Genomic DNA, 115,343 nt, shown 5'->3' with positions numbered 1-115,343 from the left:
CAGAATCTCATTCTTGTCGTGGCGCGCAACGTTGAAAATCTTCACAGCCACACCCGGATCGACTTCATGGATGCCTTGTGCGATAGCATCGGCCATCATGCGGGTGTTGTTCGACATGGTGTCGTAGAACAGTGTGATGCGGTCCTCTTGATAATCCGCCGCCCATTCCAGATAGCGGTGCACAATCTGCGTCGGATTGTCACGCCACACCACGCCATGAGCGGTGGCAATCATATCGACCGGCAGATTGAAACCGAGGATCTCGGTAATCTTAGGAATGACCAGGCGACTGAATGGCGTGAGGATGTTAGCGTAGTAGCGTTGGCACTGATCGAACAGTTCGTTTTGATCCACTTCATCATTAAACAGGTGTTCGTCGCAGTAATGTTGGCCAAAGGCGTCGTTACTGAACAGTACGGCATCGCCTGTCATGTACGTCATCATGCTGTCCGGCCAATGCAGCATCGGGGTTTCCACGAAAACCAACTGTTTGCCATTGCCGACATCCAGAGTGTCGCCGGTATGTACGACGTGGAAATTCCACTCTGGATGATGGTGATGACCGTTGATCGAGTCCACGCCATTGGCGGTGCAATAGATCGGCGTATACGGGATCAGCGACATCAACTCTGTCAGCGCCCCCGCATGGTCCTCCTCGGCATGATTGATGACGATATAGTCCAGCGTGTTCAGGTCGATTTCCATCGCCAGGTTCTGTATGAACTCCCGGCTGAACCTGTGATCAACCGTATCAATGAGTACTGTCTTTTCTTCACGAATCAGGTAGCTGTTGTAACTGCTACCTTTGTGGCATTTGTATTCTGTGCCATGAAAGTCCCGCACTTCCCAATCGCGCTGCCCCACCCAATGAATGTTGTTCTTGACGTGAATTGACATGACCTACCTCGGTATAGAAATGATGTTCTACACCGAAGTTGGCAATGTTCGTGCCAGATCACAAGCCATTGATTATAAACGATAAATAAAACAACAATTGTCAATATGACATTGTCCGATTACTGTCTTTATGACTAATTCATTGTCAAAGTGACAAAACATGAGTCTCTCCGTTGAATCCCTGGCACGCATCGCTATTCAGTTGCAAAGTGGCATTTCCCATCAGGACCGCTTTCAACGTCTGATCAATACCTTGCGCCAATTGCTGGGTTGCGACGCCTCTGCCTTGTTGCGTTATGAACAGCGACAGTTCCGTCCGCTGGCGATTGACGGCCTGGCACCGGATGTTCTGGGGCGTCGCTTCAGCCTTGATGCACATCCGCGACTGGAAGCCATCGCTCGCGCCGGTGACGTGGTGCGCTTTCCGGCAGAGAGTCATTTGCCTGATCCCTATGACGGACTGATACCGAGCCGGCAGGACCTCAAAGTGCATGCCTGCATCGGATTGCCATTGTTCGCGGACCAGACACTGATTGGTGCGCTGACGATCGATGGCATGGACCCGGCACAGTTTGATCACTTCAGCGACGAAGAGCTGCGACTGGTGGGAGCCCTCGCGTCTGCGGCCTTGACCAATGCATTGCTGGTGGAGCAACTGGAAAGTCAGAGCATTACTCCTCTCTCCGTCAGTAATATCCCGGCGGGCAAACCCGGCACCGAAATGGTCGGGCTCAGCGAAGTCATGCAACAGTTGAAAAGAGAGATCGAAATGGTGGCAGGTTCCGACCTGAACGTCTTGATCACTGGAGAAACCGGAGTCGGCAAGGAGCTGGTCGCCAAGGCCATACATGAAGGTTCATCACGCGCTGGCCAGTCTGTGGTCTATCTGAACTGCGCTGCGCTGCCGGAATCAGTGGCTGAGAGTGAGTTGTTCGGCCATGTTAAAGGGGCGTTTACAGGCGCTATCCATCATCGCACCGGCAAGTTCGAAATGGCTGATAACGGCACGCTGTTTCTCGACGAAATCGGTGAACTGTCACTGAATCTGCAGGCGAAACTGTTGCGGGTACTGCAATACGGCGACCTGCAACGGGTCGGTGACGATAACGTCTTGCGGGTCAACGTACGGGTGCTTGCCGCGACCAATCGTGATCTGAAGCAGGAGGTGATGAACAATCGGTTCCGTGCAGACCTGTTCCACCGTTTAAGCGTATTCCCTGTGCATGTACCACCACTGCGTGAGCGTGAGCAGGACATCACGTTGCTAGCAGGTTTTTTCTGCGAGCAGAGCCGGGAACGCATGGGATTGAAACGGGTGGCTCTAGCTGCCAACTGTCTGTCGTTGCTCAAACAGTACTCGTGGCCGGAAACGTTCGCGAACTGGAGCATGCTGTTTATCGAGCGACAATCATTGCTCGTGCGACCCAGCAAAGTGACGAGCTGCTGCTTGAAGCACAGCATTTCAATCAGGTACCCGAGCAGATGGATACGACGCCTGTTGCTCTAGATGTTCCTTCCCTCGGCGTTGACCAGGGTCTGCGGGATGCGACGGATGACTTCCAACGTCAGCTGATTGAAAACACGCTGAATAATTGCGCAAGGAAATGGTCTGCCTGTGCTCGAATGCTGGATATGGACGTGGCCAACCTGCACCGACTGGCGAAGCGGCTTGGTTTGAAATAACACTCACGGCCGATCAGGGCTCAATTCAGCCAGAACTAAGCAGTGATCGACTGACCGATTGCAGGTCAGTCAAGGCCGCTACCGACACCGGCGTCGCGAAGCTGCATTACCCGACGCACTACCCGCTCTAAGCTGACGTCAATCATGCTGACCCACATGTCTGTCTCGCCACCTACGCCGTCCGGCATAAAAGGCCAGTCCCGGGATCATCGGATCTCGGGGGTCAGGCAGGCTCCCAACGCTTGGGAAGAAGGTTTCTGAATCCGCAGGGGTAGAGAAGAAAACCCGCTGGCAGGGAAAATCGCGTTCACCGGTTCCTTATCCGGCGCCAGTGTGATCCGGTTGGTGTGTGCAAGCAGTTCTTCCATCACGATCCGTAGCTCCAGTCTTGCAAGCGGTGCACCGGGGCAGACATGAATGCCGGCACCATAGAGCAGGTTCAGCTCGGGATCGCGGTCGAGGCGAAATTCATCGGGATCCCCAAAGACCGCTTCGTCCCGATTGGCGGACGCCCAGTTGAGGGCGATACGCGAACCCTTCGCCACCGTACGCCCGCCCAGCTTGCGAAATCGCATTGCACGGGCGACTCTATCGATCATCTGCGAAGCCGCATGAGTCGTTAGGGGGTGGTGGGTGGGCAAGTCTGTGCAATTACCCAGCACGACCCCTAAGCTTTTCGTTGATACGCAATCTCATGTGTTTAGAGTAATGACTCCGCTCCCGCAGAGAAGGTCGGAGACGGCGAAGTGAGCGCTAAAACACGATATGACCCATCGAGCCCAAGCTATTCGGTGAGGGCCACTTACGAGAGAAACCTCGGTGCAGAGGAATTCGCACATCCTTTTCCTTGATTTTGACGGCGCTTACACCCCCGACACCGTCGACTTGTCTCGCCTAGGCCGACACGGAAGACCGAAGGTACTCTTTTTATGTAGGCGCCGATTCTTGCCAATCTACTCGACGATTTTCCAAATCTCATTGGTATTGAGCACCAGTTGGCGCACTGGCGTTTAGGGCAATTGCGTCCACTTAACAATACGCGGCGTCGCCCTTATCGGCCGGGCGAAGGAGATGTGCTCCGGCCCTTTACACGATTGAAAATGAACATGACTGCTCAATGCTGGCGACAGAAAAGGCTCAATCCCTAAAACCCAGACAGCCTGCCCGACTGTTATCGGAACTGAGGCCTTTACCGGTATTGCAACTTACAAATGTTAGTTGAGCACTGGAGGCGTCGGAATATCCCTAGCATTGATACTGCGCCCACATGTCAAAGTCACTCATCGGGTACCAATCGTCCAGCCATGTACGCACACACACGCACAAGCTATCAGTCGGGAAGTCAAATTGACTATTTATTTGTCATTATGACCTTTGTCGCATTAGGTCATAATGACTATGTATTTACTTAAGCATTTGATATTAATCGAAAAAATTATTGGCTCGTTTTGTGTATTGAATAGTGAACTTAACGCCAACCCAAAGGGACAATGTCATGACTCGTTCAATCGCGCTCAGTTTTACCCTATGTACACTGCTGTCTCCGCTGTGCCAGGCAGACCAGATAATCCGTGAAGTCCCCGACACAACCGCTGGCAGAGGTTTCGGCGCCTTGACCGGAATGATGGTTGGCGCGGCAGGCGGCCCGATTGGTGCGATAGTCGGCGCAACTGCCGGTTTTTTCGCCGGCAGTGCGGTACAAGCAGGCATTGGCAAGTCTGAAACCGCTTATGAAGTGAAAAACGCGCAAGGCGAGATTAGTACGGTGCGCTCACCCAATGCGAGTTTTGAAGTCGGGCAGCAGGTCACGCGTAAAGGTGCGCGACTGGTGGCATCTGAGGAGTAAGAAGTGAAACAGTTTCATGTAACTGATAGAACTGCTTTTTAGGCCCGCTTGCGGGTCTTTTTTTAAGTCGTTTTTTGAAATGTATTATTAAATAATTCGATGATCGATCAGCTTTCTAATAGATTCCCACCACTCGATGTCTTCGTCCATGGCCTGCCCGGTCAACCCTGAGGCATGATCCTCTTTGTTGTCGATTGGCCCTTATGCGCTACGCAGAAAATCGGTCACATACAAATAGCGGAGCTTGGTGAATTTCGAAAATAACCGTGGCATTAAACATTAACTGATTTTGGATCAACCAAAGTTTACTTAACTATGCCGACTATGCGTTGTCCGAAAAGTTTGAACATGGCTTTTTACAGTTGTCGGCACCCAGTAAGGACCAACGATGCGCGCTCATGTATTCGAAAACCATTTTGTGGCGTTGCTATCGTAGAATTTTAGTTGACAACTTTCTCCATCGCGGCAGGAAGTTATACATCTGATGGGCCGAGCCAAAACCAAAGCCGAACCCAGAACGTTCACCGGGCCGCGACTCCTTTGGGGGGTTCGCTTGTCCCCGTCGGCATCTGGCGGATGATTGGGTGTCCGGCAGGTACGTCGATGGCGGGCTCACAACTCGGACAGTTTCGAAATCGCACCACACGATCGACGCTATCGACCATTTTGGAGGTCGTATAAATCGTCAGGAGATGCAATAGCCCGGTCTTGGATTTCCGGTCAAGCCGAAGTATGTCTAAAGCTGCTGCTTGAACGTAACAATCAGATGTTCAGCGAAGCACATAGCTTGAACTGCGCCGCCCTTGATCTTCTCGATCGGCTCTATCTGGATTGGAAGTTTTCAGCCAGTATCATGAGAAGAGACGAAATACCGATCTCAAATATCATGACGCCATCGAGCACTTACGGTTGATCATGACTGAATACCATGCACCTCCGCCCTCGATAGAGATACGCTGATCATTTGCTTCGCCTCGATTATTTCAATTTCTTCTGTGTGACTGCCACTACGACTGGTTAAAATTTTATTCAATTTCTTGACAGCCATGTGAAGTCTACTAACCTCAAGATCATTCAATTTCCCAATTTGAACCACGGCACTCAAATAACAGCGCCTGGTATCGTTAATAATTAGTGCCCTTTCTCGGCTATTCGAATCCTGACTCAGGCAATCGTCAGTGCAGCAGAAGTCGAGGTAGCCTGCCTCGTTCCGAGCACCGCAAAGCCGCTGCGCATGCGCATAACGCTCTTCCTATTGATTAATACCTACCCGGCAGAGCGCTATTCCAGAAACTTTCCACCTGCACTTTCCATTCGGGAGGCAGCCGTGCACAACGTATTGAAGCTCGTCAGCTATGCAGTGCTCGTGCTGATGGCCAGCGCGGTCGTCTATGCCGGAGTGATCGGCATCACCTATTGGACCGGCATCGGCGTATAGGGAGTTCGCAATGAACAAACGCCAGACACGCTCATTCGCGCTGATATCGACGGCGATCGCCGCTGTGGTGTTTCTGGGCATGACCGTTGATAGTCACCGGCAGTTTCCCACACTGACCAACGCTCAACAGATCACGCCGCAGGTGACTCGCGGCAAGGATGTCTGGCATCAATACAATTGCATCAATTGCCACACCCTGTTCGGCGAGGGGGCTTATTACGCCCCGGACCTGACGAAAATCACCCAGCAGCGCGGCGCCCCTTATCTCACTGCGTTCCTCAAAGACCCCTCAAAGTTCTATGACGAGAAACGTCATCGCAGACTGATGCCGAACCTGAAACTCGGCGATGAGGAAATCGCCGATTTGATCGCCTTCCTCGACTGGGTGAGCAAGGTCGACAATCAAGGCTGGCCGCCGCGCCCGATTCTGGTGACCGGTGCGTCCATCCCCGGCATGGACCTCACCGTGGCACAGCAGAATGCCACCGGCGGCGACCAACCACCTCCCGCCGCTCGCCCGGTGTCCGGCAAGGAAGACCCGATCGCCCTGGGCGAGGCGTTGTTTCGAACGACCGCAACGCCGGTGTGCAGCGCTTGCCACTCGATTGCGCCGGGCGTCAACCTCGCCGGGCCATCACTGGCCGGGTTGGCCAGCCGCGCCAAGCAGGTCATCGCCTCGCCTGACTACAAGGGCAAGGCCAAGGACGCCGAAGGTTTCATCCGCGAATCCATCGTCACGCCGAGTGTTTACCTGCATCCGGGCGACATGTTTTCCGCCAACGGCATGTCCTTCATGCCGGACACCTTCGCCAAATCGCTAACGCCCGAACAGATCGATCAACTGGTCGCCTATCTGGCGTCGTTCCAGTAACCGCAGGGGATGACCATGCGCTACAGATCTCAATCCGTCGCCTACTGGTATTTCGCCGTTGCCATGGTGTTGTTTGGCCTGCAACTGGTCTTCGGCCTGCTCTCGGCGGCGAAATACCTCGGGCCGGATCCGCTGCTGAACCTCTTGCCATTCGATGTCACCAAGTCCATTCACACCAATTTGTTGATCGTCTGGGTGCTGACCGGGTTCATGGGGGCGACCTACTGGATGGTGCCGGACGAGTCCCGTGGCGAGCTGCACAGCACCAAGCTGGCCTACATCCAGCTCGGGTTGTGGACGGCCATGGGTGTCACCGCCGTTCTGGGTTACCTGTTCGGTTATGGCACCGGGAACAAGCTGCTCGAACAGCCGCTGCCCCACAAGATCGTGATCGTGATTTGCATGCTGATGTTTCTCTACAACATCGGCATGACCATCAAGAAAGCCGGGCGTTTCACCGCCACTGAGGGCGTCCTGCTGCTCGGCCTGGCCAGCGCCGCCGTGCTCTTTCTGCCGGCGTTGCTGCACTATGAAAATTACGTGGTGTCGATTTATTACCGCTGGTGGACCATCCACCTGTGGGTCGAAGGTGTCTGGGAGATGATCCAGGGCGGCTTTCTTGCCTATCTGCTGATCCGGCTGTCCGGCGCTGACCGCGAGGTGATGGAGAAGTGGCTGTACGTGATCGTCGGCCTGGTGTTCATTGCCGGCATTCTGGGCACCGCCCACCATTATTACTGGATCGGCGTCCCCCATTACTGGCTGCCACTGGGTGGCTTTTTCAGTGCGCTTGAGCCGCTGGCGCTGATAGGCATGGCGATCTATGCCTACAACGCGATGCGCCGCTCCGGCCTCTCTCACCCGAACAAACTGGCCTTGCACTGGACCTTGGGCAGTGCGGTTTTCACCATGTTTGGCGCCGGTCTGCTGGGGTTGGCCCACACCTTCCCCGACGTCAACAAGTGGACCCACGGCACCCTGATTACCGCCATGCATGGCCACGCGGCCTTCTATGGCGCCTACGCCATGATTGTCCTGGCGATGATCACCTATGCGTTGCCCGGCATGACCCGTCGCCCGGTGGAGGAAAGCAGTATCGGTTACTGGGCGTTCTGGCTGCAGTTGGGGGGAATGTTCGGCATGACCCTGTCATTTGCCACAGCGGGCATTGGTCAGGTGTACCTGGAGCGCATTCTCGGCCTGGGCTACCTGGATGTGCAGCTGAAGATTCAGGTGCATTTCCTGATGCTGGTGGCGACGGCGTCGATGTTCAGCCTGGGTGCCGGACTGTTCATCTTCGAATTTTTCCGCCATGCGTCGGACTTCAATGTCGATGAAGCCGATCCGGTCCTGGCCACACCTCGAGCCTCAGGCGCGGCGTTGTGATGGAGCGTTCGCTGATGCACGCCGAACCCGCAGCGCTGCAAGCTGAACCCTATTACCAGCCCAGCGGCGACGAGGTGGCGATTTTCGAGCAATGCCATGCTCAGCAACTGGCCGTTATGCTCAAAGGACCCACCGGTTGTGGCAAGACCCGTTTTGTCGAACACATGGCGTGGCGACTCAAACGCCCGTTGATCACTATTTCCTGCCATGACGATCTGAGTGCCAGCGACCTGGTCGGGCGTTTCCTGATAGGACATCAAGGCACCCATTGGACGGAAGGCCCACTGACCCGAGCCGTGCGCGAAGGCGCTATCTGTTACCTGGACGAAGTGGTCGAAGCGCGGCAAGACACGATTGTCGTCCTGCACCCGTTGACCGACCACCGACGGATTCTGCCACTGGACAAAATCGGCGAGATCCTCGAAGCCTCACCACACTTTCAGCTGGTGGTGTCCTACAACCCCGGCTACCAACGCATTCTCAAGGATTTGAAACCGAGTACCCGCCAGCGCTTTGTGGCGCTGGATTTTGACTTCCCGCCGGCCGAGCGCGAAATCGCCATCGTCATCCATGAAGGTGGAACCGATTACGCCACCGCCCACGCCCTGGTCACCCTCGCCCAGCGGCTGCGCGCCTTGCAGGACCGAGGGCTGGCGGAAGTCCCCAGCACCCGTCTGCTGATTGCCACGGCGCGGCTGATTGCCCATGGTATTGCTGCGCCCACCGCGTGCCGGGTCGCGTTGATCTCGCCGCTGTCCGATGAGGCGGTGCTGGTCGCGGCCATGCGCGACCTCGTCGACCTGACGTTTATCTAGATGGCCGAAGCCGAGGACCTCATCACCGATGTCGCACGCCATGCAACGGTGTATGCACAGGCGTTGTGGCGTCGTCACCGGGCACCTTCGGACATTGCAAAAATCATCACCCTCGGGGATGTCGCACAACACCTCGATTTACTGATCAAGGCGGTGTTCGACACCCACTATTCGCTGCGCGTCGCGCAACCACCCTCGCCCCCCACGTTCCTGAAAAAGCTTTTGCTGCGTCATGAAAAGCCGTGTCGGCAAAGCGCCGTCCCGGCGACCGATGGCCTAACTATATGGCTGCCGGAGGACGTGGGCAGCCACGAAGGTCCGCTCACACTGCAACGCTATAAAACCCTGGCCTTGCAACAGGCGATGCGTGCCCGACGAGGCAGTGCCGGCGCCCTGTCAGCCCTCGACAACCCGATGCAGCGCAGCGTTTATCTGCTTCTGGAAGCCTGGGCCGCCGATACGGATCTGGTGCGACTGTTGCCGGGGTTGGCGCCATCGATCCGTGGTTTGCGCCGACATGCCCTGGCGACTCGCCCGCCGCTTCACGCTTTTCTCAATCATCGACAACCTTTGGAAAACTTCCTTCGTTTACTGCTGAGTAGCGAATGCGGCGCGCCTCTGGAAGGGCTGGAGATACCCGCCAATACGGCCGACTCGCTGCAACAGTCAGAAACCCTCGCAAGACGTCTCCTGTCCATCGACGAATCTCACGGGCCCGGCGCTCATCTGTTGCTGCTCGATGCCTGGACCGGCGACCTGCGCGAGCCGCCGGTGGGTTTGAAGGTGCAGCCCTTGCCCGGCGAAATCGACACCGCCGATACCCTGCCCCGCAGCGCCCGCCTCGCACGTCAGCCCACTGTGCGCGAAGCCTGTACCGGCGAGGACGACGATCAGGAACAAGGCCTGTGGATGGTGCAGCCCGCCGAACCGCTGGAAAAGGCCGAAGACCCCATGGGAATGCAGCGCCCTGCCGACCGGGATACCGACACCCCGGCGGCTGATTTTGCCGAGTCATTGGCCGAACTCAACGAAGCCCGACTGGTGATCACGGCCGGTCGCCCGAAAGAAGTGCTGCTGTCCGACGACCCGCCACAGACCCGCGCTCAGCGCGGTGCGCAGGATCCCGCCAGCAATGCTATTAGCTACCCCGAGTGGGATTACCGCCGCCAGGTCTACCGTGATCCGGGTGCGACCCTGCGACTGTGTCCCGCCCAGGAAGGCCCGCAACAGTGGGTCGAGCGAACCCTCGACACTCACCGTCCAGTGCTCGATGCCATCCGCCGGCAATTCGAAAGTCTACGGGCCCAACGTGTCAGGCTGCGCAAACAATGGGAGGGCGACGATATCGATCTGGAGGCGTATATCGACGGATGCGCCGAGGCCCGTGCCGGCCTGGAGCATGCCGCAGGCGCTGTATCAGACCCAGCGCCGTGGCCGGCGCGACATGGCGATCATGTTGCTGATCGACGTCAGCGGCTCCACCGACAGCTGGCTGTCCTGCCATCGCCGGGTCATCGATGTCGAGCGCGAGGCGTTGCTATTGGTCTGTGTGGCGCTGGAGAGCCTGGGCGAGCCCTATAGCGTGCTGGCGTTTTCCGGCGAAGGGCCGGAGCGGGTCACGATCCGCACCCTGAAAGCATTCGATGAGCGCTATAGCCATGAAGTCGGTCGGCGCATTGCAGCCCTTGAGCCGGAACGCTATACCCGGGCCGGCGCCGCCCTGCGCCACGCCAGCACATTGCTGATGCGCGAAGCCGCCACGCACCGTCTTCTGTTACTGCTCTCCGACGGCAAGCCGAACGATGTTGACCAATACGAAGGCCGTTATGGGGTGGAAGACACGCGTCAGGCCGTGACCGAAGCCAAGCTCCAAGGCATCTATCCCTTCTGTTTGACCATCGACCGCCAGGCGGCGAACTACCTGCCAGCAGTATTCGGCTCGCGGCAATACGCCTTGCTGCACAAACCAGAACTGTTGCCCAGTGTGCTGCTGGACTGGATCAGACGACTGGTATCAGCGTGAACTAGAGATGCCCCCGCCAAAGTTTTTTCGCGGCACGCGGTTTTCGGCTCATGACTGAGTCTCCCGTCAGTGGGGACGATGACTTCAATGACGAGAACAATCTCGACGTCGGGGCATCCCGCAACAGTCTGTTTCGGACTCGCATCATTCTCCGGTGCTTTGGTCAACCTACTGCACAGCTGGGACTGGCTGCCGCTGCTGGAGCGTTCGCTATTGCGTGAGGTGTTGATCATCGCCTTAAGCCTCGGTGGTTTCGCCATCAGTGTTACTGGAATCGTCCTCGGCTGGCGTCGCTTGCTGCGTTCACGTAACCGCCACAGAAAATCGCCGACAGTTACTCTCAACCCAGCTGTTCCACACAAGGAAAAAAGATAAGAGTCCTCTGAGTGAAGGGTTTGATACGCCTATATCCAGATTCAGGTTGATCTGGATCTCCGGAAGAAGATTTTTTGGGTCCAGTACTAGTCGCTACGCCTTTCAACGATAAAAACCGGAGATTTCTCTGAGCAACTAACGACAGGTCGAAAAAGTACGCGTCGAGAAAGTCAGAATGACTGCAATGGGGCGCTTGCCGCCCGTTACGACAGGCAACTATCGGCCAACAGCAGCCTGTGGACAAACTAGTGGCAAATCGGTAGCGTCGACCTGTTGCGCTGAATCTTTACTGCCCACAGATAATCTTTTGAGAAGCAAGAATGAGCAAGCCAGGTGATGACCTTGAAAAGATTGTAGAGATAATTGAGCGCTCTATCTCACCGACAGCACGAATAGAACAAAACGTATTTCTTCCGGTGTTGACTTCAACGCAAGGCCACACTGCTCAGTGTGACATTGTGATAAGAAATGGATCGCCTCCCAGAGAGACACTTACAATTGTAGAAGTACAAGATCGCAACTCTAAAGTCGACATCAATACCTTCCGTGGCTGGCTAGGGAAAATTGAAGATGTTGGAGCTCAACATCTTATATGTGTTTCTAGAAAAGACTTTGCTTCCAGCATCAAGGAGAAAGCTGGACAATCCGGCTCGAAAATATTTCTTGTCACATTAAAGGATCTATCGCCGGAAAGGATTCCACTAGATTTTATAAAGTTTATCTTCCTGTATCATCATATAAACATCAAAAACATTCGCAGCATAAGGCCGTATGTTGGGCCAGGCCAAATTGCAAAGCTAGGGCTAAAGCCACTACAGCATGAGCTTGATGACAAGATATGGTCCCTAGACAAAACAAACATGATTTCATTATTGGATATATGCAGGCTTTCAGTTAGAGACAAGCAGGATTTACTTAACTCAGCGACCAGCGAAGATGGCGTGGGAAAGGCATCATTTAGTAATGCTGGCGAAGATACCCTTTACTATTATTATGATGACGAATTTGTACGTCTTGGTCTGGATTGCGAGTTTGAATGGGAATCCGAGCATGCCGAGATCCCAATGTCTGTCGCCTCCTATGAGCAAGATCAACATGGCGCATTGGCATGGCTTTTTGAAGTGGCTCATAATAGTAAAAGTGGCATGATCTCAGTGAAACTTCCTGTGGTTAAGTTAGAGAACGGAAATTATGAAGTCCTCGACAGCATTATAAATTCTCAACATGAGTACGCCTTCGAAATAATACCGAAATTAAGCAGCTAGCAAGCACGCATAACAAACGGTTCAAGTCGTTCGCTTCACTCACTGGGACCGCGTTCCGCGCGCCCTTAGCTTAATCACTAGGAATCCAAGGAGACTCCATGGATATCGTATCAACAATCAACAACTCCATCTCCATAGTGAGCAGGCTTCGCGACATATCTAAAAATCTGTCGGAAGCGGAGTTCAAAAATTTACTAGCAGATCTATCGAACGAGCTTGCTGACGCGAAGCTTCAAATTGCAGACCTAAAAACCCAGCTTGCAAATCAAACAGAAAATTTACGAGCTTTAAAGGCCGCAAGTCCAGAGAGCAAGCAGAAGCCCTCCATCAAATGGGGCTGCTATAAATTTGAAGGCGAAGAAGGTCTATACTGCTCCGCGTGCTATGATTCAAAAAACAAAAAGAGCCTAACCAACAGAGTAAATACAAAGAGTCGCTCATGCCCTGTATGTAAAGCAGTAATTGGTTCATGATCCCTAACAAACGGTTCAAGGCCGTTCGCTTCTCTCACTCGGGACGGGCTAAAGCCCGCCCTTTTACCAAGCGTTAGCCAGGGAAAATAGATGGAATTTGATATTAATGTCTTTGCCAAGCTGCTGGCGCCAGCTCTTACAGCCATAGTTGGCTTAATTGTTAAGAGCTACCTTGAGGCAAGGCCAAAACTTATAACCTATCTTGTTCATTCCTCAGCAATACCTCTACATGATGAAAAAAACACGAACGTCAATACTCACAGCATTGTCGTGCGCAATGCCGGGAAGAGAACTGCGCATAATGTACGCATTGGTCATTACTTCTTGCCGGCTTTTCAAATTCACCCTCAACTTGCACATGAAATCATCAGAGGCAAAGATAACTCAGCCGAGATAGTTATTCCCACCCTAGTTCCTGGCGAGCAGATAAGTATTTCTTACTTGTATTTTCCTCCTAGCTTATGGAGTCAAATTCACTCTCACTGCAAGTCAGATGAAATGGCGGCAAAGTACATAAATATTACTCCCGCCATTCAGCCAAGCAAACTTCAGCTCGCTGTAGTTTGGGGGTTGATGTTTGTTGGAGCATCAACTTTGCTTTATTGGTCTATTTACTGGTTGTTGGTATGGGTGCAGAAATCTGCCTAATAAGTCGAGCCTTCGCCGGAACAGCGGAGTCTGTTCGACGATCACAACAACTCGTCGCGCCGGCTGCTCATCCGTCGGTGGATTTCTGAAACCGAAGGTTTGCCGCCTGACACTGAGTGCTGGATCGGACCGTGACCTTGTTCGGCAGGGGTGCAAACCATATGGACAACGCCTCTATCAGCGCAGAGGCTTCGCTGAAGTGGTCACTGCCGGGGCAGAACATCAAAACGGCCATGGTCAGTTACCTCGATGTACCCGGATCATATTTTCTGAACATTAGGGGGCGATAGCCGTATCCCTGACTGGATTTAACACCATCACTCCATCTAACTCTCAATGTTTAACTGGTCGCCAGCCCCAAGCCACCTAACTGAGGGTGGCGACAGACAGAAATCGGCCAATAGCGGTCGTTAGCACCTTGTAAAGTTAGTGGAGTGCAAAAGGTGGGCTATAGACATTTCTACGAAGTAGTTATGCCTGATAATTTTTACCGAAATGGGGTAGTAATATGTCGCGACAAATCTTAGCATCGGAACTATGAGGTTCCGCTTGCAACCAAAAATTAACTTTTCCTAAAATAGAATCTAGGTAAAACGGGTCTTTGATTTTTTCTTGTGACACATGAGAGAGAAAGCCATATCGCTCGATATAGTGCACCGCCTGCTTTATGGAGCGCCGGAGCTCTCTAGTAATTCTAAGTTTGTCAGCAGCAACTGACAGGCCTGTAACAATTTTTTTGTTTTTGTTTATCATTAATCTAGTTTTTGTAGCATTCACTACAAGCCCATAATCACTCACTATAGATTCTATAAGTGCGGGCAGTTTGTTCGAGATGTAGCCACCTGAAAAGGTCATATCATCAGCGTAACGGGTATATTTCAAGTTGCTCTTGGATGCTAATTTGGCCAGTCGTTCGTCCAACCCATGCAGCAGAATATTCGTAAGGTAGGGGCTTGTAGACGCGCCCTGAACCAAGCAGCCCTTGTTGCAACATAAAGACGCCAGTGCGTATGACACGCCGTGCGAATAACCAAGCCCTGAGAAAAGATTTATTACCCAACCAATTCCTATTGATGGGAAAAAGTCTTTTAGATCCATCTTAAGCAAAACTTTGCAGTTAAGATGGGGGCTTGCGTTAGTGAAAATTGATCGTTTAGGAATGTAGCCGTGCGCGTTATCATGAACGGCGCAGTTGAGAAGGATATTTTGGTAGATCCAATCCTGGCATTGAAGAAGACTGGGGTAGGGGGCATGTATAGTACGATTACCACCAGTTCTTTTTTTAATAGTAAACTCCCTATAAAATCTGGGGGTTCCGTTTATCATTGCCTGGATGGTTAAATACTCTATTCCAAGCAACAGGGATAAGTGCTCAACCTCGAATATGATTGGAGAGTTAGATGCTGTAAGTGACTTTATTTGATCAAGGTATTGATCTATTGTCTTTTGAGGGATTCCGCGACTTAAAAAAAAGTGCTTCCATTCATTTATTATTTTCATAATAAGCCCACAGATGGCTACCTTCTAGACTTGCGCTCTAAACCGCGAGGCGTGCGGAAGTGGGCGAAGCCCGCTTTTGTGCGCCTTGCGGTTCTGCGGAAACGCGAAGCGTTGTAGCATTGCAGCCACTGGTATGCTTCACCGCCAGTGGTTGCAATATCGGTTATCGGACACCTTAACCTAGGGAGCGACTGCACTCCAACGTACTAGCCTCTGTGGGCGAAGGTGAGAATACAGAAATTCAAACAAAAAAACAAATTCTATTATGTCCTAGGTCATTGATCTAGTAGATAGATGTTAGGCACGTAGAAGTCGTCAACTCGAATTTTGCGACCTTTCATTTCGCTAGGGACTTGTCGCCAGCTTTTTCGGCCTGATAGCACCCTTCCGGAACCTGCTAAAAATACTTCTCTTCCTGCCGGACTTAAGTGAATAAGAGAGTCGTGCTCAACTATTAATTTCTTTGCAGCTAGAGCGCTGAACACCTTGAAGAATATTTCGCCAGAGAGCTTGCTGCGTTTTAATATTGTATATGGTTGCAAGCCGGATAATGACTCCTGCAAAACTTTCATTATCACAAAGTCTGCACGAAGCATGCTGGGCGTAGTGTATTTAATCATGCATCCCTCATAGCTCTGTGAAGCATGGTTTTTCGTTTTTGATTGTCAATATAAAATGGCCACCAAAAAATAGGAAATACGCTATTCGGAGTATTCGCAGCCTCTCGACAGTAAGCGGCCTGAGCGCCGTTGTACCCAAGCTTTGGCAGCTTTATGCCTTCATAATCTTGGGAAAGACCTGATTCTAAATCATCCATCAAGGATCGGTATTGAGCCGCAACCTCTTCCGGAAAACATCCATCAATGGCCTTTTTAATTATGAGTTGAGCAGAGATTTCGATTCCAGCCGCCCTAACTGCCTCAACACCGTGAAGAGTTGAAACTAACACTTTGAAAGTAATCGAAAAATCGGCCACACCTGCATTAGTGAAAACACTTGTTAGCTCTTTATAGCGCCCTATGACGGTCTGGCCTGAACCAACAAAGTCATCAATAATATAGATTTTTTTACGCCCAGTGCGTTTAAAGTTTTTTAGAGCCCCGCCAAACGTATTCACACCGCAAAAGCTATGCCACTCCCTTTTGGTGAAAATATATTTTAAGTTATATAAAAGCTCTTGCGAGCTGTCTGGGCCAGAGTCAGCTGCCATTGCTACTATCTGAGCGTTATCCTCGTAACCAGCTTCGGACATAACTTCTTCAGCTAACGAGTTTAATTTCTCGCTATACTCTTGAGCTGATAGATAGGAGAAGTTGTCAAGGATTTTTATTAGCATCTCGCGGGAATTGGCGCATTTGCATTCCTCGTATAGCACATGGCTGAGCTCGGAAGTTTTATCTCCAATCCAAGGCTGGCGAGCTATGAGATTTAATATGGTATTGAAGTTTTCTTTTGTGTCCATGGGGTCGTGTCTGTTGAGCTTCGAGCCTATAGGCCGAGATTTTGCACGTTTCCATGCCGGCTGCTGGAATATAGACGGGTGGCAGCGTGCTATCAAGGCCAATGACTTCAATGTCTATTTCGCTGCGATATGCAAGCGGAGCACGAACGCGTGCCGTGTAGCCTCTCTCAGCCCTGGGAGCCATTCGCGAATGGCAGCTTCTGGCCGATTCTGTTGAAAAAGTTGGTCTGCCCAAACTGCCTGATCATTGACCGGTGAAAACGCCTTTTTTGCACGCTGCTACGTGAAATCCGAATCTGGAAGCCTCTGCCAAAAGTAAAGATTTCAATCTCGGACGCGTACTTTTCTGATGCGCAAACCATGGCCGACTTTTTCAACAGAATCGGCCGATTTCTGCCTGTCGTCACCGGCAGCTATGCGCAGTTAACTGCCAACCATGGTTACGAAGTGTGCTGGTCAACTCCGATGCAATCGGTGGTCAGATCGAATGCAAACGGGTAGTCAATTTCGCACGGTATTCCAGTTGGTATTCCAGCAAAAAACCAAAAACGATATTAATTTTTTAAATCAATAACTTACTTAACAGATTCAAATTACCCCGGCCCACCAAATACGAAGCAAGACAAAACCCGCCAAGTGCGGGTTTTGTTGCATCTGGGGTTTGGAAAATTGCGGAGGATTGTTGTGGCGTCCTGTCGACTCACGCCCACATCGGCGACTTATCAGCGGCATCCTCTCCGGCACTCTGCCGACCGCTCGAAATCCCTGATCGCTTGACCGACGCGTGGAGCGATTGACCCACTGGCAGACCACGTTCACGATCAGTACTTGATGTCCCGAGCTGTGCGACGGGTATCTTGCTTGGTACTGCGCTTGTCCTGGCGACACTCTACGTTGCTCTTGTCATTGCCCTTTCTACACTCATCCTTGGTTTGCCGGGCATCGGAACGCCCTTCCTGCCTGGTATCGCGAGCATCACGCCGTTGTTCACCCTGCTCGGTCGCGTAGGCGGGTAGCGTCACCCACTGCACGCCGGCGGCGATGAGCAGCGTCGCCAAGGCTTTCAAGTAGTGCTTGCGAATCATGATTTTTCTCCCATTTTTTATCGCTCAGTCGCTTCGTTTGCTCACCGAAGAACTCAGCGAAAACGTGTGTTACAGCGTGCGCTCACAACTCTCAAAGCACTTTGCGGTATGTGAAATCTGACGATATGGACAGACAGGCAGTGGCGCAAGGCTGTTATCTGCATGATTGCAAGATGGACATCGGTAACGACTCAGTTTGTTCTATGAAAACCCCAAGATGCGGGGTTACAGCCAACGTTGATTACGGATTTGACCGTGGGCTCATCACTGGATCGAACCGGCAGGCTGGGCAGCCCAACACAATCGGGCCTATGCTGGCGTTCTATTCGCAAGGAAGCCGCCATGAAATTCAAAATGCTGCTTGTCGCGTTAACCCTCTCCCTGACGTCTGGTTGCGCGTACTACAACGACCGCACCACGGACACCAACAAGAACGGGCGGATTGCCTGTGATGCCGAGCCGGCCAATCAGCCGGGCTGTTATACGAAGCAGTCGAAGGATTGGAATTGGGGTGGGTTGAAGTTTGGGGTCGGGGCTTCGAATTAGTTTCAGGTCCTACAGACGCCGGGGTTTTTGGAGAGATTTCCGACAGGTTTTGACGGTTGTAGGGTGGGAAGTGGAGTGGATAGGCTTTGTCGGTCGCTGCGCATCAGCGATCGGGTGTGGAATCCCGAGATAAACAAACTTGCCCCCATGGCATACTGCGGCGCTTTTTCAGCCGCAGTTTTAAGTTATGGCGGCTGTGCGTGGGAGGCCTTCGGGCCTGCCGGGTTTTGTCCGTTTATCTCGGTTATTCCACCCCGCGCACAGTTGCCACCCATTCGAGTGGAATCGGAGCAGTGGCAGCGCCTATGACTCAACGGACGATAGTTGCCATGATTAAAGTAACCCCAAATCCGCCTACTGCGGACGACGCGCCCCCCTGCTCCATCCTCAAATCCCCCGCATCCCGCAAACCCAGCACGATGTTTTTCGTTTCGCCGGATATCAACGACGAAGACCTGTTGGCGCATGCCTGTGAGTCATTGGCTTCGGCGAGTGTGATGACGAGTAATTTTGCGGGGTATCTGGAAGGGCCGCATCGGCACACGGCGATGGCGATGGCGATGGCGATTCAGCAGATTGTGATGCTGGCGGAACTGGCGGTGAACCGGATGCTGGATAACGTTGAGTTGCCAAAATCACCACACTGCTAGTCCCCTGTGGGAGTGAGCTGCTCACGATGGCGGTGTGTCATTCGATATCCATATTGAATGAACCATCGTCATCGCGGGCAAGCCCGCTCCCACATGGGTCAGGTGTATGACTGAAATTTCTTCATCACACCTAAACCACCTTCAACTCCACCTCAACATGCCCACGGGTCATCCGCGAGTACGGGCACATCTGATGCGCCGCCTCAGCCAGTTCACGCTTCACCCCCGCCTCCAGCCCGGGAATGTTGACGTTCAGCCGGACCGCCAACTGAAAGTCCCCGGCACTGGTTTTACCCAGATCCACCTCTGCATCCACCGAGGTATCTTCTGGCAATTTGATTTTCATCTTGCCCGCTGCCACCTGTATCGCGCCGATGAAACAGGCTGAATAACCCAGTGCAAACAGTTGCTCCGGGTTGGTGCCGGGCTTACCCGAGCCGGGGGAGCTGAAGGTGACGTCCAGCTCGCCGTCGCTGGATTTGCCAGTGCCGGTGCGGCCGCCGACGGTGTGGGTTTTTGCGGTGTACAGAACGGTTTCCAGTGCAGTACTCATGGCCGTGACTCCTGAAGGGAAGCGACAGAGTAGGCAAGCCTAGCAGTGCAATCCCTGTTCACAGGTGACGTTGGTCGGATGAAAAAAAAGGCACTGGGCGATCATCGCCAGTGCCTTTTTTGTGCCTGAATAATCCGTCAGCGCGACAACATAAATGTGTCGTACTCCAGATCTTCCAGTGCGGTGGTCAGCCTGTGTAAACCCAGCAATACACAAATCAGCAGCGACAAGGTAAAGCCATAACCGAAGAAGCTTGGCCCCAGGTACATGCTGAACAGGGTCAACATGGCGTTCAACACCGCGAACAGCACGCACAACTCCAGCACCACGGTGCGTTTGTCCAAGTAGAAGAACACGTTGAGCAAGGCCATGAACACCACCTGGATGCTCACACCGATCAAGTCGATGTAGAACAGCGGCAGGTAATAACTGGAAATGCCCAGCCACTCCAGCAAGCGCGGTGCGAACAGGAACAACAGCACCGCCGTCAGCCCCTGCACCTTGCAGATTTCCACCAGGCCCTGACGGATCGACAAGGTCATTTCGGTTTTCAGCTGACCGATGTGCTGCAGCGTTTCACCTTCGCGGATCGCCCGAAAAAGTCGGTCGTACCACTCGGCGAAATCGGTCTCGATGCGCACCAGAAACACCGCCATGCCGGGGATGATCGCCAGGTATGCGAGGAAGATCGGCAAGTCGTACAGGATCGAAGCGCGCAGCGGGCCGACAATTTCGCTGGAGGTGCCGGGGTTGAACCAGAACATGAATTTGTCGATCCAGATGCCCAGGTTGTAGAAGAAGCCGGTGGCCAGCAGGCTGAGGAAAACGTTGCGCCGTGCGAGGAAATCGAAGGCGATCAGTTTCTCGGCGCGGTACTCGCGCAGGATGTCGTAGAGGAACAGGAACAGCAGTGTGCTGTGCCCGATCAACAGCGCCAGCAACAAGCCCGGCATTTGCAGAAAGCTGAGTACGTAAGCACTCACGACCATCAGCGAGTACCCCACCAGCATCACCAGCAGAATGCGGTTATAGGCCTTCATCCCCGAGAGGAAGATGATCACCAGCCACAAGTTGCACAGCACCACAAAATTGGCCAGGACCAACACGCGGTAAATCAGCGGCTGGTCGAACAGCAAGCCCAGCACGACAATCCCCAGCAACCCGGCGCCCAGCGTCACCAGCAACAACACGCCCAGCAGGTTGGGCAGAATCTGATCGTACTTGTGTTCAAACAAGCGGTCGGACACGAAGCGGGTGAAGAACAGCTGCAAGCCGCCCGTGAGGATCAACGAGCTGGCCATCAGGTACGTCACCGTCACCAGAAACTGCCCGACCAATGCGTTGGGCAGCAACAAGCCGAGGCTGATGATCCCCACCAACATCACGCTGATGATCGACAACACCCACGGGCCGGAGCTGATCAAGCCGGCGTACACGTAGGCGTGCAAGGTGGCGGTGTAGGAGTCACGCGAAAGGATTTTTCGCAGTTCGAAGCCAATCCCGGCCATTTAACTGTTCTCCATGGCAGCTTGATACAAATCGCGATAACGCTGCAGCATCAAGGCTTCGGTGTAGTAACGAGTAACCCGCAACAAGCCGCTGGCCTGCGCGGCCTCCCAGCGTTGCGGGCTGCGCAGCAGTTCGAGGATCGCCGCGCAGGTGGCTTGCGGGTCGGCGATGGCCACCACTTTGCCCGCGTGTCCGAGGTCTCGGTCTTCGGCGCTGCCGCCTTCGATCAACTCGCGGCACGAACCCACGTCGCTGCTGACCACCGGTGTACCGGCGGCCCAGGCTTCGAGGATCACCAGCGGTTGCGCCTCACTGATCGAGGTCAGCACCATCAGGCCGAGTTTGGGCAGGATGTCCTGAATGCGCTGGAAGCCGAGAAAATGCACTTTGCCTTCCAGCCCGAGACTGGCCATCAGGCTGCGGCATTCGTTGACGTATTCCGGGTCTTCCTCTTCCGGGCCGACGATCCAGCCTTCGGCCTGCGGCATGGCGCTGATCACGCCACGCATCGCCCGCAGAAAGGTTTTTACGTCTTTGATCGGCACTACCCGTCCGATCAGCCCCACCACCGGTGCAATACCCTGCGCACGGGATTCCAGCGCGGCCGTCCAGACCGGCAGGTCGATACCATTGGGAATCACCTGCGTGCGGGCCCCGATGGCGCCGTCCTTGATTTGCCGCTGACGATTACCGTCATAGAGCGCGATGATGTTGTCGGCGCTGTTGTAAGTCAGCTGACCGATGCGCTCGAAAAACCGCACCCACAACGTGCGGATGTACCCCGAACCGGCGTCGAGACTGCGGTTCAACGCCTGACCGGAGCTCTCGGCGATCCAGCTGGCCTGCGCCAGGTCGATCTTGCGTTCCTTGGTGTAGATGCCGTGTTCGCTGAGCAAATAGGTGCAGTTCCAGCGCTGCTTGAGGATGCACCCCAGAAAGCCCGCATAGCCGGTGGAAATCGAGTGCAGCACCCGCGCTTTCGGCATCCGGCGCGAGGCTTCGGCGAGCATCAGCAGGGGCGACTGCATCGAGCGCAGGGTCCAGAAATAATTGACGAAAGAAGGGTCGGCGCAATGCTGACGGTAGCCTTCGCTCAATGCCGACCAACTGGCGCGGCTGCGCAAGACGTCGTCGAGGGTCAAGCGGCCCTGTGCGATGCAGTCGAGCAAGCGTTCACCCAGCTCCGCTTCTGGCGCATCCGGGTGATGCAGGAAACGATACAAATCCTGCAATTGCTGCTCGTCGGCCTCTCGCGGATCGCCAAGGGTGTCGGTCGGATGCGTCGCATCTTCGAGAAACACCTCTTCAATGTGCAGCACGTTCGCCGGCACTTCGTAGCGTCGCGCCGAATACGCCTGACGCTGTCCACCGATGAACATCACCGAGAAGGTCAGCTCCGGCAGCCCCAGAATCATCTGGTGAATCCAGCTGGAAACGCCGCCGCGCACATAAGGCCAGGTGCCTTCGAGCAGCAGGCAAATGTCGGCAACGGGTGCCTGTTCCTTTTGAGTCATGTCCAGCTCCTGACCAATGCGGCGAACGGCGGACGCTGACGGGTTTCCTCGGGAAGGCGCGCCAGCAATCCGGGAATTTCGTGATAGCGACCGGCCTCGAATGCCAGCTCGGCGTGAAAGGGCAGCACCTGCGCCGCGCCCATCCCGTTCTCCTGGGCCTGACGGAGCAGCACTTCGGCGCGCTCGATATCGCCACGTTCCAGGGCGATGCGTCCGGCCAGCAGAAACAGCTCTCCGCCCTCGCCGGCGGCGAGGCCAAGCTCGGCGTGCTCACCCGCTTGGGTCAGCACGTGTTCGAGCACACTGCCTTGCGCCAGCCCCAGATACGCAAGTTCCCAGTACCAGCGCGCCAACCTGCCGTGCAGCGAACCCGCCGCTTTGGCATTGGCGTCGGCCAGTTCGCCGAGCGCGATCTGGATGTGCAGGTTGATGTCGCTTTCCTGCTTGTCGAGCATCGAATACGCCAGCAGTCGCACATCGTCACTCGGGTCGGCGAGCGCCAGTTTGAGGATCGGCACGGCTTCTTTGCCGGGCATGCGCCGGGTGGCCAGCAACGCGGCCAGACGCTGATCCGGATCGGGCGCATGACGCAACACGTCCTGCAAACCGCCATCGGCGAAGATCGGCTTATGCAGTTGCAACTGCGCGCGGTACGGCAGGCTCGGAATACCCACGGCTTTCCAGGCCTGCTTATCGCGTTTGCGCGGCAGGTACAGCGCCGGGAAAATCGCCGCGACCACGCCCACCGCCCCCAGCACCGGCACAAAAAACGCCAGGCTGAAGATGAACAGCGGGCTCCACGGCAACGGCGAACGGTAACGCGCCGGCAGCAAAAGCCACACCGCCGCGCACAGCATCACGCAGGCCAGACCGTGGCTGAGGGTGAACACCAGCAATTGTTGTAACTCGGGCGCCGCGAGCCACAAACTGGCCCAACTGCCCGCCTCTAACAACAAGGCTCCGCTAAACAGCCACTTGCTGATCATTCAGGCCACACTCGTTGAACAGGAAATTACGCAGCCCGTTGCGTTCGCAGCCAGGCTCCAGGTTGAACGGCAGCACGCGTACGCCAAGGCTTTCCAGGCTACTTTCGACGCCAAAGTGCTCGTGCAGCATCAGGTTGATCCGAGCCAGATAGCCTTCAGTACCTTGCGGGCTGGTCAACGGCAGCAGCACCAGCAGCAATTGATGATCGAGGTTGTTACGCAGCGACAAATGCAGATCGAGGCCGCGCTGACTACGTTCAAGCAGACGCGTCAGCTCATCGTTGTGACGAGTGATTTCGAAGGCAAACAGCCCGGCCGCCAGTTGATGCTGCTCGACATCCACCAGCGATCGCTTGAGTTGCAACGTGAACTGCTGCGCGTCGGCGTCGGCCAATTGCAGCACTTGCGGGTCGCGGCGCAGCAGGTCGGCGATGTGTCCCGCGAGCAACGCCAGCAGGCTCAGGGTGCGATCCTGGAAGGCGAAGAACGGCATCTGCCGCACGGCCAGAATCGCCAGCAGTCGACCTTCGGCATCGATCAGCGGAATGCACGCCTGTAGCGACGAGAATTGCGCCGAGCTGCCGGCATCGATCAGCTCCTGACGCACGCTGACCAGTTCACCGCGCTCCAGGCACAGCTTGACCAGACCGTCCTCGGTGCCCAACGGCCCCATGACGCCGATGGTCGCCAAGGCTTCGGGCAACACATTTTCTTCACGCTCGTCGACGCGGTACAAACCGGCCACGCGCAACGCACCGTACTGGCCGAGCATGGTCACGATCGGATCGGCCAGCGCGAGCAGCGCATCACCTTCGTTCGGCATCACCCGCAGCTTGTCGCGCAAGCCCAGCAGGGAACTGCGCAAACTCTGATCGCTGCCGGCCACGCGCTGTTCCAGCAGGTCGTGAGAGACCCGCAGAATCTGGTGTGCCCGGGTGAATTCATCGAGGCGATACTGACGGTAATCGTTGGCCATCTGCAGGCGCTGCAATCGCCGCTCCCACAGATCGCGCACCTCGCCCACCAGCATGCCGCTGACCAGCACGCCAACAATGAACGACGGATCCAGCTCTTTGTAGCCTTCATGCCCGACGTAGCGCAGGGCGAACAGCGCCATCACCAGCAGACTGGCGCTGACCAGGCCGCGCACAAAACCGTAACGCACACCCAGCAGCAACGGCGCCAGCACCGGCCAGGGGAAACCGCTGTGCATTTGCAACGGGTCTTGCGGGGTCAGCCACAAGCCCAGGCCGATGGCCGCACCGGTCACCAACAGCGTTTCCAGCCAAGACACCGGGCCGCTGGCACGCGGCGCGAGGCTGTAATCCATATGGGGAGAATTCATTGCATTCACTCGAACTTGAGGGCGCCAACAAGTGTGTCGAGCACCGTTTGCGCGGTGCCGGCCAGGCTTTCACGGGACCAACCGGCGCGGGCGCCGCTTTTGCTCCAAAGCACACGACCGCTGCTGGCTTCGAGCACGCGCAGGCTGATGCCCACCGCTGGCTCGCCGTCCAGACCGTTCTTGTACTGCCACTCTTCAACGCTGCCGGACAGGACGTAATCGAGCTTCTGATCGCGTGCCCAATCGAGCGCGCCGGCCAGGCGTTCGGTGTCATCCATCAAGGCTTGTTCGCCTTGGGTGCTGACCGGGTAAACCCGGGGTTGCAGACCGTGGCTGCTGAGCACGCTGAGCAGAATTTGCTCACTGCGCTCGCCGGCCTGCGGGGTCTGCGAATAGTTGACCATCGGCACCACGCCCCACTTCGCGTTACGCGGCAGATTGGGGCTGGTGTCGCCGGTGAAACTGGCGCAACCGGCGACGAACAGGACGGCCAGAGCCAGGCTCAGATTACGAATTGCTTGCATCGGTATTACTCCTGTAAACAGTTGATGATCAGCGTCCGAAACGCACGCCGTAGCTCACACCCAGTGTTCCGCCCGCCTGACCATCCCCGCCCTGTGGCGCAGATTGGTAACCGAAGGTCAGGGCCAATTCGTCATTGCCCAGCACTTCGACGCCGATCCCGGTGTTGATGCCGTAGTTGAAGGTTTGATCGAACCATTGCCAGCCCGCCGTCACGTCCACCAGCCAGGTGTATTGCGGGCGAGTGCGCACCAATGCGCCCGGCAAACCGCGACGCCAGGAGCTGCCGACATACAGTTGGCCGTAGCGGCTTTGCAGCAGATCGCTGGCCGTGACGACTGAGGGATCATCCGAGTTATCAACGTTTTTCACCGGGCCGCCGTTGGCGCTGGACAAGTCATTGAGCGTGCGGTCATCCACGTTGTTGTGCTGGTAATCGACGCCGCTGCGCAGGGTCCAGTTAGGTCCGGCGAATTCCAGCGTGTGGTTGTATTCCATCTTCAGTGCCTGGCCGTTGCCCAGGGAATCGCCTTCACGGGTGGAGAACGATTTCTGTGCCACTTCCCAACTGAGCTGGTCTCGCGCCGACAACCCGTGACGACCGCCGAGCCATACGCTGTCGTGCTGACCGAAAGCGCGCATCAAACCGCTGTCTTCGCTTTTGCGATGCCAGTCCAGGCCGCTCTCGATTTGATCACTGGCGCCCAACTGCCAGGTCCGGGACAGGCCCAGGCCATTGCGGTCGTCGTCCTTGCGCTGGCTGGTGTCGGCGAACAGTTTGTAGCTGCCGTCCTCGACGAAACGCTGCAAGGTCAGGCCGGCGTTGTTCTCATCGCCCATGCGCGATTCAATCAACTGATCGCTGTTGTACGTGCCCTGCTCCAGCTCAACGTTGGCGTACCACTGATCGCCAATGTTGTGCCCGACCTGCAAGCGCGGGCCGTTGATTTCCAGGCCGCCGAAATCCTGTTGATGCCAGGACAGCAGCGCGCCTTGCGGGGTGAGCTCCTGGAGTTCCACTGCCTGGCGACGCAGTTGCTCGCGCACGGCGGCCGGTTGATCGTCACCCAGTGCGGACTGGCTGAGGTCCAGGGCCTCGCCGAAACGGCCGAGACGACTGAGGGCCTGCGCGCGTTGCGCCGGGTTCAGGTCGTTGCTGGCCAACAGCGTTTCGACGTGCTGCTTGTTGCGGCTGCGCAAGGCCTGCTGAATCTGCTCATAACGCTCGACCTTTAAGCCCTGGCTGCGCGCCCAATCCAGCCATTGGTCTTTCTGCGATTCCTGGTTGGTCGCGTCGAGACGCGCCAGCAACCGTTCGAACCACAATTGCAGCATCGCCGGCGAGCCGTCTTTCCACTGCGACACTTCCTGCGACGCCTTGCCGGGCGAATAACTGCTGGCCATCAGGCGCAACCAGACCGCGTAACGCTGGGACGACGGCTTGATTTCTTCACCCTCGGGGCTGCGCAGTAACTTCAGACGCAAGCGTTGAGCTGCGTCCGTATAACCGGCGCTTTCCAACGCATCGGCATAGGCTGCGCGCACCAGCCAATCCTGCGGGCTGGTCTTGAGGTACAGGCGATACCAGGCCAGGGCCTCGCTTTCACGACCGAGCAACTGGCTGGCACTGGCGAACGGCAACCACAGAATCCGGTCTTCCCGCGCCTGCTTGCGCCACTCGGTCAGCAGCGGTTTCAGAGCCGTTGTGTTGCCCTGATCGATGTAGAGCCACATCAGGCGCTCGCGGAACTGGTTGTCATCCGGGTAACGCGACAAGCCCAACAAGTACAAGCGCTGCGCTTCTTCGGGCTGCCCTTGCTGCACCGCCAAGGCGCCCCGAATCGACAGTACCTGAGCCTGCTCGTAGGCGTCCGGGTTTTGCTCGGCGCTCTTGAGCAACGCGGCCACTTGCGGCCAGTCCTGCAAATCCTGGGCTTGCTGCAAGGCTTCGACCAGACGCTGCGGGTCTTGCAGACGATTCCAACTGCCGACCATCATGGTCAGCGCACGCTGGGGATTGCTGGTGCGGTACATCGTGATCAGCTGACTTTCGTCGCCACTGTTGAGCGAGCCTCGCAGCGTGAGCAGTTTTTCCAGCGACGTCTGCAACTCGTTGTCGAGTTCCAGATCCCAGGCCAGCGCCGAGCGCAGGCGCCAATATTCCTCATCGGCGATCTTGCGGTTATCGACCTGCATCACGCCCCACGCCGACTGATTGTCGAACAGCTTCAGGTAGGTGTTGGCCCAATCGACACGCTCGGCAGTGGTCAGTGCAAAACGTTTGGAGTAAGTCTGGTAGACCTCGGTCTTGTGTGCGTACTGCCCGGTGTTCTCCAGGTTTTGCACCAGCCGCGTCCAGGCCAGACGATGCGCCGGGTACTTTTTCAGGTAAGCGCGCAACCACGCTTCGGCTTGCGTCGGTGTACCGCGCGATTCGTGGCCGTAGATCAACGCATCGAGTTCGACGTCGGTCAGCGCACGCTGCTCCATGATCTGGGCAAGCAACGGGATGGCTTGATCAAAGTCAAACTGCTGACTCGCCAGACGCCAGGCGTGCTCGCGTGTTTGCGGGTCTTCGTGCAATGCCAGCACGCGAATCCAGTAGGCCAGCGCCGCCTGACCATCACCACGCCATTCACCCAGGTGCGCCATTTGTTCCAGCAAGGCCGGCTCATCCGGGTGTTCGGCCACGAGCTGTTGACCGCTCTCCCAGGCACCGGCCAGGTCGCCGAGGGCCAGGCGCATGCCAAATTCTTTCCGGAGAATTTGCGGGTTGTCCGGCTGCAAGCCACGCCATTGATCAAGGAAGCGCTGCGCCAGATCAAAGCGCTGACTGCCGACGGCGACATCGACGCCCTGCTCCAGCCACGGTGCGTCGGTTTGCGGATCCTTGAGCTGATCCAGTTCATCGGCGAGCACACGCGACGCCTGGTCACCACGGCCAGCGGCCAACAGGCTGTTGAACGCCAGTTGTGCATATTCACGACGCTCTGAGGCTTGCTGGCTGTCCTGTTTGAGCAGCAGATAAATGTCGGCTGCGCGCCCTGGCTGCTCACCACCCAGGTACCACTGCGCGGCGGACTTGAGCGCCTCGATGCGCTGCGCCGGATCACGATCGGCGATTTCTTCGTAGACGCTGGCGGCGAAGGCCGGCGCCTGCAACGTCAGGGCAAGCTTGGCCAGGTTCTGCAATTGCGGCAGCGGCAGCATCCGGTGATCGAAGCTTTGCAAGCGCTCGATCAAGGTTTTCTGCGCAACCGGATCCTGCGCCTTCGCCGCTTCCAGTGCGTCCAGTTCAAGCCGGTAATACGCCTGCAACTCCGGCATCGGTGTCGGCCAGTTTTCGAGGTGCTGGCGTGCCTTGGTGTAGTCGCCGAGACGGATCAACAGGTCGACCAATTGCAGTCGCAAGTGATCGTCGTCCGGGTGAGCCGACAACAGCAGTTCGGCGTAATTGGCCGACACCGCGTCCGGCTCGCGACCGTCGGGCTGGAACACTTCTTCGCGCTGGAACGTCAGCCAAAGGATGCCACCCACCGCCACTGCCACCACCGCCAATGTCCACGGATTGAGCAGGCGGCTGCTTTTAGTTGCTGAGGAGTTAGTTGCAGAAGAGCTGACCATGACTCACCTGCTTCATTGGTAATTGAAAAGTCCACAGGCCGGCAGATGCCTTGCCTGCAAAACGTTGTCCATCCACTTCAACCCGGCAGGTGCCCGCCGAGCGTACGGAGAAGGTCAGGTCGACCTGCCCCGCAAACGAAAAGTCTACCTGGTGCTCATCCACATAGCGCCAGTCCACCAACGGCAGATTGGCCTCCTCCAGTGCCGGTCGGTCATCCCGATCAGGGCGCAACACCAGCAACGCATGGTCGCTGCTCAAGGCCACGTAACGGCCTTGCGGCAAGTCGCGAACACCGGCCACGCCTTGCGAACGTATCAGGTCCGGCCAGCCCATTTGCGGGTCCAGTCGCAGGGTGCGCAGTGCGTCCAGCCCACGAATTTGCCAGGCGCCGTCGGCGGTCCGCGCCAGACTGACCTGATACAAGCCGTGCAAACGATCCAGGTAATCGCTCATCCACAGCGACATCGGCTGCTGCGTCTTCATGTAGCCGTAGATGTCGTCCATGGCCTTGATCGAGGCCTGCTTGGTGCTCGAATAGAAGTGGTAATAGAGGTGCAGCCCACGCAAGCGCCGTGGGCTGTCGGTGAGTTCGAAGGTGTCGATCACATCGCGGAAACCGTAATACGGTCCCTTCCACAAATTGGTGTAGAGGTTCTCGTTGATGATCGGTGCGTAGTACTGCAACCCCCCTTCGGTCGGGCGCAGCAGCGGGTTCAAACCGGTCAGCGACGGGTTGGCCTTGGTCAGCATGGTCTCGGCGCCGTTGACGTTTTTCAGACCGGCGTCGTACGCCAGTTTGATCGTGGCGGCAGACGGCAATGCGTCGCCCGGCCAGAACACCATCTTCACCGGTTTTTCCGGGGTGGTGAGGTGCTGGTTGATGTAGTCGCGCGAGCCAAAAATCTCGCGGCGAAAATCGATTTTGTCGTAGCCCGGTATGGCCATTTTCAGGCCGTATTCAGGGTTGAAATTTTCACGCTTCTTGGCCAGTTCAGGTTGCAGAAAAAACGGGTGGCTGAAGGTGTGAGTGGCGACTTCGACTTTCGGGTCGGCGAACAAATCACGGGCAATCGGTTCCAGTTCGCGGGCGAGAAACGGGAACATACCGCGCGGTGAAATCTCACCTTCGATCACCGACACCGAGGTCAGAAACGGATTGGGCCGAATGAAATCGTCGAGCACCTGTTTGCCGGCATACGGCGTGCCGCGCACTTCAGCCCGGGACGGGAAACCATCGCCATCGATGTGCACTGTAGCGATGCGCCGACCGTTTTCGGTGGTGGTGTCCGGACGTGGTTGCACCGGCAGGCGCAAGCTGGCCTGAAGGAAAGCGAACGGATCGAGAATCCAGCGGCTGCGCTCGTTGTTGGTTTCGAGAATGTACGGCGCGAGGGCCAGACCACCCCACTCGCCCACCGCCACCGGCGCAAAGGTCTGGCCATCAGCAGCGGTCAACAGCAGCGCGGCTTTTGGACCTTTGGGTAACAGGGAGATCGCAGTCAGGTCACGGGATCGGGGCTGCACCGGTGCTTCGAACGCTCCAATCAGCGCCTTGTCCTGATAGGTGATGCTCAACGCTTGCGTGCCGATCGGCGCTGCACGATTCAAGCCCAGACGCTTGAGCAGCAGCGGGTCTTGAATCGGCAGGCCGGAAAAAACACCACCGGCACTTGCTCGTCCAGACGCTTGCCGATCCAGCTGTTGAATGCCGGGGCATCCTGCGGCGGGCCGCTGGTCATCCAGGTAATGACGCCAGCGTACAAACCGCTGAAGCGATATTCCGGCAAGGTGTTGTCGACCGGCAGGTAATCCACGCGATAACCAAGGTATTCGAGCAAGCCACCGAGCAAAGTGTGCCCGGCGTTGCGAATCAGGTCGCCTTCACGCGGGTCGTACAGCAGCGCGACCCGGCGCGGCTGGACTTCGATGTTGCTGACGCCCATCGAGTCCAGTTCAGGCGTGCCGATGTAGGGAATAAACCCCTCTTCGCGCAGACGCGCGGCCAGTTTGCGCGCTTCATCGCGACGCTCCGGCGGCAAGTAGTCGATCGCCACCAGCGGGATGCCTTTGGCACGCAAGGGCTGGATCTGGGTTTCCAGCCATGCTCGGTCGGCTTCAGGCACCGGGCGATAACGCTTGGCGGTCGCATCCCAACCAGCGTGAATCGATTCGACAGCCACTGCCGCTGCGACGCCATCAAGCTCGGGCAGCACTTCAAAACCACGATTGAAAAACAGCTTCAGTGTTGGCTGGCGCTGGTGCAATTCGCGCAGGAAACTGGCGAGCGCCAGACGCTGTGTTTCTCGGTCTGCCTCGGGCTGCAACTGGAAACTGTCGAGGGTGTCGAGGAACAACCCGGCATAGCCCTCGGCCTGCAACGCCTTGGCGCGACCGAACAAATGCTCACGCCAGGCCGGCGCGGCAAGGTTCATCACCTGACTGTCCCAGGCGCCGTTACGCACCGGGCTGATCGCGCCGGCGAGGTGGGCTTTTTCGATGTCGGCCTTGTTGCCGCTGAACTCGCCAATCGACAGATAGGCGAATGGCTGGCTGCCCAAGTCGCGCAGGGTTTTGACGTCGCCTTGGGTCATGTGCCCGGGCTCCACCACCGACCAGTCGAACTGTGCGAGCTCCGGGATCGGCGGCTGATCGGCGTACCAAAACGTCACACTAGAGGGTTGTGGCAAGGCAGCAGCCTGGGCTGCCGGGCCACTCACGATAAGCGCGATGGCAGCCAGCAGCCGTTTAGCGGCCGAGCGGACACGCGTCCTGCGAAAAACGATTTCCATAACGCACTCTTGAATTGACTGAATCGATACCGCGTCAACGTCGAGCCGAGTGACTCGGCCGAATTACAGACTGCGGATAAGCTGCGCTAAACCCTTGCCGATGGTGGTCGGCTCAGGGAGCGTGAAACGCTCGAGCAGGCGAGCGTTGTTGGCGCGCGAGTGGCGAATGTCGCCTTGTCGTGGCGCGTGATGAACCACCTTCAGTGGCGTGCCGACCACACTCCCCAACTCAGTGATCAGGTCGTTGAGACTGGTGGAGCGGCTGAGACCGACGTTGACCGCACCGGGGCTCGGTTCGCTCACTTCCAGGGCCTGGACGAGAATACTCACCAGGTCCTTAACAAACACGAAATCGCGGGTCTGCCCACCGTCACCGAAAATCGCCACCGACTGTTCGGCCATGGCCAGTTTGGTGAAAATGCTGATCACGCCGGAGTACGGCGAAGACGGGTCTTGGCGTGGCCCGAAAATATTGAAGAAGCGAAAGATCATCGGCTCCAGGCCGTGCTCGCGACGATAGAAATCGAGGTAATACTCGCTGGCCAGTTTGTCGGCAGCGTAGGGTGTGAGCGGGGATTTTGGCGTGTCTTCGTGGATCGCCGTGCCTTCGCCGTTATTGCCGTAAATGGCCGCGCTGGAGGCAAACACCACACGCTTGATCCCGGCTCTCGACATGCTTTCGCAGACGTTGAGGGTGCTGACGAAATTGCTTTGATGCGTGCTGACCGGATCATCCACCGAGGCTTGCACTGAAGCCACTGCCGCCAGGTGCACCACGGCGCTGCAATCGCGCATGGCCTGCTCAACGACAGCGCCATCCGCCGCATCACCGATGACCAGGTTGAGATGGGCATTGTCCATTGGCAAATTATCGACTTTGCCGGTCGACAGATTATCCAGCACGCGAACTTTGTAGCCCTTGCCAAGCAACGCTTCGACAAGGTGCGAACCAATAAATCCCGCCCCGCCAGTCACCAGTATTCGCTCGACAAACATCACATTTCTCCCTGAACAGTAGAGCGGGTTCCGCCGACTTTATGGCGCAAGGCCACCAAAACGCGGCCGATAATGGGAGTTCAGGAGCGCACTGTCAATAGTTTGTCTAATCTGATCAGGCATGAAAAAACGCAGTCGAACACGTCATTAATTTGGCGGCATTTAATAGATTCAAGATGTCATGCTACTGCCAAGAAAGAACGACAGACTCGTCTGGAACGGGGCTCTGCGCCGGTTTCGCGGGGCACATAGGCGACGGCTAGTCCACCCCGACCGCATCACCGCTTATCGACGCAAGCCACTGGACGATGACGGCGTGATTGAGGCTGATCGCTGCGTATCAAGTACCAGAGTCGAACGGCTGATCGAGCCAGTGGCGAATCGATTTCAACGTCGAATGGACTCCCTGATCTATCCTTTCGTCGTCGGTGTACTCAGGAAAATAAATATGAATTTTTGGCTGGGCGCCATTCTGTTGACCGTGATTTTCACGTCTGCACAGGCCGCCACTGAAGTTGCACCTCGGGTCGAGCAAGTGCCTTTCGACAAGGGGACCGATAGCGTCAGGTTCAATGAGTCCATCAAAGGCCGGCTCACCGCGCAGTACCGCACCACCGCCAAGGCAGGCCAGATACTGACCGTCGACCTCAAGACATCCAAAACATCTGTCTATTTCAATATCAGCGCCAAAGGCGCGGACGCTGCGCTGTTCAACGGCTCGATCATGGGCAACCACTTCATGGGCCCGTTGCCCGTGGATGGCGAATACACGGTTCAGGTGTACCTCATGCGCAACGCCGCACGGCGCAACGAAGTGGCGAATTACAGCCTGTCCATGAACCTCAGCCCCTCCTCGGACAGCGCCCAGCCGTTTGATCAAACACTTGAACTGCAAGGCATTCGATTTCAGGTGAAGGGCGAATGGGTCGACGGCAATCCGGTGGTGCGCATCTCGCCGCAAGGGCTGGAAATCGACAACTCGGCTATCACCCGACCGCTGACCGGCAACATCGCCCGCGCAGAAGTCGCCGACCTTGACCAGGACGGCTCGCCGGAGATTTACGTCTTCGCCCGATCACCTGGTCGCGGCATGCCGGGGAGTTGGTGGCGTACGCGGCTAACCGTAAGAAGTCGCTGAGTGAGATTTACCTTCCGCCGGTTAGTGAGGATGCGAAATTGGCGGAGGGGTATCAGGGGGAGGATGAATTTTCGGTGGTGGAGAATGCGTTGGTGCGGCGGTTTCCGGTTTATGAGAGTGCGGATGCTGGGGCGGGGAGGACGGGAAGATGCGGCAGGTTCGGTATCGGTTGGAGGCTGGGGAGGCGGGGTGGGTTTTTAGGGGGGTGAGGTTAGTGAGTATTGAGGATTTGAGAAGGCACGATCTCGACAACTTTCGTTCTCAGTCCTAGGAAAATTCCCTCAAGTTGTGGCGGCAACCATGAACTGGAGTGTGGAAAGCAAATCGGTATTCTTTCGTTCAAACAGATTTGTTGCCTTTTTCTGTTCCACCTTGATGAATTTCATAGCACAGGAATGGACGAATGACTTCTGCTGAACAGCTAATGCGAGACGAGGCGATTTGCTTTGCACGATCAAACAAGAAAGCCATAGCCAAGCGCCGGACCGACACAGCGTTGTACCCTCCGGAGCAAGATCCTGTATCAGTTTTTATGGCGGGCTCGCCAGGAGCTGGAAAAACGGAGGCATCAATTGCTCTGATAAATCTCTTTGCCGATACAGCGATCCTAAGAATTGATCCTGATGAACTTCGTAGCGAGTTCGCTGATTACGAGGGAGGAAACGCATGGATTTTTCAGAGCGGAGTGTCAATTCTGGTCGAAAAAATTCTAGATTGTGCTTTCGATCAGAGACAATCTTTTGTGCTAGATGGAACGCTGTCAAATATTGATGTGGCTAGAAGGAACGTAGATCGGTCCCTGCGAAAAGGTCGATTCGTGCAAATCCTTTACGTCTACCAAAATCCACTCTTGGCATGGGATTTTGTCAAAGCCCGTGAAGAGGCCGAAGGAAGAAGAATCCGCCCAGAGCATTTCGTCGATCAGTATTTTGCCGCACGTGACGTCGTAAATGCTCTTAAGCTAGAGTATGACGGAAACGTCCATGTGGATTTGCTCCTCAAGCATATCGACAATTCAGGACGCCTTTACAAAGCTGGGGTCGATAAAATTGACTACCATATCCCTGAGCGACACACGCGGGCTGATTTAATGGCTCAGCTCGGCTTAGGATCAGGAGCACATTCATGATGTCGATCAAGCTAGGTTTTACTAAAGGTGCGAAAAGCCCCTTCGCGGACTTTATTCGTAACGCCAAGTCAGAGCAGAAAAAGCGTGTCTACAGCGAAGTGCTGACTGAAGCCACAAAACAGCAAAATCTTGTGATGATGGAAGCTGAAGCCAAACGTGGCTAGCCCGCCGCTCTGATAAGAAGCCCGACCAAGTGTCGGGCTTTTTTTATTTATTCGCTGACGTCTTGGATAGGCAAATGGCAAGTCGCTACTCCATCTCATCGACCTGAATATGGCTAGCCCATCCCCTCTAAGAAGTAGTCTTACCCTGCTTGGTTAACCATCCAAAAGGACGTAGTCCACGTCCTAGGAAACTTCCCGCAACTCGTATCGACTTTCATGAACTGGCGGAAGCGGTTCTGCGTCGATAGCCTTCAGATGTCGCTACAAATCAGCGATCGGCTTTGACAGGCTGAAAAGTGTAACCTGCACCCCTCCTCAACTGGCGGCATGCTCACGCGCATGTAGTCTCGTTATGGCGGCTGTGCGCGGGGCATCTCTCCGGGATGCACCGGATTCTCACACTTCCGGTCTGTCAACCCGCGTACAGCTGCCACCCAATCCTGTTTGACAGCAGGGGATTGGTAGTTTCTATCAACAGTGTGAGGAACTTCATCATGAAAAAGATCACTCCAAATCCGCCCGAATCTGCTGCAAGTTCAGATGCGGACGCTCTCGATTTAACCCAACTTTCTCAAACCACCGAACGCACCATCAGCACCCGCCTCCGCAACCCAAAACGCCCCGACCCCATCAGCCACATCTTCACCCTCCTCCCCGACGTCGACACTCCCACCCTGCTCGTCCACGCCTGTGAAACCCTCGCTTCCCTCAACGTCATGACCACCGACCTCGCTTGTGAACTCGAAGGCTCTCGTCGCAACGTGGCACTGGCCATTCAGCAACTGAGCGTACTCGCCGAGCTGCTGGTAAACCGCGCACTGGACAACCTCGACCCGCCCGACGGGTTGCCCGAGGTTGCATCCGCCAATCACTGAGTGGTCGTGTTTTTTTACACAATGGAGGGTTTGTCATGGATCGATACATGCCTGTCACCGGCATCGACTGCACCATCGCGTCGTTGCTGATCGACACCCAGGCACCGCTGGACGTGTTGCACGAAACTGCGGCTTACCGCATCCGCACCGCGACTCAATTGCTGGAGAGCATCGCCGTTGGCGAGGGTGTTCACAGTGAACTGGCGCGGGTGTTGGTGACGTCGCTGCGCGATGGCTGCGATTTGCTGGATGTCGTCGGTCGGCGATTGCAGGCGCAGGTTTCGACGATGTAACAGAATGGCTATTGAGTCTGCCTCATGAAAAAAAAGCACCTGACGAAAACATCGCAGGTGCTTTTTTTTCAGCAAAGTGTTTCTAGTCAACAGGCTCAGCACGCCCCCAGCCTTCTGAGGGCCCTCCCCATGCATTGGCCCGTGCACTCAATGAGCTGACTACAGTGAAAGGCCATTCGGTATTCGCGATTACCCAAACGACAGCATAAATGGCGCTGCCGCTTGTTGAATGGCAGTGACTACATGAGGCGCTCGCTCCCGATGCTGCGGGTAACGATCAAGCACCGCCTCCACCGCCGCCAGCAACTTCTGGACACGCTCCTTCGGCCGCTCGATTTCACACGTCTGTGCAAACTCCAGCACCCCTTGGCGGGAGGCAAATAATGACTTGTTACCTGCCAAATCCAGCGCCAAGACATCTTCCGGGATATAGGCCGTGGTGTTGACGATGTCATAAGCCGGCGCCAGATGCGCATCGCGCTGCGTAGGTTCGGAGTAGAGCAAGCCAAAGTTCTTCAGGTGAGCGTCACCGTTTCCGACGATGCAACTCAAGGCGACGCTATCGAACAGTTGATCAAGTGAAGACTGCAAATGTTTAGCCGGACAAAACAGCCGTACCGCCTTGGCAATTGCCGCGTAGCTTTTGCTGTATTTTTGATCGGCCGAAAGCCCCATCAACGCTGCCATGTCCTCGAAGCCAATCGGATTTAACTGATCGTCCCTGTCAAAGCGCCGCATGACAAACAACTGCGCATTATCGGACAGGAAAAATTCCGGGACGGGAATGCCCGCTTCCCCTGGCAATGGACATGCAAAGAAATTCATTGATCGCCAGCCCTGGAAACTCTTCCCGACCACTTTTGATTATCAAGTCAGATGTTTTCGAAGTGACTCGTGGCAAATCAGTTTCCTGCTGTTCAGGTACCAACACCTTGGGTTGAACACCGGAAATACCTGCACGCAGAATGTAGCGGTCAAGTAGGTCAGCGAAGATATCTTCAGCTCCGTCCCACGTCAGAATCTCATCGAGCTTTTCACCCGGAAACTGTTGTTCTGCCAGCAAGGTATCGACAGTTTCGGAGCGCACCTGAACTCGTCCTATGGGAGAGCTGCTACCGGAAAGGGCGAGTAACAACATCGGATCGACATTGACGGTTTTAGCCAACCGATTACGTAATTGCTCCAGGACATAACCTTCCGGCAAGTTCATCTGAAAAATAGGGTGCAGTTCACGCCGACGGAACTCATCAGGTCTCACTGGCATCGACAAACTGATTGCCATGGGAGGCAATGCATCTTCGTCATAACGAAACAGGAAATCCTGGCCGCTAGTGAGGATCCTGCCGCTACGACCCTCCGGTGTACTGACGTTCAGAGAGGTCATTTTCATTCGAACATATCCCCAAGTTCTTCCAGCGTCGGCATCGCCGCGGGAATGACCGATAGTTCACAATCCAGTGCGGCTAGAATTCGCGCAAAAGCGATCATTCCGACGGAAACGGTGCCCTTTTCTACCGAGATAACTTTGTATCGTGTCAGCCCGGCGAGTTCGGCAAGCTGGGCTTGCGTCAGTCCACGATTGATACGTTTTTCGCGTATTTGATCGCCAAGGCGAGTGATGATCAGAGAATAGTCCATGTGTAGCTACCGTAACATTTATAACTCAATGTACCGTATACACAACATTCAAGCTAACCCGAATTGCTGACTTATCAAATTCGGCCGCTAATCCGCCTCACTCCAACCCCCACCAATATCCCCAAAACAATCGCCCCCAACGGCACCGCCCCCACCCACGTCATCGTTGGAAACACCAACAAGATCTGCGAGTCATTCCCCCCAGCATCATCGACGCCCCAATCCCCATCAGCACCCCCGCCAGCAAATGCTTCCCTGCGGCCATCACGTCAAACCGCTGGTAGCTGAAGGTTCGGCGATGCAGCGTGTAGCTGAGCATCCCCAGCAACAGCACGACGAACACCGCCACCCGCCGGCTGGTCAGGGAGCTGTCTCCCGAATCCCAGAACAATTGCGAAAGGTTGTAGATGAATACGCTCGGGGTCCACAGCGGTTCGAAGGTGTAGAGGGCGCTGGTCAGGGCGCCCAGCAACATGCTGGACAGGACCAGGTGTTTGTCACCGTGAACGCGGATCAGCAACAGCAGCACCAGCAGGACGATGCCCAGGGTCAGCCAGTAGTGGCGACTGGTGATGGTCGGCATTTGTAGGGCTTTGTGTTCGGCGAGCATGTTCAGGTGGTACCAGAGGACGATCCCCAGCACCCAGCCGACAAGGGTGAAGGCTTTGTTGAGGTTGCCGCTGGCGAGTTTGGTGAGTGTGCCGACGCTGCAACCGTCATTGAGGACCGAGGCGAGACCAAACAACAGCCCGCCGCCGACCAGTGACAGGTAGCCGATTTCAGGAATGAACAGCGGCTGACTGACACCCAGCAGTCCGTAGAACGGCGCCAGTAACAGGCCGAACAAACCGCACGTGATCAACGCCACAAACAACGTCGGCCGCCCCTTGAGCAACTGCCTCGTGGCATTGACCAGGCACATGCCCATGCGCTGGGACACCCAGCCGATCAGGAAGGCCAGCAGCAGCGAAATCAGCAGTGAGAGCACAAACCTCCTTGTTGCCGGGCAGCGAGAAGTCATCAGGGCATGAAGGACAGATTAGTCGCTGCTCAAACACTTCAGATGAGCCTGCAAAGCCCTTCTACACTCAGTTCGAATTCGTCTTTTTATGCCGACCAGAAAAGAGCCCTCATGACGCCCCTCGAAGACCGCTTGAAGCAAGGCAAGGATGCTCGCAAAAGCTGCCCGCGCAGTTCGCAGGCGTCCACCGGGAAAGTAACGCGTGATCCGCTGCCGCTGATCAAGCGGTCCAGTGAAGGCCGGATCAAATCGCTGGTCGAGCTGCGTTATGGGCGCATGCTGGTTTCGCCCTTTACCTTTTATCGCGGCAACGCACTGCTGCAAGCCCACGACTTGGCGGGCACGTCGAACATGGGCCTGATTTCGACGATCTGTGGCGATTGCCATTTGATGAACTTCGGCGGATTTGCCACACCCGAGCGCAACCTGTTGTTCAGCGTCAACGATTTCGACGAAGTCCATCCCGGCCCCTGGGAATGGGACCTGAAACGTCTGGTGGCGAGTTTCATGGTGGCGGCCCGCGACCTGCGCCACGGTGAGACGGTTGAAGAAACCGTCTGCCGCCAAGTGGTCGGCGCCTACCAACAAACCATGTTCGAGTGCGCCCAACAAGGCTCGCTGGAAAACTGGTACGAGTCCATCAGTTATGACGATCTGCTCAAGCAGGCGAACAAAAGCACGCTGGAGCACGTGGAACGCGCTATCGAAAAAGCCGAACGGCGTACACATGCTGAACTGCTGCCCAAAATCAGCGAGCGCGACGCTCAAGGTCGCCTGATTATTCGCGATGACCTGCCGGAAATTTTCCACCTGCACAAACACACCACACTGCTTGATGCCGAGGATGACTGGTTGCGCCTTGCGGACTGGCGGCCCCTATACGAAACCTTCATGCGTGATTACCGAAACACACTGCAAACCGACCGACGCGAATTGCTCGCTCGGTTTCATGTTCAAGATTTGGCGTTCAAAGTGGCGGGGGTCGGCAGCGTTGGCACGCGTTGCCTGGTGGCATTGCTGACGGATGACCAGGAGTTCCCGCTGTTCCTGCAATTCAAGGAAGCGCGGCGCTCGGTGCTCGCCGATTACGTGAAGGCCAAATCACGGGTACGCCATGACGGTCAACGGGTGGTCGATGGTCAACGGCTGATGCAATCGGCCAGCGACCTGTTCCTCGGCTGGACCACCGGCCCCAGCGGTCGACACTTTTATGTGCGCCAGTTGCGCGACATGAAAATTTCCGCCGAACTCGAAACCTTCGATGCCGAGACTTTCGCGGCCTATGGACGAGTCTGCGGCCGCGCCCTCGCCCGTGCGCATGCCAAATCGTCCGGTTATGCGGCACAGATCAGCGGGTATGTCGGCAAGAGCGACGCGCTGGCCGATGCGCTGTTCAAATATGCAAAAAGCTATACCGAACAGAATGAGCGCGACTACGAACGCTTCCAGCAAGCCTGCCGCAAGGGCCGGTTAACGGCACGTTCAGAGGTGGACTTTGCAGCCGATCATTTGCCATAGGCACTCGCGTGCAGGGGCGTTCGTCTAGATGAACTTTTCTTCACCCCTACGCGCCTCGGCAATCGGTACAGTGCACACGCTCATTCAAGAAACTACGGTTTGCCCGCACTCCCGCGGGCTTTTTTTTGCCTGAAGGAAACATCCACCCAGCGTTCACATATCGTTCAGCTTTCGTTGCCTATGATCGGCTCTCCACCCTCCTTCCCGGTCACCACAAGCCCATGTCGCGCGCTGCCTCCTCACTGTTTCTGCTTGCTGCTTTGCTGTTTTTCTTCGCGCTGGGCAATTACCAATTGCAAGGTTCCACAGAGGCTCGAGTGGCCGGGATCGCCATGGAGATGCACCTGGACAACGATTGGGTGACGCCACGCTTGTTCGGCGAGCCGTTTCTGGAAAAACCACCCTTGAGCCTATGGCTCGACGCCACGGCGATCCGCGTGTTCGGTGGCACCCCGTGGGCGGTGCGGCTGGCGTCGGCCTTTGCCGGCTTGTTCAGCGTGATGGTTCTTTACGCGATGCTGCGCCGATTCGGCCGCCCCAAAGAAATCGCGTGGACGGCGGGCATCCTGCTCGCAACCATGGCCAGCTACTGGAGCAATGTGCGTAGCGTCGGCGAAGACGCCTTGCTGGCCTTGGGTGTGACCGTGGCGTTGCTGGCGTTTTTTCAGGGTGTGAGGCAACCGCAACGCCAGTCGACGCTCGGTAATGCGTTGCTGTTTGCTTCAGGAATTGCCATCGCCACCTTGAGCAAAGGCGTGCTGGGCCTGGCGATGCCGGGCGTGGTGATTTTCGCGTATCTGTTGGCCGAAACCCTGATCGACAAACGCCTGACCCTCTCGGACTGGCTGCGCCCCGGGCTGCTGACGCTGCTGGGGTTGGTGCCGTTGTTGGTCTGGCTCGCCTTGCTGTATCAGCGCGGTGGCACACAGGCGGTGACGGATGTATTGCTGACCAACAGCGTCGGGCGCTTTAGCGGTTCCTTCGTTGAAGCAGGGCATTACGAGCCGTTCTATTACTACTTGGCCAAGCTGCCGCAAGCGTTTCTGCCGTGGAATATCCTGGTCTACCTGGGGCTGTGGCATTTCCGCAAAAGCTTGATGGCCAATCGTTACTTGCTGTTTTTTACGCTGTGGCTGCTGGCGCAGTTCGCCGTGCTGACACTGGCCTCGAGCAAACGCACCGTGTACCTGATGTCGATGACACCTGCGGCAGCGGTGATTGCAGCGGAATACGCGAGTGTGTTGTACGCAAGACTGAAGGCCCGTGAAACCGCCTCGACTGTGTTGGGTTGGATCGCACGGCATCGACGTGGAGGGGGCATTGGCGTGCTCGCCGTGGTGATGGGCAGCTACCTCGCCACCGCGCAATGGTTGCTGCCCCAGGCTGATAGCAGCTTGTCCTTTGTGCCGCTGACTGCGCAGATTCAGACAATGCAGGACAACGGCCAGCACGTTGCCCTGTTCCAGGCCAATGAGCGCGTGGGTGGCGCCAGCGTGTTCTACGCCCAGCGCCTGCTCAAGGGCCTGGACACTGACGCGCAACTGCATGAGTTTCTGGCGGCATCAGCGTCCAACGTGGCGGTCATGTCCGGTGATACCGAACCTGCCGCGCCGTTGAAGGTGATCAAGACAATGATGGTGGGACGACAGGCTTACTATTTTGTAAATCTGTAAGTGCTTCAGCGTTGCGTCGCTCGGCCTTTTGCAGCACCGGCACATCCAGCCTTGCACGCCCATAAAACGCCAGGGCTGTCAGCAAGCACGCCAGCCAGACGAAGATCCCGGCCCAGAAGGTGTGGGACATGTAGTGCCAGCCTTGCAGAACGCGCGTGGTGCCGTAGACGAAACCAAGAATCAACGAGCCCCACAACACGGCTTTGGAAAAACGCCATTGGTAACGGCGTGCCACGAAGTACAGCGCGAGCATGGTGAAACCACCCGACGCATGACCACCGGGCCAGCAACGACCGTCGCCGGCTTCCCTGAACAGCTGGAAGTTGTTGTACCACTCCATGTGGGCAATTTTGCCGCCATACAGAGTCGTTTCAATCGGGCAGTACACGCTGGTGTGCGCCTTGAGGAAATGGATCACGCCGGTGCAAACGGAAAACGCCACCACCACGAAGATGAAGTCACGGCGATGCTCGTAGGTAAACCGCAGCACGGAAGCGGCTTTGCTGCGTTCCAGAAAACCGCCGAGGCGTGGATGTTTTTGCGTGTTGATTCGCGGCCAGACAAACGACAGTATCGCGCCGATCACGGCGATTTCGCCGGTCCAGTTGGGAATGATGCGCGCCCATTTGTGGGTGAGCTTCTCAAAGAAGTGCACCTTGTCGAGCGGGAAAGTCTGGCTGACCGGATCAAAAAGAAGGTTGCTGAACGCGATGTCAATGGTGGTCATGTCGAACATCAGGAAAACCACGGCCGCGCAAACCAGCGCAATACCAAAGTTCACCCAGTAAAAGCGGTGTCGGGAAAAATTCAGCATTGTGTGTCCTGATCCAGATAAAAAGTTATTCGGTGGTCACCGCGCTCCAGTCGGAGGCCTCAATGAAACCCAGCATGTGAGCCGATTGCGGTGTTGGAGCGGAGATAAACAGCGAAGCGCCGTAATCCAGGGTGGAGACTGGCAACTTGAGGTCTTTTTCAAGTTGATCCATGCATTCACTGTGGGTCACCAGAACCAGATTGCGGCCCGCCGCTTTGTGCGCCAGCGCATCACGCAACATAGTGCCCTTGCAGATGATTAGCCAGTCTTCGCCGACGCCTGCCTTGTTAAACATATAACTGGCGGTTTGCGCAGCCCGCAGGATCGGGCTGTGGTAAATGTCGGTTTTGTCCAGTCCGAGCCGTTGGAAGTGCGCGCCCACACTGGCCGCGACGCCTCGGGAACGCTCGGTGATGCCATCGTTTCCAACCAGGCAAGGGGCGGTGGAGTGATCGCAGCGCTCGACATGGCGCACCAACACAATCATTTCGCCTTTGGCCCAACCGGCCGCCAATGCCTTGGCACCGACAAAATTGCCATGGGCCAAGTCTGGCACGGCGGCAGGCTGCAACAGCCACAGCGTCAACGGGATCACCAGCAGCGCCGAGGCAAGCACCACCGCCGCATTACGAAAACGGGCATAGCGGCTCAAATCAATCGAGCGCTTTATCCCGAATAGATTCAGTCTCAATTCCACATCAGGCCGCCTCGCCGGCACGTACCACTGTCATTTAATCCCGGGAAGTTAGCGAGGCGTGCGTTGGCAGCAAGTGAAAGTCATGTGAAAAAAAGCTGAAACCCGCGCAAAGTCTTGTTACAGGATCCGTTCTACAAAATCCTTTCAGCTCTCGCGAATGCGGCCGATACAGACCTGCTACCTACTTTGCTGGCTCCCAAAAACAACAATCTTCCAGCCAACTGACGATCAAGAAACACAATGTTCCTGGAGGAATTGATGAATAGCTGGTTCGGCAATATCAGCGTGAACATGAAACTGGGCCTGGGGTTCGGCCTGGTCCTGGCTCTGACCTGCGTCCTGGCCCTGACCGGCTGGACAAGCCTGGGCAGCCTGATTGACCGCAGCAACTGGATGAGCGACATCACCCAGCTCAACGCCGGCCTGACCAAGTTGCGCGTGGTTCGCCTGCAATACATGCTGACCAACGGCGACGAAACCGCAGCGCAGAGTGTGCAGACCACCCTTGACGCCTTTTCCGCTCAGCAGCAGGCATTGCTGACCAAGTTCAAGAGCCCGGAAAACCTCAAGCTGCTCAAGGAACAAGGCAGCGTCATTGCGGCGTACCAGACGTCCCTGAACAAAATGCGCAGCGCCTACCGCACCGGCAATGGTGCCCGCGACGCCATGGGCGCCAATGCTGAAACTGCCGGCACGCTGATCGAAACCATCAGCACCCGCGTGCAGCAAATGCCGCTGAGCGATCAGCGTTTCGAACAATTCCAGGCCATCACCGCCGCCAAGGAAGCGTTCATCCTCGCCCGTTACGAAGTGCGCGGCTACACCGCCGCCACCAACGCCGAAACCGAGCAAAAAGCCGTCGGCCAACTGGATGCGGCGATTGCCAGCCTCAAAACGCTCAATGCGCAATTCGCCGACACTCAGCAAGACGCCTTGCGTCAGCTTGAAACCGCGCTGAACAATTACCGCAGCGCCTTGCAGGCCTACAAATCGGCCAGTTCCGACGCTGTGCAGGCTCGCAAGGAAATGACCGACCAGGGCGCCGCCATCGTGACCCTTAGCGATCAGCTGTATCAGATCCAGCTCGACCGCCGGGACGCCGAGAGCGCCCAGGCCCGCACCCTGCAATTGATCAGCATCTTGCTCGCGTTGCTGGTTGGCGTGATTGCCGCCGTGATCATCACCCGTCAAATCACCGGTCCGATTCGTGACACCCTGGCCGTGGTTGAACGCATTGCCAGCGGTGACCTGTCCCAGGACATCAAAGTCACCCGCCGTGACGAACTCGGCGTGTTGCAGCAAGGCATCGCGCGCATGGGTGTGACCCTGCGCGACCTGATCAGCGGCATCCGCGATGGCGTCACGCAAATTGCCAGCGCCGCCGAAGAACTGTCGGCCGTGACCGAACAAACCAGTGCCGGGGTGAACAGCCAGAAGATCGAGACCGACCAGGTCGCCACGGCCATGCACGAGATGACGGCCACCGTGCAGGAAGTCGCGCGCAATGCTGAAGAAGCCTCGCAAGCCGCCGCAGCGGCAGACGGCGAAGCCCGCGAAGGCGACAAAGTGGTCAACGAAGCCATCGCCCAGATCGAGCGTCTGGCCAGCGAAGTGGTGCGTTCCACCGAAGCCATGAGCGTGCTGCAACAGGAAAGCGACAAGATCGGCGGTGTCATGGACGTGATCAAAGCCGTCGCCGAGCAGACCAACCTGCTGGCGCTCAACGCTGCGATTGAAGCGGCCCGTGCCGGTGAAGCCGGTCGTGGTTTTGCGGTGGTGGCCGATGAAGTGCGGGGTCTGGCCCAGCGTACGCAGAAATCCACCGAAGAAATCGAAGGCCTGGTGGCCGCTCTGCAGAACGGTACGCAACAAGTGTCGGCGGTGATGAACAACAGCCGTGCGCTCACCGACAGCAGCGTCGCCCTGACCCGCAAGGCCGGCGCGTCGCTGGAGAACATCACCCGCACGGTGTCCAACATCCAGTCGATGAACCAGCAGATCGCCGCCGCTGCCGAACAGCAAAGCGCGGTGGCCGAAGAAATCAGCCGCAGCATCATCAACGTGCGCGATGTGTCCGAACAGACCGCCGCCGCCAGCGACGAAACCGCCGCCTCCAGTGTTGAACTGGCGCGGTTGGGTGGTCAATTGCAGCAGATGGTCAGCCACTTCCGCGTTTGACGCTCCGTCAGCGCTGAGTCAACGATCCAATCGCGAGCAAGCTCGCTCCCACAGGTACGGGGTCGAACCACAGAATTTGTGAACGACCCCAAGTCCTCTGTGGGAGCGAGCTTGCTCGCGAATGCGTCAGGTAAGTTACCGCGTCCCGCGCTGACGCAAGGCCGACGGCATGAAGTACGCGTCTTCCGGCACCGATTGGGCGAAGTCCACGGTTTCCGGTTCTTCGTTGTCCAGGTTCTGCACGTAGTAACGACGCGCCTGTAAGTCGTGGAAGACGTCCATCGCACTCCAGGTGGTGGGCAGGTCGTAGAAGTTTTTCAGGTAGGCCATCGACACCCGCCACAACTCCCCCTCGCCCGTCATATTGATCCACCAGCGCAGCGCCCCAACTGTCCTCGTCCAGAAACAGCACGCGCTTGGAATAGATGTGCCGCGCACCTGGCTTGAGCGTGCCTTCGACCACCCAGACCCGATGCAACTCATAACGGGTGTATTGCGGGTTGAGGTGGCCCGGCGTGAGCAACTGCGCGTACTTCACCTCAGGGCTGCCGACTTTGTAGCTGTTGTAGGGAATGTAGACCTCTTGCTTGCCCTTGAGCTTCCAGTCGTAGCGGTCCGGCGAGCCGTTGAACAGGTCGGTATCGTCCGCCGTGCGCAAGCCGTCGGATGAGGCGATCGGCGTGTCATACGCCAGGTTCGGCGCCCGCCGCACACGGCGTTGGCCGGCGTCGTAGACCCAGGCCTGGCGCGGGTCCTTGAGCTGGTCCAGGGTCTCGTGAATCAACGCCGCACCGCCGGCCAGCCGGGCCGGGCTCTTCACGAATGCCAGGTAGTAAAACAGGATGTTTTTCAGGTCGGCGAACTGACCGCCCGGACGGTAGTAGTTGAACATCCCTTCCTGCTGCGACGTCACCAGCGCGAAGCTGCCGTTGCGCTGTACCGGCGCTTCGGAGGCACGACGGACCACGTAGATGCCGCGATAACGGGTGATGTGGTTCCACAGCGCCTCGACGCCATCCTTGGGCACGGGGAACGGCACGCCGCCATAGGCATCGGCAAAACCGGTTCCGCCGTCGAGCAGCTTGGCCGATGTCGCGTTCTTGAAGGTGTTGTCATACAGCCACTGCGGCGCCGACCCCGAACGACGAGAGGTATAGACCGGCATCTGGAAGGTGTCGGGGTAGCTGTTGAACAGCGCGATCTGGCCCGGGCTGAGGTGGGCCTTGTACTGGTCAAGGTTGGCCTTGGTGATGGTGAACAAGGGCTTGTCCGCCGCATACGGGTCCGGGTGATGCTGACCCGGTTTGTAGCCGGCCGGCGCCTGGGTGATGCCGCCGCTCCAGGCCGGAATGGTCCCGGCCGCGTTGCCGGCACGCTCGGCACCCAGCGGCGTCAGCGTGGTTTTCAATTGCTCGGCTTGTTGCGGCGTGATGGCGGCCATTGCGCTGCCGGTGGCCAGGCTCAGGGCCAGCACCAGTGCAGTCTTGGTGAGTCGTGAAGTGTGAAACATGATCGTTCTCCGAAATACAAAAACCTGTGGGAGCGGGCTTGCCCGCGATTGCGGTGGGTCAGCCAACATTGATGTCGAATGTGCTGCCGTCATCGCGGGCAAGTCGGATCGCCGCACCGCCGCTCCCACAGGGAGATGAGCTGCCGCGACGTTTGTTCTTGGCAATCAAAGGAAGTACTTGAGGTTGAAGCCGACGTTGTCTCGGTCGCGAACACCGTTGTCCTGCCCGCCGCCGTAGAACTCGGTGTATTGCAGCTCGGCCTCCAGCTTGTTCTGGTAGTTGGCCTTGATCCCCAGGGTGTAGGCCTTGCGGCCGTCGATCGTGTTGCCCGCCTGATAGCTGTTGCCCTTGAAGTCATCCTTGTAGACGACGTAGGGCGAGACGTTGACCCCGGCGTACACGTCGTTCCAGGTGCCGTTGAGCATCGCGGTGTAGCTGTAGGAGTTGCGGTTGACCTGGTCGCTGCGCTCACCGCCGGACACATAGGAAAAGTTGCCGGTGCCCGCGTAGTAACGGGTGCTGCCGTCAAAAGCGGTGTATTGCAGATCGCTGCCGCGCAAGTGCTCGGAGGCGAGTTCGAACACGCCGAACATCGAGTCGAACGACAGACTCGGGCCAAAGTTGTAGATGGTGCCCAGGGACGTGTTGAACGCTTCCACCCGCTCGGCGTTATTGATCTGGCTGTCGAGCGTGACCATCTGCCCGCCAATGTTGATGGTCTTGCCGGACGCGGCAGCAGCTGCGCCATTGGCCAGGTCGCCGATCAGGTCGTTGGTGGCGGCGACACCGATGGGCAGGTTCGGCCGATACGCGACTTCACCGAACACTGACGCCTCGCCCAGGGTGGTGTTGAAGCTGAAGCCGTACATGCGGATGTCTTCGGCGTAGCGACGATGGGCCTGAATACTGCCCAACACATCAATGGTCGTCAGGCCGTTGGCCAGTTGCCCCGCCTGACTGCCCGCCACACCGGACAACACGTTAGTCAGCGCGTTGATGTCGACGCCTTGGTACCCGCCCAGGTCGGCGGAAATGGTCGGTTCCTTGGCGTGGTAATTGACCATGTACACGCCGAACTCGGTGCTGTTGAGTTCTTCTGCAATGTAGCGAAAGGCAAAGCCGAACTGACCGTCGTTGCGCGCGTTGTAATCCTTGCCGACCGAGGCCACCTTGAGGGTGTTGCCGAAAGCCGGGGTCACGCCGTTGGCGTAAAGGCCAGTGGTGCTCAGGGCCTGGTTGAGCAACGGATTGTTGCCCAGTGCGGTGTACAGTCCGATCACGTTGCCGAAGCCGGGAACCGGCGTGTCCAGCGCGGTGTTGCTGAAATTGTTGTAGCCGGTGTTACCACCGTCGGCGAACAGGTCCGTCTGCGAGTAGAAGGTGCCGACCGGGTCGATACGGGTTTCCTTCCAGTTCGTCTGGTAGAAGCTTTCCAGGGTCAGGCTGTCGGTCAGGCCAATGTTGAAGCTGAGCGCTTCCACCGGCACCAGCACTTCCTTGACTTCGGCCCCGGGCAACCGGTACTTGGCGGCGTCTACCGGGTTGGTGGTGTTGATCCCGCCACGGTAGAAAATCCCCTCGCCCCAGTTGAACACCTGGCGCCCGACACGGGCCGTGACAGGCATTTGCGCAACGTCCCAGTTGCCATAAAGGTAGGCATCGAGCATCTCCACCCGGCTGCCGGCGATGTCGCGGGTCTGGCCAGTGAAGTGGTCGTCCTGGGGGTAACTCTGGCTAGGTTGCGACGGGTTGTTGTTGCGGTAGTAATCGTTGCGCTTGTCCATCAGTTGGGTGTCATAGAACGCGGTGCCGCGCATGAACATCCCGTAGTTCTGATAGTTGGCCTCAAGTTCCGAAGTGATCTTGTACACCTCGGAAACCAGCCCGGTGTCGAAGTTGCGATTACCGTCGTTGGTGTTGACGTCATCGTTGTTTTTGTCCCGGCCCTGGACCCGCCACAAGCGGCCATAAGACAAGGTACTGTCGAACGAACCCGTGACCTGTTTGTCCAGCACACTGAATTCCACGGCCTGCACGCCGTCGACCGCGCACAGTTGCAGCAGCCCTGCCAGGCCGACGCCAGGTAGCGCCGCGCCAGACAGGCGTAATCGAGTGCTCATGATCTGTTCCTCTTCCCTGGGTTTATTGTTTTTATGATTGCTGTGTGAGTGGGCAACGCTGCCGCGATGGCTAGGGCGCCAACCCCGCATTGACATAAATCCGGCTGTGCGCGCCGAAATGTCCCAGCAGCGTGAACATCTGCTGATTCAGTGCCGGGTGGTCGTAGTCTTCGCGCTTCACTTGATTACTGGCGCTGAAATCGCTGGTGACCGGTGCCGTGTCCAGCCACTGCCCGATGGCTTCATCGAACGCGGCGGATTCCTCGGCAGACTCGGCACTCACCACCTCGCGCAGGTAGTCCACCGAGTACGGCGGGTAGCGAACGTCTTGTACGAGGTCGGCGTAAGCCTTGAGCATCGGGTGTGGCTGGCCTTCGCGCAGCAAGCGACGCAGCCAGGTCGACTGATATTTCTCCACTTCCATGTGCCGGGTCGCGACCCGTTCAATGGCCGCGTGCTTGTCGGCATCGAAGCCGGCCAACGCCTTGCTTTCCAACAGCAACAGGCTCGCCAGTTCGACGCCGGGCAGCGGCTTGGCGTGATAAGGCTGGGTCAAGTCCTGGACGTGGTGCAGGCCCCAACCGAGAAAGCGATAACCCCAATACGGATGGCCACTGGCGAACGCCAATCGCGCCAACCCCATGTATTGGTAGGCGCGCCAGTCCGGCCAGCTGCGCTGAAGAAACCCGGCGGCGGCATACACCACCGGGCTCTCATGGAAGAACCCCATATGGAACGGCGCCTGGGAGCTGTACTGAAACCGCGCGTCGCCGAAAGACTGCGGACCGAAGCCGTACAACGCGCCCACCAAGCCTGGGTTGTCGCTGAACAGGTTGATGTCGTGGCCGTAATCCGGTTCATCGGCGGCGCTGGCCAACACGGCCAGGGGCGCGACTTTTTCGCCGTCAGCCACACGGATGAAACGCTGGCGGTTCCAGGGTGAGAGCGTCTGCTCGACCATGACCTGTTCGGCTTTCAGGTGTTCACGCTCGGGCAAATCCTTGCCCGGCAATGGCTGGATAACCATGGCCAGATGAATGTGGGGATTGATCCGCAACGCGGTGAGGAAGTCGTGTCGCAGATTGTCCCCAGGCTCGGCTGGCAGCCGCAGGTTATCGGGGCGCGGCGGGTACTGGGCGAAGTGCTCGCGGGCGAAGCGTTCCTGCTCGTCCAGCAGCGCGATCACGGCGGGGTATTGTTGCGCGAGAAACTGCTCCAGCGGCTCGACTTCAACCTGAGGGGCTTCGCGCAAGGCCGGCAAATCCTGCAACGCCAGGTAGCTGCCCACCGTATGGTTGGACCAACCCCACGCCATCGGGGCGGTTGCACAAAGCAGCAGCAGGAGAAAGGTCAGCTTCATTGCTTTTGGTTCTTATTGGATGTGCTGTGGGGTTGAGCCTAACAACCGACCCTGCCCCTGACACTGTCCAATCTCACCAGAAAAGTTCTCCGATAGCGCCACGCCCAAGGTGCAAAAAACACCACGGATCAATGTGGGAGCGGGCTTGCTCGCGAATGCGCAGTGTCAGTCACTACTGATTTCACTGACCCACCGCAATCGCGGGCAAGCCCGCTCCCACAGGGGTTTTCGGTGTTGTTCTAAGCGGGGTAACCGGTGATTTTGCGGATGCTTTGGTACAACGGCTTGAGCTGTCGGTACATGCGCAAGTACACCTCTTTGTACAGTCGCTCATAGACCTGCTGCGCCTCGGGTTGTGGCATGAACACCGCACCGACCCGCGTCATGGCCGCCATCGCCGTGGGAAAGTCCGCGTACAGACCCAGCCCCACCGCGCAGCAAATCGCTGCGCCCAGACCGGACGCTTCATAGACATGCGGACGCTCGGCCGGCAGGCCGAAAATGTCGGCCGTGAGCTGCATCGCCGCATCACTCTGGGAGCCACCACCGGCAACACGCAAACGCGTGACGGAGACTTTCGAGCGCTTCTCGATTTTCTCCAGGCCCTGACGCAAGGCATACGCCAGGCCTTCGAGGATCGCCCGATAGATATGCGCGCGGGTATGCACATCACCGAAGCCGATCATCGCGCCCTTGGCCTCCACACCCGGTTCGCGGATGCCGGGCGACCAGTAGGGTTGCAACATCAGCCCCATGGAGCCCGGCGGCACCGCATTGACCAGCGCATCGAAGAGTTGCTCGGGCTCGATGCCCTGCGCCTTGGCCTGCTGCATTTCCCGCAGGCCGAACTCGTTCTTGAACCAGCTGACCATCCAGTAGCCGCGATAGATCATCACTTCGCAGTTGTATTGATCCGGCAGCGCAGACGGGTAAGGCGGAATCAACGGGACGATTTCCAGGTAGCGCGACCGGGTGCTGGTGATCGTCGCCGTGGTGCCGTAGGACAGGCACACCGTACTCGCGTCGACGACGCCGGAACCCACCACTTCACAGGCCTTGTCGGCACCCGCGGCGATCAGCGGCAACCCTTCGGGAATACCGGTGTGGCGGCTGGCTTCAGCGGTGATGAAACCCAGGGTTTCGCCGGGCTTGTGCAGGCTCGGCAATTGCTCGGGGCGCACCGCCAATGCCTGCCATTTCCAGTCGCTGGGCGCGGCCCATTTCAGACGTTTGAAATCGAACGGCAGGTAACCGACGCAACAGCCCACGGAATCGACAAAGCGCCCGCACAGGCGATGGGTGAGAAACCCCGAGAGCAACAAAAACTTGTCGGTCGCCGCCCACACTTCAGGCTGGTGCTTCGCGATCCAGTTGGCCTCGGCCTGGGCGCGGAAATAATCCACGGTGGCTTGCGCGCCGACCAGTTTGAACAGCCAGCCCCACGGCCCCTTGATGCCGCCTTCGACTTCAGTCTGGCGTTGATCGAGCCACAGGATCGCCGGGCGCAGCGGCTTGCCTTGGGCATCGACGTTGATCAAAGTACCGCGCTGGGTGGTCAGGGAAACGCCGGCAATCTGCGACCGATCGATACCGGTTTGCTGCCACACCTGCTGGCAGGCCTCCCCCAGTTTCGCCCAGTAATACTCCGGGTCCTGCTCGGCCCAGCCCGGTTGAGTCGAATAATAGGCCTGCAACTCGACCTTGCCTTTGCCCAGCAAATTGCCCTGCAGGTCGAAGAGCAGCGCGCGCACGCTCTGGGTGCCATTGTCGATGGCCAGCAGGTAACGCTTGTTCGGGTGGTTATCCATGGAGCTCTCTTCAATGGGCATGGGTGGCGCGCATTCCTGAATGTTCTAATCCGTAGCAGCTGTCGAGCGAAGCGAGGCTGCGTCCGAGGACAACGTCCTCGCAATCACGGGGGCGACGGCTTCGCCGCCGAACGCTGCCTCGCTGCGCTCGACAGCTGCTACAGGGCTGCAGGGTCGCAGGGCAAACCGTGATGACGTTGCCACAACGCCTGGTAGCGCTGCTGCTCCTGCTGCCAACGCTCGTCGTCCCAGCCCAGTCGTGGTTGGCAGAGTTGGCGAATCGCAGTGAAATAATCCTCGCCACCGTGCGGCAGCAACAGGCCCAGACGGGTTCGGCGCAGCAGCAGGTCATCCAGGTGCAGGACCATTTCCGACTCGCAGGCAAAGGCCAGCTCCGCCCACAACGTATCCGTGACGCCAACCGTGTCATGACCCAACTCGGCGAGCAGTTGCGCCAGCCTCGGCAGATCACGGCCATGCCGCCCCGCCAGACGTCGCCACTGGCTGCCACTGAGCCCCGGGATCGCCAGCGGCGGTACGGCGGCAAACACCGGCCCGGCGTCATCATCGAAGGGACGTTCGAGCATGTTCGCGCAGGCCTTGAGCACTTCGATGGCCTGCGGGCGAAAGGTGGTCAACTTGCCGCCGGCCAGGGTCACGCAGCCAGGCTCCTGCCACAGCACATGCTCGCGGGTTTCATTCGACGGTTTGCCTTGATGTTCACCCGCCGCACTGCCCACCACCGGGCGCACCCCGGACCAGGTCGACAGCACGTCGTCAGCGACTACCTCTGCGTGGGGAAATTGTTGAGTACAGGCCGCCAGCAAATAGTCGAGCTCCTCGCGGCTGATGCTCGCGCTCTGGTCCAGGTCTTCGTGATGATCGAGGTCCGTGGTGCCGACCACCGTGGCGCCCTCCCAAGGAAAACGAACACCGGTCGACGGTCGCGCTCGTGCAGGAAGGTGAAAGCCTGCGCCACGGGCAGACGCCAGCCCGGTAGCAACAAGTGACTGCCCCGCAACGGGCGCAACTGACGAGGGGCATCGGGCAGGCGCAAGCGCTCGGCCCAGGCGCCAGTGGCCACGGCCAGCACACCACAACGCAAGGTCAGCAATCCGTCACCCTCGCAGTCCTTGACCTGAACCCCGCAAACGCGCCCCTCTTCACGCAGCAATCGCTCCACGCGCACGCCGTTGAGTACCACGGCGCCGTCGCCTCGCGCCTCGCCTAAAACGCGCATCACCAGACGCGCATCATCGGTCAGCGCATCGACAAAACAGGTGCCGCCCAGCAGGTCATCTTCCTTCACGCCCGGCGCCAGATAATGCAGTTGTTGCGCGTCATGGAAGCGATGGCTGCGCCGCCCGGCCAACGCGTCATAGATGGACAACAAACCACCCAGCACCCGTGGGCCGGGAAAGCCGCCACGGTAATGCGGCATCATGAAACTCATCGGTTCCACCAGCCCCGGCGCTTCGTCGAGCAGGCGCTGGCGTTCGCGCACCGAATCGCGGGTCAGGCGCCATTGGCCCTTGGCGATGTAACGCAAACCGCCATGGACCATTTTCGAGGATCGGCTGGAGGTGCCCCAGGCGAAATCGCGCTGTTCCAGCAGCAGGCAGCGCCAGCCACGGCGCGCCGCCTCGCGCAGGATACCGGCGCCGCTGATGCCGCCGCCGATCACGATCAGGTCCCAGGTTTCATCCGCCAGCGTCGGCAATACGTGCTGTCGCCACGCGGCGTTCCAGTCCAGGCTCATGGCCGTCACTCCTGCAACAGCGTGCCAGGGTTGAGGCGCCCGGCCGGATCAAAATGTCGGCTCAGCGCCTGCAAGGTGTCCATCGCCAGCGCGCCCTTCTCGCGCAGCAGGTACGGCGCGTGGTCCTTGCCCACGCCATGCTGGTGACTGATGGTGCCGTGGTTGTCGACGATGGTCTGGCTGGCCGCGTGCTTGAGCGCCTGCCAGCGCGCCAGGGTGGCGGGATAGTCCGCCGCCGGGCGAAACACATAGGTGGTGTAGATGCTCGACCCTTCGCCGTAGACATGCGACAGGTGAGTGAACACGTGCACCCGCTCGCCCTCAGCCGCCAAGGCGTCGCGCAGGCTGTTTTCGATCAGGGTGAGCAGGTTGTCGACATTGCTCCAGTCGGTAGCGGTTTCCAGGGTGTCGACCACGTAACCGGCGTTCCACAAGTTCTCGCGCAGGTAGGGAAAACGGAAGCGGTTCTGCGCCCACCTCTTGCCGAGCAAGGTGCCGGTAAACACCCCGCCAAAAGCCTTTAGGTGCTGACGGGCCTGGCTCAGGGACAGCGCATTTTGCTTGCGATTACCGGTCACGCCGAACGTCAACAGGCATTTGCCCGCACCGGCGCCGCGCAGGTTCAGGTACTTTTCCAGCCAGGCAATCTGCTGCGGGTGACCGGCCAGCGCCAGTTGGGTTTCGGTTTCCACCGCGTTGGACAGGCGCAGCATCGACAGCGGCACGCGCGCCTGGGCCAACTGGCGGATGGCTTGCAACGCCTGGGTCCAATCGGGCAGAAAGACCCCGTAGAAACGTTCATCAGCGGGCAATGCACTGACCCGCACCTTGACCTCGGAAATAATCCCGAAACGGCCTTCACAACCCAGCACCACCTCGCGCAGATCGGGACCGGCCGCCGAGGCCGGAAAGGTGGGGATTTCCAGAGGTCCGGCGAAGGTTTCCAGAGTGCCGCCAGCGAACAGTTGCTCGATTCGCCCGTAGCGCAACGATTGCTGGCCACTGGAGCGACTGGCGACCCAACCACCGAGGGTCGAGAGCTCCCACGACTGCGGAAAATGCCCCAGCGTGTAACCCCGGGCGCGCAACTGACTTTCCACCTGTGGCCCGCTGGCGCCGGGGCCGAAGGTGGCCAGCAGGCTCTGTTCGTCGAGGTCCAGCAGGCGATTCATGCGGGCCAGGGACACCGTCACCACCGGCCGCGCGGAACTCGGCGGGTTGATGTGCCCGGCCACCGAGGTGCCGCCGCCATAAGGAATCAGGCACAGGTCCTGCTGCTGCGCGAGCGCCAACAACTGGCGAATCTGTTCAGCCGTCTCGGGAAAGGCCACGGCGTCGGGATAAATCCCCAGAGCCCCTTCGCGCAACGCCAGCCAGTCCGGCAGGCTCTGCCCCCGTGCATGCAGCAAACGATCATGGGCATCCACGCTCAAAAGCGGGTGTTCCTGCAACCGCGATGCCGGCACACGGGCCAATGCCGTCTCAAGCGTGGCATCGGGCAGCGCTCGACCGTCACCCAACCGTTGCGCGAGAAAACTCGCGCCCTGGGCCGGCAGTTCGACCACCGTGGTTGCATCTCCCCAGCCGTTCCAGCGTCGCATGCGTGTGTCCTTTTGCGGTTCTGATCAGTGAAATTTCAGGCCCCCATACTAATCAGCGGCCCGAAAGTGTCACGGTCGCATCCGGCCAGTTCGAGTAGCCAATTGAGTCAAACGTCGCGCAGGTGTCAGCCATTTACTTTAGCCGTGGTTTCAAATTACCTTTCACGGGCATTCATCCGCGCATGCGGGCCTTGATCAAAGGAAGACGATCATGCAATCCCTGGGCTTCACTTCAGTTCCGCCGCTGCTCAAATACCTGCGTCATGCCGAACAACTGGGCGTGGCCATCGAGCCTGCGTTGGCGGCAGCCGGGTTGCAGGCGCAGCAGTTGAGCGACAACAGCCTGCGGTTGCCGGGTGAAGCCCATGAACGGTTGCTCGATTATTTCTGCGAACACTCGGGCGATCCGTTGTTCGGTCTCAATGCCGCGCGTTTTGTATTGCCCAACTCCTGGAGTGTGCTGGGTTACATCACCATGAACTGCGCGACCCTGGGCGATGCCATGAGCCGCATCATGCCCTTCGAGAAGCTGGTGGGCGACATGGGCGTCAGCCGCGCCGAGGTGCAAGGCAGCGAGGTGCACCTGATCTGGGCCTGCCGCCATCAACGCCCGCGGATTCGTCGTCACCTGGTGGAAAACGTGCTCGGTTCCTGGCTGCAATACGCACGCTGGATCGCCGATACCCATCTGTCGCCGGCCGCCGTCTGGCTGGAACATCCACGCCCGGCTGACACGGCGCTGGCGCAATACGAGCAGTTTTTCGACTGCCCGGTCCTGTTCGACCAGCCCTACTCGGCGCTAATTGTGCCGTTGCCATACTTGCAGTTGCCCTTGCGCCAGGCCGATGCGCAATTGCTGCGCACCCTGGAAGAACACGCGATGGGATTGATGGCCACGCTGGAGGACGCGTCGCTGGAACAGCGGGTCAAAAGCATCCTGCGCCAGTTGCTCAAGGAGGGCCTGCCACGCAAGGAACAGGTGGCCGAACATCTCGCCGTATCCGTGCGCACGCTACAGCGCCAACTGCATCAGGCCGGCACGTCATACCAGCAGATCCTCGATGACCTGCGCCAGGAGTTGGCCGAGCATTACTTGCTCAACAGCACCTTGCCGATCCAGGACATCGCCCAGTACCTGGGCTTCACCGAACCGCGCTCGTTTCACCGCACGTTCAAAAGCCGGCGCGGGATGCCGCCCGGTGAGTTTCGCCAGACTCATCGGGTGTGACTGCGCTGGCCTCTTCGCGAGCAAGCTCGCTTGTATGTTTAGACTTGAAGGGGTGGGCGGGACTAAAAGCTCGATTCCGACTCTAGCCAGTACGGACCGTGGGAGACTTCTCGTCCCGCCCCTTCTACCCGAAGCGCCGATAAGGAATTCATCGGTAAAACCGACGATAGAGGCAAGCCAGCGCAAGGGTAAACCCCGACAAGCCCTTAAACCCTAGCTCCGAGGATTCGTCATGACAATCCTTACCTCGCCAACGGTAATCGGTATCGATGTAGCCAAGGCCGAAATCGTCGCTTACCGCGAAGACATGCAAACCACTCAACACATCAACAACGACCGAGAGACTCTTGGGCGTTGGCTCAAAGCTCTGCCTGCGCAAAGCTCAATTGCTTTGGAAGCCACCAGCATTTACCACTTGGACACGGTCGAACTGGCCCATGAAATGGGACACCGGGTTTACGTTGTGGATGCTTATCGTCTGAGCCACTACCGCGAAAGCATTGGCCAACGGGCGAAAACCGACCCTTGTGATGCGCGCCTGCTCGCGCGTTACCTGTCTAGCGAGCAGGATCGACTGCGCCTCTGGAGTCCACCTCCGCAGGCCTACAAGGTGTTGAAAAGTCTGCTTCATAGACGCGCAGAGCTTATCAATGTGCGTGTGGGCATGACGCTGAGTTGGTCAGGTGAGCCGCTTCTGAAGGATGAATTGGCCCGGCAATTGAAGTCCTTCAAACAAGCGGAGCAAGCCATCCAGAAATTACTGCACAAAGTCAGCAAAAAGGCAGGCATCACCGAAAACATCAAGCGCTGCAAAGCCATTGAGGGGATCGGTGAGCTTACGGCTATGGGCTTGGCGACCGCATTCATGCGCGGTCACTTCGCCAACGGCGATGCATTCATTGCTTTTTTGGGGATGGACTTGCGAGCAAAGGATTCAGGCAAGAAGAACAGCCCTCGCCACCTGTCCAAAAAAGGCGATACGGAGCTGCGGCGCCTGGCTCACAACGCGGCGATGGCGGCTTGTCGGTCTGCCACCTGGAAACCGTACTATGAGTCCTATCTCGTCAGAGGCTTGGCAAAAACCCAAGCCCTGGTGATCCTCGCCCGCAAGCTATGCCGGGTGGCATTCGCTCTCATGAAAAACCAGAGCGAATACCAGCCAAATTTAAGGCTGCAGGGTTCCCCTGCAACATAGAATCTCCCACAGTGGATCTTCATTGACCACCAATTTTGTGAACCACACAAAATCCCTGTGGGAGCGAGCTTGCTCGCGAAGGCGTCAGTCGCAACAACGCAATAAACACCTTTCAGCGCGGGTGTTTAAAGACACTCAGCGTTACGTGACAACGCCCACAGATCCTTGCGCCGCTGCCTACGACTACGCCAGAATCCGCCGGCTTGTGCGCTTGCGGGCTGCTCGGTAACTTGGATCGGGTCACTGATTCCCAGTGATCGGGTTTAGCAGCCCGGCTATGTTCGCTCCTGGTTGCACAAGTATCATCCAGTCAGGCATTTGCCTACGCTTGATGGTGGCTGTGCGCATGGCACCTTCGGGTGCGCCGGGATGGGATGCGACCGGTCTGCTAACTTGCGCATAGCCGCCACCCATTCGCTTAGCAGCGAAAGGGATGCGGCCTTACAAGGTACGCTCCCATGTTCAAAGTTACGCCAAACCCACCGGACACCGATCCGGCATCCCCCTACGAAACCCCTGAGTCAAAGAAATTCCACGAAGCCGCCGAGCGCGCGCTCAACCACTATCTTGGTCCTCCTCCGGCCGCCCAGATCATGGCGACGCCCTACCAACCGAACCGCCTCTACATGGCCAACCCGGCGTCCGGCACGGAACCCTTGCTGGCCGACGCCAGCGAAACCCTGGGCTCAGCCACCGTCATGCTCAACGACTTCGCCGCCCTGCTCCAGGGCTCGCACCGCAAAACCGTGCAAGGTATCGCCCAAGTGGTCATGGTGGCGGAAATGGCGGTCAATCAAGTGCTGGATAAATTAGTGCCCACGGAGTGATCAGTGCGGTGGCGAGGACGCTTGCCACATAGGCCTCTGATCCCTGAACGAAAAAGCCCGCGGCCAAACCGCAATGGTTTGGCAGCGGGCTTCTTTGTGCGGCGGGGGCTTTTCAGCTCAAAGGCTGATCGCGTTGGTGAACACCAACCGATTGCCGAACGGATCAGCGATGGTCATGTCCTGGCTGCCCCACGGCATGGCCTGAATCTGTGGATGCGAAAACGCGTATTCCTTGGCAATCAACTGCTGCTGGAAGGCCTCCAGTTCACCGGTCTCGATGCGCAGGGCCGAACCCGGCGTGGCGTCGCCATGGTGTTCGGACAGGTGCAGCACGCATTCGCCACGAGACACCTGCAAGTACAACGGGAAGTTCGCTTCGAAACGGTGCTGCCAGTCGACTTTGAAACCCAGGAAGTCGACGTAAAACTCCAACGCCTTCGCTTCATCGAAAATCCGCAGGATCGGGGTGGTTTTACCGAAGCTCATGCAGTTACTCCCTGACTGAAATGACGCCCAGTGTAGCTAGGCCGATTGTCAGCGCTTCGGCTTGGTAGCGGCTTTCTTTAGTTGCAATGTGCCACCAGTGTGACAGACCACTAAAAATGCTCACACAAACCCATCACGCAAATCCCCTTGCCGCGCCAGGAACCGCCCTTCCCTTTTGCCGTTCGCCTGCCCTTCGCTGTAACTCAATACACCGTTGACCCACACGCCATCGATGCCTTCCGCCGCCCGTTGCGGGTCATTGAAATCCGCCACGTCACGAATGGTCACCGGGTTGAACAACACCAGATCCGCCCAGTTGCCTTCACGAATCTCGCCACGCTCTTTCAAGCCAAACCGCGCCGCCGACAGCCCGGTCATCTTGTGTACCGCCGTGTGCAACGGAAACAACCCGACATCGCGACTGAAATGCCCGAGTACCCGTGGAAATGCGCCCCACAATCGCGGATGCGGGAACGGGTCTTCCGGCAATCCGTCAGAGCCGACCATCGATAGCGGATGCGCGAGGATTCTGCGGACATCCGCTTCGTCCATTCCGTAGTACACCGCACCCGCCGGTTGCAGTTGGCGGGCGGCGTCGAGTAACGACAGGTTCCACTCGGCGGCGATGTCCATCAGGTCGCGGCCGCCCATTTCCGGGTGCGGTGTCGACCAGGTGATGGTGATGCGGTGCGCATCGGTGACTTGCTTCAAATCCAGCGTCGAAGAACTGGCCGCGTAGGGATAACAGTCGCAGCCCACCGGGTGGGTTTTCGCCGCGTGTTCAAGGGACGCCAGCAATTGCGAGCTGCGCCCCCAGTTACCGGCACCCGCGCATTTGAGGTGGGAAATGATCACCGGGGATTTCGAATGACGACCAATCTGGAAAGCCTCGTCCATGGCCTCCAGCACCGGTTCGAATTCGCTGCGCAAATGGGTGGTGTACACCGCACCGAACGCCGTCAGCTCTTCGGTCAGTTGCTTCACTTCATCGGTGGACGCCGAGAACGCGCTGGCGTACGCCAGGCCTGTGGATAACCCCAACGCGCCGGCCTCAAGGCTCTCGCGCAGTTGCTCGCGCATTGCGCTGATTTCATCCGCCGTGGCGGTGCGGAACAAGTCGTCGAGGTGGTTACTGCGCAACGCGGTGTGCCCGACCAGTGCTGCAACGTTCAGCGTGGTGTTTGCCGCTTCGACTGCTGCGCGGTAATCGCTGAACGTCGGATAAACAAAGGCTGCGGCGGTGCCGAGCAGGTTCATCGGGTCCGGCGGATTGCCCTTCAAACTTACTGGCGAAGCGCTGATCCCGCAGTTGCCGACGATCACCGTGGTCACACCCTGGCTGAGCTTGGGCAGCATCTGCGGTTGGCGAATGACCACGGTGTCGTCATGGGTGTGCACATCGATAAAACCCGGCGCCAGCACACGCCCGGCGGCGTCGATTTCTTCGGTGGCCGTGGCATCGTGCAAATCGCCGATGCGCTCGATGCGCCCGTCCAGGATCGCCACATCGGCGGGGTAGCCAGGACGATTGCTGCCGTCGATGACCAGGGCGTTGCGAATCAGCGTGTCGTACATCATGTCAGTCTCCCAGCGGCAAGTGATCGTCGCCGCCGCGGTAATCGTCCAGGGCGAGTTTGATTCGCCGCAGACGCTCTTGATTGTCTTCAGGGTTAGCCAGCGCCAGCTCGGTGGCCAGCACGTCGATCGCCAGCAGCATGCCGTAGCGTGCCGCGGTCGGTTTGTAGATAAAGGACGTCTCGGCGCTTTGCAGCGGCAGCAGCACATCGGCCAGTTGCGCCAGCGCCGAGTCGGCCCGGGTGATCGCCAGAATTCGCGCGCCGTAGCTGCGGGCCAGTTCAACGGCTTGAAGCAGCTCGGGGGTAATGCCGGTCAGCGAGCAGACGATGACCGCGTGCTCGGCGCCAAGGCTGGCGGCGGTGACGCGCATCATCACCGGGTCGTGGCACACGGCAATCGGATAACCGAGCCGCACCAGCCGCACTTGCAGCTCATCACTGCACAAGGTCGAGCAGCCGCCCATGCCGAATGCATGAATCATGCGCGCCTTGCCCAGCAGCTTCACCGCATCGGTGAAGCGAGTCTCGTCGAACGCCGACAGATGCTGGTGCAAGGTCGACTCGATATCACCGACGATCTGCCGGTAAAACGCCGACTGGTCCGGCGTGCCGGCCGGGTCGAGAAAACGGCTGCCGACGCCACTGGCCTGGGCCAGTTGCAGGCGCAAATCGCGCAAATCCCGGCACCCTACCGTGCGGGCGAAACGCGACAGGGTGGCCGTGCTGACTTCCGCTCTCAGCGCCAGCTCATCAAGGCTGGCGGACGAGGCAAAGCCTACGTCGTCGAGCATCAGACGAGCGATGCGTCCTTCACCGGCACTGAAGGAATCCTGGCGGGCGCGGATCTGGTAGAGGATGTCCATGGCAGGCGGCTCCGGTTAAATCAGGTAGGAAAGGCCCACGGTCAGACCGAACGCGACCACCGAAATAATAGTCTCCAGCACGGTCCAGGTCTTGAAGGTCTGGGCGACGCTCATGTTGAAGTATTCCTTGATCAACCAGAAGCCACCGTCGTTGACGTGGGAAAAGATCACCGACCCGGCACCGGTCGCCAGCACCAGCAACTCTGGATGCGGATAGCCGAGCCCAATGGCCACCGGCGCGACAATCCCCGAAGCGGTGGTCATCGCCACCGTCGCAGAACCGGTGGCGATGCGCATCAACGCGGCGAACAACCAGCCCATGATCAGCGGCGACAGGTGAAATTCGTGGGCCAGGCTGACGATCTGGTCGGTGACGCCGGCGTCCACCAGAATCCGGTTGAGGCCGCCACCGGCGCCCACCAGCAAGGTGATGCTGGCGGTCGGGGCCAGGCATTCGTTGGTGAATTTAGGGATCGATTCGCGGCTAAATCCCTGGGCGATGCCGAGGGTCCAGAAGCTCAGCAGCGTGGCCAGCAGCAAGGCGATCACCGAGTTGCCGATGAACAACAAAAACTGGTTGAGGCCGCTGCCTGGCGTGGAGATCAGGTTGGCCCAGCCACCAATCAGCATCAGCACCACCGGCAACAGAATGGTCGCCATGGTGATGCCGAAGCCCGGCAGGCTGTCGCGCGGTTCGCGCTCGAGGAACTGGCGTTCCAGCGGGTTTTCCGCCGGCAACTGAATGCGCGGCACGATGAACTTGGCGTACAGCGGACCGGCGATGATCGCCGTCGGAATGCCGATCAGAATCGCGTACATCAACGTCTGCCCGACCGACGCCCCATACACCTGCACCGCGAGCATCGCCGCCGGGTGCGGTGGCACCAGCGCATGCACCACCGAGAGCCCGGCGACCATCGGCAAACCGACCATCAGAATCGACACGCCCACACGCCGCGCCACGGTAAAAGCGATCGGCACCAGCAACACAAAACCGACCTCGAAGAACAGCGGCAGCCCGACCAGGAATGCAATGCAGACCATCGCCCAGTGCGCGTTCTTCTCGCCGAAGCGGTCGATCAAGGTCCGCGCCACCTGCTCGGCGCCGCCGGACTCGGCCATCATCTTGCCGAGCATCGTCCCCAGCGCCACCACCAGCGCAATGTGCCCCAGGGTTTTGCCGACCCCGGCCTCGTACGCGCCCACCACGCCGGACGCCGGCATCCCGGCCAGCAAGGCCAGGCCGATGGACACCAGGGTGATGACGATAAAGGGATTGAGCCGGTAACGGGCGATCAGAACGATCAGTGCAATGATGGCGATGGCGGCATACACCAGCAGCCAATAGCCGAAGGACAGGGTCATGCGGTACTCCTCGAAAGGGTCACGTCGAATGGATTGTGAAACTCTTAAAACATTTCGAGAGGTGATTTTCAAACGAGGTGAAAGTAATTTTCGCGAAGGGGTAAGGGTTGTCGTTGAGAGATATGCGCGGTCGAGGATTATGAAAATCGGGCAGGCGGATTTTCATCCCTTCACGCTGATCGTTCCTACGCTCCGCGTGGGAATGCAGCCAGGGACGCTCTGCGTCCCAAAGTGGACGCGGAGCGTCCGGTGAGGAATTCCCACGCAGAGCGTGGGAACGATCTCGAGGTGGGCTCAGTCGTGACTCACGCGGGCGCGTTTCAGCAGTTTTTTGCAACGCTCCGACACGTGCAGCACGCGCAGGTGCTTGCCGGCCTTGGTGTAGCGTTCGCGCAGCGTATCCAGCGCGGAGATGGCCGAGTAATCAACGAAGCTCAAATGACGGCAATCGAGCGTGACCTGGGCAGGATCATTGGCCGGATCGAATTGATTGAGGAAAGGGGTCGTCGAGGCAAAGAACAGCGTGCCATGCACCCGGTAGAGTTTGCTGCCGTCGTTCTCCAGATGACTGTCGGCGTACAGCTGCCGAGCCTGCTGCCAGGCAAAGTTGAGCGCCGCGATGATGATCCCGCACATCACAGCGGTGGCCAGATCGGTGAACACGGTGATGACCGTCACCGCGATGATCACCAGCACGTCGTTCAACGGCACTTTGTTCACCACCCGCAGCGAGGCCCAGGCGAACGTCTGCTGGGACACCACAAACATCACCCCGACCAGCGCCGCCAGCGGGATACGCTCGATCAGCGGCGAAAGAAACAGGATGAACAGCAGAATCAGCACCCCGGCCACCACTCCGGATAACCGGCCGCGCCCACCGGAGCTGAGGTTGATCACGGTCTGGCCGATCATCGCGCAGCCCCCCATGCCACCGAATACGCCCGAGACCATGTTGGCCGCGCCCAGCGCCACGCACTCGCGATCCGGGAAGCCGCGGCTCTCGGTGATTTCGTCGGTCAGGTTCAGGGTCAGCAGGGTTTCCAGCAGGCCGACCAGCGCCATCAATATCGCGTAGGGGGCGATGATGCGCAGGGTTTCCAGGCTCCAGGGAATGTCTGGCAGCGCAAAGGTCGGCAGGCCACCGGCGATGTGCGCCATGTCACCCAGCGTGCGGGTCGGCAAGCCCAGCAGATACACCGCCAGGCCCACGCTCAGAATCGCCACCAGTGCCGGCGGCACGGCACGCGTGAGGCGCGGCAGCAGATAAACAATGGCCATCGTCACGGCCACCAGCCCCGTCATCAAGGACAGCGGCGTGCCGCTGAGCCAGGTCTCTCCGCTTTTGAAATGCTCCAGCTGCGCCAGGGCAATGATGATCGCCAGGCCGTTGACGAAACCGAGCATCACCGGGTGCGGGACCATGCGCACCAGTTTGCCCAACTTCAGCAGCCCGAACGCCAACATGATCAACCCACCCAGCAGCACCGTGGCCAGCAAATACTGCACGCCGTGTTGCACCACCAGTGCCACGATCACCACGGCCATCGATCCGGCAGCCCCCGAGACCATCCCCGGCCGCCCGCCGAACAGCGCGGTCAGGGTGCAAATGATGAACGCCCCGTAAAGCCCCATCAGCGGGTTGAGATGCGCGACCAGCGCGAAGGCGATGCACTCGGGGAGCAAGGCAAAAGACGTGGTGAGCCCGGCCAGGACATCGGCGCGTAGACGTTTTGGTTTCATGGGGGACCGATAACAACAGGAAAATAGGCAGCGGATGTTACGGAATCGAGCTCGGCCCGACCAGTTGTGGCGTTGCTGAAAACGCCATCGCGGGCAAGCCCGCTCCCACAAGTTTTGTGTCGTTCGCAAAATTGACGAACGACACCCTTCCAGTGGGAGCGGGCTTGCCCGCGAAACACGATGACGCGGTTTAAGGCGAACTCAAACCATTTCGTCCCGAATCCACTCAATCACCGACACCCGCTTCGGCGCCCAACCCAGCAACTCACGCGCCTTTTTCCCGCGAACCCGACTGTTGGAACCCAAACCATAGTTGGCCATTTCATACCCCCACTCGGCTTCGGCATCTTTGAGCGGCCAGTCTTGCGCGGCGCCCAGCTTCAGCGCCTGGGCCATCACCGTGGTCATGTCAATGAACGACGCTTCACCGCTTTCAACGAAGTAGAACGTGCCCGGTACGTTCTTGGTCAACGCCAACAGATACAGGGACACCACGTCTTCGATGTGCACGTTGGACCAGATGTTTTGCCCCGGGCCGACATGCCGGACCACGCCACTTTTGCGCGCCTGTTTGAGCAAGCGCGGCAGTTGCACGCTGTCGCGACTGACACCCAGGCTGTGGCCGTAGATCAGGGTGTTGCAGATCACGGCCGAGTTCACGCCGTCGTTCGCCGCGGCGAGGATCAGGTTGTCGATGGCCACGCGGGCAGCCTTGTCGGCAGTCGGTTCCGGCAAGTTGTCTTCGAAGTAGATGACGTCGCTTGATTTGCCGCCCGACGCATCGCCGACGATGCTCGAACCGCTGGTGTGCAGGAACACTTTGTGGGAGCCACGCAGGGCGTTGAGCAACGCCTCGACGGCGCCACGATGGTCGCTGCTGGCGGCGTTGATAACGGCGTCGGCAGCGCGAGCCTGTTCGGCGAGCAGGGCGTTGTCGTCGAGCGTGCCGATCACCGGGGTGATGCCCAAGGCGCTCAGTTCATTGGCTTGTTCAGCGCTGCGCACCAGGCCGGTGACGGTGTGGCCGGCACGGATCAGACCGGTGGCGATGGAACCGCCGATAAAACCGGCAGCACCGGTAACGAATACGTTCATGGAGAAACTCCCTGCGTTGATAAGTGATGCAACGAGTATCAAGCAGGGATCACTGACGAATAATCCCCTCTGGCCCAATTCACTCTTGCGCAGGAATCACGAATCAGCCCTTGAAATCCGAGTTCGCGTACTCCGCCAATTTGCTTTGGATAAAGTCCAGGAAACACTGAATTCGCAAGGCCAGTTGTGAGTTGCGGTAGTACACCGCGTTGATCGGCTGGCGATAGCCGCTGTTGAATTCGGCCAGCAGCACTTTCAAACGCCCGGCACGAATGTCTTCGATGGTCATGTAGTGCGACAGGCTGGCGATGCCCTGGCCTTCCAGCGCCAGGTGGCGAATGGTCTCGCCGCTGGAAGCGCTGATCGACGCCTGTATCGGCCAGCGATCGCCATGCACATAACGCAGCGGCCACTGATTGAGGCCTTCATTCTGGGTAAACCCCAGTAGCGTGTGCTCACTCAAATCCGCAACTGCCTGCGGCGTACCGTGCTGCTCCAGGTACGCCGGGCTGGCGACGATATGCAACGGGCTGCACCCCAGGGAACGGGCATGCAACGTGGAGTCGGTCAGGGTGCCGATGCGGATGGCGATGTCGGTGCTTTGTTCCAGCAGATCGATGATCAGGTCATTGCTGTTGAGTTCCAGCTGAATGTCCGGGTAGAGCCGGCGGAATTCGTCGATGTACGGCACGATGGCGTGCAGCATGAACGGTGAGGCGGCATTGATCCGCAGCCGCCCGGACGGGGTTTGCTGGCGTGAGTTGAGGCGTTCTTCAAGCTCGTCCATCTGATCGAGAATCCGCTTGGCGTGCTCGAAGAAGTACTTGCCCTCCTCGGTCAGGTCCATGCGCCGCGTGGTGCGATTGATCAACGTGGTATCGAGCTTGGCCTCCAGCCGTGACAACGTGCGGCTGACCGCCGAGGGTGTTTGCCCGACCTGTTCAGCCGCAGCGGAGATAGACCCGCACTCAATCACGCAGACAAAAATCTGCAACTCATCGGATCTGGCTTTCACGGATGCCCCTCATTCAAAACTGGCTTGATAGTAGCTGGATGCGGGGCAAAAGGAACCTTACGCCGGCAGGCCGAACACCTCGGTCAAATGCTGCTCATAGCGCGCCACATCGGCTTCGATGTTCGGGCGTTTCATCACGTCGACGCTCAGGAAGGTCGGCAGGCCAGTCATGCCGAGAAACTCGTTGGCCTTGTGGAACGGGAAGTACACCGCGTCCACCCCTTTGCCTTCGAAGAAATCGCTCGGGTCATCGAACGCTTGTTGAGGTGCGTTCCAGGTCAGCGACAGCATGTATTGCTTGCCTTGAATCAGGCCGCCGCTGCCGTACTTTTGCGACGCGTCGGAACGGGTGCGGCCGTCGCTGGCGTAGAGGCTGCCATGGCCTTCGGTGAAGACTTCGTCGAGGTACTTTTTCACGGTCCACGGCGCGCCCATCCACCAGCCGGGCATTTGATAAATGATCACGTCGGCCCAGAGGAATTTGGCGACTTCATCGGCGATGTCGTAACCCTCGTCGATGAAGGTGGTTTTGATATCCATGCCGCCGCGATCCAGCACGCTCAGTGCAGCTTCATGCAGGGTGGTGTTGTAGCGGCCATCGGAGTGGGCGAATTTTTTACCGCCATTGAGCAACAGGACTTTTTTCATGAGAAATCTCGAAAGGTTCAGAAATTTGATGGCGGCAGGTTAACGGCTGGTCCCGCGCGGAATAAGCGCTGAATTCGCAAAATTCATTTGACTCATACGCACGAATCAACAGGCGATTGTTGCCATAAACTTGCGACGGTTCTTAACTTGAGGAGATTTCTGATGAGTGAAATGCAAGGCTTCATCCTGCACGCCAAGACCCACCCGGAAAAATCCGACGCCTTCGAAGCGTTTTTCCGTGGCTATGTGGAAGCGAGCCGCGCCGAGCCCGGTTGCATCGAGTACCACATGCTGCGCGACAAACAGGACCCGACGCTGTTTATCTTCTACGAGATCTGGCAGTCCCAGGCCCACCTTGATGTGCACTCGAATCTGCCGCACATGAAGCAGTTCCTCGACCAGCGCGATGAGTACCTGGAACGGGATTTCGATATCCGCGCCATCGACATGCTCAGCCCGTCGTCGGCTAACCGCTGATCAACAAATGGCCGCCGAGCACACCGAGGCCGATGAAAAACACACGCTTGAATAACGAAGCGCTGATCCGCTGACGCAGCCATTGGCCCAGCCACATACCGAGCACTGCCGGGATCAGCGCCAGCAACGAGGCACTCAATTCACCACCGCCCAGTGCGCCGTGCCATAACAGGCCCGCGGCCAGCGCGAGGGTCGAAACGGTGAACGACAAACCCAGTGCCTGCACCAGTTCGTCCTTGCTCAAGCCGAGCGCTTGCAGATAAGGCACAGCGGGAATCACGAAGACACCGGTGGCCGAGGTGATGACGCCTGTCAGCACGCCACACAGCGGACCGAGCCAACGTTCGCTGCGACTGCCCACGCGCAAGGTTGGCAGGAACAAGCCGCTCAGCGCGTACAGCAACAACGCAGCCCCCAAGCCCCGCACCACCCAATGCCCTCCAGCCATGCCGATCCACAGCGTGCCCGCCCCCGTGCCGATGAAGATCGACAGCAACAGCGGCCATAGCCGTTTGATCAGCCCGCGCAAATGCCCACCGAACGCCAGTTGCCAGACATTGGTGAGCGTCGCGGGGATGATCAACAGCGCCGCTGCCTGCGACGGGGCCATAGCCAGGCCGAGAAGGCCCATGGCGATGGTGGGCAAGCCGAGGCCGATGACGCCCTTGATCATGCCGGCCAGCAGGAAGGTAGCGATGACCAGCAAAGAAAGGGCAAGCCCGAGGTTTTGGTAGAACGCGGCGAGTGTATTCATGGGGCTATCCTGAGCCTGGATTAGCCGCGTGAAAATCTGCCATATACTGAGCGTGCCTATTGCCGAGCAAGAGCCTCATAAATGAGTTGAGGCTACTGGCCCCTTCGCGAGCAAGCCCGCTCCCACAGTGGACCGCATTTTTTCAGTGAGAACTCGATCACCTGTGGGAGCGGGCTTGCTCGCGAAGGGGCCCGCCCAAACAACACACATCTAGAGGTTGCCGATGCACTTCGACCTGACCGACCTGCGCCTCTACCTGAACATCCTCGACAGCGGCAACATCACCGCCGGCGCCGTGCGCAGTCATCTGTCCCTGGCAGCCGCAAGTGCAAGAATCCGCGCCATGGAGGCTTCGCTCGGTATCGAATTCCTGCAGCGTGGCCGGCGCGGCGTCACGCCCACGTCGGCGGGTAAAGCCTTGGCCAAACACGCCCGGGCCCTGCTGCAACAGGCCGAACTCATGCAACAGGATCTGGCCGAGTACGCCAAAGGGGTCAAAGGCCAGGTGCGGTTGCTGTGCAACACCACGGCGATCACCGAGTACCTGCCGGAGTTGCTCGCGGACTTCCTGCACGAGCATCCGAATCTCGACATCGACCTTCAAGAACTCCCCAGTGCGCGCATCACTCACGCCTTGCGTCAAGGTGCGGCTGACTTGGGTATCGTCTCCGACGCCGTGGAAACCGATGACCTGCAAACCCGTGCGTTTCGCGACGATCCGCTGGTATTGCTGCTGCCCCGCGATCATCCGTTGGCGGACCGCGAATCCCTGAGTTTCGGCGACACCCTGCACCATGATTTCGTAGGACTGAACGCCAGCAGTGCCTTGGCCGTGTACCTCGAAGCACAAGCGCTGCACGCTGGCGTACGCCTGAAAATCCGCATCCGTGCCGACGGTTTTGATGGCGTCATGCGCATGGTCGCTCGGGGCGCGGGGCTGGCGATCGTGCCCCTCGCAGCCGTCGAGCGCTGGTCCGGCGAACAGTCTTTCCAGAGCATCGCACTGCAAGAGCCCTGGGCCCAACGCAAACTCCTGCTCTGTGCCCGGGACTTTGCCACGCTGCCCGGTTATGCCAGAGCCCTTCTGCATACCTTGACTCTCCCCTGAGGGGCAGACTTTACCCTTGAGGTTTGATCTTCAAGGACAGAAGCGATGGGCAAACGAATTCTGGTGATTCTAGGTCATCCTTCCAGCAACAGCTTCTGCGCCGCACTCGCCGAGCGCTACGCACAGTCGGCGTTGCGCGCCGGGCATGAAGTCCGCCAACTGTTTCTCGGCAGGATGGACTTCGACCCGGTGCTGCGCGAAGGCTATCAACAGATTCAACCTCTGGAAGCCGACTTGCACCAGGCACAGGCCGACATCCTGTGGGCGCAGCATCTGACGCTGGTTTATCCAATCTGGTGGGGCGGGATTCCGGCCTTGCTCAAGGGCTTTTTTGATCGAGTGTTCCTGCCCGGTTTCGCTTTCAAGTACCGTGAAGGCAAAGCCTTTCCCGACAAATTGTTGCGGGGTCGTAGCGCGCATTTGTTGGTGACCATGGACACGCCACCCTGGTATTACCGTTGGGTGTATCGCATGCCCGGGCTGCATCAGGTCCGCAAAACCACCCTCGCCTTCTGCGGTATCGAACCCAGGCGCACACTCACCTTCGGCCCGATTCTCGGCGCCAGCGCAGTCCAGCGTGAAGCCTGGCTGCTGCAAGCCCAGGCTATCGCCAGCCGCTGAGTCTGCCGATAATGCGCGGGGCTGTACCACGGCAAAAAAGGATTTTTCATGTACATCGGCCAAGCCGCGCAACGCTCCGGCACCACGATCAAGAGCATCCGCCATTACGAGTCGATCGGCTTGCTGCCTGAGGCCCGGCGCTTAGGGAAATACCGCGTCTATGACCAGCAAAGTGTCGACTTGCTGATTTTTATCAAGTGCGCCCAGCAACTGGGTTTCAGGCTCAAGGAATTGCAGGCGAGCTTCGCCGGCCATCAGGGTCAGTCAATGCCGTGGGAACTGGCGCGCCAGGCCATCGATGCCAAAAAGCGCGAGATCAGTGAGCGAATAACCGTGCTGTCGCACCAGCACGCACAATTGATCGCGTTCGAAGCCAGCCTCGAACAATCCAGGGCCGATTGCCCATTGGAAAGTCTTTGAGGTGTCGCGCGTTTCTGGACACCTGGATGTCGAGTTCAGACAACTGACCGGTGCATGGGGGCTATAGGGTGCGACTTCAGTTCTTGAGCCCACTGCCCGGAGTCATCATGACCGCACCGATTACCGTCCTTCGCGATACTCATCCACTGCCGGTGCTAGACGCCTGCAAATGGGAAAAACTCGAAGGTGACCCGCACACCGTCAACCTCAACGCCTACACCAGCGAAGACGGCAGCAAGATCATGGGCACCTGGATCTGCACGCCGGGCAAGTGGTATGTGGAATATGTGAAGTGGGAATACTGCGATTTCCGCGAGGGCTACTGCATCATCACCCCGGAAGGCAAAGAGCCGATCCATCTGCGCGCCGGCGATATTTTCGTCATCGAGCCGGGGATGAAAGGCACGTGGGAAGTGGTTGAAACCGTGCGCAAGTATTTCGTGTTTGCCTGATGCAAAAAAACCGGGGGGATCACCCGACGTGATCTCCCGGTAAATATCTCTATGTAAATGCAATCACTGTGGGAGCGAGCTTGCTCGCGATAGCGGTGTGTCAGTCACATAAATGTTGTCTGTCAGGCCGCCATCGCGAGCAAGCTCGCTCCCACAGGTCTTCGACCTCAAGCCCCACTCATCGCAATCGCTCTTTTACTGCGGTTTGCGATAGCTGTTGATGATCGCCGAGAAGTCTTTACCACCTTCCCCACGCTGGCTCATCGCCTGATACAACTGCTGGGCCACTGCGCCGAGCACCACCGGTTGATGCGCCTGACGGGCCGCTTCCGTGGCCAGTCCCAAATCCTTGAGCATCAGTTCGGCACCGAAGCCGCCGGTATAACCGCGCGAGGCCGGCGCTGTTTCAACGATGCCCGGCCACGGGTTGTACATTTCCGAGCTCCAGCAACGCCCGGTCGAGCTGTTGATGATCCCGGCCAGGACGGTCGTGTCGATCCCCAGTGCATCACCCAGCGCCATGGCTTCGCTGACGCCGACCATGGAAATCGCCAGCAGCAGGTTGTTGCAGATCTTGGCGATTTGCCCGGTGCCGACTTCACCGCAATGGACGATGTTGCGGCCCATCTGCGCCAACACCGGTTGCAGGGTGGCGAACAGTTCCGGGGTGGCGCCGACCATAAACGTCAGCGTGCCGGCCGCCGCACCGCCGGTGCCGCCAGAGACGGGCGCATCGGCCATGGCCACGCCTTGCTTGGCTGCGGCGGCGGCCACATCACGCGCGGTCTGTGGATCAATGGTGCTGCAATCCACGGCCGGTACGCCTTGGCCGATACCGGCGAGAACGCCGTCTTCACCCAGCCACACACTGCGAACATGCACAGCGGCGGGCAGCATGGTGATCACCAGTTCTGCACCTTGTGCCGCTTCACGCGCCGAAGCGCTGATGCTGCCGCCCAACTGCTCAAGTTCTGCCAGCACGGTTTTGTTCAGGTCGACCAGGCGCAGCGCGTGGCCGGCCTTGATCAGGTTGCGCGCCATCGGGGCGCCCATGTTGCCGAGACCGATAAAAGCGATTTTCATGTCCGGCTCCTTAACGCAAGTTGATGGTGGTGTTCACACCGTCGTTGACGCTGTCGTCATCGAACCAGCGGCTGGTGACAGTCTTGGTCTGAGTGTAGAACTGCACCACTTGCTTGCCATACGGGCCGAGGTCACCGAGTTTGGAGCCGCGCGAACCGGTAAAGCTGAAGAACGGGACCGGCACTGGAATCGGGATGTTGATGCCGACCTGGCCGACGTCGATTTCGTTCTGGAATTTACGCGCCGCCGCACCGCTCTGGGTGAACAGGCCCGTGCCGTTGCCGAACGGGTTGGCGTTAACCAGCGCAATGGCCTCGTCGAGCGTATTCACTTCCAGTACGACCAGCACCGGACCGAAGATTTCCTGGGTGTAGATCTGCATGTCGGTGGTCACGCCGGAGAACAAGGTCGGGCCGACAAAGTTGCCTTTCTCGTAACCCGGAACCGTGATCTCGCGACCGTCCAGCTCCAGCTTGGCGCCTTCCTTGATACCGCTTTCGATCAGATCGAGAATCCGCGCCTTGGCTTTTTTCGAAATAACCGGCCCCACGTCGGTGCCCGGCTCGCTGCCCGCATTCACAGTCAGCTTCTGCGCCAGCGCTTTCAGATCCGGCAGCCATTGCTTGGCCGCGCCCACCAACACCACCACGGAGGTGGCCATGCAACGTTGACCGGCGGCACCGAAACCGGCGCCGACCAGTGCGTTCAGCGCTTGCTCGCGATTGGCGTCCGGCAGCACCACGGCGTGGTTCTTCGCGCCCATCATCGATTGCACGCGTTTGCCGTGTTTGCCGGCCAGGTCGTAGACGTGCGTACCGACGGCGGTCGAACCGACGAAGGACACAGCCTTGATGTCTTTGTGCGTGCAGAGCGCGTCCACCACGTCCTTGCCGCCATGCACGACGTTAAGCACGCCCGCCGGAACGCCAGCCTCGATCGCCAGTTCCACCAGGAGCATGGTCGACATCGGGTCCTGTTCGGACGGTTTGAGCACGAAGGTGTTGCCGCAGGCGATGGCCATCGGGAACATCCACAACGGAATCATCGCCGGGAAGTTGAACGGGGTGATGCCGGCGCAGACACCGATGGGTTGACGCAGGGTGTAGGTGTCGACACCGCCGGCCACGTTCTCGGCAAATTCGCCCATTTGCAGGCTGCCGATGGAGCAGGCGTGCTCGACCACTTCCAGGCCACGGAAAATATCGCCTTCAGCGTCGGCGATGGTTTTGCCCTGCTCGGCACTGAGGACCACGGCGATACGCTTGGAGTGTTCGCGAATCAACGCCTGGAGCTTGAGCATGATGCGCATCCGCGCGCCGATCGGGGTCAGTTTCCAGGTCTGGAAAGCACGATGGGCGGCGCTGATGGCGGCATCGACTTCTTCGGTGGTTGCAAACGGAACCTTGGCCAGCACTTGCTGGGTCGCAGGGTTGACGATGTCGTGCCACTCGGTGGACTTCGATTCGACCCACTGGCCGTCGATCAACAGCTTGACCTTCTGCACGGTGGTTTCGTTAGGCGTGAGCGATGCGTTCATGTGGGTCTCCGGATGCTTGTTTTTATCTTGGGAGCCAAGGCGAGTAAGTCGCCTTGAGATGAGGCGTGTGCCGCGAATTGGTTGTGGAGCTGTTTTTGGAGTATAGATGTGCAAACTTCTAATAAGAACGCACATAAAAGCCGGTCCATCATGCAAAAAAACATCACCTCGCTAGGCTCGCTGAACTGGGACGACCTGAAGTTTTTCCTCGAAGTCGCCCGCACCCGCAAGGCCAGCACCGCGGCCAAGCGCCTGGCGGTGGACTACACCACCGTGTCGCGACGGATCAGTTCGCTGGAAGCTTCATTGGGGACGTTGCTGTTCGAGAAATCCCGGACCAGCGGTTTTGTCCTAACCGCAGAAGGCCAGCGATTGCTGGGTTACGCCGAGTCGATCGAAAGCACGCTGCACATGGCCTGCGAGCAGGTTTCAGGATCGGGAGTCGCGCTGTCCGGGCACGTACGCATGGGTTGCACCGAAGGGTTCGGCAGCTTTTTCATCACCCCGCAACTGAGCCATTTCGTCGACGCCTACCCGGCCATCTCCGTCGACATCCTGCCGCTGCCACACTTCATCAGCCTGTCCAAGCGCGAAGCGGACATCGTCATCGCCCTGGAGCGCCCGGAACACGGGCCATATGTCTGCTGCAAACTCTGCGACTACCGGTTGCAGCTGTACGCAACCCAGGAGTATCTCGACAAACACCCACCGATCCGCCGCCCGGCAGACCTGGGCAAGCATTCATTCATTAGTTATGTCGACGATTTGGCGTTCAGCTCGGAGCTGTTGTACCTGGCAAACGTACTGCCCGGCGCCAGCGCCAATCTGCGCAGCACCAGCGTGATCGCGCAATTCGTGGCGGCGCAGCAGGGACGCTCGCTGGCCATCCTGCCGTGCTTCCTGGCGGCGCAGGACTCACGATTACTGCCGGTGTTGCCGCAAGAGATCAACATTACGCGGCAGTTCTGGATGTACTGCCGCGAGGACCTGAGGAAGCTCAAGCGGATTACCCTGTTGTGGGATTACATCCGTTCGGTCACTGAGCAGAATCAGCGGCTGTTGATGGGGGAAAGTCGGGAAATGTTGTTCGCCGACTAGCCGGCGCTCACCACGATCGACACTCGGCGGTTCTCGGTGCGGCCTGTTGTGGTGTCGTTAGACGCAACCGGCTCGCTGCTGCCGAAACCGCGCAACTGGATGTTCTGTTCTTGCATGCCGACGGTGGTCAGCACCTTGCCGACACTTTTCGCCCGGCGCAGGGAAAGCTTTTCGTTATAGGCCTCTTTGCCTGACGCATCGGTGTGGCCATCGACCCGCACGCGCTCAATGCCAACACCCAACAACGCCTTGCCAATGCGTTCGACGATTTCGGTACTGGCAGGGTTCAGGCTGTCGTCGTCACTGCCGAACAGGACTTTGCCGGACAGACCAAATGCCCAGCCTTCCTCGGTCAGTTCAAAACCTTGCTGTTTCAGCACGGCAATTTGCGCCGGCGTCAGGCCCTTTTGCGGGGCCGTCTGGCAGCCGGTCAATGCCAGCAAGGCCATGAACACAGTCATCGCGAAAAATCGCAGGGAACGCGGGGTCATCGATAACAAGAAGTCAGCTCCTGGTTTGATCATCGGCGACAGGATGCTCCGACCCTGCCGTGTGTTGCGCGCCACGAGAGACGCGCTTGGCTTGGTACATGGCCGCGTCGGCGGCGTGGAGCAGAGCGCCCGGTGTGAGGCCATGATCCGGGAAGACGGCGATGCCGATACTGAGCGAGGTCAGCACTTGGGTATTGCCCGGCAACGGGATCGGCAGTTCCATGCTGGCGAGAATCTTGTCGGCAATCCGTTCGGCGTCTTCGGTCTTGTGCAGCGGCGACAGCAGCACGGCAAACTCATCGCCACCCAGCCGCGCCACCAGGTCATCTTCACGAAGTTGTGCACGCACGCGAGTCGCTACCGCCGTCAATACCGCATCACCGGCCGCATGACCGAAGTTGTCGTTGATCTGTTTGAACCGGTCGCTGTCGAGAAACAGCACCGCCACCCGCTCGTTGAGTTTGTTGGCGTTGCGCAACTCACGAATCAGGCGGCCTTCGAAAAAGGCCCGATTGGGCAATCCGGTGAGGCTGTCATGGTTGGCCTGGTGCGCCAGGGTTTCGTTCTCGTTTTGCAGGTGGGTCTGCCAGGATTCCAACTCGTCGAGCAAGGCATTGAAGTCGTTGCCCAGATTGTCCAGTTCGGCGATGGCGGCGGGCGGTACACGACGGTCGAATGCACGCTCGCTACGGGCGGCGTGAGCAACGGCGGCGAGGCTTCGCAGCGGACCGGTAATCCCGCGAAGTTGCCGCCGCGCCAGATACAGTGCCACCCAGGCACTGATCGCCGTACACAGGACAATGCCCACCAGACCACTGAGCAGAAAGCGCATCAGACTGTAGCCATGCCCTATGAGCTGGATGCTGCCGATTTCGCGGCCTTGATGAACAATCGGCATACCGATGGGCTTTTCCAGAATGATCTTGCCAATCTGTGATTCGAGGTCGGAGAGCAATCCGCTTTCCGAACGCTGCCAGCGCGCCAGCAACTGCCCTTTTGCGTCAAGTACCTGGGCATCGGCGACTTCCTCGGTGGATGCGATCATCGCCAGCGCTTCCGTCGCGGCGGCTTTGTCGTTGAACACCACGGCGGCTTCAACGGTGTAATTGATCGAACGCGCAATGAGGTGCAGGTTGTGGTCGGCATAGACCCGCAACGCCAAGACGCCCAGCAGGGTCAGCGACACACTGGCCATGGCCACGCCGACCAGCGCGACGACCAGATGCCCGCGACCGATGACCGAACGCAAGGTTGGGCGAGTATCGGGTTTGAACAGGCTCATGGTGCTACCGACTTGCGGCGCGACAGCTGCAACACACTGGGGTGAATGCGCACGCCACTGCGGGCGACGGAGTCGAGATTGACCTCGAAGGACACTTGATCATCGCTGACCCGCAGGCAAAACAGACTGCCGACGGTGCATTGATCGTCACTTTCGCTGATGCTCAGCACCGGATGCCCGATCAACGAGGCGAACAGCCGAGTGCGCTCATCAGCGATCAGTTTGCCGATGTACACCGCATCGCACTCCCCGACAATCGACGGATTGTCGGCCAGCAGGCGTTGCACGGTGACGGATCGGCCAGTGGCCTGGGTCGTGCCTTTGACCAGATCGTCGGTGTATTCAGTGGGGCCGACCACGCACAAACGCAGTTGCGCAGGTTCGACGGGCCAGCGGGCGTAACTGAGAATGCCGAGCACCACTTGAGTGACCGATTGGGCACGCTGGTCAGCCATGCTCGCCGGCGTTTGCGACTGCGCAAAAACGGCGCCGGACAGCCAGCAGAGTAGGCCAGCGAGCAACACTTGCTTGCCGCCAATGACGCGTCCTGTCGTCCAGGCAGCCACCTTCATGCAGTGATTCTCTTCGATCATAGCGAAATAATGTCGCACGATAGCATAGCGATGAAACACCCGCGAGGCCGCGTACTACGGTGCTTTGGACGGTTTTTTGGCGCCGGGAACTCGCGCCTCAATCGCTCGGTGTACCCCCTTCTTCCAGCTCCAGCATCAACCCGCTCAAGCGCTTGACCTTGCGTCGAACAGCCTCTTCAAATACGCCGGCGCGAGGCTCGATCAAGGTGAACCAGTGCTTGGCCCGGGTAATCCCGGTGTAGATCAGCTCCTTGGTGAGCACCGGGTTCAGGGCGTCCGGCAGAATCAGCGCAGTGTGGGCAAATTCCGAGCCCTGGGATTTGTGCACGGTCATGGCGTAGACAGTTTCGACATCATTGAGCCGGCTCGGCAGAACAAACCGCACGCCGCCCTGACCATCATTTCGCGGAAACGCTACACGCAGAACCTGTTTCCCTGCCTCAGGCCCGTCACGCTCCGGCAGTTTGAGGGCGATGCCGATGTCACCGTTCATCAACCCCAAGCCATAGTCGTTACGGGTCATCAACACCGGTCGCCCTTCGTACCACTGCTGATCACTGTCGATCAGCCCGGCCTTGAGCAACGCGGCGGTCACTCGCTGATTCAAACCTTCCACGCCCCATGGGCCTTTGCGCACGGCACACAGCAACTGGAATGCATCGAAGGCTTGCAACACCTCACGCGCCCACTCGGTCCAGCGCGGATCGTCGAGCGTGCTGTCGAGCGCTGGCCGCTGATTGAGAAGAAGGCTCAAGTAGTGGCGATAACCTTGTGGTCCGTCGCCATGTCCTTCGAGCAACAAACGCTCCAACGCCCGATCGTGCTCCCCTTTGAGCGAGAGGGAAAACACGTCGTCGTGGCTTCGAGCCGCCAGTAATGTGCGGGCTTGTTCGGGTTGTTGCTGATTGACCCAGCGCGCCAGTTGCCCAATGCCACTGCCCTCGCCGAATCGGCGCGAGTGGCGCAGCATCACGACTTGCTGGGCCAATGGATGAGTGCCTTGGGTGTCGGCCTGCAAACCACTGGTGTCCAGGTTTTCGCCACTGACCGCTTCCAGCCATTGGCGCGTCTGCGGGCTGTACCAACCGGCCTCGGCATCCCGACACAAATCGCCCAGCACCGCACCGGCCTCCACCGATGCCAGTTGATCCTTGTCCCCCAACAACACCAGCCGCGCGTGAGCCGGCATCGCATCCAGCAGGTTGGCCATCATTTCCAGGTCAATCATCGACGCTTCGTCCACCACCAGCACATCCAGTGGCAAGCGATTACCGGCATGGTGGCGGAAGTGTCGCGTGCCGGGTCGACTGCCCAGCAAACGGTGCACCGTGGTGACCTCAGACGGGATCTGGCCGCGAACCGATTCGGCGACTTCCAGGGTACGAACCTGTTGGCTGATGGACTCCGTCAGTCGGGCCGCCGCTTTGCCGGTGGGTGCCGCCAGGCGGATGCGCAGCGGTTTGCCAGCCTCCACGGCGGGCGCCTGGAGCAACGCCAGCAAACGCACCACGGTGGTGGTCTTGCCGGTTCCCGGGCCGCCGGTGACGATACTGAACGCACTGCGCGTCGCCAGGGCGCAAGCGAGTTTCTGCCAGTCGATCACGTCACCGGTTTTGGCTGAGCCGAACAAACCGGTCAGGCGCAGGGGCAAATCATTCGGCGTTGTTTCCTGTTCAGCCAGGCGCAGGCGCAGGGCATCGTCGATGCGTCGCTCGTAAGTCCAGTAGCGGCGCAGGTACAGACGCTTGCCCGATAAAACCAAGGGCCGCGATTGCGCCGCTTCACGACTGTCAGCCGCCAGGGCCACCAGCGGGCTGGAGGCCAGAACCTTGCACCAATGGGCACCGTCCAGCGCTTCAAGCAATTGCGACGGCAACACCATCGCGCCACCGTGTAGATCACCCTCAGGGGGCAGCGACAGGGCGAAATCCGGTTCTTTCAATGTTTCGAACACATCCAGGCACACATGACCGTGGCCCAGTTGGTGACTGGTCAAGGCGGCGGCGAGCAGCACCAATGGATCATCGTCGGGAGCGAGTTCATGAAGGAAGGCGACGAAGGCCTTGTCCAACGCTCGCAACCAGCCCCGTTCAACCCAGCGCGTCAGCAACAGCAACAGGTCATCGGCACGACTCAACGGTGCCAGGTCCGCCAGGCTTTCGGCCGCCAAGGGCGTGGGCAGCAAATCGGCGAAGGTACGGGTCATAGCAGTACTCCCTGTTCCCAGGCGGGTTCGGCGGCCTTGGGTTCTGGCTTGCCCTGGAACATTCGGTCCAGTTGCGCAATCAGTGCTTTGGGTGGACGAGCGAAATACACGCCTTGGCTGGCGGCACGCGTGCCACGCAAGAACAGATAGAGCGCCCCGCCAACATGCCGATCGTAGTCATAGTCGACAAGACGTGCCTTGAGTTGCCGGTGCAAGGCCAACAGGTACAACACGTATTGCAGGTCATAGCGGTTATCGAGAATCGACTGCTCCATGGCCTGTTCGGTATAGGCCGCGTCATCAACGCCCAGCCAGTTGGATTTGTAGTCGGCGACGTAGTAGCGCCCCTCGTGCTCGAAGGTGAGGTCGATAAAGCCCTTGAACATGCCGTTGAGCGTGACCGGTTCGGCAGCCACTCGGGCGACGCCGTTGTGGGTGTGCTGACGCACCAATTCATCCAGTTTGAGCACGTCGACTTTATGGCTGGCGAACCAGAACTCCATCTCGACGCGGTACTGGGTCAATTGCTCGAAAATGACCGGTGCCTGCCCGTCGCCGAGGTGCAGCGGGGACTTGAGCAAATGTTGCAGCCAATCGCTCAGCGTGGTGATCCAGCCTTCCCAGCCACGGCGGTTGCAACGGCGGGCAATGGCGTCTTCGACGGCTTGCGGGGCAGCGGCAAAACCTTCGTCACCGGCCCATTCCAGCAAGCCATGGAGAAAGGTGCCGGGATTCGGGCCACGGGGGAATCGGTGGATATCACCGCCACCGGCCATCACTTCTCGTGGTGCTTGCGGATCGAGGCGTTCGTCGTCGAAGAGCTTTTGCGCCTGCGGGCTCTCCGGGGCTTCGTCACTGCCCACACTCAAACTGTCGCCAATGCGCAAGGCACTGTAGGAGGCAATCCACCAGTTTTCACTGGCCTTGCGTTTGGGGATGCGCAGTGCGAGCAACGTCGCCTGGTTCTGCGGCGGATCGAAGAGCCCATCTGTGGCGTCGGGCATTTCAGCGTAAATCAGCGCCGGGCAATCCTGTTGCACGTCTTCCAGCCAGCGCTTCAAGCCTGCCGACTCGGCTAAAGGCAACCCACCTCCCAACAAGTAACCCAACGCTGACAGGTGCAGCACCGAGCTGTTGTTGTTGCCGCGTTTGAGATCCGTCACGCCGAGCCAGCACGCGTGTTGCGCGCGGGTCAGGGCGACATAAAGCAATCGCAGGTCCTCCGCCAGACGCTCGTCATCGGCCAGGGCAATCAATTCGGCAGTCGGCTTCAACGTCACTTGAGCCTTGCCGTCTGCGTCGTGGTAATGCAGCGGCAAACGGCTGCCATCCACCGGTTTCGCCGAACAAATGAATGGCAGAAACACCAAGGGATACTCAAGGCCCTTGGACTTGTGGATGGTCACGACCTTGACCAATTGCTCGTCGCTCTCCAGTCGCAGGATTTGCTCTTCACCGGCCTGGCCGGACAACGCCAGATGCTCGGACAAATGACGAATCAGCGCTTGCTCGCCATCGAGCTCGGCCGCTGCCTGCTGCAGCAATTCGAACAGGTGCAGCAGGTTGGTCAGTACTCGCTCCCCATCGCTGCGCGCGATCAATGCCTGGGGTAACTGGAAGTCATGCAGCAGGCGTCGCAGCATCGGCAGCACACCTTGCTTGCGCCAGAGTTCGCGATACCCACGAAACTGCATGACCCGGGCTTCCCAGGCCAGTTCGTCCTGATTCAATCGCTCCAGTTCGGCCAGCGACAGATCCAGCGTGATGCAGGCCAGCGCGGCTCGCAGTGGCCGCTCGGCATCGGGCTCCGCACAGGCCTTGAGCCAGGTCAGCACATCGTGAGCTTCTTGTGCGGCGAACACCGAGTCCTTGTCCGACAGATAGACGCTGCGCACACCGCGCGCCGACAGTTCGCCGCGCACCGCTTGAGCTTCCTTGCCATCGCGCACGAGGATTGCGATGTCCGCTGGCAGCAGGCCTCTGAAGTCCTTGCCATCCTCGGTGAAACCCGCTCGCCCTTGTTGTCCTGCGTTGAGCAATGCAGTGATTTCACTGGCGCACGCAGCGGCCAGTTTCTGCCGGTACACAGCACCCGACAGTGGCTGATCTGCGGATAGATGCCAGATGTTCAGGGCCGGGACCACCTGGCCTTCTACGTGCAAAACCTCGTCGCGTCCCTGGGATTGAACGGGCTGGAACGGCACAGGGTTTTCGCCGTTTTTTTCCCGAAACAGAAACGCGCCGCGCCCCAGTTCACGAGACTCGGCACGCTCGAACACATGGTTCACCGCGCTGACCATGCCATGGCTGGAGCGGAAGTTGGTGCCCAGTGTATGCAGTCGACCGGTGGTGGCCTGACGGGCGCGCAGGTAGGTGTAGATGTCGGCGCCACGGAACGCATAGATCGCCTGCTTCGGATCGCCGATCAGGAACAGACCACTCTCTGGATTGTTGTCTTCGATGCGATAGATGCTTTCGAAGATCCGGTATTGCACCGGGTCGGTGTCCTGAAACTCGTCGATCAATGCGACTGGGAACTGCTCGCGAATCAAGGTTGCCAGGCGCTCGCCGCCCTCGGACTGCAAGGCCGCATCCAGGCGCAGCAGCATGTCATCGAAACCCATCTCTGCGCGGCGACGCTTTTCTTCCTCGAAACGTGCTCCGACCCAGTGAGCGGCATGCTGCAAAACGGCAGCATCGGGGGTTGGCAGTCCGTCAAGGCAGGCCTTGAGGCCGGCCATCGCGTCCAATCCTGGATGGCGAGGCGCTTCGCCCTTCCAGGCTTCGTCCATGCCATCAGGTGTCAGGCGAGTGAAGCCGGTGCTGATATCCAGTTGCTCAAGGGATTCATCTTCGGCCCAGGCTTTGATTTTTTCGAACCAGGGTTCGAAATAGCGCGCCTGCATCTTTCGACCGTCGACGCTCTTGCTCGCCACGCCCTGGTGACAAATGACAAGCAGCTCGTCCGCCCATTGGCACCAAGGCTTCTTGAGTTCGAGCAAGGCGACTCGCCGCTCCTGCAAGCATTCGCTGATCAGCTCGGCAGGCTCTTTATCTTCAGCTCGGTCACGCTCACTGGCAAACAACCCTCGCACCCGCGGCAGCAACGCCGCCGGACCGCCCCAATTGCTACGCACCCAATTCAACGCATCGCCTTGCATCGGGTAACAAAACAAGCGCCAGTAATCGCGCAGGACTTCGCCCAGCAAATCGCTGTGATCGGTTTCCAGGGTCTGGGTAAACAGGCTGCCGCTGTCGAACGCATGTTCGCGCAGCATGCGCTGACACCAGCTGTGAATGGTCGAGACGGCAGCCTCATCCATCCATTGCGCGGCGATGTCCAGACGGTTTGCGCAGCCGGACCATTGTTCGGGCAGGTACTGCTCACGCAAATCAGAAATGAGGCTATCCGGCGCCTTCGTCTCATCGCGGAAAAACCGCGCGGCCTCGGCCAGGCGAGTGCGGATACGTTCACGCAACTCTTTGGTGGCGGCATCAGTGAATGTCACAACAAGGATTTGCGGCGGTAACAATTCACGCCCGAAACCGCTCGCCTCACCACCGTGGCCAAGGACGAGGCGCAGATAAAGCGCGGAAATGGTGAAGGTCTTGCCGGTCCCGGCGCTGGCTTCGATCAGTTGGCTGCCGCGCAGTGGGAATGCCAGCGCCAGTGGTGTTTTTGTGGTCATCAACGAGCCTCCTCGCTGGTCAATGAACGCCAGGGGGCTTCAAGCATCGGTTTGTACAAGGCGTTGCACCAGTCGGGGAACGTTTCGTCAGCAATCAGCGCATCGAAGTCAGCAAACTGCCGGGTGAGTGCAGGGGTTTCACGGCGTTCACCGTCAGTGGTCTGGCCATCGCCTTCATAGGCTTTACGTGCAGCGGCGTCGGCTTTCAGCGGATCGGTCTGGCCAAGCCAGGCGAAAGCTGTTTTGACTGCAATTGGCAGTGGTTGACGCATACCCGCACGCCAGGCTTGCAGGAGGTGTCCCAGCGTTTGAAGTGCTGCGCCCTTCTCCAGCGGTTCCAGCAGCAGGCTGTCGTCGCTGGCGACCAGTGCGGTAGATATCGGTATGCCGCTGGCGCAGGCCACCAGATGATTGACCCAAGGCCGCGTCAAGCGGTGCCATTTACGGTTCTTGACTGAGCCAATGCTGTTGGGGATGGTCGTGACCGAGAGCAATCCGCCGTCTGCTCGTTGATGCAGACCACTGAGCCAACCTTCCAGACGCAGTCCTTCCAACTCAAGCGCCACCGGCAGCGCGCTGGCAAGCGGCGTAGGCCACAACGCCAGGAGTTGTTGATAGCGTTGCAGCAGATCCGGCAGCGGTTCGATCAATTCACGCTGCAGACATTCGCCGAAACCAGCCATGGGCAGTAGTCCGCTGTTTTGCAGGCGTTTTGCCTGATCTTCAAGTGCCTGATCGGCTTGATCAATTTCCCCCAAAGCAGCAGCCAGCAAGCTGTCGCTGAGGCTATAGCGTTGCAGCGCATCGAGAACGAAGGGTTCTTCATCGGCCAAGGGCACTTCAGCCGCCTCGAAGAACACCTTGAGCCGCTGGCTGAAAAAATGTCGCACGGGATTGCGCAGGAAATCCTGCAATTGACCAAGGCTGAGTGGCTCCTCCTGCGCGTAGGCCTCCAACACTTCGGCACCGGCCGTTTGGTCAGTGACCTGATGAAGAACTTGCCACTCATTGGCGTAGCTGAACAGCGCGTCACCTTCATGAAAGTAGCGAGCGCTGAAGGGTTGCAAAGGGTGCTCCTGAGTCATGGCCTTCAGCAGGTTCTCGCCTTCATTGCGCAGTCGCCAGCCGCTGGCGAGATGGTCACGTAACTGGCCAATCAGGACTGAGGCCGGGCGCTCACTGTTGTCGCGAATGCTGCGGCCAACCCAGCTGATATAGAGCTGATCGCGCGCCGACAGCAGCGCCTCCAGCAGAAGATAGCGGTCATCTTCGCGGCGGGATCGATCGCCAGGGCGGTAATCACTGCCCATGAGATCGAAATCCAGCGGCGGTTGCGCGCGGGGATAGTCCCCGTCATTCATGCCAAGCAGACAAACCCGTTTGAACGGGATCGCACGCATGGGCATCAAGGTACAGAAGTTGACGGCACCCGCCAGAAAACGCTGAGACAGACGGCCCTGATCCAGCCCCGCCAGCCAGGCTTCGCGAACGACGGTTAACGGCAATTCGTCGTGTAAACCTACGGAATCGCAGGTGTCGAGCCAGGTTTCACGCAGTTCTTCGAGCTGGGCCAGCAAGTAGTCGTCGTGCTCATTGCTTGCCTGGAAGAACAGCTGCACCAGTGCTTGCAAGCGCACGCCCCACTCTTTGGGCGGTGCAGGTTGAGCCAGTTCCTGGTGGGCGATTTCCAGCGCATCCAGCAGCGCCACCAACGGCCCAATGAGTGCGGCATCCAGGCCGCCAATTTCGTCATAAGGCTCGATGCCTTCGCATGCATTGGCGTTGCCCACGGCATAACCCAGCAGCATCCGGCGCAGGCCGAATCGCCAACTGTTTTGCTCCAGCGCTTCAGGCAATCCCAGACCCGCACGCTGTTCGGCATTCATTCCCCAGCGGATGCCAGCCCCTTCGATCCAGCGATGCAGCGTTGGCAGGTCACGCTCCACGACGCCAAAGCGGGCACGTAGCGCTGGAACGTCCAGCAAGTCGAGGATCTCGCTGACAGGGAAACGGCTATCGGGGAGCTTGAGCAGATGTTCGACAGCAATCAGCAGCGGATCGCGGCCACGCTGGCCTTGGTCCGCGAGCGTGAACGGAATGAAGCGTGGATCCTGTCGGTCAAGTTGACCGAATACTGCTCGAATATGCGGTGCGTAACTGTCGATGTCCGGGACCATCACGATGATGTCGCGGGGCCTTAAATCAGGGTCAGCACTGAAGCGTGCCAGCAACTGATCATGGAGAATTTCTACTTCACGTTGAGCACTGTGTGCGATGTGAAAACGGATTGATTCGTCCTGCTCCAGATCGACGGCTGGCCAACACGCGCGCGTTTCGTTCAGGGGACGTAGTTCGAGAATATCGTCCTGCAATTGGTTGAGCATGTTCTGTGGCTGATTGTCGCTGAACAGGTCGATGCGTCCATCACGAAATGCCGAACTATAGCTATTGGGGTCGTCGTAACTGTCGAGAAGATTGATGTAGTCGCGCCCCTGTTTACCCCAGGCAGCCAACAGCGGATGGGCATGCTGGTGGAGCGTCTGCGGGTCGAGCACAACCGGCATTCCGCTCTTGCGGGCCTGGCGTTTGTATTGATGCCGCAGCAGGTCTTTATCGGCGACGATGTCGGCCCAATGGTGACGACATGGGTTATGTACGCACAGCAGAACCTGACTGAAACGGGCCAGCCCGGCGAGCGCTTCAAGGGCTTGAGCCGGTAGAGAGGAAATCCCGAAAACGATCACCCGCGAAGGCAATCCGCTGGGTGCGACGTCCAGGCTGTTGATGCGTTCGATAAACCGCTGATGAACACCGGCTCGGCTTTGCGCCATGCCTTCCTCACCCACATCCAGCAATAGCGCACGCCATAATTCCGCTTGCCAGCAGTTCGCCGGGGCCAGGGGTTTGGCTTCGCCTCTGCCGTTGCGTAGTTGGTGACGACCTTCTGCCCAATCTTCAAGCCAGTCGGCTCGATAGACCTGGTATTGGTCGAACAGATCCGCCAGTCGTTCAGCCAACTGGTAGCGCTTGCGCAGATCAGTGTCGTGGGTCAGGAAGCGCTGCAGCGGCTCGAAGTGCGGTTGGTTGATCAGTTGCGGAAGTAGCCGCATCAGACGCCAGGTCAGTGGGGCTTTATCGAGCAACGATTTGACCGGGATTTCATCCCGCCCGAGGACCATGCGATAGAGTTGCCACATGAAGCTGCCGGGTAACTGCACGTCGATGGCGGCTGCAATACCACAGCCGCCCAGGTCATCCTCTTCCGGGTCTTCGGCCAGTGCCAACTTAAGCCATTGCGCGATGCCATTGCTCTGCACCAGGGCAATTTCATTTTCCAAGGGAGCCAGCGGATATCGCCGCATGACGCTGATCACCAGGCTGCGCAGTTCATTCAGGCTGTTGCTTTGAACCACCATAAAAGCAGCATTGAGGGACGTGGCGTCCGGCATAAAGGCTTCCTTGGGAAAATACAAACGCTAGGGTCGAACCTTAGCATTGTCGGGAGACGGTGACAGCCGGGAGCTGTCCGGTAATGCTGTACGAACTTTTCTGCAGACAAAACAAAACCCCAACTGCTTTCGCAATTGGGGTTTCGGAATTTAATCTTGACGATGACCTACTCTCACATGGGGAAACCCCACACTACCATCGGCGATGCATCGTTTCACTGCTGAGTTCGGGATGGGATCAGGTGGTTCCAATGCTCTATGGTCGTCAAGAAATTCGGGTACCGAATCGTGGCCAGTCGGCCGCGCTTCAGCAAATTGGGTATGCGATAGTTGGGTGTTTTGTGAGTATCTCGAACTTTCGGTTCGTTTCGTCTTCACACACCGCAATCTGGCCTTTCGACGCAAATTGCTTGGGTGTTATATGGTCAAGCCTCACGGGCAATTAGTATTGGTTAGCTCAACGCCTCACAGCGCTTACACACCCAACCTATCAACGTCGTAGTCTTCGACGGCCCTTCAGGGGACTCAAGGTCCCAGTGAGATCTCATCTTGAGGCTAGTTTCCCGCTTAGATGCTTTCAGCGGTTATCTATTCCGAACATAGCTACCCGGCAATGCCACTGGCGTGACAACCGGAACACCAGAGGTTCGTCCACTCCGGTCCTCTCGTACTAGGAGCAGCCCCTCTCAAATCTCAAACGTCCACGGCAGATAGGGACCGAACTGTCTCACGACGTTCTAAACCCAGCTCGCGTACCACTTTAAATGGCGAACAGCCATACCCTTGGGACCGGCTTCAGCCCCAGGATGTGATGAGCCGACATCGAGGTGCCAAACACCGCCGTCGATATGAACTCTTGGGCGGTATCAGCCTGTTATCCCCGGAGTACCTTTTATCCGTTGAGCGATGGCCCTTCCATACAGAACCACCGGATCACTAAGACCTACTTTCGTACCTGCTCGACGTGTCTGTCTCGCAGTCAAGCGCGCTTTTGCCTTTATACTCTACGACCGATTTCCGACCGGTCTGAGCGCACCTTCGTACTCCTCCGTTACTCTTTAGGAGGAGACCGCCCCAGTCAAACTACCCACCATACACTGTCCTCGATCCGGATAACGGACCTGAGTTAGAACCTCAAAGTTGCCAGGGTGGTATTTCAAGGTTGGCTCCACGCGAACTGGCGTCCACGCTTCAAAGCCTCCCACCTATCCTACACAAGCAAATTCAAAGTCCAGTGCAAAGCTATAGTAAAGGTTCACGGGGTCTTTCCGTCTAGCCGCGGATACACTGCATCTTCACAGCGATTTCAATTTCACTGAGTCTCGGGTGGAGACAGCGCCGCCATCGTTACGCCATTCGTGCAGGTCGGAACTTACCCGACAAGGAATTTCGCTACCTTAGGACCGTTATAGTTACGGCCGCCGTTTACCGGGGCTTCGATCAAGAGCTTCGCGTTAGCTAACCCCATCAATTAACCTTCCGGCACCGGGCAGGCGTCACACCCTATACGTCCACTTTCGTGTTTGCAGAGTGCTGTGTTTTTAATAAACAGTCGCAGCGGCCTGGTATCTTCGACCGGCATGGGCTTACGCAGTAAATGCTTCACCCTCACCGGCGCACCTTCTCCCGAAGTTACGGTGCCATTTTGCCTAGTTCCTTCACCCGAGTTCTCTCAAGCGCCTTGGTATTCTCTACCCAACCACCTGTGTCGGTTTGGGGTACGGTTCCTGGTTACCTGAAGCTTAGAAGCTTTTCTTGGAAGCATGGCATCAACCACTTCGTGTACTAAAAGTACACTCGTCATCAGCTCTCGGCCTTAGAATCCCGGATTTACCTAAGATTCCAGCCTACCACCTTAAACTTGGACAACCAACGCCAAGCTGGCCTAGCCTTCTCCGTCCCTCCATCGCAATAACCAGAAGTACAGGAATATTAACCTGTTTTCCATCGACTACGCTTTTCAGCCTCGCCTTAGGGACCGACTAACCCTGCGTCGATTAACGTTGCGCAGGAAACCTTGGTCTTTCGGCGTGGGTGTTTTTCACACCCATTGTCGTTACTCATGTCAGCATTCGCACTTCTGATACCTCCAGCAAGCTTCTCAACTCACCTTCACAGGCTTACAGAACGCTCCTCTACCGCATCACCTAAGTGATACCCGTAGCTTCGGTGTATGGTTTGAGCCCCGTTACATCTTCCGCGCAGGCCGACTCGACTAGTGAGCTATTACGCTTTCTTTAAAGGGTGGCTGCTTCTAAGCCAACCTCCTAGCTGTCTAAGCCTTCCCACATCGTTTCCCACTTAACCATAACTTTGGGACCTTAGCTGACGGTCTGGGTTGTTTCCCTTTTCACGACGGACGTTAGCACCCGCCGTGTGTCTCCCATGCTCGGCACTTGTAGGTATTCGGAGTTTGCATCGGTTTGGTAAGTCGGGATGACCCCCTAGCCGAAACAGTGCTCTACCCCCTACAGTGATACATGAGGCGCTACCTAAATAGCTTTCGAGGAGAACCAGCTATCTCCGAGCTTGATTAGCCTTTCACTCCGATCCACAGGTCATCCGCTAACTTTTCAACGGTAGTCGGTTCGGTCCTCCAGTTAGTGTTACCCAACCTTCAACCTGCCCATGGATAGATCGCCCGGTTTCGGGTCTATTCCCAGCGACTAGACGCCCTATTAAGACTCGCTTTCGCTACGCCTCCCCTATTCGGTTAAGCTCGCCACTGAAAATAAGTCGCTGACCCATTATACAAAAGGTACGCAGTCACCCAACAAAGTGGGCTCCCACTGCTTGTACGCATACGGTTTCAGGATCTATTTCACTCCCCTCTCCGGGGTTCTTTTCGCCTTTCCCTCACGGTACTAGTTCACTATCGGTCAGTCAGTAGTATTTAGCCTTGGAGGATGGTCCCCCCATATTCAGACAAAGTTTCTCGTGCTCCGTCCTACTCGATTTCATGACCAAGAGATTTTCGCGTACAGGGCTATCACCCACTATGGCCGCACTTTCCAGAGCGTTCCGCTAATCTCAAAGCCACTTAAGGGCTAGTCCCCGTTCGCTCGCCACTACTAAGGGAATCTCGGTTGATTTCTTTTCCTCAGGGTACTTAGATGTTTCAGTTCCCCTGGTTCGCCTCTTGCACCTATGTATTCAGTACAAGATAACCATCTTATGATGGCTGGGTTCCCCCATTCAGACATCTCCGGATCAAAGTCTGTTTGCCGACTCCCCGAAGCTTTTCGCAGGCTACCACGTCTTTCATCGCCTCTGACTGCCAAGGCATCCACCGTATGCGCTTCTTCACTTGACCATATAACCCCAAGCAATCTGGTTATACTGTGAAGACGACATTCGCCGAAAATTCGATAATACTCAATTAAGAGCAACTCACAAATTTTACCTTAGCCTGATCCGTTACCAGTGAAAGTAACGTTCAGTCTATCTTTCTATCACATACCCAAATTTTTAAAGAACGAACTAGTCAAAGACTAGAAATCAACATTCACCATCTCAACGATGGAATGCTCATTTCTAAGCTTTCAAACTTCAGAAGCAGTAGTGGTGGAGCCAAACGGGATCGAACCGTTGACCTCCTGCGTGCAAGGCAGGCGCTCTCCCAGCTGAGCTATGGCCCCGTATTTCTACAGGCGTTTCCCACACAAAATTGGTGGGTCTGGGCAGATTCGAACTGCCGACCTCACCCTTATCAGGGGTGCGCTCTAACCAACTGAGCTACAGACCCAATTTCGGGCTGCTTCTTTCGTCTTCTTCAATGAATCAAGCAATTCGTGTGGGAACTTATGGAGCAGCTGATGTCGTCGATTAAGGAGGTGATCCAGCCGCAGGTTCCCCTACGGCTACCTTGTTACGACTTCACCCCAGTCATGAATCACACCGTGGTAACCGTCCTCCCGAAGGTTAGACTAGCTACTTCTGGTGCAACCCACTCCCATGGTGTGACGGGCGGTGTGTACAAGGCCCGGGAACGTATTCACCGCGACATTCTGATTCGCGATTACTAGCGATTCCGACTTCACGCAGTCGAGTTGCAGACTGCGATCCGGACTACGATCGGTTTTCTGGGATTAGCTCCACCTCGCGGCTTGGCAACCCTCTGTACCGACCATTGTAGCACGTGTGTAGCCCAGGCCGTAAGGGCCATGATGACTTGACGTCATCCCCACCTTCCTCCGGTTTGTCACCGGCAGTCTCCTTAGAGTGCCCACCATAACGTGCTGGTAACTAAGGACAAGGGTTGCGCTCGTTACGGGACTTAACCCAACATCTCACGACACGAGCTGACGACAGCCATGCAGCACCTGTCTCAATGTTCCCGAAGGCACCGATCCATCTCTGGAAAGTTCATTGGATGTCAAGGCCTGGTAAGGTTCTTCGCGTTGCTTCGAATTAAACCACATGCTCCACCGCTTGTGCGGGCCCCCGTCAATTCATTTGAGTTTTAACCTTGCGGCCGTACTCCCCAGGCGGTCAACTTAATGCGTTAGCTGCGCCACTAAGAGCTCAAGGCTCCCAACGGCTAGTTGACATCGTTTACGGCGTGGACTACCAGGGTATCTAATCCTGTTTGCTCCCCACGCTTTCGCACCTCAGTGTCAGTATCAGTCCAGGTGGTCGCCTTCGCCACTGGTGTTCCTTCCTATATCTACGCATTTCACCGCTACACAGGAAATTCCACCACCCTCTACCATACTCTAGCTCGACAGTTTTGAATGCAGTTCCCAGGTTGAGCCCGGGGATTTCACATCCAACTTAACGAACCACCTACGCGCGCTTTACGCCCAGTAATTCCGATTAACGCTTGCACCCTCTGTATTACCGCGGCTGCTGGCACAGAGTTAGCCGGTGCTTATTCTGTCGGTAACGTCAAAATTGCAACGTATTAGGTTACAACCCTTCCTCCCAACTTAAAGTGCTTTACAATCCGAAGACCTTCTTCACACACGCGGCATGGCTGGATCAGGCTTTCGCCCATTGTCCAATATTCCCCACTGCTGCCTCCCGTAGGAGTCTGGACCGTGTCTCAGTTCCAGTGTGACTGATCATCCTCTCAGACCAGTTACGGATCGTCGCCTTGGTGAGCCATTACCTCACCAACTAGCTAATCCGACCTAGGCTCATCTGATAGCGCAAGGCCCGAAGGTCCCCTGCTTTCTCCCGTAGGACGTATGCGGTATTAGCGTCCGTTTCCGAACGTTATCCCCCACTACCAGGCAGATTCCTAGGCATTACTCACCCGTCCGCCGCTCTCAAGAGAAGCAAGCTTCTCTCTACCGCTCGACTTGCATGTGTTAGGCCTGCCGCCAGCGTTCAATCTGAGCCATGATCAAACTCTTCAGTTCAAACATCTTTGGGTTTTTAAGAAACCCTAAACTTGGCTCAGCAATCGTTGGTTACATCTTTGATTTCTCGCGGAGTAACTTGTGATGCTGATAATCTTGTTGACTATCAGTCTGACTCCACAAGCACCCACACGAATTGCTTGATTCAGTTGTTAAAGAGCGGTTGGTTAAGATCTTTCGTCTCAACCGAGGCGCGCATTCTACAGCAGCCTCTGTTGCTGTCAAGTGGTTATTTTCAGAAGTTTTCAAAGTTTCCTTTGTAACTTCAACCACTTGCGCTTCCGATCACTCGGTAGCGGGAGGCGAATTCTACAGCGTTACACGCTGCTGTCAACACCTCTTTTTCAACTCCTTTCGGACTTCGATGAACTGAAGCCACTCACTGCCGAAAACTGCGTAACTCTTTGTTTACCAAGGAGTTTTCCGTTTCGACTGCGCCGGAAGTGGGGCGAATTATAGACATCCTGAATCTGCCGTCAACACTTAATTTCACAATTCTGTCATATGGGTCAAAAAACCCCGGAAACACAAAGGCCGGCCCCAAGGGGCCGGCCTTCTTCCCTTCTACTTACAAGCTAGGGAATGCGAATTGCGAAGCTTCATGGCTCGCGCGCTGCGGCCAGCGCTGAGTGATGGCTTTACGGCGCGTGTAGAAACGCACGCCGTCCGGGCCATAGGCATGCAAGTCGCCGAACAGTGAACGCTTCCAGCCACCAAAGCTGTGGTAAGCCACCGGCACCGGCAGCGGTACGTTAACGCCGACCATGCCCACTTCGATTTCATCGCAGAACAACCGCGCCGCTTCACCGTCACGGGTGAAGATGCAGGTGCCGTTGCCATATTCGTGATCGTTGATCAGCTGCATCGCCTCTTCCAGGCTGTTGACCCGAACGACGCACAACACCGGCCCGAAGATCTCTTCTTTATAGATGCGCATCTCTGGCGTGACGTTATCAAACAGGCAGCCACCCAGGAAGAAACCTTCCTCGTGACCCGCCACGGTCAGACCACGGCCGTCCACCACCAGCGTCGCGCCGGAAGAAACGCCGTCTTCTACATACCCGCTGACCTTGTCACGTGCCTGACCAGTCACCAGAGGCCCCATGTCCAGACCACAGTTGGTACCCGCACCGATTTTCAGCGCCTTGATCTGCGGCACCAGTTTGGCCACCAACGCATCCGCCACCTGATCACCTACGCACACGGCCACGGAGATCGCCATGCAGCGTTCGCCGCAAGAACCATACGCCGCGCCCATCAGTGCGCTGACAGCGTTATCCAGGTCTGCATCCGGCATCAGCACCGCGTGGTTCTTCGCACCGCCCAGTGCCTGGACGCGCTTGCCGCGCTTGGTGCCTTCGGCGTAGATGTATTCGGCAATCGGCGTCGAACCCACGAAACTCAGCGCTTTGACTTCCGGCGCTTCGATCAGCGCATCCACCGCAGCCTTGTCACCATGCACGACGTTCAGCACGCCTTTAGGCAGGCCGGCTTCCAGCAGCAGTTGAGCGATCAGCAGCGTGGAGCTTGGATCGCGCTCCGAAGGCTTGAGGATAAAGCAGTTGCCGCAGACGATCGCCAGCGGATACATCCACAGCGGCACCATCGCCGGGAAGTTGAACGGAGTAATACCAGCCACTACACCCAACGGCTGGAAGTCCGACCAGGCATCGATGTTCGGGCCGACGTTGCGGCTGTATTCGCCCTTGAGGATTTCCGGCGCTGCGCACGCAAATTCGACGTTCTCGATACCGCGCTTCAACTCACCCGCCGCATCTTCCAGGGTCTTGCCGTGCTCTTCGCTGATCAACTGAGCAATGCGGGCTTCGTTCTGTTCCAGCAGTTGCTTGAAGCGGAACATCACTTGTGCACGTTTGGCCGGCGGCGTGTTACGCCAGGCCGGGAATGCAGCCTTGCCGGCGTCGATTGCCTTCTGAATGGTTTCGCGACTGGCCAATGGCAGCTTGCGAATGGCCTGGCCAGTGGACGGGTTGAACACGTCAACCGTGCGACCGTCTTCGGTCACCAGTTCGCCATTGATCAAATGCGGGATAAGGCTCATGTAGCGCTCCTGAAAAGTTGTCCACAGGCGCGCCCAATCAGACGCGCCTTCTATATAGATAGCTCTGGGTATAAACCAAGCCGTGATGGCGCCTGTGAATACGCCATCGCGAGCAAGCTCGGCTCCTACAGGTCTTGTTGAAATCAGTCGATCTTGTTCAGCACTTCGCCGACCGCGTCGAACAGACGATCAAGGTCTTGCGGCTTGCTGTTGAAGGTTGGGCCGAACTGCAGGGTGTCGCCGCCGAAGCGCACGTAGAACCCGGCTTTCCACAACGCCATGCCCGCTTCGAACGGACGCACGATCGCGTCGCCATCACGCGGTGCGATCTGGATGGCACCGGCCAGGCCGTAGTTACGAATGTCGATAATGTTTTTCGTGCCCTTCAGGCCGTGCAGCGCGTTTTCGAAATGCGGTGCAACATCGGCGACGCTCTGTACGAGGTTTTCCTTTTGCAGCAAGTCGAGTGCTGCCAGGCCAGCGGCGCAGGCCACCGGGTGCGCGGAATAGGTATAGCCGTGCGGGAATTCCACGGCGTACTCAGGCGTCGCCTGGTTCATGAAGGTCTGGTAGATCTCGGAGCTGGCAATCACCGCGCCCATCGGGATCGCGCCGTTGGTGACTTGCTTGGCGATGCACATCAGATCCGGGGTGACGCCAAAAGTATCGGCACCGAACATTTTGCCGGTACGACCGAAACCGGTGATCACTTCGTCGAACACCAGCAGGATGTTGTGCTGATCGCAGATCTCGCGCAGACGCTTGAGGTAGCCCTGAGGCGGAACCAGCACGCCAGCGGAGCCGGCCAGTGGCTCGACGAATACGGCGGCGATGTTCGAAGCGTCGTGCAGTTCGATCAACTTCAACAGCTCGTCGGCCAGCGCGATGCCGCCCAGCTCAGGCATACCACGGGAGTAGGCATTGCTCGCCAGCAGTGTGTGCGGCAGATGATCAACGTCCATCATCGCCTGACCGAAAATCTTGCGATTGCCGTTCACACCGCCAAGGCTGGTGCCGGCGATGTTCACACCGTGGTAACCACGGGCACGGCCGATCATTTTGGTCTTGGTGGCCTGGCCTTTCAGACGCCAGTAAGCGCGAACCATCTTCACCGCCGTGTCAGCGCACTCGGAACCTGAGTCGGTGAAGAACACGTGATTCAGATTGCCCGGGGTCAGGTCGGTGATTTTCTCAGCCAGCTGGAACGACAGCGGATGGCCGTACTGGAAGCCTGGCGAGTAATCGAGCGTGCCCAATTGCTTGGCGACCGCTTCCTGGATTTCCTTGCGAGTGTGCCCGGCGCCGCAGGTCCACAGACCGGACAGCGAGTCATAAACCTTGCGGCCCTTGTCGTCGATCAACCAGCTGCCTTCAGCGCCGACAATCAGGCGCGGGTCGCGCTGGAAGTTACGGTTGGCGGTGTAGGGCATCCAGTGAGCATCAAGCTTGAGCTGGCTGGCCAGGGAAGTCGGGGCGTTTTCAGGCAAGTTCATGGGCAAAACCTCGCAGGGCAATAAGCGGCGTAGAGATCAAAAGCGTTCTTGCAGCTAAATTGCCACGGGGATAAAGTCTGTGAAATCCAACTTTTCTAACGTTCAGTCAGGCTGTTACTAAACTATGAGCACCCGTCGCCCTGATCCACTCGCGCAAGTCAGCGACTTTGATATCCGTTTATTGCGGATCTTTCGCAGCGTGGTCGAGTGCGGCGGCTTCTCGGCGGCGGAAAGCGTGCTGGGGATCGGTCGTTCGGCCATCAGCCAGCAAATGAGTGATCTGGAACAGCGCCTGGGCTTGCGGTTGTGCCAACGCGGTCGCGCCGGATTTTCCCTGACCGAAGAAGGTCGCGAGGTGTACCAATCGGCCTTGCAGCTATTAAGTGCGCTGGAAAGTTTCCGCACCGAGGTCAACGGCCTGCACCAACACTTGCGTGGCGAATTGACCATCGGCCTGACGGATAACCTGGTCACCCTCCCCCACATGCGCATCACCCACGCCTTGGCGCAATTGAAGGAACGCGGCCCGGACGTGCAAATCCAGATCCGCATGATCGCGCCCAATGAAGTTGAACAAGGCGTGCTCGATGGCCGTTTGCATGTCGGCGTAGTCCCGCAGGCCAGCGCGCTGTCAGGGCTGGAATATCAGCCGCTCTACAGCGAACGCTCGCTGCTGTACTGCGCGGTCGGACATCCGCTGTTTTATGTCGACGACAAACAACTCGATGACGAGCGTCTCAATAGCCAGGACGCGATTGCCCCGACCTTCCGCTTGCCGGCGGAGATCCAGGCCCATTACCAGGCGCTCAATTGCACCGCCAGCGCTTCGGACCGTGAAGGCATGGCGTTCCTGATCCTGACCGGCCGGTACATTGGTTACCTGCCGGACCATTACGCCAGCCTCTGGGTGCAGCAAGGTCGTTTACGCGCCTTGAAACCGAAGGCACGTTTCTATGACCTGAGCCTTGCATCGGTCACGCGCAAGGGCCGCCGTCCGCATTTGGTCCTGGAAAGTTTCCTCGAAAGTCTCGCCGCAACGCGCTGAAATACCGTAGGAGCCGAGCTTGCTCGCGATGGCGTCAGGTCTGTCAATATCAATGTTGGGGGTTAAGCCGCCATCGCGAGCAAGCTCGGCTCCTACAAGTACAAGGGGTTTTATTGTGCCGGGACTTGTCTGAAGCCCATGGGTGCGCTATCAACGCAATGGCTGCACCCACCTACCCGACTGGAAGTGCCTATGACCTTTGAAGTCCCAGCTCATGGCGGCAAACCTGCCAGCCGCATTCGTCAGAAGAACGAAGAGACCATCATCAAAGCCGCCGAAGACGAGTTCGCCCGGCACGGGTTCAAAGGCACCAGCATGAACACCATCGCCCTGAATGCCGGGTTGCCCAAGGCGAACCTGCATTATTACTTCACCAACAAACTCGGTTTGTACGTGGCGGTGCTGAGCAACATCATCGAGTTGTGGGACAGCACCTTCAATACCCTGACCGCCGAGGATGATCCGGCCGAAGCGCTGACGCGTTATATCCGCGCCAAGATGGAGTTTTCCCGTCGCCAGCCACAAGCGTCGCGGGTCTTCGCCATGGAAGTGATCAGCGGCGGCGAATGCCTGACCGAGTATTTCAACCAGGATTATCGGGCCTGGTTCCAGGGCCGGGCGGCGGTGTTCCAGGCGTGGATCGACGCCGGCAAAATGGACCCGGTTGATCCGGTCAACCTGATCTTCCTGTTGTGGGGCAGCACTCAGCATTACGCCGACTTCGCCACACAGATCTGCCGGGTCAGCGGGCGTACCAAACTGACCAAACAAGACATGGAAGAAGCCGGCAACAACCTGATCCGCATCATCCTCAAAGGCTGCGGCCTGACCCCTGTTATTTAAGATCCCTATGCCTTTTACCCTCAGCGACTTTTGCGAATACCGCGAAGAGATTCGCAAAAGCCGCTTCATCACCTTCGCCGCACCGATCTCAAGCCCGGCTGACGCCCAGGCGTTCCTCGAACAGCACAGCGACCTTAATGCCTCGCACAATTGCTGGGCGTGGAAGCTCGGCGATCAGTACCGCAGCAACGACGATGGCGAGCCCGGAGGCACCGCTGGCCGGCCGATTCTGGCCGCCATCGAAGCACAGGACTGCGACCAGGTCGCGGTGCTGGTGATTCGCTGGTATGGCGGTATTCAACTGGGCACCGGCGGCCTCGCCCGTGCCTATGGCGGCGGCGCCAACAAGTGCCTGCAAGCCGCGCCGAAGATTGAGCTGATCAGTCGCGTACCCGTCAGTTGTGCCTGCGCCTTCGGCGAACTGGCGCTGGTGAAACTTCGTGTGGCGGAACTGGGCGGGCTGGTCGTGGAAGAAACGTTCACCGCCAACGGCGTCGAACTGCAATTGGCAGTGGGGAAAGCGCACATCAGTGCTCTGCAATCGCAGCTGGCGGACTTGAGTCGCGGGCGCATTGTGTTGCAGCACTGAACGCACCAACAACGTTCATCCTTATTCCGTCGACGTTAGAGATTTGCCCACATCTACTGTGCACCCGCCTGTGGATAACCTGAGCACAGGTGCCTGTAACCCTTCTGTCATGCGGGTTTGCGGGCTTTGTTCACTTTTCGTCCAATTCGCCATCACTCACCGTAAATTCGCGTAAAAACAAATAGTTAGCGCGGTTTATCACCTTTAGAAGATAGCCGTACAGTGCTTATGCCCGTCCTTTGAGCTTGCGCACAAATACTGTGGAGCAATCTGTGGATAACCCGTTCATGGCTGTCGCCGCCCCATATCTGGCATGGCTTGCGAGCAGTTGTTCGTTTTTTAACCAACTGCCGACGAGCAAAACCGGGGCCTGATCAATCGGTTTGCCCTGAAGTAGTGCCTGACTTAGCCTCGAGAGATAGCAATGCCTCGTCCTTGAGAGCCGTGCTTGCAGGGACTGCCGGCTTTCCTGACTCAATGGCCAGGAAATTGCTTTATCCACAGGCATCACTCCTGTCGACCCGAGTCAGTCATGCCCAACCCCGTGCCGATCCCCGATCAAACGCCGCGCCTGCACTTGCGCAGCATCAGCAAACGCTACCCCGGCTGCCTGGCCAACGACGCTATCGACCTGACCATTGCGCCTGGCGAAATCCATGCCCTGCTCGGGGAAAACGGCGCCGGTAAAAGTACGCTGATGAAGATCATCTACGGCGTCACCCAAGCCGATTCGGGAGAGATGATCTGGCAAGGGCAACGCGTGACCATGCGCAACCCCGCCCAGGCCCGAGGCCTTGGGATCGGCATGGTGTTCCAGCATTTCTCGCTGTTCGAAACACTGAGCGTGGCGCAAAACATCGCACTGGCGATGGGCCGGGCGGGTGGCACACCGAAACAGCTTGAACCGAAAATTCGTGAAGTGTCCCGACGTTATGGCATGGCGCTGGAGCCGGAGCGACTTGTCCACAGCCTGTCCATTGGCGAGCGGCAACGGGTAGAAATCATTCGCTGCCTGATGCAAGACATCCGCTTGCTGATCCTCGATGAACCAACCTCGGTGCTGACCCCGCAAGAGGCCGAGGAATTGTTCGTCACCTTGCGCCGACTCGCCGCCGAAGGCTGCAGCATTCTGTTTATCAGCCACAAGCTCGGTGAAGTCCGGGCGCTGTGCCACAGCGCGACAGTGTTGCGCGGCGGTCGAGTGGCCGGGCATTGCGTGCCGGCCGAATGCTCGGACCAACAATTGGCGCGGCTGATGGTAGGTGAAGCGGCAGAGTTGATAACGGACTACCCGAAGGTCGTGGCCAGCAATGCGTTTCTGGCTATCAACGGCGTGTCCTGGCCCAACCCCGACCCGTTCGGCTGCTCGCTCAAAGGCGTTGATCTTGAGGTGCGCAGCGGTGAAATCGTCGGCATCGCCGGTGTCGCGGGTAATGGTCAGGATGAATTGCTGGCCCTGCTCAGCGGCGAAGAACGACTGAGCCACAACGACGGATCGACGATCAGTTTCGGCGGGCAACCCGTCGCCCACCTGCGGCCTGATGCACGGCGCAAGCTCGGCCTCGCCTTCGTGCCGGCTGAACGCCTGGGTCACGGCGCGGTGCCGGATTTGAGTCTGGCGGACAACGCGCTGCTCACAGCGTTTCAACAAAGGCTGGTCAGCCACGGGTTGATTCAGCGCGCAAAGGTTGAAGCATTGGCCGAAGAAATCATCAAGCGCTTTGGCGTAAAAACCCCCGATACCCAAACGCCAGCCCGCAGCCTCTCCGGTGGCAACTTGCAGAAATTCATCCTCGGCCGGGAGATCCTCCAGCAACCCAAACTGCTGATCGCCGCACACCCGACTTGGGGCGTGGACGTCGGCGCCGCCGCGACCATTCACCGCGCGCTGATTGCCTTGCGCGATGCCGGCGCAGCGATTCTGGTGATCTCCGAAGACCTCGACGAATTGTTCCAGATCAGCGACCGCCTCGGCGCGTTGTGCAGCGGGCGGCTGTCGCCGCTCAAAGCCACTGTCGACACGCGCCTGATTGACGTCGGCGCCTGGATGGCCGGCCAGTTCGATGCCAATCAATCACCTGAACCCGCAACGGTTTAACGGCTTAACTGTTTATCGGAGCTTTCCATGCTGCTTTCTCTCGAACCCCGTGGCCAGCAATCGCGCCTGATGCTTTGGTGCTCACCGTTGTTGGCGGCGGTGCTGACGCTGGGCTGTGGCTCATTACTGTTTGTCGCGCTGGGCCACGATCCGCTGCTCACCTTGCACACGCTGTTGATTGCGCCGATCAGCGATGGGTACGGCGTATCCGAGCTGCTGGTCAAAGCGCTGCCGATTCTGCTGTGCGCATTGGGCTTGGCCGTGGCGTATCAGGCACGCATCTGGAACATCGGCGCGGAAGGTCAATTACTGCTCGGCGCATTGGCCGGCAGTGCCTTGGCGGTGAACATCATTGACCTGCAAAGTCGCTGGGCACTGGTGCTGATTTTGCTCGTCGGCACCGTGGCCGGTGCAGCCTGGGCCGGGCTGACCGCCTGGTTGCGCACGCGCTTCAACGCCAACGAAATCCTCACCAGCATCATGCTCAATTACATCGCCCTGAACCTGCTGCTGTTTTGTGTGCATGGGCCGTTGAAAGACCCGGAGGGGTTCAATTTTCCGCAGTCAGCGATGTTCGGGGACTTCAGCCGTTTGCCCTTGCTGACCGAAGACGGCCGGGTTCACGCCGGGGTGTATTTCGCCTTGCTGGCGTTGGTCGCGGTCTGGGTGTTGTTGCAGAAAAGCTTTGTCGGTTTTCAGATCAAAGTGTTGGGGCTGGACAAGCGCGCGGCGGGGTTCGTCGGGTTTCGCGAGAAACGGCTGATCTGGCTGGTGCTGCTGATCAGCGGCGGTTTGGCGGGGTTGGCCGGCGTGTGTGAGGTGACCGGGCCGATCGGTCAATTGGTGCCGCAGGTCTCGCCCGGCTATGGCTATGCGGCGATTACCGTAGCGTTTCTCGGGCGGCTGAATCCTGTCGGCATTGTGTTTTCGAGCCTGTTGATGGCGTTGCTGTACATCGGTGGCGAGAGCGCGCAAATGAGCATGAACCTGCCACAAGCCATCACCCAACTGTTCCAGGGAATGATGCTGTTTTTCCTGCTGGCCAGCGATGTGCTGATTCTCTATCGGCCACGTTTGAACCTGCGCTGGGCCCGCCGCGCACCCGCCACCGCCGTACACGCAGGAGCGCTGTGATGGATATCGATCTGCTGAGCAATATTTTCTACGCCATGGTCCGTTGTGGCACACCGTTGCTGTTGGTGGCGCTGGGTGAATTGATTTGCGAGAAAAGCGGCGTCCTCAACCTCGGCCAGGAAGGCATGATGCTGTTTGGCGCGGTGATCGGTTTTATCGTTGCGCTGAACAGCGGCAACCTCTGGCTTGGTGTGCTGTTGGCGATGTTCGCAGGGATGCTGCTGTCGTCGTTGTTTGCGTTAGTCGCGCTGGTGTTCAACGCCAATCAGGTAGCCACTGGCCTGGCGCTGACGATTTTCGGCGTGGGCCTGTCGACGTTTGTCGGCGCGGCGTGGGTCGGTAAACCGTTGAGCGGTTTTGAACCGGTGGCGATTCCCTATCTGAGTGAAATCCCGCTGATCGGGCGAATGCTGTTTGCACAGGATCTGCTGGTGTATTTGTCGTTCGCGCTGTTTGCGTTGGTGGCCTGGGTGATTTTGAAAAGCCGCGTCGGGCTGATCATTCAGGCGGTCGGGGAAAGCCCGGATGCAGCGAGTGCCCTGGGCTTGCCGGTGTTGGCGGTGCGCACGCTGGCGGTGTTGTTTGGCGGCGCGATGGCCGGATTGGCCGGGGCGTATCTGTCCCTGGCATACACGCCGATGTGGGCGGAGAACATGAGCGCCGGACGCGGCTGGATTGCATTGGCGCTGGTGGTGTTCGCCAGTTGGCGGGTGTGGCGCTTGCTGCTGGGGGCGTATCTGTTCGGCCTCGCCAGCATCCTGCACCTGGTGGCGCAGGGATTGGGGCTGGCGATACCCTCGAGCCTGCTGGCGATGCTGCCGTATGTCGCGACGATTGTGGTGTTGGTGCTGCTCTCGCGAGATGCGGTGCGTACGCGATTGTATGCGCCGGTTTCGTTAGGCCAGCCGTGGCAGGCCGGGCATTAGCGGCTAGCCGGGCGAGCCCCATCGCGAGCAAGCTCGGCTCCTACAGGTTTGGCGCTGGGCCTGTAGGAGCATGGCTTGCCAGCGATGACTGCCGAACAGGCAACACCTGAACCACGCCCCAGGCCAACTCAAAGATCAGGAAAACCACCAGCAAAGAACTGGCCCCATGCAGCAAGGCATAGAGCTGCCAAGCCGAAAACAGGAATCGACCGACCGCGTCATACCGGCCATAAACCTGCTGCGGATCACGAATCCGCAGCACCGCCCACACGCACACAATCGACCCCAACAGATTCGCCATCAACATGTGCATCGGTTCAAACGCAGGCAGCTCGCCGGGCAAATCCAACGCCTGGCTCACACTCGTCAACACCCCGTGCAACGTCGCAAAACTCCACGGCGTGGCAAACGCCGCCGTCACGATCAAGTCATACCAGGCACTGCCTTGCACTACCCGGCGATATTGCGTTGAAGTCCACATCGGCATTGCTCCATAAATTCGGGGAGCAACAAGGCTAAAGCCTGGAGTATGCTCCAGGGTCAAGCCCTCTCGAGACGCCAACATGCGCATCGGTGAATTAGCCCAGGCCAGCGCCGTCAGCCGCGACACGCTGCGCTTCTACGAGCAGCGCGGACTGATCGCGGCGCAACGCAGCGCCAATGGTTATCGCGACTACCCGGCGGACATGGTGCAACTGGTGCAGTACATCAAAACCGCTCAGCGACTGGGGTTTACCCTCGGCGAAATCGGCAACAGCGTCGCGGCCATCTGGCAATCACCTGATCCAGACAGTGCCGTCACGCAATTGCTGCAAGACAAACTCAAACTGATCGAAGCCCGGATGGATGAACTCGGCGCGTTGCGTCACGAGTTGCAACAACGGCTCGGGCAACGCTGTCCACTGAATCCATGATCCTCATTTTTCAAGGAAGCCACTCATGTCCAAGGCAAAAACCGCCCTTATCATCGGCGCCTCCGGGGCCTGGGCCTCGGTCTGGTGAAAACCCTGCTGGCTGACGGCTGGCAAGTGACCGCCACCGTGCGTAATCCACAGAATGCTGAAGCGTTGCAGGCGTTGGGCGACGTGCGCATCGAGAAACTCGACATGGACGATCAGCCCGCGGTGATCGCCCTCAGCGAACAACTCAAAGGCGAGGTGTTCGATCTGTTGTTTGTAAATGCCGGGGTCAAGGGCCCGGACGTGCAAACACCCGGTGGTGCCACGTTGGCCGAAGTCGGCCAGTTATTTTTTACCAACGCCGTGGCACCGATCAATCTGGCCCAGCGTTTCGTCGGACAGATTCGTCCAGACAGCGGCGTGCTGGCGTTCATGAGTTCGGTACTGGGCAGCGTGACCATGCCCGACGCGCCTGAACTGGCGTTGTACAAGGCCAGCAAAGCAGCGTTGAACTCCATGACCAACAGCTTTGTGACGCAACTGGGCGAGCAAAAACTCACCGTGCTGTCGCTGCACCCAGGCTGGGTGAAAACCGACATGGGCGGTGAAGGCGCGGACATCGATGTCGACACCAGCACCCGTGGTCTGGTTGATCAGGTCAATGCCTATACCGGCAAGGGCGGGCATCATTTTGTGAATTACCGGGGTGAAACCATTCCCTGGTAAACAACTCCGCCGACTGAAGGAGCCGGGCTTGCCCGCGATCGCATCAACCAGGTTTCGCTGACAGACCGCGGCGCCTGCATCGCGGGCAAGCCCGGCTCCTACAGGGATTTGTGTTGTCTGGTCGGGCCGGGCTTGCCCGGAACAGCATTTTGTCCGAAACTGCGCCCCTCGCCCCCGCGGCGACCCTGGATCAGCAGACAGGGTAATCACTGAGCTGGCTAACCTGAACCCCACTTTCAGAGGAGCCGGCCAACATGCCTGCGACCCGTACCTGGTTAAAAACCCCCTCTCCATTTTTACTGCCAATGGCCTCGATGCCCGTGGTGGCCTGGTAGTGCAAGACGGTTTGATCGTCGAAGTGCTCGGCCTGGGACAGCAACCCTCCACGCCTTGCCATGAAGTCTTCGATGCCCGCGAGCATGTGGTCCTTCCGGGGCTGATCAACACCCATCACCATTTCTATCAAACCCTGACCCGTGCCTGGGCGCCGGTGGTCAACCAGCCGTTGTTCCCGTGGCTGAAAACCCTGTACCCGGTCTGGGCCCGTCTTACCCCGGAAAAACTCGCCCTCGCCACCAAAGTCGCGCTGGCCGAGTTGCTGCTGTCGGGCTGCACCACTGCTGCCGATCACCATTACCTGTTTCCCGAAGGCCTGGAAAACGCGATCGACGTGCAAGTCGAAAGCGTCCGTGAACTGGGCATGCGCGCCATGCTCACACGCGGTTCCATGAGCCTCGGCGAAAAGGACGGCGGCCTGCCCCCACAGCAAACCGTGCAGGAAGGCGAAGTGATTCTCGCCGACAGCCAGCGCTTGATCGCCGAATACCATGAACGCGGCGACGGTGCGCAAATCCAGATCGCGTTGGCGCCGTGCTCGCCGTTTTCGGTGACACCGGAGATCATGTCGGCCAGCGCCGAACTGGCGAACAAACTCGACGTGCGCCTGCACACGCACCTGGCCGAAACCCTCGACGAAGAAGACTTCTGCCTGCAACGCTTCGGCCTGCGCACCGTGGATTATCTGGACAGCGTCGGCTGGCTCGGCCCGCGTACGTGGCTGGCGCACGGTATCCACTTCAACCCGGACGAGATCGCCCGCCTCGGCACCGCCGGCACCGGTATTTGCCATTGCCCGAGTTCGAACATGCGCCTCGCTTCCGGCATCTGCCCGACGCTGGATCTCACGGCCGCCGGCGCGTTGCTCGGTCTGGGGGTAGACGGTTCGGCGTCCAACGATGCGTCGAACATGATGCTCGAAACCCGCCAGGCGCTGTACATCCAGCGTCTGCGTTATGGCGCAGAAAAGATCACGCCGGAGTTGGTGCTCGGTTGGGCTACCAAGGGTTCGGCGAGTTTGCTGGGACGCACCGATATCGGCGAACTGGCGGTCGGCAAGCAGGCGGACCTGGCGCTGTTCAAACTCGACGAACTGCGCTTCTCCGGCAGCCATGATCCGGTGTCGGCGTTGCTGCTGTGTGGCGCGGATCGCGCGGACCGGGTAATGGTGGGCGGCAAGTGGCGTGTGATTGACGGGCAGGTCGAAGGCCTGGACCTGAAGGGCCTGATTGCCGATCACAGTCAGGCTGCCCGGCAGTTGATCGCCGGCGTCTGATAGGACGCCATCGCGGGCAAGCCTTGCTCCTACAGGATTTGCATCGTTCTTGAGAGCGACGCTGTACCTGTAGGAGCATGGCTTGCCCGCGATGCTTTTAAAGGCCCAACAACGACAACATGATGAACGTCGCAAACAGCACAAAGTGGGTCATGCCTTCGATGGCGTTGGTTTCGCCATCGTTAAGGTTGATCGCGCTGACGATCAGGGTGATGAAAATCATCACCGTCTGCACCGGCGTCATCGCCATCTGGAACGGTTGGCCAGTGTAAAGCGCCATCGCTTCCATCACCGGCACCGTCAGGATGACCGTCGACAAGGACGCGCCCATCGCGATGTTGACCACCGACTGCATGCGATTGGCCAATGCCGCGCGCAATGCCGTCAGAATCTCCGGCGCAGCCGAAATGGCCGCCACCAGAATCGCAGTTATCACCGGCGGCGCCCCCGTTCCTTGCAAGCCCAGATCCAGGGTTTTGGACATCACTTCGGCCAACGCACCGATCACCACCACGCCAAACACCAACGTGCCGATACTCAGCGCCAGATTGACCGGTTCCGGTTCTTCTTCCGGGACTTTCCGGCGGCGTTTTTCCGGGTAGCTGTAGCTGAAAAAGTAGCTGTGCGGACCAACCTGCATCCGCAGGAACAATGCGTAGAGCACAACCATCGCGCCGATGGTGAAGGCCGAATAGAGTTTCCAGTTGGCCTCGGGAATGAACTCCGGCACCACCATCGATACGCCCATGGCGGTCAGAATCATCACGCTGTAGCTGCGTGCCGAGTCATCGTTGTAGGACTGCTCGCCATGCTTGAGACCGCCCATCAACGCCGCCAGGCCGAGGATGCCGTTGATGTCGAGCATCACGGCCGAGTAAATCGTGTCGCGCACCAACGTCTTTGAGGCTTCGTTGCTCATCATGATCGCCAGGATCACCACTTCCACCAGCACCGCCGCCAGCGTCAGGATCATCGTGCCGTAGGGATCGCCGACTTTTTCCGCCAGCAACTCAGCGTGACGGGCGACGCGCATGGAGGCGGCGACGATGAACGCAATCAACACCAGTCCAGCGGCCAGCGCGGCGGGTTGGCCACTGTGGAGCATCCAGTGCTCCAGCGGGTACGCAACAACGGCAGCGAGGACGGCCAGCAGCAGAAAGGTTTCTTGCCTGAGAAGTCTGAGCATCGCGATACCTTTTTGCGCAGTGGCGCGAAATCAGTGCGGTGAGCTACTGACTGCGGTGCGGCGCTAACGTTTCGTTAGACCTTAGCGCACCAGTGGATGGCAACCCTGTCTGGCCATGCACTTTTATTGGCCGCACCGACCTCATCGCGGGCAAGCCCGCTCCCACAGGATTTGCGCAGGTCATGTAGGAGCCGGGCTTGCCCGCGATGGCCGTTACGCGATCTCGTGATGTTTGTTGTCCTGTTGGTCAGCAATTTGCATTGCCCCTGCCAACCTCACAACAACATGGAGTTCGAATTCATGCATAACCGTCCGCTGAAGAAGCTGCTTTGCGCCGTCGCCGCCGCCATCGGTCTGAGCGCCAGCCTGATCGCCAGTGCCGCCGTCCCGCTGAAAGTCGGTTTCGTCTACATCGGTCCAATCGGTGACCACGGCTGGACGTATCAGCATGAACAGGGACGCAAAGTGCTCGCCGAAAAATTCGGCGACCAGATCACCACCAACTACGTGGAGAACGTCGCCGAAGGCGCTGACGCCGAGCGGGTAATCCGCAACATGGCCAAGGACAACTACGACCTGATCTTCACCACGTCTTTCGGCTACATGAACCCGACCCTGAAAGTCGCCAGGCAGTTTCCCAAGGTGACCTTCGAACACGCCACCGGCTACAAGCAGGACAAGAACCTCGGCACCTACCTGGCGCGCACTTACGAGGGCCGCTACGTCGGCGGTTTCCTCGCGGCGAAGATGACCAAGACCAAGAAGATCGGCTATGTCGCCTCGTTCCCGATCCCGGAAGTGATCCGCGACATCAACGCCATTCAACTGGCCCTGAACAAGTACAACCCCGGCACCGAGATCAAAGTGGTGTGGGTCAATTCGTGGTTCGATCCAGGCAAGGAAGCCGACGCCGCCAACGCGCTGATCGACCAGGGCGTGGACGTGGTGTTCCAGCACACCGACAGCCCGGCACCGATCCAGGCGGCCGAACGTCGTGGTGTGTACGCCGTCGGCTACGCTTCGGACATGGCGCACTTCGGCCCGAAAGCCGTGCTGACCTCCATCGTCAACGACTGGGGCCCGCACTACGTTCAAGCGACCCAAAGCGTGCTCGACCACGACTGGAAATCGCAGGATTACTGGGGCGGCTTGAAGGAAGGCACGGTTGAACTGCCGATCAGCGACCTGGTGCCTGCGGCGGTGAAAACCGAAGCCGAGCAGATCATTGCCGACATCAAGAGCGGCGCGTTGCAGCCGTTTACCGGGCCGATCAAGGATCAGGCCGGCACGGAGAAAATCCCGGCAGGCGTCAGTGCGACCACTGCGCAACTGGCGTCGATGAACTACTACGTCGAAGGCATGAAGGCCGATATCCCGAAGTAGCTCCCCCAACCCAACACTGTACTTGCTCGCGATAGCGGTCTGTCATTCAGCAGTGATGTGACTGACCTGGCCTCATCGCGAGCAAGCTCGCTCCCACAGGGGTACTCCGGTGTTTTTCAGACTGCGTATTCCTCAGGACAATTGTATGAACAGTCTTCCGATCATCGATATCTCCCCGCTCTACAGCGATGACCAAAATGCTTGGACAGCCGTCGCTGCCGAGATCGACCACGCCTGCCGTGAATGGGGTTTCTTCTACATCAAGGGTCACCCAATCTCCCCATCGCGCATCGCCGCCGTACTCGACCACGCTCAACGCTTCTTCGCCCAACCCACCGCCGAAAAGCTGAAAATCGACATCACCCAAACCCGCCACCACCGCGGTTACGGTGCCATCGCCACCGAACAACTCGACCCGGGCAAACCCGGTGACCTGAAGGAAACGTTCGACATGGGCCTGCACCTGCCCGCCGATCATCCCGACGTGCTGGCGGAAAAACCGCTGCGCGGCCCCAATCGACATCCCGCGCTGCCCGGCTGGCAATCACTGATGGAGCAGCAATACGTCGACATGCAATCCCTGGCGCAAACCCTGTTGCGGGCGATGACGCTGGCGCTGGGCATCGAGCGGGATTTTTTCGATAGCCGTTTCAACGAGCCGGTCAGCGTGCTGCGCATGATCCACTACCCGCCACGCCACACCGCCAGCTCCGATGAACAACAAGGCGCGGGCGCCCACACCGATTACGGCTGCATCACCCTGCTGTATCAGGACACTGCCGGCGGGCTGCAAGTGCGAAACGTAAAGGGCGAGTGGATCGACGCTCCGCCGATCGAAGGGACTTTTTTGGTCAACCTCGGCGACATGATGGCGCGCTGGAGCAACGACCGGTATCTGTCGACGCCGCACCGGGTGATCAGCCCGTTCGGTGTGGACCGTTATTCGATGCCGTTCTTTGCCGAACCGCACCCCGACACCGCCATCGAATGCCTGCCGGGTTGCCAGGATGAGCAGCACCCGGCGAAATACCCGGCCACTACCTGCGCGCAATTCCTGCTTTCGCGTTTTGCCGATACCTACGCCTATCGACGGGAACAGGAAGCGGTGTAATCAACCGGCTGGTCAGGTTTTGCTAATTGTTTCCACGGGCATCTGTAGAATGCTCGCCATCTGCACCTGATGAGAAAAGATTATGTACGACTGGCTAAACGCCCTGCCCAAGGCAGAATTGCACTTGCACCTCGAGGGTTCGCTGGAGCCTGAGTTGCTGTTCGCCCTGGCCGAACGCAACAAGATCGCCCTGCCATGGAGCGACGTCGAAACCCTGCGCAAGGCGTACGCCTTCAACAACCTGCAAGAGTTTCTGGACCTGTATTACCAGGGCGCCGACGTGTTGCGCACCTCTCAGGATTTCTACGACCTGACCTGGGCATACCTGTTGCGCTGCAAGGCGCAGAACGTGATTCACACCGAACCGTTCTTCGATCCACAAACCCATACCGACCGTGGCGTGCCCTTCGAAGTGGTGCTCAACGGCATCGCTGCGGCCCTCAAGGATGGCGAGCAACAACTGGGCATTACCAGCGGTTTGATCCTGAGCTTCCTGCGCCACTTGAGCGAAGAAGCAGCCGAGAAAACCCTCGACCAGGCGCTGCCGTTCCGTGATGCGTTTGTGGCCGTGGGCCTGGACAGTTCGGAAATGGGCCACCCGCCCAGCAAGTTCCAGCGTGTGTTTGACCGTGCCCGTCACGAAGGCTTCCTGACCGTGGCCCACGCCGGTGAAGAAGGCCCGCCCGAGTACATCTGGGAAGCCCTCGACCTGCTGAAAATCCAGCGCATCGACCATGGCGTGCGTGCCATCGAAGACGAGCGTTTGATGCAACGGATCATCGACGAGCAGATCCCGCTGACCGTGTGCCCGTTGTCGAACACCAAACTCTGCGTGTTCGATCACATGTCCCAGCACAACATTCTCGACATGCTCGAGCGTGGCGTGAAAGTGACCGTGAACTCCGATGACCCGGCGTACTTCGGCGGCTACGTGACCGAGAACTTCCATGCGCTGTACACCGACTTGGGGATGACCCAGGATCAGGCCAAGCGCCTGGCGCAAAACAGCCTGGACGCCAGATTGGTCAAGCCATAAGCCACACCGCATAAACCGGAGGTTGCTGCATCTCTACAGCGCCATTTCGAGCTCGGTCTCTTTGGCGAAGCGATGGATTTCTCGCTGCCCTGCGGCGGTCACCTGCAGGGCGCGGGAGTCGTTGGGCAGGCTCAACCAGCCCGACTGCATGAACAATTGCAACAGTGCCGCGCCCAGTGAACCGCCCATGTGCGGGCGTCTTTCGCTCCAGTCGGGACAGGCACAGGCAACCCTGCTGTTGCGATGGGCCAGTGCCTGGATGAACACACCTCGTGTCGCCAGTTGAGTTGAGCCCTTGTGAGTAATCATGACCCGCTGATCGATCTGTTCGATCCAGCCTGCATCCAGCAGTCGCTGGTAAAGGTCGGCGGCCAGGGTGCCTCCCAAATGGTCATCGCACAGTCTGGCCCGCAGCAGTGACGAAGGCGCGGCCTGAGGTTTGGCGATGGGGTTCGGGCGCTTGAAAACATCCGGGACTTCTTGTGGCGTGCTGGCCAGGGTCGCGCTGGCCAACGCCTCGATGGCTGCACCGACTTCGGGGGCCGCCAGGCGGAAAAATCGCTTTCGGCCACGGATTTCAACCCTCAACAGACCGCCTGCGGACAATCGCCCCAAGTGTGCGCTGGCCGAAGAGGGTGACAGGCCGGCCAACAACGCCAGCTCTTCGGTTTGCCGCGCCGTGCCGTCCATCAAGGCCCACATCATTGCGCTGCGCTTTGGGTCAGCCAGCAATGTGGCGATCTGGCTGATGCAAGGTGCATGTTCCATGTATTCACTCCCTGTTGAATCGTTTCGTCTGCTGCTCAGAGACATCTTGACCAGTAATGTGTGGTCGGCCAAGACGCGGAAACCGCCATAAGCCGGGCGAAGCTCACCCACTCCCCTGTGCCATTGCTTCGCAGCCAGGGCGAAGGCCGGGTGATTGAGCGGGGTACCGCGCCGACTGGAACGCGGACTCGCCATCGCGAGATCGACGGTGCGTACATGAGGCGGCGCTAGTATAAGCGCGTTAACCGCCGGTTCCTGCCCGTGGGAAACCGTGGGTGGTGATAGTTGCTGAGAGAAATTTCGCTATTTGCCTGCGACTAATGATCGATCCCCGCTATCGTCGGAAATTGACTGCCTAATTGAGCGCATCGGCTGGCAAGCATTTCCCGCAACAGGTTCACCGGCTTACTCAATTGTGCGCGATGGGCGCACAGCAAATTCAGAGGTGCGCGCTCACAGAGCAACTCCGGCATCAGCACCTTCAGTCGCCCGGCGAGTACATCGGCGGCGACATCGAGCCAGGACTTGTAGGCGATCCCCGCGCCGGCAACGGCCCATAACCGGACGACATCGGCATCGTCACTGAAACGGTCACCACTGACGGTCAGGCCGACCTCGCGCTTGCCGTCATGAAAACTCCAGTGATCGTGGACCCGGCTGCCGAGCATGAACAACAAACAATTGTGCTGAGCCAGTTGCTCGAGCTGCCGGGGCTCCCCATGTCTGGCCAGGTAAGCGGGCGCCGCACACAACACCCGGCGGTTCTGCGGGGCGATGGGCAATGCCACCAGACTAGAGTCTTCCGGCTCGCCGTAGCGCAGGGCAATGTCCACCGGTTGGCGGAACAGGTCGGCAATGCGGTCTCCCAGCAATAGCCGCACGGTCAGTTTCGGGTGCTCACGCTGAAACTCGTCCAGCCAGGGCAACAACAGATTGCGACCGAAGTCCGACGGTGCGGACAGTTGCAAAATCCCGCTGACCTGGTCCTGACCACTGGCCAGCAAGCGGCGTCCTTCGTCCAGATTGCTCAGGGCGGCGCGGGCATATTCCAGGAACCCCTCGCCTTCGGCGGTCAGGCGCAGGCTGCGGGTTGAACGCGCGAGCAACCGCGCGCCCAGTTGCTGTTCGATGCGCTTCAACGCCGCGCTGGCCACGGCCGCCGACATGTCCATCACCCGCGCCGCCGCCGACAGGCTCCCCAGGTCGGCAGCCCGGACGAACAACTGCAAGTCATCGAAACGCAGCATTTTCAGCCTCGATTATCAAAAAAATATTGAAAGAGACTGCTCTTTTAGCGGGTTTTATCTTGCTGTGAAATAGCCAATCATCTGTGCCATCGAATTCATTACGCTCCCGGAGTCGTCCATGTCCCAGCCATTTACCGCCATTGCCACGCTCATCGCCAAAGCCGGCCAGCAAGACGCCCTTGAACGGCACCTGCGTGCACTGCTGGAACCAACCCGCGCTGAGGCCGGTTGCGGCCAATACGATCTGCATCAGGACCTCGCCAATCCGCATGCCTTTTACATGATCGAGCAGTGGAGCAGCGACGAAGCCCTGGCGGCGCATGACGCCAGCGCCCACATCCAGAATTTCCGGGCCAAGGCCGGCGATTTTCTCGAACACTTTGATCTCAAGCGCCTGCGCACCGTGGCCTGATCCCTAGTGCCGATCCGCACTTTTGTAGCAGCTGGCGCAGCCTGCGTTCGGCTGCGGAGCAGTCGTGAAATCAGACGATGCGGTGTTTCAGGAAATCCGCGCGTACAGGATTTACCACTGCTCCGCAGCCGAACGCAGGCTTCGCCAGCTGCTACGGAGTGCGCCTCGGCTTAAATGATCGGTATCAGGCTGTCCCCTTTCTTTTATTACCTTTCGGAAACCCCTGTATGAAAGCCATCGCCTATTACACCTCGTTGCCGATCAGCGACGAACAATCCCTGCAAGACATCGAGTTGCCGGAACCGGTTGCCGGCCCGCGCGACCTGTTGGTGGACGTCAAAGCCATCTCGGTCAACCCGGTGGACACCAAAGTCCGCCAAAACGTCCAGCCTGAAGACGGCGCGGCCAAGGTGCTGGGTTGGGACGTGGCCGGGGTGGTCAAGGCTGTCGGTAAAGACGTGACCTTGTTCAAGGCCGGCGACAAGGTCTTTTACGCCGGCTCCATCGCCCGTGCCGGCGGCAACAGCGAACGGCATGTGGTGGATGAGCGGATCGTCGGCCACATGCCGAAAACCCTGGGTTTCGCTGAAGCCGCCGCGCTGCCACTGACCGCGATTACCGCCTGGGAATTGCTCTTTGAACGCCTGCAAGTGCGTGAAGGCCAAACCGACGAAGGCCAGCGCCTGCTGATCGTCGGCGCGGCGGGTGGGGTGGGTTCGATCCTCACACAGCTGGCCAGTCAACTGACCGGGCTCAAGGTCATCGGCACCGCTTCCCGAGCGCAAACCCAGAGTTGGGTTCGTGAGTTGGGCGCGGACCTGGTGATCGATCACAGCCAACCGTTGAGCGAAGCGCTCAAGCGTGCCGGGGTGGAATACGTGACCCATGTCGCCAGCCTGACCCAGACCGATCAGCACCTGGATCAATTGGTCGAGGCGCTGGCGCCGCAAGGCAAACTGGCGCTGATCGATGATCCCAAGTCACTGGACGTGACCAAGCTCAAACGCAAGAGCCTGTCACTGCACTGGGAGTTCATGTACACCCGCTCGCTGTTCGAAACCGCAGACATGATCGAGCAACACAAGTTGCTCAACCGCATCGCCGCGCTGATCGACGCCGGGACGTTGAAAACCACGGTCGGCGAGCACTTCGGCAGCATCAACGCGGCCAACCTGCGCCGTGCCCATGCGCTGCTGGAGAGCGGCAAAGCCAAAGGCAAGATTGTGCTGGAAGGGTTCTGAAACATGATGAAACAGTGTCGTTCCTGAAGGAACGACACCGTCAGTCTGAGAGTTGACGCCTGTCACAATAGCGATCGTATTCAGGACTACAATCGAAACCTCTGCGGCACAATCTTTACGTGGCAGTTATTACGAGAGGAGAGGTCAGCAATGAAGATCCTGATAAAAGAATTGGCTAAATCTCAATGGCAGGTCCGCCTGGACCAGCATGCCGTGACATTTCGCAGCGAAGCCGAAGCTCTGGCCTTTACCCGAACCCTCGAAGCACGCCTTTACGCCCCCCATCAAATTCCCGGTCGCCAGCAACGAGCCGCTGGCTGACCCCGTCTTCAGGCCTGCGCTTGCGCCAACGCCCGAACCTTTTGCAAACGCCGGGTGAACATCGCCGCGCTCACCACCAGAACACCACACAGGCTGATGACCATCGCCATCGGTACGGCACTGCCATCGTGTAAAACACCGACCAGCGCCGCGGCACCCGCCGCGACGCTGAATTGCAGACACCCAAGCATCGCCGACGCACTGCCGGCGCGGGCGCCCTGCCCGTTCATCGCACACGCCGAAGCGTTGGGCAAAATGCAGCCGAGGCTGGAGATGCAAATAAACAGTGGAATCAGCAGAGGCCACAACTGCGTGGGGTGCAAGGCGCTGACGGCGAGCAGCGTCAAACCGGCGGCCAGGTAAACCCACACCGCACGCGCCAGCAAGAATGCCGGCCCCCGCTTGGCCAGCAATCGCGCGTTGACTTGCGCCACCAGAATGAACCCCGCC

92 protein-coding genes, 2 tRNA genes, 3 rRNA genes and 7 pseudogenes (2 of these 104 running past the window's edge) are annotated in these 115,343 nt (G+C 58.4%); 49 read left to right on the top strand and 55 right to left on the bottom strand.

Features of this window, described 5'->3' with window-relative positions:
- Positions 1–897, bottom strand: partial view of an anaerobic nitric oxide reductase flavorubredoxin gene (gene norV / locus AB4N76_RS17900; protein WP_046046006.1) — the 5' portion only. The gene continues 546 nt to the left of window position 1, outside the view; the window shows 897 of its 1,443 coding nt (coding positions 1–897); it begins with the start codon at positions 895–897; its stop codon lies off the left edge, out of view.
- Positions 898–1,057: 160 nt separating this feature from the next.
- Between norV and norR the strand changes: the two genes are divergently transcribed.
- Both norR and AB4N76_RS17890 read left to right on the top strand, forming a co-directional pair.
- Positions 1,058–2,404 carry a nitric oxide reductase transcriptional regulator NorR gene (gene norR / locus AB4N76_RS17895; protein WP_460163324.1) on the top strand — a complete coding sequence of 449 codons (1,347 nt, stop codon included), beginning with the start codon at positions 1,058–1,060 and terminating at the stop codon, positions 2,402–2,404.
- Positions 2,380–2,580 carry a hypothetical protein gene (locus AB4N76_RS17890; RefSeq protein WP_460163323.1) on the top strand — a complete coding sequence of 67 codons (201 nt, stop codon included), beginning with the start codon at positions 2,380–2,382 and terminating at the stop codon, positions 2,578–2,580. Before norR ends, AB4N76_RS17890 begins: the two co-directional genes overlap by 25 nt.
- 206 nt (positions 2,581–2,786) lie before the next feature.
- Here AB4N76_RS17890 and AB4N76_RS17885 read toward each other — a convergent pair whose 3' ends face one another.
- Entirely contained in the window at positions 2,787–3,155 is a 369-nt protein-coding gene (locus AB4N76_RS17885) for a cytochrome P450 (RefSeq protein ID WP_460163322.1), read from the bottom strand.
- A gap of 920 nt (positions 3,156–4,075) precedes the next feature.
- On the opposite strand from AB4N76_RS17885, the gene AB4N76_RS17880 reads away from it, so the two are divergent.
- From AB4N76_RS17880 to AB4N76_RS17830, 11 genes are all read left to right on the top strand, one after another.
- Positions 4,076–4,426 carry a hypothetical protein gene (locus AB4N76_RS17880; RefSeq protein ID WP_046046003.1) on the top strand — a complete coding sequence of 117 codons (351 nt, stop codon included), beginning with the start codon at positions 4,076–4,078 and terminating at the stop codon, positions 4,424–4,426.
- Positions 4,427–4,755: 329 nt separating this feature from the next.
- The gene (locus tag AB4N76_RS17875) at positions 4,756–4,911 is read left to right on the top strand and encodes a hypothetical protein (protein WP_460163321.1); all 156 of its coding nucleotides are present in this window, start codon (positions 4,756–4,758) and stop codon (positions 4,909–4,911) included.
- A 963-nt stretch (positions 4,912–5,874) separates the two neighbouring features.
- A complete protein-coding gene (locus AB4N76_RS17870) occupies positions 5,875–6,735 on the top strand; it encodes a c-type cytochrome (RefSeq protein WP_460163320.1) in 861 nt (286 codons plus the stop codon).
- Positions 6,736–6,750: 15 nt separating this feature from the next.
- Positions 6,751–8,121, top strand: coding sequence for a cbb3-type cytochrome c oxidase subunit I (locus AB4N76_RS17865; protein ID WP_460163319.1), 1,371 nt, complete (start codon positions 6,751–6,753; stop codon positions 8,119–8,121).
- Complete coding sequence (locus AB4N76_RS17860) at positions 8,121–8,936, top strand: AAA family ATPase (RefSeq protein WP_460163318.1); 816 nt, start codon at positions 8,121–8,123, stop codon at positions 8,934–8,936. The genes AB4N76_RS17865 and AB4N76_RS17860 overlap by 1 nt, the downstream gene beginning before the upstream one ends.
- Entirely contained in the window at positions 8,937–10,517 is a 1,581-nt protein-coding gene (locus AB4N76_RS17855) for a hypothetical protein (protein ID WP_460163317.1), read from the top strand. It begins immediately after the preceding gene.
- Positions 10,399–10,959 (top strand): VWA domain-containing protein, encoded by a 561-nt coding sequence (locus AB4N76_RS17850; protein WP_460164621.1) that lies wholly within the window; start codon positions 10,399–10,401, stop codon positions 10,957–10,959. Before AB4N76_RS17855 ends, AB4N76_RS17850 begins: the two co-directional genes overlap by 119 nt.
- Before the next feature lie 87 nt (positions 10,960–11,046).
- Positions 11,047–11,334, top strand: a complete 288-nt coding sequence (locus tag AB4N76_RS17845) for a hypothetical protein (protein WP_460163316.1) — start codon at positions 11,047–11,049, stop codon at positions 11,332–11,334.
- Between the two features lie 320 nt (positions 11,335–11,654).
- Positions 11,655–12,599: a hypothetical protein gene (locus tag AB4N76_RS17840; RefSeq protein ID WP_460163315.1), complete on the top strand. Its 945-nt coding sequence runs from the start codon at positions 11,655–11,657 to the stop codon at positions 12,597–12,599.
- Between the two features lie 98 nt (positions 12,600–12,697).
- Positions 12,698–13,072: a hypothetical protein gene (locus AB4N76_RS17835; RefSeq protein WP_038978441.1), complete on the top strand. Its 375-nt coding sequence runs from the start codon at positions 12,698–12,700 to the stop codon at positions 13,070–13,072.
- A 90-nt stretch (positions 13,073–13,162) separates the two neighbouring features.
- On the top strand, positions 13,163–13,720 hold the full coding sequence (locus tag AB4N76_RS17830; RefSeq protein WP_038978440.1) for a hypothetical protein: 558 nt from the start codon (positions 13,163–13,165) through the stop codon (positions 13,718–13,720).
- A gap of 471 nt (positions 13,721–14,191) precedes the next feature.
- Here AB4N76_RS17830 and AB4N76_RS17825 read toward each other — a convergent pair whose 3' ends face one another.
- From AB4N76_RS17825 to AB4N76_RS17810, 4 genes are all read right to left on the bottom strand, one after another.
- Positions 14,192–15,220, bottom strand: a complete 1,029-nt coding sequence (locus AB4N76_RS17825; protein WP_080925314.1) for a reverse transcriptase domain-containing protein — start codon at positions 15,218–15,220, stop codon at positions 14,192–14,194.
- A gap of 275 nt (positions 15,221–15,495) precedes the next feature.
- A complete protein-coding gene (locus tag AB4N76_RS17820) occupies positions 15,496–15,840 on the bottom strand; it encodes a hypothetical protein (protein WP_185754785.1) in 345 nt (114 codons plus the stop codon).
- A complete protein-coding gene (locus tag AB4N76_RS17815) occupies positions 15,837–16,682 on the bottom strand; it encodes a phosphoribosyltransferase-like protein (protein ID WP_258578522.1) in 846 nt (281 codons plus the stop codon). Before AB4N76_RS17815 ends, AB4N76_RS17820 begins: the two co-directional genes overlap by 4 nt.
- An 821-nt stretch (positions 16,683–17,503) precedes the next feature.
- Positions 17,504–17,767 (bottom strand): hypothetical protein, encoded by a 264-nt coding sequence (locus tag AB4N76_RS17810; RefSeq protein ID WP_046031887.1) that lies wholly within the window; start codon positions 17,765–17,767, stop codon positions 17,504–17,506.
- Between the two features lie 216 nt (positions 17,768–17,983).
- On the opposite strand from AB4N76_RS17810, the pseudogene AB4N76_RS17805 reads away from it, so the two are divergent.
- The 3 genes and pseudogenes from AB4N76_RS17805 to AB4N76_RS17795 all read left to right on the top strand — a co-directional run.
- A pseudogene (locus tag AB4N76_RS17805) lies at positions 17,984–18,058 on the top strand (hydrolase); the annotation flags it as partial.
- Between the two features lie 51 nt (positions 18,059–18,109).
- On the top strand, positions 18,110–18,313 hold the full coding sequence (locus AB4N76_RS17800) for a hypothetical protein (protein ID WP_046031886.1): 204 nt from the start codon (positions 18,110–18,112) through the stop codon (positions 18,311–18,313).
- 329 nt (positions 18,314–18,642) lie between these two features.
- Positions 18,643–18,963: a DUF6124 family protein gene (locus AB4N76_RS17795; RefSeq protein ID WP_460163314.1), complete on the top strand. Its 321-nt coding sequence runs from the start codon at positions 18,643–18,645 to the stop codon at positions 18,961–18,963.
- Positions 18,964–19,093: 130 nt separating this feature from the next.
- Here the strand turns inward: AB4N76_RS17795 and AB4N76_RS17790 are convergent, their stop codons facing one another.
- From AB4N76_RS17790 to AB4N76_RS17750, 9 genes and pseudogenes are all read right to left on the bottom strand, one after another.
- Positions 19,094–19,516: an organic hydroperoxide resistance protein gene (locus AB4N76_RS17790; protein WP_046031885.1), complete on the bottom strand. Its 423-nt coding sequence runs from the start codon at positions 19,514–19,516 to the stop codon at positions 19,094–19,096.
- 137 nt (positions 19,517–19,653) lie between these two features.
- Complete coding sequence (gene pelG / locus AB4N76_RS17785) at positions 19,654–21,024, bottom strand: exopolysaccharide Pel transporter PelG (RefSeq protein WP_460163313.1); 1,371 nt, start codon at positions 21,022–21,024, stop codon at positions 19,654–19,656.
- Entirely contained in the window at positions 21,025–22,539 is a 1,515-nt protein-coding gene (gene pelF / locus AB4N76_RS17780) for a GT4 family glycosyltransferase PelF (protein WP_460163312.1), read from the bottom strand.
- A complete protein-coding gene (locus tag AB4N76_RS17775) occupies positions 22,536–23,525 on the bottom strand; it encodes a hypothetical protein (protein WP_046031882.1) in 990 nt (329 codons plus the stop codon). Before AB4N76_RS17775 ends, pelF begins: the two co-directional genes overlap by 4 nt.
- Positions 23,503–24,870: a PelD GGDEF domain-containing protein gene (locus tag AB4N76_RS17770; RefSeq protein ID WP_046031881.1), complete on the bottom strand. Its 1,368-nt coding sequence runs from the start codon at positions 24,868–24,870 to the stop codon at positions 23,503–23,505. Before AB4N76_RS17770 ends, AB4N76_RS17775 begins: the two co-directional genes overlap by 23 nt.
- A gap of 5 nt (positions 24,871–24,875) precedes the next feature.
- Positions 24,876–25,394, bottom strand: a complete 519-nt coding sequence (locus AB4N76_RS17765) for a hypothetical protein (RefSeq protein ID WP_046031880.1) — start codon at positions 25,392–25,394, stop codon at positions 24,876–24,878.
- A gap of 28 nt (positions 25,395–25,422) precedes the next feature.
- On the bottom strand, positions 25,423–29,016 hold the full coding sequence (locus tag AB4N76_RS17760; RefSeq protein ID WP_460163311.1) for a tetratricopeptide repeat protein: 3,594 nt from the start codon (positions 29,014–29,016) through the stop codon (positions 25,423–25,425).
- Positions 28,994–31,806: pseudogene (locus tag AB4N76_RS17755) on the bottom strand (endo alpha-1,4 polygalactosaminidase). The gene AB4N76_RS17760 and the pseudogene AB4N76_RS17755 overlap by 23 nt, the downstream one beginning before the upstream one ends.
- A gap of 63 nt (positions 31,807–31,869) precedes the next feature.
- The gene (locus AB4N76_RS17750; RefSeq protein WP_046031877.1) at positions 31,870–32,802 is read right to left on the bottom strand and encodes an NAD-dependent epimerase/dehydratase family protein; all 933 of its coding nucleotides are present in this window, start codon (positions 32,800–32,802) and stop codon (positions 31,870–31,872) included.
- Positions 32,803–33,250: 448 nt separating this feature from the next.
- On the opposite strand from AB4N76_RS17750, the gene AB4N76_RS17745 reads away from it, so the two are divergent.
- The 5 genes from AB4N76_RS17745 to AB4N76_RS17725 all read left to right on the top strand — a co-directional run bounded on the left by AB4N76_RS17745 (position 33,251) and on the right by AB4N76_RS17725 (position 36,401).
- On the top strand, positions 33,251–33,940 hold the full coding sequence (locus AB4N76_RS17745) for a hypothetical protein (RefSeq protein WP_460163310.1): 690 nt from the start codon (positions 33,251–33,253) through the stop codon (positions 33,938–33,940).
- Positions 33,941–34,343: 403 nt separating this feature from the next.
- Positions 34,344–35,069: a zeta toxin family protein gene (locus AB4N76_RS17740; protein ID WP_046031876.1), complete on the top strand. Its 726-nt coding sequence runs from the start codon at positions 34,344–34,346 to the stop codon at positions 35,067–35,069.
- Entirely contained in the window at positions 35,066–35,233 is a 168-nt protein-coding gene (locus tag AB4N76_RS17735) for a hypothetical protein (RefSeq protein WP_175648960.1), read from the top strand. Before AB4N76_RS17740 ends, AB4N76_RS17735 begins: the two co-directional genes overlap by 4 nt.
- A gap of 494 nt (positions 35,234–35,727) precedes the next feature.
- Complete coding sequence (locus tag AB4N76_RS17730) at positions 35,728–36,108, top strand: DUF6124 family protein (RefSeq protein WP_046031875.1); 381 nt, start codon at positions 35,728–35,730, stop codon at positions 36,106–36,108.
- Positions 36,109–36,143: 35 nt separating this feature from the next.
- Entirely contained in the window at positions 36,144–36,401 is a 258-nt protein-coding gene (locus AB4N76_RS17725) for a hypothetical protein (protein ID WP_046031874.1), read from the top strand.
- Positions 36,402–36,590: 189 nt separating this feature from the next.
- On the opposite strand, the pseudogene AB4N76_RS17720 reads toward AB4N76_RS17725, so the two are convergent.
- From AB4N76_RS17720 to AB4N76_RS17710, 3 genes and pseudogenes are all read right to left on the bottom strand, one after another.
- Positions 36,591–37,791: pseudogene (locus AB4N76_RS17720) on the bottom strand (type II toxin-antitoxin system HipA family toxin).
- A complete protein-coding gene (locus AB4N76_RS17715; RefSeq protein ID WP_046031872.1) occupies positions 37,788–38,039 on the bottom strand; it encodes a helix-turn-helix domain-containing protein in 252 nt (83 codons plus the stop codon). The pseudogene AB4N76_RS17720 and the gene AB4N76_RS17715 overlap by 4 nt, the downstream one beginning before the upstream one ends.
- Before the next feature lie 160 nt (positions 38,040–38,199).
- Positions 38,200–39,027 (bottom strand): YeeE/YedE thiosulfate transporter family protein, encoded by an 828-nt coding sequence (locus tag AB4N76_RS17710; RefSeq protein WP_460163309.1) that lies wholly within the window; start codon positions 39,025–39,027, stop codon positions 38,200–38,202.
- A gap of 144 nt (positions 39,028–39,171) precedes the next feature.
- Between AB4N76_RS17710 and AB4N76_RS17705 the strand changes: the two genes are divergently transcribed.
- Positions 39,172–40,578 (top strand): DUF2252 domain-containing protein, encoded by a 1,407-nt coding sequence (locus tag AB4N76_RS17705; protein WP_460163308.1) that lies wholly within the window; start codon positions 39,172–39,174, stop codon positions 40,576–40,578.
- 221 nt (positions 40,579–40,799) lie between these two features.
- On the top strand, positions 40,800–42,251 hold the full coding sequence (locus tag AB4N76_RS17700; RefSeq protein WP_460163307.1) for an ArnT family glycosyltransferase: 1,452 nt from the start codon (positions 40,800–40,802) through the stop codon (positions 42,249–42,251).
- Here the strand turns inward: AB4N76_RS17700 and AB4N76_RS17695 are convergent.
- A complete protein-coding gene (locus AB4N76_RS17695) occupies positions 42,202–43,065 on the bottom strand; it encodes a phosphatase PAP2 family protein (RefSeq protein WP_077430917.1) in 864 nt (287 codons plus the stop codon). The two genes, AB4N76_RS17700 and AB4N76_RS17695, sit on opposite strands and share 50 nt — an antisense overlap.
- A gap of 25 nt (positions 43,066–43,090) precedes the next feature.
- Positions 43,091–43,762 (bottom strand): lipopolysaccharide core heptose(II)-phosphate phosphatase PmrG, encoded by a 672-nt coding sequence (pmrG, locus tag AB4N76_RS17690; protein ID WP_460163306.1) that lies wholly within the window; start codon positions 43,760–43,762, stop codon positions 43,091–43,093.
- A 240-nt stretch (positions 43,763–44,002) separates the two neighbouring features.
- Between pmrG and AB4N76_RS17685 the strand changes: the two are divergent.
- Both AB4N76_RS17685 and AB4N76_RS17680 read left to right on the top strand, forming a co-directional pair.
- Positions 44,003–45,034 (top strand): annotated as a pseudogene (locus AB4N76_RS17685) (methyl-accepting chemotaxis protein); the annotation flags it as partial.
- A 42-nt stretch (positions 45,035–45,076) separates the two neighbouring features.
- A complete protein-coding gene (locus AB4N76_RS17680) occupies positions 45,077–45,940 on the top strand; it encodes a methyl-accepting chemotaxis protein (RefSeq protein ID WP_460164620.1) in 864 nt (287 codons plus the stop codon).
- 135 nt (positions 45,941–46,075) lie between these two features.
- Here the strand turns inward: AB4N76_RS17680 and AB4N76_RS17675 are convergent.
- The 6 genes and pseudogenes from AB4N76_RS17675 to AB4N76_RS17650 form a co-directional block, all read right to left on the bottom strand.
- Positions 46,076–47,450: pseudogene (locus AB4N76_RS17675) on the bottom strand (DUF1329 domain-containing protein).
- Positions 47,451–47,615: 165 nt separating this feature from the next.
- On the bottom strand, positions 47,616–49,571 hold the full coding sequence (locus AB4N76_RS17670; RefSeq protein WP_175648961.1) for a DUF1302 domain-containing protein: 1,956 nt from the start codon (positions 49,569–49,571) through the stop codon (positions 47,616–47,618).
- 70 nt (positions 49,572–49,641) lie between these two features.
- Positions 49,642–50,931, bottom strand: a complete 1,290-nt coding sequence (locus AB4N76_RS17665; RefSeq protein ID WP_460163305.1) for a phospholipase — start codon at positions 50,929–50,931, stop codon at positions 49,642–49,644.
- A gap of 239 nt (positions 50,932–51,170) precedes the next feature.
- The gene (locus tag AB4N76_RS17660; RefSeq protein WP_046031958.1) at positions 51,171–52,739 is read right to left on the bottom strand and encodes an FGGY-family carbohydrate kinase; all 1,569 of its coding nucleotides are present in this window, start codon (positions 52,737–52,739) and stop codon (positions 51,171–51,173) included.
- A gap of 158 nt (positions 52,740–52,897) precedes the next feature.
- A pseudogene (locus tag AB4N76_RS17655) lies at positions 52,898–54,498 on the bottom strand (glycerol-3-phosphate dehydrogenase/oxidase).
- 5 nt (positions 54,499–54,503) lie between these two features.
- Complete coding sequence (locus tag AB4N76_RS17650; protein WP_460163304.1) at positions 54,504–56,099, bottom strand: FAD-binding oxidoreductase; 1,596 nt, start codon at positions 56,097–56,099, stop codon at positions 54,504–54,506.
- Between the two features lie 211 nt (positions 56,100–56,310).
- Between AB4N76_RS17650 and gliR the strand changes: the two genes are divergently transcribed.
- The 3 genes from gliR to AB4N76_RS17635 all read left to right on the top strand — a co-directional run bounded on the left by gliR (position 56,311) and on the right by AB4N76_RS17635 (position 59,349).
- Positions 56,311–57,327, top strand: coding sequence for an AraC family transcriptional regulator GliR (gliR, locus tag AB4N76_RS17645; protein ID WP_046031862.1), 1,017 nt, complete (start codon positions 56,311–56,313; stop codon positions 57,325–57,327).
- Positions 57,328–57,559: 232 nt separating this feature from the next.
- Positions 57,560–58,522, top strand: coding sequence for an IS110 family transposase (locus AB4N76_RS17640; RefSeq protein WP_046031124.1), 963 nt, complete (start codon positions 57,560–57,562; stop codon positions 58,520–58,522).
- A gap of 458 nt (positions 58,523–58,980) precedes the next feature.
- A complete protein-coding gene (locus AB4N76_RS17635) occupies positions 58,981–59,349 on the top strand; it encodes a DUF6124 family protein (protein WP_046031861.1) in 369 nt (122 codons plus the stop codon).
- Between the two features lie 117 nt (positions 59,350–59,466).
- On the opposite strand, the gene AB4N76_RS17630 is transcribed toward AB4N76_RS17635, so the two are convergent.
- The 8 genes from AB4N76_RS17630 to AB4N76_RS17595 all read right to left on the bottom strand — a co-directional run bounded on the left by AB4N76_RS17630 (position 59,467) and on the right by AB4N76_RS17595 (position 68,138).
- Complete coding sequence (locus tag AB4N76_RS17630; protein WP_077430924.1) at positions 59,467–59,835, bottom strand: glyoxalase superfamily protein; 369 nt, start codon at positions 59,833–59,835, stop codon at positions 59,467–59,469.
- A 120-nt stretch (positions 59,836–59,955) separates the two neighbouring features.
- The gene (locus AB4N76_RS17625; RefSeq protein ID WP_460163303.1) at positions 59,956–61,413 is read right to left on the bottom strand and encodes an N-acyl-D-amino-acid deacylase family protein; all 1,458 of its coding nucleotides are present in this window, start codon (positions 61,411–61,413) and stop codon (positions 59,956–59,958) included.
- Between the two features lies 1 nt (position 61,414).
- Positions 61,415–62,275 carry a MurR/RpiR family transcriptional regulator gene (locus AB4N76_RS17620; protein WP_046031858.1) on the bottom strand — a complete coding sequence of 287 codons (861 nt, stop codon included), beginning with the start codon at positions 62,273–62,275 and terminating at the stop codon, positions 61,415–61,417.
- A 15-nt stretch (positions 62,276–62,290) separates the two neighbouring features.
- A complete protein-coding gene (locus AB4N76_RS17615) occupies positions 62,291–63,640 on the bottom strand; it encodes a GntT/GntP/DsdX family permease (RefSeq protein ID WP_460163302.1) in 1,350 nt (449 codons plus the stop codon).
- Positions 63,641–63,934: 294 nt separating this feature from the next.
- Entirely contained in the window at positions 63,935–65,380 is a 1,446-nt protein-coding gene (locus tag AB4N76_RS17610) for a SulP family inorganic anion transporter (RefSeq protein ID WP_046031856.1), read from the bottom strand.
- A gap of 201 nt (positions 65,381–65,581) precedes the next feature.
- Positions 65,582–66,475, bottom strand: a complete 894-nt coding sequence (locus AB4N76_RS17605; RefSeq protein WP_460163301.1) for an NAD-dependent epimerase/dehydratase family protein — start codon at positions 66,473–66,475, stop codon at positions 65,582–65,584.
- Between the two features lie 103 nt (positions 66,476–66,578).
- Entirely contained in the window at positions 66,579–67,490 is a 912-nt protein-coding gene (locus AB4N76_RS17600; protein ID WP_046031854.1) for a LysR family transcriptional regulator, read from the bottom strand.
- Between the two features lie 57 nt (positions 67,491–67,547).
- Positions 67,548–68,138: an NADPH:quinone oxidoreductase MdaB gene (locus AB4N76_RS17595; RefSeq protein WP_046031853.1), complete on the bottom strand. Its 591-nt coding sequence runs from the start codon at positions 68,136–68,138 to the stop codon at positions 67,548–67,550.
- A 162-nt stretch (positions 68,139–68,300) separates the two neighbouring features.
- Between AB4N76_RS17595 and AB4N76_RS17590 the strand changes: the two genes are divergently transcribed.
- On the top strand, positions 68,301–68,615 hold the full coding sequence (locus AB4N76_RS17590; protein ID WP_046031852.1) for a putative quinol monooxygenase: 315 nt from the start codon (positions 68,301–68,303) through the stop codon (positions 68,613–68,615).
- Here the strand turns inward: AB4N76_RS17590 and AB4N76_RS17585 are convergent.
- A complete protein-coding gene (locus AB4N76_RS17585) occupies positions 68,605–69,369 on the bottom strand; it encodes a sulfite exporter TauE/SafE family protein (protein WP_460163300.1) in 765 nt (254 codons plus the stop codon). The two genes, AB4N76_RS17590 and AB4N76_RS17585, sit on opposite strands and share 11 nt — an antisense overlap.
- A gap of 223 nt (positions 69,370–69,592) precedes the next feature.
- On the opposite strand from AB4N76_RS17585, the gene AB4N76_RS17580 reads away from it, so the two are divergent.
- From AB4N76_RS17580 to AB4N76_RS17565, 4 genes are all read left to right on the top strand, one after another.
- Positions 69,593–70,477, top strand: coding sequence for a LysR substrate-binding domain-containing protein (locus AB4N76_RS17580; RefSeq protein ID WP_460163299.1), 885 nt, complete (start codon positions 69,593–69,595; stop codon positions 70,475–70,477).
- Positions 70,478–70,522: 45 nt separating this feature from the next.
- A complete protein-coding gene (locus tag AB4N76_RS17575) occupies positions 70,523–71,098 on the top strand; it encodes an NAD(P)H-dependent oxidoreductase (protein WP_460163298.1) in 576 nt (191 codons plus the stop codon).
- Positions 71,099–71,146: 48 nt separating this feature from the next.
- Entirely contained in the window at positions 71,147–71,518 is a 372-nt protein-coding gene (locus tag AB4N76_RS17570; RefSeq protein ID WP_046031848.1) for a MerR family transcriptional regulator, read from the top strand.
- Between the two features lie 107 nt (positions 71,519–71,625).
- A complete protein-coding gene (locus tag AB4N76_RS17565) occupies positions 71,626–71,970 on the top strand; it encodes a cupin domain-containing protein (RefSeq protein ID WP_007946320.1) in 345 nt (114 codons plus the stop codon).
- 195 nt (positions 71,971–72,165) lie between these two features.
- On the opposite strand, the gene mmsB is transcribed toward AB4N76_RS17565, so the two are convergent.
- On the bottom strand, positions 72,166–73,053 hold the full coding sequence (gene mmsB / locus AB4N76_RS17560; protein ID WP_046031847.1) for a 3-hydroxyisobutyrate dehydrogenase: 888 nt from the start codon (positions 73,051–73,053) through the stop codon (positions 72,166–72,168).
- A gap of 10 nt (positions 73,054–73,063) precedes the next feature.
- Positions 73,064–74,590 carry a CoA-acylating methylmalonate-semialdehyde dehydrogenase gene (locus AB4N76_RS17555; protein ID WP_046031846.1) on the bottom strand — a complete coding sequence of 509 codons (1,527 nt, stop codon included), beginning with the start codon at positions 74,588–74,590 and terminating at the stop codon, positions 73,064–73,066.
- A 150-nt stretch (positions 74,591–74,740) separates the two neighbouring features.
- Here AB4N76_RS17555 and AB4N76_RS17550 point away from each other — a divergent pair, with 150 nt between their 5' ends.
- Positions 74,741–75,688: a LysR family transcriptional regulator gene (locus AB4N76_RS17550; RefSeq protein ID WP_460163297.1), complete on the top strand. Its 948-nt coding sequence runs from the start codon at positions 74,741–74,743 to the stop codon at positions 75,686–75,688.
- Here the strand turns inward: AB4N76_RS17550 and AB4N76_RS17545 are convergent.
- The 13 genes from AB4N76_RS17545 to aptA all read right to left on the bottom strand — a co-directional run bounded on the left by AB4N76_RS17545 (position 75,685) and on the right by aptA (position 96,316).
- Positions 75,685–76,179: an OmpA family protein gene (locus AB4N76_RS17545; RefSeq protein ID WP_046031842.1), complete on the bottom strand. Its 495-nt coding sequence runs from the start codon at positions 76,177–76,179 to the stop codon at positions 75,685–75,687. The genes AB4N76_RS17550 and AB4N76_RS17545 overlap by 4 nt on opposite strands.
- A 13-nt stretch (positions 76,180–76,192) precedes the next feature.
- A complete protein-coding gene (locus AB4N76_RS17540) occupies positions 76,193–77,461 on the bottom strand; it encodes a diguanylate cyclase domain-containing protein (protein ID WP_460163296.1) in 1,269 nt (422 codons plus the stop codon).
- Positions 77,458–78,033 (bottom strand): YfiR family protein, encoded by a 576-nt coding sequence (locus tag AB4N76_RS17535; RefSeq protein WP_046031840.1) that lies wholly within the window; start codon positions 78,031–78,033, stop codon positions 77,458–77,460. The genes AB4N76_RS17540 and AB4N76_RS17535 overlap by 4 nt, the downstream gene beginning before the upstream one ends.
- 118 nt (positions 78,034–78,151) lie before the next feature.
- The gene (gene recD / locus AB4N76_RS17530; RefSeq protein ID WP_046031839.1) at positions 78,152–80,260 is read right to left on the bottom strand and encodes an exodeoxyribonuclease V subunit alpha; all 2,109 of its coding nucleotides are present in this window, start codon (positions 80,258–80,260) and stop codon (positions 78,152–78,154) included.
- Positions 80,257–83,949: an exodeoxyribonuclease V subunit beta gene (gene recB / locus AB4N76_RS17525; RefSeq protein WP_460163295.1), complete on the bottom strand. Its 3,693-nt coding sequence runs from the start codon at positions 83,947–83,949 to the stop codon at positions 80,257–80,259. Before recB ends, recD begins: the two co-directional genes overlap by 4 nt.
- On the bottom strand, positions 83,949–87,398 hold the full coding sequence (gene recC, locus AB4N76_RS17520; RefSeq protein ID WP_460163294.1) for an exodeoxyribonuclease V subunit gamma: 3,450 nt from the start codon (positions 87,396–87,398) through the stop codon (positions 83,949–83,951). The genes recB and recC overlap by 1 nt, the downstream gene beginning before the upstream one ends.
- 154 nt (positions 87,399–87,552) lie before the next feature.
- A 5S ribosomal RNA gene (gene rrf, locus AB4N76_RS17515) occupies positions 87,553–87,668 on the bottom strand.
- A gap of 151 nt (positions 87,669–87,819) precedes the next feature.
- Positions 87,820–90,711, bottom strand: a 23S ribosomal RNA gene (locus AB4N76_RS17510).
- 249 nt (positions 90,712–90,960) lie between these two features.
- Positions 90,961–91,036 (bottom strand) — tRNA-Ala (locus AB4N76_RS17505).
- Positions 91,037–91,066: 30 nt separating this feature from the next.
- Positions 91,067–91,143: transfer RNA gene (locus AB4N76_RS17500), tRNA-Ile, on the bottom strand.
- 81 nt (positions 91,144–91,224) lie between these two features.
- Positions 91,225–92,761, bottom strand: a 16S ribosomal RNA gene (locus AB4N76_RS17495).
- Together the 16S, 23S and 5S rRNA genes with 2 tRNA genes alongside form the textbook arrangement of a ribosomal RNA operon.
- Before the next feature lie 568 nt (positions 92,762–93,329).
- Complete coding sequence (locus tag AB4N76_RS17490) at positions 93,330–94,823, bottom strand: CoA-acylating methylmalonate-semialdehyde dehydrogenase (RefSeq protein ID WP_046032948.1); 1,494 nt, start codon at positions 94,821–94,823, stop codon at positions 93,330–93,332.
- A gap of 143 nt (positions 94,824–94,966) precedes the next feature.
- Positions 94,967–96,316, bottom strand: a complete 1,350-nt coding sequence (gene aptA, locus AB4N76_RS17485) for an omega-aminotransferase AptA (protein ID WP_046032949.1) — start codon at positions 96,314–96,316, stop codon at positions 94,967–94,969.
- 124 nt (positions 96,317–96,440) lie between these two features.
- Here aptA and AB4N76_RS17480 point away from each other — a divergent pair, with 124 nt between their 5' ends.
- From AB4N76_RS17480 to AB4N76_RS17455, 6 genes are all read left to right on the top strand, one after another.
- Positions 96,441–97,361 (top strand): LysR family transcriptional regulator, encoded by a 921-nt coding sequence (locus AB4N76_RS17480; RefSeq protein ID WP_007940170.1) that lies wholly within the window; start codon positions 96,441–96,443, stop codon positions 97,359–97,361.
- Between the two features lie 192 nt (positions 97,362–97,553).
- On the top strand, positions 97,554–98,204 hold the full coding sequence (locus tag AB4N76_RS17475) for a TetR/AcrR family transcriptional regulator (protein ID WP_460163293.1): 651 nt from the start codon (positions 97,554–97,556) through the stop codon (positions 98,202–98,204).
- 7 nt (positions 98,205–98,211) lie between these two features.
- Complete coding sequence (locus AB4N76_RS17470; protein ID WP_460163292.1) at positions 98,212–98,793, top strand: IMPACT family protein; 582 nt, start codon at positions 98,212–98,214, stop codon at positions 98,791–98,793.
- A 532-nt stretch (positions 98,794–99,325) separates the two neighbouring features.
- Positions 99,326–100,891: an ABC transporter ATP-binding protein gene (locus AB4N76_RS17465; RefSeq protein ID WP_046032952.1), complete on the top strand. Its 1,566-nt coding sequence runs from the start codon at positions 99,326–99,328 to the stop codon at positions 100,889–100,891.
- 27 nt (positions 100,892–100,918) lie between these two features.
- The gene (locus AB4N76_RS17460; protein ID WP_046032953.1) at positions 100,919–102,025 is read left to right on the top strand and encodes an ABC transporter permease; all 1,107 of its coding nucleotides are present in this window, start codon (positions 100,919–100,921) and stop codon (positions 102,023–102,025) included.
- A complete protein-coding gene (locus AB4N76_RS17455) occupies positions 102,025–102,951 on the top strand; it encodes an ABC transporter permease (protein WP_077432435.1) in 927 nt (308 codons plus the stop codon). The genes AB4N76_RS17460 and AB4N76_RS17455 overlap by 1 nt, the downstream gene beginning before the upstream one ends.
- 40 nt (positions 102,952–102,991) lie before the next feature.
- Here AB4N76_RS17455 and AB4N76_RS17450 read toward each other — a convergent pair whose 3' ends face one another.
- Positions 102,992–103,432 (bottom strand): hypothetical protein, encoded by a 441-nt coding sequence (locus AB4N76_RS17450; protein WP_046032955.1) that lies wholly within the window; start codon positions 103,430–103,432, stop codon positions 102,992–102,994.
- A gap of 82 nt (positions 103,433–103,514) precedes the next feature.
- Here AB4N76_RS17450 and AB4N76_RS17445 point away from each other — a divergent pair, with 82 nt between their 5' ends.
- The 3 genes and pseudogenes from AB4N76_RS17445 to AB4N76_RS17435 all read left to right on the top strand — a co-directional run bounded on the left by AB4N76_RS17445 (position 103,515) and on the right by AB4N76_RS17435 (position 106,188).
- The gene (locus AB4N76_RS17445; protein ID WP_077432433.1) at positions 103,515–103,865 is read left to right on the top strand and encodes a MerR family transcriptional regulator; all 351 of its coding nucleotides are present in this window, start codon (positions 103,515–103,517) and stop codon (positions 103,863–103,865) included.
- Positions 103,866–103,890: 25 nt separating this feature from the next.
- Positions 103,891–104,576 (top strand): annotated as a pseudogene (locus AB4N76_RS17440) (SDR family oxidoreductase).
- Between the two features lie 271 nt (positions 104,577–104,847).
- Complete coding sequence (locus AB4N76_RS17435) at positions 104,848–106,188, top strand: 8-oxoguanine deaminase (protein ID WP_460164619.1); 1,341 nt, start codon at positions 104,848–104,850, stop codon at positions 106,186–106,188.
- 97 nt (positions 106,189–106,285) lie between these two features.
- Here the strand turns inward: AB4N76_RS17435 and AB4N76_RS17430 are convergent, their stop codons facing one another.
- Positions 106,286–107,374, bottom strand: coding sequence for a calcium:cation antiporter (locus tag AB4N76_RS17430; RefSeq protein WP_077432431.1), 1,089 nt, complete (start codon positions 107,372–107,374; stop codon positions 106,286–106,288).
- 300 nt (positions 107,375–107,674) lie between these two features.
- Between AB4N76_RS17430 and AB4N76_RS17425 the strand changes: the two genes are divergently transcribed.
- The 3 genes from AB4N76_RS17425 (at position 107,675) to AB4N76_RS17415 (ending at position 110,904) form a co-directional block, all read left to right on the top strand.
- On the top strand, positions 107,675–108,757 hold the full coding sequence (locus tag AB4N76_RS17425) for a BMP family ABC transporter substrate-binding protein (protein WP_077432445.1): 1,083 nt from the start codon (positions 107,675–107,677) through the stop codon (positions 108,755–108,757).
- 145 nt (positions 108,758–108,902) lie between these two features.
- Positions 108,903–109,868 carry a 2-oxoglutarate and iron-dependent oxygenase domain-containing protein gene (locus AB4N76_RS17420; protein WP_460163291.1) on the top strand — a complete coding sequence of 322 codons (966 nt, stop codon included), beginning with the start codon at positions 108,903–108,905 and terminating at the stop codon, positions 109,866–109,868.
- Positions 109,869–109,950: 82 nt separating this feature from the next.
- Positions 109,951–110,904: an adenosine deaminase gene (locus AB4N76_RS17415; protein ID WP_046032961.1), complete on the top strand. Its 954-nt coding sequence runs from the start codon at positions 109,951–109,953 to the stop codon at positions 110,902–110,904.
- A 33-nt stretch (positions 110,905–110,937) separates the two neighbouring features.
- Here the strand turns inward: AB4N76_RS17415 and AB4N76_RS17410 are convergent, their stop codons facing one another.
- Together AB4N76_RS17410 and AB4N76_RS17405 are read right to left on the bottom strand one after the other, a co-directional pair.
- Positions 110,938–111,672 carry an ArsR/SmtB family transcription factor gene (locus tag AB4N76_RS17410; protein ID WP_046032962.1) on the bottom strand — a complete coding sequence of 245 codons (735 nt, stop codon included), beginning with the start codon at positions 111,670–111,672 and terminating at the stop codon, positions 110,938–110,940.
- Positions 111,673–111,989: 317 nt separating this feature from the next.
- On the bottom strand, positions 111,990–112,919 hold the full coding sequence (locus AB4N76_RS17405; protein ID WP_046032963.1) for a LysR family transcriptional regulator: 930 nt from the start codon (positions 112,917–112,919) through the stop codon (positions 111,990–111,992).
- A gap of 118 nt (positions 112,920–113,037) precedes the next feature.
- Here AB4N76_RS17405 and AB4N76_RS17400 point away from each other — a divergent pair, with 118 nt between their 5' ends.
- The 3 genes from AB4N76_RS17400 (at position 113,038) to AB4N76_RS17390 (ending at position 114,893) form a co-directional block, all read left to right on the top strand.
- Positions 113,038–113,331, top strand: a complete 294-nt coding sequence (locus AB4N76_RS17400) for a putative quinol monooxygenase (protein WP_046032964.1) — start codon at positions 113,038–113,040, stop codon at positions 113,329–113,331.
- Positions 113,332–113,558: 227 nt separating this feature from the next.
- Positions 113,559–114,572 (top strand): zinc-binding alcohol dehydrogenase family protein, encoded by a 1,014-nt coding sequence (locus AB4N76_RS17395; RefSeq protein WP_046032965.1) that lies wholly within the window; start codon positions 113,559–113,561, stop codon positions 114,570–114,572.
- 150 nt (positions 114,573–114,722) lie between these two features.
- Positions 114,723–114,893 carry a hypothetical protein gene (locus AB4N76_RS17390; protein WP_175649049.1) on the top strand — a complete coding sequence of 57 codons (171 nt, stop codon included), beginning with the start codon at positions 114,723–114,725 and terminating at the stop codon, positions 114,891–114,893.
- 8 nt (positions 114,894–114,901) lie between these two features.
- Here the strand turns inward: AB4N76_RS17390 and AB4N76_RS17385 are convergent, their stop codons facing one another.
- Positions 114,902–115,343, bottom strand: the 3' portion of a protein-coding gene (locus AB4N76_RS17385; protein ID WP_077432429.1) for a multidrug effflux MFS transporter. 755 nt of this gene lie beyond the right edge of the window; only the last 442 of its 1,197 coding nucleotides appear in the window; its start codon lies off the right edge, out of view — the gene reads right to left on this strand; it ends in the stop codon at positions 114,902–114,904.

The sequence above is a fragment of the Pseudomonas sp. S2_F03 genome (assembly GCF_054668335.1).
Note: the sequence above shows the minus strand (reverse complement) of the source record. Positions and strands in the feature narration are given on the sequence as shown.

Excerpts from the sequence above, each read along its gene's own strand:
- norR (WP_460163324.1), top strand. The coding sequence starts at position 1,058 with ATGAGTCTCTCCGTTGAATCCCTGGCACGCATCGCTATTCAGTTGCAA.
- AB4N76_RS17890 (WP_460163323.1), top strand. The coding sequence starts at position 2,380 with ATGGATACGACGCCTGTTGCTCTAGATGTTCCTTCCCTCGGCGTTGAC.
- AB4N76_RS17885 (WP_460163322.1), bottom strand. The coding sequence starts at position 3,155 with ATGCGATTTCGCAAGCTGGGCGGGCGTACGGTGGCGAAGGGTTCGCGT.
- AB4N76_RS17880 (WP_046046003.1), top strand. The coding sequence starts at position 4,076 with ATGACTCGTTCAATCGCGCTCAGTTTTACCCTATGTACACTGCTGTCT.
- AB4N76_RS17870 (WP_460163320.1), top strand. The coding sequence starts at position 5,875 with ATGAACAAACGCCAGACACGCTCATTCGCGCTGATATCGACGGCGATC.
- AB4N76_RS17865 (WP_460163319.1), top strand. The coding sequence starts at position 6,751 with ATGCGCTACAGATCTCAATCCGTCGCCTACTGGTATTTCGCCGTTGCC.
- AB4N76_RS17860 (WP_460163318.1), top strand. The coding sequence starts at position 8,121 with ATGGAGCGTTCGCTGATGCACGCCGAACCCGCAGCGCTGCAAGCTGAA.
- AB4N76_RS17855 (WP_460163317.1), top strand. The coding sequence starts at position 8,937 with ATGGCCGAAGCCGAGGACCTCATCACCGATGTCGCACGCCATGCAACG.
- AB4N76_RS17845 (WP_460163316.1), top strand. The coding sequence starts at position 11,047 with ATGACGAGAACAATCTCGACGTCGGGGCATCCCGCAACAGTCTGTTTC.
- AB4N76_RS17840 (WP_460163315.1), top strand. The coding sequence starts at position 11,655 with ATGAGCAAGCCAGGTGATGACCTTGAAAAGATTGTAGAGATAATTGAG.
- AB4N76_RS17835 (WP_038978441.1), top strand. The coding sequence starts at position 12,698 with ATGGATATCGTATCAACAATCAACAACTCCATCTCCATAGTGAGCAGG.
- AB4N76_RS17830 (WP_038978440.1), top strand. The coding sequence starts at position 13,163 with ATGGAATTTGATATTAATGTCTTTGCCAAGCTGCTGGCGCCAGCTCTT.
- AB4N76_RS17825 (WP_080925314.1), bottom strand. The coding sequence starts at position 15,220 with ATGAAAATAATAAATGAATGGAAGCACTTTTTTTTAAGTCGCGGAATC.
- AB4N76_RS17820 (WP_185754785.1), bottom strand. The coding sequence starts at position 15,840 with ATGATTAAATACACTACGCCCAGCATGCTTCGTGCAGACTTTGTGATA.
- AB4N76_RS17815 (WP_258578522.1), bottom strand. The coding sequence starts at position 16,682 with ATGGACACAAAAGAAAACTTCAATACCATATTAAATCTCATAGCTCGC.
- AB4N76_RS17810 (WP_046031887.1), bottom strand. The coding sequence starts at position 17,767 with ATGATTCGCAAGCACTACTTGAAAGCCTTGGCGACGCTGCTCATCGCC.
- AB4N76_RS17800 (WP_046031886.1), top strand. The coding sequence starts at position 18,110 with ATGAAATTCAAAATGCTGCTTGTCGCGTTAACCCTCTCCCTGACGTCT.
- AB4N76_RS17795 (WP_460163314.1), top strand. The coding sequence starts at position 18,643 with ATGATTAAAGTAACCCCAAATCCGCCTACTGCGGACGACGCGCCCCCC.
- AB4N76_RS17790 (WP_046031885.1), bottom strand. The coding sequence starts at position 19,516 with ATGAGTACTGCACTGGAAACCGTTCTGTACACCGCAAAAACCCACACC.
- pelG (WP_460163313.1), bottom strand. The coding sequence starts at position 21,024 with ATGGCCGGGATTGGCTTCGAACTGCGAAAAATCCTTTCGCGTGACTCC.
- pelF (WP_460163312.1), bottom strand. The coding sequence starts at position 22,539 with ATGACTCAAAAGGAACAGGCACCCGTTGCCGACATTTGCCTGCTGCTC.
- AB4N76_RS17775 (WP_046031882.1), bottom strand. The coding sequence starts at position 23,525 with ATGATCAGCAAGTGGCTGTTTAGCGGAGCCTTGTTGTTAGAGGCGGGC.
- AB4N76_RS17770 (WP_046031881.1), bottom strand. The coding sequence starts at position 24,870 with ATGAATTCTCCCCATATGGATTACAGCCTCGCGCCGCGTGCCAGCGGC.
- AB4N76_RS17765 (WP_046031880.1), bottom strand. The coding sequence starts at position 25,394 with ATGCAAGCAATTCGTAATCTGAGCCTGGCTCTGGCCGTCCTGTTCGTC.
- AB4N76_RS17760 (WP_460163311.1), bottom strand. The coding sequence starts at position 29,016 with ATGGTCAGCTCTTCTGCAACTAACTCCTCAGCAACTAAAAGCAGCCGC.
- AB4N76_RS17750 (WP_046031877.1), bottom strand. The coding sequence starts at position 32,802 with ATGTTTGTCGAGCGAATACTGGTGACTGGCGGGGCGGGATTTATTGGT.
- AB4N76_RS17745 (WP_460163310.1), top strand. The coding sequence starts at position 33,251 with ATGAATTTTTGGCTGGGCGCCATTCTGTTGACCGTGATTTTCACGTCT.
- AB4N76_RS17740 (WP_046031876.1), top strand. The coding sequence starts at position 34,344 with ATGACTTCTGCTGAACAGCTAATGCGAGACGAGGCGATTTGCTTTGCA.
- AB4N76_RS17735 (WP_175648960.1), top strand. The coding sequence starts at position 35,066 with ATGATGTCGATCAAGCTAGGTTTTACTAAAGGTGCGAAAAGCCCCTTC.
- AB4N76_RS17730 (WP_046031875.1), top strand. The coding sequence starts at position 35,728 with ATGAAAAAGATCACTCCAAATCCGCCCGAATCTGCTGCAAGTTCAGAT.
- AB4N76_RS17725 (WP_046031874.1), top strand. The coding sequence starts at position 36,144 with ATGGATCGATACATGCCTGTCACCGGCATCGACTGCACCATCGCGTCG.
- AB4N76_RS17715 (WP_046031872.1), bottom strand. The coding sequence starts at position 38,039 with ATGGACTATTCTCTGATCATCACTCGCCTTGGCGATCAAATACGCGAA.
- AB4N76_RS17705 (WP_460163308.1), top strand. The coding sequence starts at position 39,172 with ATGACGCCCCTCGAAGACCGCTTGAAGCAAGGCAAGGATGCTCGCAAA.
- AB4N76_RS17700 (WP_460163307.1), top strand. The coding sequence starts at position 40,800 with ATGTCGCGCGCTGCCTCCTCACTGTTTCTGCTTGCTGCTTTGCTGTTT.
- AB4N76_RS17695 (WP_077430917.1), bottom strand. The coding sequence starts at position 43,065 with ATGCTGAATTTTTCCCGACACCGCTTTTACTGGGTGAACTTTGGTATT.
- AB4N76_RS17680 (WP_460164620.1), top strand. The coding sequence starts at position 45,077 with ATGGGTGTGACCCTGCGCGACCTGATCAGCGGCATCCGCGATGGCGTC.
- AB4N76_RS17670 (WP_175648961.1), bottom strand. The coding sequence starts at position 49,571 with ATGAGCACTCGATTACGCCTGTCTGGCGCGGCGCTACCTGGCGTCGGC.
- AB4N76_RS17665 (WP_460163305.1), bottom strand. The coding sequence starts at position 50,931 with ATGAAGCTGACCTTTCTCCTGCTGCTGCTTTGTGCAACCGCCCCGATG.
- AB4N76_RS17660 (WP_046031958.1), bottom strand. The coding sequence starts at position 52,739 with ATGGATAACCACCCGAACAAGCGTTACCTGCTGGCCATCGACAATGGC.
- AB4N76_RS17650 (WP_460163304.1), bottom strand. The coding sequence starts at position 56,099 with ATGCGACGCTGGAACGGCTGGGGAGATGCAACCACGGTGGTCGAACTG.
- gliR (WP_046031862.1), top strand. The coding sequence starts at position 56,311 with ATGCAATCCCTGGGCTTCACTTCAGTTCCGCCGCTGCTCAAATACCTG.
- AB4N76_RS17640 (WP_046031124.1), top strand. The coding sequence starts at position 57,560 with ATGACAATCCTTACCTCGCCAACGGTAATCGGTATCGATGTAGCCAAG.
- AB4N76_RS17635 (WP_046031861.1), top strand. The coding sequence starts at position 58,981 with ATGTTCAAAGTTACGCCAAACCCACCGGACACCGATCCGGCATCCCCC.
- AB4N76_RS17630 (WP_077430924.1), bottom strand. The coding sequence starts at position 59,835 with ATGAGCTTCGGTAAAACCACCCCGATCCTGCGGATTTTCGATGAAGCG.
- AB4N76_RS17625 (WP_460163303.1), bottom strand. The coding sequence starts at position 61,413 with ATGATGTACGACACGCTGATTCGCAACGCCCTGGTCATCGACGGCAGC.
- AB4N76_RS17620 (WP_046031858.1), bottom strand. The coding sequence starts at position 62,275 with ATGGACATCCTCTACCAGATCCGCGCCCGCCAGGATTCCTTCAGTGCC.
- AB4N76_RS17615 (WP_460163302.1), bottom strand. The coding sequence starts at position 63,640 with ATGACCCTGTCCTTCGGCTATTGGCTGCTGGTGTATGCCGCCATCGCC.
- AB4N76_RS17610 (WP_046031856.1), bottom strand. The coding sequence starts at position 65,380 with ATGAAACCAAAACGTCTACGCGCCGATGTCCTGGCCGGGCTCACCACG.
- AB4N76_RS17605 (WP_460163301.1), bottom strand. The coding sequence starts at position 66,475 with ATGAACGTATTCGTTACCGGTGCTGCCGGTTTTATCGGCGGTTCCATC.
- AB4N76_RS17595 (WP_046031853.1), bottom strand. The coding sequence starts at position 68,138 with ATGAAAAAAGTCCTGTTGCTCAATGGCGGTAAAAAATTCGCCCACTCC.
- AB4N76_RS17590 (WP_046031852.1), top strand. The coding sequence starts at position 68,301 with ATGAGTGAAATGCAAGGCTTCATCCTGCACGCCAAGACCCACCCGGAA.
- AB4N76_RS17585 (WP_460163300.1), bottom strand. The coding sequence starts at position 69,369 with ATGAATACACTCGCCGCGTTCTACCAAAACCTCGGGCTTGCCCTTTCT.
- AB4N76_RS17580 (WP_460163299.1), top strand. The coding sequence starts at position 69,593 with ATGCACTTCGACCTGACCGACCTGCGCCTCTACCTGAACATCCTCGAC.
- AB4N76_RS17575 (WP_460163298.1), top strand. The coding sequence starts at position 70,523 with ATGGGCAAACGAATTCTGGTGATTCTAGGTCATCCTTCCAGCAACAGC.
- AB4N76_RS17570 (WP_046031848.1), top strand. The coding sequence starts at position 71,147 with ATGTACATCGGCCAAGCCGCGCAACGCTCCGGCACCACGATCAAGAGC.
- AB4N76_RS17565 (WP_007946320.1), top strand. The coding sequence starts at position 71,626 with ATGACCGCACCGATTACCGTCCTTCGCGATACTCATCCACTGCCGGTG.
- mmsB (WP_046031847.1), bottom strand. The coding sequence starts at position 73,053 with ATGAAAATCGCTTTTATCGGTCTCGGCAACATGGGCGCCCCGATGGCG.
- AB4N76_RS17555 (WP_046031846.1), bottom strand. The coding sequence starts at position 74,590 with ATGAACGCATCGCTCACGCCTAACGAAACCACCGTGCAGAAGGTCAAG.
- AB4N76_RS17550 (WP_460163297.1), top strand. The coding sequence starts at position 74,741 with ATGCAAAAAAACATCACCTCGCTAGGCTCGCTGAACTGGGACGACCTG.
- AB4N76_RS17545 (WP_046031842.1), bottom strand. The coding sequence starts at position 76,179 with ATGACCCCGCGTTCCCTGCGATTTTTCGCGATGACTGTGTTCATGGCC.
- AB4N76_RS17540 (WP_460163296.1), bottom strand. The coding sequence starts at position 77,461 with ATGAGCCTGTTCAAACCCGATACTCGCCCAACCTTGCGTTCGGTCATC.
- AB4N76_RS17535 (WP_046031840.1), bottom strand. The coding sequence starts at position 78,033 with ATGAAGGTGGCTGCCTGGACGACAGGACGCGTCATTGGCGGCAAGCAA.
- recD (WP_046031839.1), bottom strand. The coding sequence starts at position 80,260 with ATGACCCGTACCTTCGCCGATTTGCTGCCCACGCCCTTGGCGGCCGAA.
- recB (WP_460163295.1), bottom strand. The coding sequence starts at position 83,949 with ATGACCACAAAAACACCACTGGCGCTGGCATTCCCACTGCGCGGCAGC.
- recC (WP_460163294.1), bottom strand. The coding sequence starts at position 87,398 with ATGCCGGACGCCACGTCCCTCAATGCTGCTTTTATGGTGGTTCAAAGC.
- AB4N76_RS17490 (WP_046032948.1), bottom strand. The coding sequence starts at position 94,823 with ATGAGCCTTATCCCGCATTTGATCAATGGCGAACTGGTGACCGAAGAC.
- aptA (WP_046032949.1), bottom strand. The coding sequence starts at position 96,316 with ATGAACTTGCCTGAAAACGCCCCGACTTCCCTGGCCAGCCAGCTCAAG.
- AB4N76_RS17480 (WP_007940170.1), top strand. The coding sequence starts at position 96,441 with ATGAGCACCCGTCGCCCTGATCCACTCGCGCAAGTCAGCGACTTTGAT.
- AB4N76_RS17475 (WP_460163293.1), top strand. The coding sequence starts at position 97,554 with ATGACCTTTGAAGTCCCAGCTCATGGCGGCAAACCTGCCAGCCGCATT.
- AB4N76_RS17470 (WP_460163292.1), top strand. The coding sequence starts at position 98,212 with ATGCCTTTTACCCTCAGCGACTTTTGCGAATACCGCGAAGAGATTCGC.
- AB4N76_RS17465 (WP_046032952.1), top strand. The coding sequence starts at position 99,326 with ATGCCCAACCCCGTGCCGATCCCCGATCAAACGCCGCGCCTGCACTTG.
- AB4N76_RS17460 (WP_046032953.1), top strand. The coding sequence starts at position 100,919 with ATGCTGCTTTCTCTCGAACCCCGTGGCCAGCAATCGCGCCTGATGCTT.
- AB4N76_RS17455 (WP_077432435.1), top strand. The coding sequence starts at position 102,025 with ATGGATATCGATCTGCTGAGCAATATTTTCTACGCCATGGTCCGTTGT.
- AB4N76_RS17450 (WP_046032955.1), bottom strand. The coding sequence starts at position 103,432 with ATGTGGACTTCAACGCAATATCGCCGGGTAGTGCAAGGCAGTGCCTGG.
- AB4N76_RS17445 (WP_077432433.1), top strand. The coding sequence starts at position 103,515 with ATGCGCATCGGTGAATTAGCCCAGGCCAGCGCCGTCAGCCGCGACACG.
- AB4N76_RS17430 (WP_077432431.1), bottom strand. The coding sequence starts at position 107,374 with ATGCTCAGACTTCTCAGGCAAGAAACCTTTCTGCTGCTGGCCGTCCTC.
- AB4N76_RS17425 (WP_077432445.1), top strand. The coding sequence starts at position 107,675 with ATGCATAACCGTCCGCTGAAGAAGCTGCTTTGCGCCGTCGCCGCCGCC.
- AB4N76_RS17420 (WP_460163291.1), top strand. The coding sequence starts at position 108,903 with ATGAACAGTCTTCCGATCATCGATATCTCCCCGCTCTACAGCGATGAC.
- AB4N76_RS17415 (WP_046032961.1), top strand. The coding sequence starts at position 109,951 with ATGTACGACTGGCTAAACGCCCTGCCCAAGGCAGAATTGCACTTGCAC.
- AB4N76_RS17410 (WP_046032962.1), bottom strand. The coding sequence starts at position 111,672 with ATGGAACATGCACCTTGCATCAGCCAGATCGCCACATTGCTGGCTGAC.
- AB4N76_RS17405 (WP_046032963.1), bottom strand. The coding sequence starts at position 112,919 with ATGCTGCGTTTCGATGACTTGCAGTTGTTCGTCCGGGCTGCCGACCTG.
- AB4N76_RS17400 (WP_046032964.1), top strand. The coding sequence starts at position 113,038 with ATGTCCCAGCCATTTACCGCCATTGCCACGCTCATCGCCAAAGCCGGC.
- AB4N76_RS17395 (WP_046032965.1), top strand. The coding sequence starts at position 113,559 with ATGAAAGCCATCGCCTATTACACCTCGTTGCCGATCAGCGACGAACAA.
- AB4N76_RS17390 (WP_175649049.1), top strand. The coding sequence starts at position 114,723 with ATGAAGATCCTGATAAAAGAATTGGCTAAATCTCAATGGCAGGTCCGC.